Below are 115,343 nucleotides of genomic sequence, written 5' to 3'. Positions count from 1 at the left end.
GGATACCGTTTTTTTCTTGGCTTGCGCCGTTAACCTGGTATGGATATTTTTCTGCAATAATTTCCGCTGGACCTGACTCACAATTCGTTGCGATTACAGCCTTTCCTAGACACATTGCTTCAACAATCGCATTGGGAAACCCTTCTGCGTTTGAAGTGCTTACAAAGTACTTTGCGTGGGCAACATAGGGATAAGGGTTCTTTTTAAAGCCCAAAAAGCAGACTTTATCCTCTAAGCCTCGCTGTTTCACCAAAGCCTCGAGTGATTCTCTCTCATCACCGACACCCAAGATCACCAGCGATTCATCTATACCAGCATCGGCATAAGCATCTATTAACAGCGAAAAGTTTTTGTTCTTAACCAATCTACCAACGCCAATGATATATGGCTTTGTCGGTAAATCGCTGACATCTTCTTTTGCAGATGTTTTGAGTAACTCGATATCGTATGGGTTATACAAAACTGAAATGTTGCTATCAGGCACTGCATAGTTTTCTACTAGGTCTGCTTTAACACCTTCTGATACAGCGACTACACGTGCTGCACGTTTGTAAGACAATTTTACCAGCAATCGACTAACAGTGTCTTTCAGGCCACCCGAAAAATGGCTAGATGTATTCACCCGCTCACTAATTATCGCTTCAAAACCGAGTTTGCGAGCCAGCGCTATATTTAAAAAATTGCTTCGTGTTAGAAAACTAAAACAATAAGTAGGCTGAAGTGCTTTTAACAAAGGCTTTAACAGTTTGTAGCCCTCCAACAAGCTACCATTAGAATTCAGCACCGTTTTGTTCACATAATTTGGGCACACTTGTGACTCAGGTAAGTCGTCAAGCAGAACCAAATGGACTGGAATATTCAGCTGATAGTAATAGCTTTCCATAATGGCTAACAATTTTACCATTACACGTTCAGCTCCACCCCCTTCTAATGAATTGATGATAAACACCGCTGGGCGTGCTGAATTGTCCATGCAAGATCCTTTTTATGTAAAAACACCACAAATGAGTGTAAAAGTGCCTATTCGAATGAGTTTGCGACCACGGTTGGCTCACATCGCATAAAACTCGAAGAACGTGACTAATGTTAATGATGAACACTAGTGGCTAAGCGTACTTTATTATTAAACCATAAAACAAACACAAAGCGTGCCAACCTTGTTGTGGTTTATTTGTTTAGATGAATTACGTAAAAACCTTTCAAGTTTTCATCAAGTTTGCCATCATTAGCAAAACCGATGGTAAGTGATCCTACACCGCTGAAGTGAAAGAATTTTTACACTTGCCCTACTGATTGCACAAGTTAAACCCTATTGCACCAAAACAATCGCCTAAGCAGCAGAATAAAGCTCTATACCCTTACGCGCAGTATACTGAATATTCGTGCGGGCTTAGTGGTAGGCATTTGTCTTCTTTCGCTTTCTTCCTTGTTTGCGCAACAAAGTAACCTCTTCACTCCCGAAGTGTATGCGCGAGTGAAAACGCTTTACGGAGAAAATGCTTCAGAAGATGTTGCTGATTGGCGACATTTAATCGACAAACTGCAACGCGAAGATATTGATGAAAAGCTTTACGGTGTAAACCGTTTCTTCAACCGCTTCGATTTTGTTGATGATTTGGTGCATTGGAAACAGAAAGACTACTGGGCAACGCCGATAGAATTCATTGCCACCGGTGCTGGCGACTGTGAAGATTATACCATTGCCAAGTATTTCTCATTGCTTGAACTGGGTATACCAGAAGAAAAGTTGCGGTTAATGTATGTAACGGCCCTTGAATTGAGACAACCTCATATGGTGTTAGCTTACTACGAAACCCCTTCTTCTATTCCGTTGGTTTTGGATAATATTAATCGGCGCATACTGCCGGCCAATAAACGTAGAGATTTGTCTCCTATATACAGCTTCAACGGAAACGGACTATGGGCTGCAAAATCAATGGGAACAGGAAGAAAATTAAGAGGCGGCGGCCCAATGAAAATGTGGGACGACATGATATCAAGGCTAGATAGCGTGATACACGGAGATAGAGAAGAATAATGAAATTATCTACCCAACTGAGCACCAGTTTGTTTGTTTTACTGGCAGTCGTTTTTGTCAGCTCATTTGTGATTAATGTGAAGCTCACAAGAGAATACGTAAACGAACAATTGGCTACACACGCACAAGACACGGCTACATCGTTAGGATTATCAATTACGCCTTATTTGGCAGAAGAAAGCGATATTGTAGTTGCACAAACCATGGTTAATGCGATTTTTGACCGCGGCTTTTATCAGTATATTACTGTCACCGACATGGACGGTAACATGCTTATCGAGCGCAGAAACCCAACGAATGTCGAAACGGTCCCAGCTTGGTTTACAAAAATAATCGAAGTTACCCCGCCAGTTGAGCAAACTGAATTAAATAATGGCTGGAACTTAGCGGGTCAACTTACGGTACAAAGTCATCCTGGACTTGCCAATGAAACGTTATGGCAAAGTGTAAAACAAAGTGCACTGATGTTTTCAGTGGCATTTGTTTTCGCCTTTATTGCACTTATCTTTATCGTGCGAGCCATCACCAAACCTCTGGGTATCGTTGTTGCCAAAATCAATGACATTCAAAATCAGAAGTTTTCACAGATTAACTATGCGCCATTTACCAAAGAATTAACCTTTATTACTCGCGCGGTCAATAAACTATCGTTAGCGGTTGAAGGCATGTTCAAAGAACTGTCTGACAAAGCAGAACTGTTTAAAGCCCAAGCCTATGAAGACAGTTTAACTGGCGTGTCAAACAGAAGTGCCTTTACACGTCATATGAACGCGCTTTTAAGTAATAGCCCAGTTAGGTCAGAAGGCTATATCATTATTATTCGATTGGCTCAGCTGCAACTCATTAATGCTAAACTTGGCGGTCAGCAAGGCGATGACTACGTGAAGTCTATTGCCAATAAATTAAAACAGCAGCTTTCTACTACGTCCGAGAAAAACTATTTATTTAGACTCTCTGGCGGTGACTTTGCGTTAATAATCGAAGATATAGAAAAACGCGAATGTGTAGAAAAAGTAGAGTTTCTTTACACGTTATTAGCCACAGACAATCCATTAAAGAATGGGGATAAAACAGTATGTATGGGGGCGTCCAAATTCACAGATAGTATGACGCTAACTGAAGTACTAGAAAATGCTGACAGTGCATTGATGGCATCAACTAAACGATCTGAAGGTTGGCAATTTGCCTCAGAACTCACGCACATTCATAGCAACACTGCTTGGCGCGAAAGGTTAAATGACATTCTTTTAAAGCAAAGTGCAGATATTCTTATTCAGCCAATAATAGATACAAATAAAGGCTCGCCAGCTTACTTCGAAGCGTTTGCCCGTTTTAAAGATAAAGAGACAGGCACTGTTATTCCGATGTCACAGCTCATACCTGCTTCAGAGCGGCTCAACCTCATCCCTGAAGTCGACAAACTTGTTATCAGTCTTGTGATGAAGAAACTTAATGAAGCTAAAACTGATATTGCCATCAACATAGCAAGCGCATCTATTGCTAATGATGAATTTAGAGTTTGGCTTTTGCAGTTATTGAACCAAAACACTGCGCTTTGCACAAAGTTGGTGTTTGAAATAGAAGATGCGGCGCTCACTTATCATAAAGATATCGCAATAGCCTTTTGCCAATCGCTTCTAAACATGCGGTGCAGAGTAACAATTGAGCATTTTGGAGACAATCTTGCATCGCTTTCAGGGTTGAGAGCAATACAGCCTCAGTTTGTTAAAATTTCAGGTAAATTGACCAAAGACATTCAAAGCGAAGCAGACAACCAACTATTCATAAGCAGTTTATTGAGTATCGCCAGAAGCTTGAATATTCAGGTAATTGCAGAGTTGGTAGAAAGCGAAGCGGAGTCAACAGCCTTGGCAGAACTGAACGTTGGATATCAGCAAGGTTACCATTTTGCAAAACCTACACTGTGGCAAGTGTGATTTTCGCGAATAATTTCACATAACACGTAACAAATGCGAGACGCTTGTCGTTCGATTGTTATACAATTACGAAAGATGGCGTTAGCATGAAGCTAACCCGATGTTTTAGTTTAAGGAAAAGTTATGCGTAGCAATCTTATTGTTTCAATTCTTTTCAGTGTGCTTCTAATGCTCACTTCTTCCGCTATTGCACAAGACAGTTCTATTGCGCCCGGTACGCAAGTGCGAAACTTAGTGCTTGCTCAGATTGATGAGGGTGATTCACCTGATGTCGCCGCCTCTGAAGTAAGCCAAACCGTTTTGGACGAAGGCCTATTTTTTGATGCAACGGGTATGGCTTATCTGCAAGACAACCAACCTTCTTACAAAACTATGGTAGGTTTGCTAAATGAAAATGCTACTGGGTTTGAGTTAGCAATAGCAGGTTTTGGCGTGATGCCGGATGTTGCGCAACAGGTTGTAACTATTGCTATTATCTTTTTCCCAGAAGATGCCAATGAGATTTATAACATCGCATTACAAATGCAAATGTTGAACGAGCAGGATGCTTTGTTGGCGGCAATCAGTGCGGGGATCGATCCAAGTACGCTTACTGCTACTGCGGCGGGTGGCGTTGGCACACCTGTATCACCGCTAGGCGTTGGCACGGGCGCGGCAGGCGCAGGTGGTGGTGACACTACAGTATCAACCAACTAGTTACCCATTCCTCGAGCAAATATATAAAAACGTGGTTTCAGAGCAGTTTCAGAAAACCGAAAAGTTTCTTTTCGGTTTTCTCTTATTTATCCTAATATGGCTTCCTTTACCTCTAGGCGCTAACCGACCGTGGGCATGGGCGCTCATGCAAATGTCTATCTTTGCACTGGGTGGGTTACTGGTGCTAATCGACACTAAAGTGGTCAACCGCCTCTGGAGCAAATATAGAACATTTGCGATGCTTTGGTTGGCCTTTCTAGCATGGCAACTGCTCAATATTATTCCCCTACCCGCTGCTTTTATCGACTTTATTCGGCCACAACGACTTGACTATTTAGAGGCAGGCATAAGTGCGCATACATCAGCCTGGGCTTCATTGAGTTTTGATGTGGGGCAAAGTCACATAGTATTCGTAAAGTCCCTCGCCTATTGCTTTTTATTTTTTATCACTCTATCGCTGGTCAACTCTTCTAAGCGACTTAAATTCACTTTAGTCACCATAAGTGCAGTAGGCATTTTCCAAGCAATTTACGGTGCATTAGAGATTCTCTCTGGTCTTCAGTACAGTTTAGTTTTTCGATTACCTGTTTCTCATATCGCCACTGGGAGTTTTGTTTATAAGAATCACTATGCCAATTTCTTACTACTTTGCCTAAGTGCTGCAATCGGCTATTTGATTGCTAGCCTACATATTGGTAGTGGCGCAACAACACGGGAAAGACTAAGGCGTTTCCTCCAGTTTTGGTTAAGCAACAAAGTGCTATTTAGAATTGGCATCATTATTATGGTGATTGCTCTGGTTATGTCACGTTCCAGAATGGGTAACAGTGCGTTTTTCATCAGTATGACAGTTACCGCAACATTGGGTCTTGTATTCTTTAAACCGCGGCAAAAAAGCTTTATAGCGCTGTTCATCAGTATGCTAGTAATAGATGTGCTTATCGTCAGCAGCCTTTTTGGGCTAAAGCAAGTTCAAGAGCGTTTAGAACAAACTAACTTAGCCCAAGAAAGTCGTGATGAAGTGATTACTGATACTCTGCCTCTTTTGAAGCAATTCGGCTTCTTAGGCTCTGGTGGAGGAACATTTTATACGCTTTACCCTCAAGTACAAAATGAACGTATTCAGCATTTCTATGATCACGCCCACAATGAGTATCTACAATTTGCGCTAGAGTTTGGCGTTATTGGCAGTTTGCTCATTGGCGGTGTTGTTTTAATTTGCTTAAAACACAGTTTCTCAGCAATGCGAAACCGAAGACACCCACTCCCCAGAGGCACAGCATTCGCCTGTATAATGGCTGCAATGGGAATGGCACTGCATTGCTCGGTTGATTTCCCATTGCAGGCCCCTGCCAATAGTGTATTTTTTATTGTTATTCTAGCGTTAGGTTCAATCAGTAGAACCCTTAAAATTGCTAGACCCTCTCGCTCTCAGCAAGAGTAGATTTTTTCTCACTATACTTTCATTGAAGGAAACACAGTGGTCTTTAAAGTTAAGCACCCAGTTAGAGAAGAGCCGAATATACAGCATGTTCTAGAGCGTATGCCGAAAAAAGCAGCCGACTCTTTTTCTGATGAGCAACTCTCTTACCTGAATATGGCTTTAGCAGGACGACAATGGGGTTCCCACAAAGTCGATCTTAGAGGAACCGTAAGTGTACTGAGAAGTAGGTACTATTTTGTATTTCTTGCTGGGCGAGATAAACGAGACCTATCTCGTATTGAAAGCCGTATTGGCAAAATGGCTATAGCCACCGCTATTGCTGTGTTTGTCTGCGTATCGATGCTATTTGGTTTAACATTGCTTTATATATTGAAGAGTTGGTTGGGCATCAATTTGTTTGAAGGCTTTTCTCTTGGCTTGTGGGACTGGATCAAAGCGAACGCTAGTTAAACACTACACAACCCGGTATGTGCTTTCTTATCGAGTACTGTGCTTGATTTAGCCATCGGCATACCACTTTCTGTGACCGCTGCCTTGCAATAACGGCAAGCACAAAGTCACGACTCAACGGGTTGGCAAGACCTAACGCTAAATGTCTTTTCAGCAAGTCGCGCACGTTAACATAGTGGACAGATCTTGCGTTAAACATTGTTAGTCCAAATTCAACGATAAATTTATGTAAGATAGCGTCTTGAGGCCCACTCTCTATTGCCATGTTCAAATACTGGTAAAAGACTTCATCTAGCTCATTCTTTTTCCATTTTATGGATGCAAGCCCTACCCAACTGCCGCTCCAGTTTGGTCTTAACTGTATGCTTTTTTCATAGTTAACAAACGCTTCATTTAAATAATCTAACTGTTTATTTGTTGGAAGCTGGCCGCTGACATACTGTGTTTGGGCATACCACTCGAACACCTGCCCACGCATTTGATAATAGAATGCATTATTGGGAAAGGCAGACACCGCCTTGTTTATTTGAGAAAGCGCATTGTCGACACCTTCCTCACTGAGTTGGTCAGGTGTTCTTTGCCATTTTTCAATACTGTTTTTCACACTGTAATATGCATTTCCAGCCATGAACTGCTGAGCACTTAAAACGAGTGCCCATAGCGCAAGCAGCGCAATAAGCCCACTAATAAGTGAGGTAGCTCGACTATCTGAAAACACGCTCTTAAGCTTTATCATCACAGGTGTTCTTGGCCGATTATTTTTGCTGGGTTATTAATAAACACCAATTCTGCAAAGGTTTTGTCAAACAACGAAACCCTCTCAAATGCCGCTTTCATGTCATTAGGACGTCGTGCCAAATCATGGGTATCAGACGCCACAATATGAAAAGACTTTTCAGACATCAAAGCATGAGCAAACTGCTCGACATTATCACCAAATCGACCGGTTAACGCACCTGCTGTCACTTGAAATAAGCAACCGAGGCGCTGTAACCATGCAAACTTGTGCTGTTCGGCCAACAACTCTCTGTTGCGTTCGGGATGAGCGATAAGAGGTTGTACATTATTGCGAAGCAACCACTTTACCAAACTGTCTAAACCTTGTGGTACGTGACTGTGAGGCATTTCTAATAAGAGTACGTTCTTACCATTCCACGTTCCAATAAAAGGCAACTCACCTTTTCTTAACCACACGGGAATAAGTTCGTTTACTCTCACTTCAGCGGCATAAGAAAGTGTCAGCGGAATGTCGGCGTCGTTGACTGCTTTAACAAGCGAATGATACGACGCCTCAATAGACTGTGGCGTATTGTCAAAGTACCCTTTATGAATATGCGGAGTACAAACCATATGCGTCACACCACAACTTACGGCCTGTCTTGCCATTTCAATAGCAATATCCATGGACCTGGCACCATCGTCAATGCCAGGTAAAATGTGACTGTGTAAATCGATCAATAAACTCTATTAACTGTTCTTATGACTTGTGTATCCATATTGGTCATAAAATCCAGCATACCTTTGTGCAACATCTGATTTGCGTAAGTCTACTTGATTTAATACCACACCATCAAGACGATGGCCTACTTGTAGAAAACGTGATAATCCGTTGTTGATGAGTTTCTCACTCGTACTGTCGGCGCGCACCACATAAATGACAGAGTCGCACGAATTCGCAATGACCATTGAATCACTGACCGCTTGCGTAGGAGCAGTATCTACCACCACATATTTATACTGCGTTTTGAGGAATTTAATTAGTTCATCAAAACCTTTATCTGCGAGTAACTCTTGTGGGTTTGAAGGAATAGTACCAGCCGACAATATATCAATACGTGATTCTTCATCTTGCACCAAACATTCTTCAAAAGTGTGAGACTTCAATATGAGGTTAGCCACGCCAGGTTGATAATTAGGAATATTAAATTGCTTACCTACGCTTGGACGACGTAAATCAGCGTCAATTAGAATAGTTTTGTCTAACTGCCCTAGTGCAAACGCTAAGTTAATAGATACCGTGGTCTTCCCTTCTTTGGGAACACTGGACGTTATCATTATCGCCTGCTCTTCTTTGTCGATGTTAAGCAACGACAAACTTGTTCTTAACGTCCTTACAGATTCAGCAAATTGGTGCTTTTTACCATCAAAGAAAGAGCGTACAGGCAAATTGGTTTTCTTTTTATGCGGAAGCCAAGGAATAAGCCCCAACATACGCTGTCCCAGCTTGCGCTCGACATCTTCAACTGAACGAATACCGCTGTTGAGTGTTTCCATTGCGATGGCGAGAAACACACCAAATCCAATACTAAAAACAAATGCTGCGCCAATCAGGAGCTTCTTGTTTGGCTCTGACGGTATATATTTGGGCATAGCTTCGTCGAGTATGCGCGCATTTGCCGATTCAAAGCCACCAAGCTCATCGGTTTCTTTCAATCGAGTAAAAAATGAATTGTAAAGCTGCTGGTTAATATCGACTTCGCGCTGCAGCGCTTTGCGTTGATTATCAAGCGCAGACAATGAACGAAACTCTGCTTTAGCTTCTTCTACTTCTCTTTCAAGCTGTGCGACGCGGTCTTCTGAAACTTCATATTGCGTCGTGATACTGGTGATAAGGTCACGAATTTGACTACTCAAGGTATCTCTTATTGAACTTAATTCCGCATTGGCAGCAATCATTCTTGGATGCTTAGGTCCATATACTTTGCTCAACTCACTAACTCGGGTCATTGCTTTCGCTTCATCGCGGCGTACATCGCGAATAGTTGGATGATTAAGTACCTCAGGTAACCGAGCAATATCATTTAGCGAAACATCATTACGCGTTTGTCTATAAATTACAGCGTTTAACTTAAGCGCAGTTTGCGCATCAAGCAGTTGCTTGTTGAGCTGCTCTAGTTCATCCGATGCGAGCCCAACCACGCCGTCGATATTCACCACCTGATTTTGCTCATAGAACTTTGCAAGATTACGCTCTGCTACATCCAGTTTATCTTTAAGTCCTTCAATACTATCGGTCAAAAACGAGGTTGCTTTCGCTGTCATATCAAGCTTAGCTTGTAAGTAGTTCTCAATATAAACATCGGCAACTGCGTTAGCGAGCTCTGCAGATAGGTTGGGCGACTCAGTGGTTACCGTAATACGCATCACTTGAGTGTTGTCGACCATCTCAATATTGAGTGCTTTCATAAGCAAAGAGGTCGCTTTGCGTTTTTTGGCAGCAAGGATTTCTTCGGGTGTTAGCGTCTTAATCTCTTCTTGCGGTAAGAAAGGCAACCACTCTGTCAGTTGAGCCTTGATATCATCAACTATACTAGACTCGTCTTCAGCGGGCATGAAATCATCGTTATTATACAATGACATACTCTCTACTGTGCGCTGTGCTATTTGCCGTGAGCGCAAAATCTCAAACTGTGTTTGCATGTAATCTTTGCGCTTAGTATCAAGCCCATAAACTTCTTCAATAGAGACTACATTTACCTTTTCAGCCTCCACAAGGATCGTAGCAGTAGAGGTGTATAGCGGTGTCATTCGCATTACAAGAAGCGTAACGAGAATGGTGAACGCGATCGCCAACGACACTATGCGAAATGCGTAACGCTTAATAATTCCTAAATAGTGAGCAACATCAATGGTTTCATTCTCAAACATACCATTGTGAAACTCTTCCCTGCTATTTACTGCCATTTTTATTCCCAAACGTTACTGTATTAGAAGAAGCGTTGATTAATGGTAATGATATCACCAGGTTGGATCATATCACTGACGGTAACAGTGAATTCAAATGTTCTTCCGTCTTTTTCTCTTACAATAGTTATTTTATCGCGCGCCGCACGCTCAGTGTATCCACCAGCAAGCGCCGCAGCTTTATTCACTGATAATCCCGGTTGGTACGGGTAGCCTCCCGGCCGTTTCACTTCGCCGTCAATAAAGAAAGGTCGATATTCTATAATGGATACCGATACGGAAGGATTAACAAGGTAATCACCAAGTAACCCATCGTAAATCAGGCGCTCAACTTCATCTGCGGTAAGCCCTACAAGCTTTATCTCGCCCAAAAACGGATAGTTTATGGTGCCAACATCAGGTAGGCGCACTTCCATCGATAAGTCGTCTTGCCCAAACACACTGATACTAATTCTATCGCCCGAGCCAAGCTGATACTGGCTCATACTCAAATTGCCCTGCTGTGCTAATGCACCAAAACAACACAGCGACAGGATAAAACATGCAATAAAACTTACGACTTTACGTTTCACAGGGTGACCTCTGCAGAAATACCAACAACATTTCTATCATAACCGATTAATTCGCGGTTACTATCTCGGTCAGCAAGTTCATAGAAAAATGTAAAGGTTAAATAACGACGTGCTTCATAGTTAAGTGATGCTACATAGCGCATCAAGGTGTCATCACGATTATCAATCGCGTCATTATCAATGAAGTATTCGTTGGTTTCTCTAGACACTCTTAACGACGAACTCAGGCGCTGAAGCCATTCGTGCTTCCAAGATGCTGTATAGTCTCTGCCGCGAATGAAGTTACCTTCACCGTTTGTTTCGCGCGTGTCTGCATTGGTGGAAAATCGAAAAGTACTGTAGGTCAGAGGTTGCCACTCAACGCCCACCTCCCAATCAGTGCCGTAAAACGTACTGCGAGAGTCTGCTTTAAAATCCTTTTCTTTATAGCCTACTTTTGCAAATCCAGTAGTCGCAGCCGTAGTTTCCCACTTAAGACCAAGAAGAACGCGGGTTTCGTCACTATCGCGAGTTTCAATACCTTCTTGATTGTCATAGCGTACGTAGGTTTGGGTAACATCCAAAACTGCCGTTGTAGCTGAGCCAATGCGATACCCAAATTCGGCGCCTACTCTATTTTTAACACGGTCACGAATAAGATAGGCTTGTTCATCTCTATCGTAATCAAGGGTTTGTCGGTTAGCTTTGAACGTAAGCATTCCATCTGACGTTACCGCGCCATACATATACTCAGTGCCTATAAAGGAACTTTTGTATCTATCTGGTGTTGCGATATTAGTGCCTAAGCCCAATGAAAAACCAGTACCACGGTCTTCGTGCCCATCTTCGTATTGGGCTAGTGCATTTACTCTATGACGACTATTGAGTTCAAACTCACCTGACGCTTCTAAAAAGTGGTCAGTATAATCATCAGGTGTACTAGAGAAATAAACACCACGTTCAAGACGATAACCAAACTGAACTGGATTGCCGTCGACTTGAGTTGCAGCAATCAATTCAGGCGAAAAGATTGCTCGCCAACTGTAAATTTTAGGGTCGTTGTCCCGTGCGTAGGCTACGTTGCCAACATACGCCATTGATGACTCAAATGAGGGAATGATATCGAACTGCCCTGCTTGAATGCGTCCGGCTTCCTGCGCATAGAGCGTTGGTGTGGCGCAAATGACCGACAACGCTAATATACTGAGTGTCCTTCTAGACATATATGCTCCTTTAATTCTGGCCCTCAATGCGTAAAAACAGTGCAACTTTTAACCAAGTTGCATAACGACAACGCATATTGACTCACAACGCTACATTTCTCCTATGCTCGTTGTGTAATTATTTCATCATTTAAAAAGAGAGCAATACGCGTGCCCACTTTTCCCAATTGTTTCGAATTAATAGCGACAGTAACGCCTTCTTCAAAAGACGGAGCGCTAATCATTGTACATTTGAGTAGTTTTTCTTGAAGTAATTGGCACCGTATCTGGCGATACACCACACCCTGACAAGATTGCAAAAGCTTAACGAGGTATTATTTCAACTGTATGTCTTTGGTCGCTTTTTTTACATGGTATCCCATTTAATAGGTATAATAAAACGGCTTGAGCACATATTTTTTGAATAATAGATACCTTGTTGGAAAACCTTTTTGCATCACTTTGTAATAAAATTACAACATGGATATACTAACCTATGTTAAGTGATAGCGTTGGCAGTTTTCATACGAGGTGTACGCTGTTGTGACAGGCTTTCTGTTTTTCTTTTTCGTTGGGGCATGGTTTTTGCCTATTCTTTTTGAGCAACTCTTCTTTACTCACAAGCTTGGCGCTTCCTAGTGAACAATCGCTTTAGCTTCGGACTTCATATTTTTTAGAGATACTTCAATGGACAACAGAGTAGAATCTAACAAAGCGATCAAAGCACGCCCCGTCGAATCCAGCACCAACAGTGGCTTGGCGGTTAGAAATCAAAGTGGCTTTTCGACGATATATCGCCTTATCGACTTGTCTCTCGTTACAATGCTGTATTATGCATCTGCGGCGTATTACGGTACTCAGATTGATGCAACTAGCCTTATTCTTTTATTTATCAATGTCATATGTTTTCAAATTTCCGCTGAAGGGGTTGAATTATACCGTTCATGGCGCGGACACCGTACCCCTGAAGTCTTGCGCGCGGCAGCCATTACTTGGGGATTAAGTATTCTGGGCACAATGACCTTTGGGTACTTCTTTGTACAAGATATCAAAACACCTCCTCCTGCTATTTTGCTGTGGTTTGCCTCTTCGTTTGTCATACTTATTGTGTGGCGCTATGTGATGCGGAAGTTTCTTTTTAAGATTAGAAAAAGTGGTTTAAATTCACGACGTTCTATTATTATTGGTGCCACTCATCTTGGCGCAAATGTCGCACTTCAGATACAGCAGAACGAGCATTTAGGTATTCGCTTCAATGGTATTTATGATGACAGGGAAGCAGAGAGGCTTCCTCACGAATTACAAGGCGCAGTGCTTGGCAACATAGAGGCAGCAATAGAAATGGCCAAGCGCAATGAAGTTGATTATATTTATATTGCGTTGCCGATGAGTGCGGAGAATCGTATACGCGCAATCTTAGAGCAGTGCAGTGATACAACTGCTAGTGTGTATGTTATTCCTAACTTTTTTATGTACAACCTACTCAATGCACGTTGGCAAACCGTAGGTAATGTACAAGCATTGAGTGTATATGACACACCTTTCCAAGGTGCTAGCGATGTCTTAAAACGATTGGAAGATGTCGTACTGAGTATCCTGATACTCACGCTAATCTCTGTTCCAATGTTATGTATTGCAGCTGCAGTTAAATTTACTTCAAAAGGCCCAGTGATTTTTAAACAAAAGCGCTACGGATTAGACGGTAAACAAATAACCGTTTATAAGTTTCGCTCGATGACAACACAAGACAACGGCTCTGTGGTAAAGCAAGCAACGAAGAACGATGCACGTCTTACAAAAATAGGCGGCTTTTTAAGGCGTACTTCACTTGACGAACTACCTCAGTTTATTAATGTATTACAAGGTCGAATGTCTATCGTTGGGCCGCGCCCTCACGCTGTTGCGCATAACGAGGAGTATCGAAAGATCATCACTGGGTATATGCTTCGCCATAAAGTAAAGCCTGGTATTACAGGCTGGGCACAAGTGAATGGCCTTCGCGGAGAAACTGAAACGACCAATAAGATGGTACAACGCGTTGAATATGACTTAGATTACATTCATCGCTGGTCAATTTGGTTCGATATTAAGATTGTCTTTATGACTGTCTTTAACGGCTTTGTGAATAAAAACGCCTATTAAAACCAAAGAGCTAAATAGATAAAAATGAAACCCGTAGTATTGGCAGGCGGCACTGGTAGTCGCCTGTGGCCTAAATCTCGCGCCGCGTACCCCAAACAATTTCTATCGCTGACATCAGACAGTTCACTACTTCAAGATACAATCGCACGTTTAAGTAATAGCAACTTGCAATCCCCTATTGTTGTATGTAACGACGCTCATCGCTTTATAGTCGCTGAGCAATTGCGCCAAAAACATATCGAACACGACGGAATTCTGCTTGAGCCAGTGGGTCGTAATACAGCACCAGCAATTGCACTTGCCGCCCTCCATGCAACAAAAGAAGGCGATGATCCTATTCTTTTTGTATTACCAGCGGACCACGTAATCGAAGATGAAGAACTATTTCAACAAGCGATTGAAAACGCGCAAGTGCTCGCTAAGCAAGATTTGCTGGTAACCTTCGGCGTCGTTCCCCAACACCCTCACACGGGATACGGATATATTAAAGCTGGCGATAAACTAGACAACGGTTTTAATGTTGCTTCATTCATTGAAAAACCTACTCTTGAAACTGCTCAGCAATTTATAGAATCAGGGGGCTATTTCTGGAACAGCGGCATGTTTATGTTTAGAGCTAGCAGGTACTTAGAAGAACTCGGTAAACATGCACCTGCTATGCTAGCGGTATGTCAACGCGCTATCGAGACGGAAAAACCAGATTTAGATTTCATACGGGTCGATACGGATATTTTTGCTTCGTGCCCCAGCGATTCGATAGATTACGCGGTCATGGAGAAAACCGACTGTGCAGTGATGGTACCTTTAAATGCAAAGTGGAGCGACGTGGGTAGTTGGACTTCTCTATGGGAAAATGCGGATAAAGATAACGATGGTAATGTGCGTATTGGCGACACACTGTTAGAGAACACCAGCAATTGCTATATCAATGCCGAACAACGCCTAGTGACAGCAGTTGGTTTACATGACGTCATTATTGTAGAAACGAAAGATGCTGTTTTAGTTGCTCATAAAGACGATACACAAAGTATCAGGCGTGTAGTAGATAAGTTAGAGCGTGATAAACGGCCAGAATTCGAGTTTCACAGAGAAGTATATCGCCCATGGGGCAGTTACGACTCGATTGATAAAGGAGCTCGATTCCAAGTTAAACGCTTAACGGTCAAACCTGGTGAGATGCTTTCTGTGCAAATGCACCATCATCGTGCTGAACACTGGGTAGTCGTTTCGGGTTGCGCCAAAGTAAACATCAACAGCGAAACACGACTCCTTACTGAAAATGAGTCTGTATATATTCCTATTGGAACCATACATTCGCTTGAAAACCCGGGAAAGATCCCATTGGAGATTATTGAAATTCAGTCTGGTGGGTACTTAAGTGAAGATGATATCGTTCGATTCACTGACCGCTATGGGCGTTAAAATGGCATTGAACTAAGTCTTAAAACGAAAAAAGGCGAGCATCCTGCTCGCCTTTTCCCGAAAGAACTTAAACTTAATTAGTTAATAATTAAGCTAATGCGCCTTTAGCCGCTTCGACTAGTGCGCTGAAAGCTGCTTTGTCATGTACTGCGATGTCGGCAAGGATCTTACGATCGATTTCAACAGACGCTTTCTTCAGACCGTTGATGAAACGGCTGTATGACATACCATTTTGACGTGCAGCAGCATTGATACGTGCAATCCATAGTTGACGGAATTGACGCTTGCGCTGACGACGGTCACGGTAAGCATATTGACCAGCTTTAGTTACAGCTTGTACCGCTACGCGATAAACACGTGAACGTGCGCCGTAATAACCTTTTGCCTGCTTGAGGACTTTTTTGTGACGAGCACGTGCGATAGTGCCGCGTTTTACTCTAGCCATTAATCAGTCTCCTAAGTCTTATACGTAAGGCAACATGCGCTGAACCAATTTGGTATCAGAGTCATGAACCAGTTTCTTGCCACGAAGGTGACGTTTACGCTTAGAGCTCTTCTTAGTCAGAATGTGACGTAAGTGAGACTGTTTGCTTTTAAAGCGGCCAGAACCCGTTTTCTTAAAACGTTTGGCGGCACCGCTTACAGTTTTCATTTTAGGCATTGCTAAAACTCCGCATTGTTTAATATCGGTATTTTTCGTGTTGCAGTCACTTCATACCGGTTAATGTTTAGCAGCAAGGTGTTTAAGGGTGCAGATTCCTTAAAACTTTAGACCGTTACTACTTCTTATTTGGGGCTAGCACCATGATCATCTGACGGCCTTCCACACGACGTGGGAAAGACTCGCAGGTAGCGATATCTTCTAAATCGGTTTTAACGCGATTTAGTAGATCGATACCGATGTCTTGGTGCGCCATTTCACGACCGCGGAAGCGGATCGTAACTTTGGCTTTATCACCACCTTCAAGAAAGCGACGCAGGTTGCGCAGTTTGACCTGGTAATCGCCTTCATCAGTGCCAGGGCGAAATTTAATCTCCTTGACCTGAATTTGCTTCTGTTTTTTCTTCTGCTCTTTTTGAGCTTTACTTTTTTCGAAGAGGAATTTGCCATAGTCCATAACTTTACAGACTGGCGGCTCGGCATTCGGACTGATTTCTACTAGATCTAGGCCCGCTTCTTCTGCGTTACGAGTAGCTTCCGCAAGCGAAACTACACCAACCTGTTCACCGTCTTTGCCAATTAATCTTACTTCTCTGGCTTTAATCTCATCGTTAATGCGGGCTTTGTCGCCCTGAGCCTTGTTGTTAGCGCCTTTAATGTGCTATTCCTCCAAACATTTAATTCTTTTGTCTGCTTTTGGGAGGTTTAAAAACCTAAAAGTAAAACCAAAAGCAGACACCTTGTTGTGCATTATACACAATTTGCTCAACTACTTAATCGTCTTTTCACTAACTTCTTGTTGAGCCATGGCAATAAAGTCTTCCAGGCGCATTTTGCCTAGGTCGTCGCCGCGGCGAGAACGTACAGCTACTTCGCCGGCTTCCATTTCTTTATCGCCCACCACAAGCATATATGGAATACGCTTCAAAGTGTGCTCGCGGATTTTAAAGCCGATCTTCTCATTTCGCAAGTCAGACTTTGCTCTAAATCCTAATTCTTGCAGTTTTTTTACACAATTTGTGGCGTAATCAGCTTGTTTATCGGTAATGTTCATTACCACAACTTGCTGAGGCGCTAACCAAAGTGGATAAAATCCTGCGAATTCTTCGGTCAATATACCGATGAAACGCTCCAGTGAACCCAAGATTGCACGGTGAATCATTACCGGCACTTTACGCTCACCGTCTTCGGCAACATAGGTTGACCCTAAGCGACCTGGCATTGAGAAGTCCAACTGTACTGTACCGCACTGCCAAGCGCGATCTAGGCAATCGTGTAACGTGAACTCAATTTTAGGACCGTAGAATGCACCTTCACCCGGCTGATACTCAAACTCGATATCGTTGGCTTTTAGCGCGTCAGCCAAAGCGGCTTCTGACTTGTCCCAGATTTCATCTGCACCAACGCGTTTCTCAGGTCGAGTTGAAAGCTTAACTGCTATTTTATCGAAGCCGAAAGCAGCATACGTTTCGTACACCATCTTAATACAGCCGCTTACTTCTTCTAGGATCTGTTCTTCTGTACAGAAAATGTGCGCGTCATCTTGAGTAAAACCACGAACTCGCATTAGGCCGTGTAGTGCACCCGATGGTTCGTTACGGTGACAGCAGCCAAATTCAGCCATACGCAGAGGAAGGTCGCGGTACGACTTCAATCCTTGGTTAAAAATTTGTACGTGGCCTGGGCAGTTCATCGGCTTAACCGCATATTCACGCTTTTCAGACTCTGTCGTGAACATGTTTTCGGCATATTTGTCCCAGTGACCTGATTTTTCCCACAACGTACGGTCCATCATTAATGGGCCTTTTACTTCGTCGTAGCCATAGTCGCGAAGCTTCTTGCGTACGAAACTCTCTAGCTCGGTATAAATTGACCAACCATCGTTATGCCAAAACACCATGCCCGGCGCTTCTTCTTGCCAATGCCATAAATTAAGGGCTTTACCGATTTTACGGTGATCACGCTTTTCCGCTTCTTCTAAACGTTGTAGATAAGACTTTAATTGTTTCTTATCTGCCCACGCCGTGCCGTAAATACGTTGAAGCATTTTATTGTCGCTATCACCGCGCCAATATGCACCCGCCACTTTCATCAGTTTGAAATGGTGACAGAACTTCATGTTAGGTACGTGAGGACCGCGACACATGTCAGTGTATTCTTCGTGATGATACAACGCAGGGCGGTCGTCCTTGCTGATGTTTTCGTCAAGGATTTCCATTTTGTAGCTTTCGCCACGCGCTTCAAAAGCATCACGCGCTTCTTGCCAGCTAACTTTATTTTTAACTACTTCGTAATTCGTTTTAGCCAGCTCAAGCATACGTTTTTCAAGCTTTGCTAAATCTTCCTGAGTAAGACTCTCTTCCATATCGACATCATAGTAGAAGCCGTTGTCGATAACAGGGCCAATAGCCATTTTGGTATTCGGCCAAAGCTGTTTGATTGCGTGCCCTAACAAGTGCGCACAACTGTGGCGGAGAATTTCTAAACCCTCTTCGTCTTTTGCAGTAATAATTTGAAGTTGCGCGTCAGCTTCAATCATATCTACGGCATCAACTAATTCACCGTTGATTTTTCCTGCGATGGTTGCTTTGGCTAAACCAGGGCCAATGTCGTTTGCAACGTCAAGTACAGAAACTGGATTATCGAAAGCGCGCTGGCTTCCATCAGGAAGGGTAATTACAGGCATTTTAATTCCTTTACAGTGGTGACGCCTACTCTGCGCCACTTGCATCTTTAAATAAGTATAAGCGTGAGAACAATCACGCCATAATCGAGTTACATGTTAGAGCGCGAAAAAGCAAAGAAAATTGACTATCTCTAACAGCGAATGGGCGATTATAACGAGTGTATGTGCAACTTCAATAATCAAACGCGCATTATCTACAATTAGTCACTTTAAATAGCCAATTAAGGCATTAATTTTACCCTCCCAAATTGTGCAATTGCTTAAATTTACTCCATACTCTAACCAGAGCCTGTTGAGCATCACAGAGACGTGATTACAAGAAGTAATAGGTGTATCAACAATTGTGCAAATGTAAGGACGAGTTATTCATTTTAACCGCTGCACTGTTTCGTTAAGGCATAGTCAAAAAACGGAGCGATAAATATGTGGCATTTTATTAGCGAACACATATCAGAACAGACAGACACATTTTTCAGTTGTCAGCGTGCAGACCCAGTCAGCGGGGGTGACACGCATGCCAGTTATATTATTAAAGACTCAACGCGACGCTATTTTGTCAAAACGCGTATTTATGACGACACCCAGCAACTTTCTCATGAAGCAGAAGGTTTACAAGCTATTTCCGATACCCAAACAGTGATCACACCGAAAGTAATCTGCCATGGGATTACTAAAGACAGCTCGCCCAACATGGAATATCTTGTGCTCTCTCACGTACGCTTTGTCGAGCCAACGCAAGATGACTATTTTCTATTAGGTCAACAATTAGCTTCTTTACATCAGGTGAATGCATATACCAGTTATGGTTGGCCGCATGACAACTATATTGGCGCGAACGTTCAAACGAATGGACGAATAGCGTCTTGGGCCGACTTTTACGCAGAAAAGCGCATAGGAAGCATGTTAGAGCGGTTAGCTTCCACTGGCGCATGGCACAAAAATGATGGAGATATTGATAATATTGTTAGCTTAACGCGTAACTTGCTGAGTTTACATCAACCACATCCTGCATTGCTGCACGGCGACTTATGGGCAGGCAACGCCGGCTTTAGCAAAAAAGGCCCTGTACTCTTTGATCCAGCCGTTTATGTAGGTGATAGCGAGACTGACCTAGCGATGGCTGAACTGTTCGGAGGATTTCCTAGTGCATTCTTCGATGGTTATAAGACCACTTCATCTATCGAAAAAAATTATGAGCAAAGAAAACCGATTTACCAGCTTTACCATATTTTAAATCACGGGTTATTATTCGGCGCGCATTACATTGCTCAAGCTAAACAAACAATTAGCGAGATTCAAAGACAGATGTAGTGCTAGACATATAAATCAAAATTAGCACATTAAGAGAATTATTATGGGAACGACTGCTCCCGTTGCGCTTATTACAGGTGCAGCCAAGCGCATTGGTGCGGCAATAGCGACAAAACTTCACGCACAGGGATTCAATGTCATTATTCACTATGGTCAATCGCGATTAGAAGCCGAAGCACTAGTCGAAAGCTTAAATACCATACGACCTGATTCAGCTGAGAGCCTTAGCGCTGACCTTTGTCGCGTTAGTGAAGTACAACAGTTAGCCGATAAAGCACAGAATGTATGGGGTTACATCGATGTACTTGTTAATAACGCATCAAGTTTCTACCCTACTCCAGTAGGTGAAATAAACGAGGACGATTGGACTTCTTTAGTAGGAAGTAATCTTAAAGGGCCACTATTCTTGTCTCAAGCATTGGCGCAAACGCTAATTCAGCGAAAAGGCGCCATCATCAATATGATTGATATGCATATAGACCGCCCGCTGCCAAAACACAGTGTGTATCTCTTGGCTAAAAGTGGGCTGGCCTCGTTAACTCGCTCACTTGCAACAGAACTAGCACCACATGTACGCGTTAACGGGATAGGCCCGGGCGCCATACTATGGCCAGATCGAGCACTGAGTGATGAAGAGAAACAAGCCTTAATTGATACCATTCCACTCGGTGCCCTTGGTCGTGAGCAAGATATTTCAGATACGCTCTGGTTTTTAGTAAATGCGCCATACATTACGGGTCAAATCTTGTATGTAGACGGCGGTCGTAGCCTTTATAGCAGTGCTTGTGCGTGACATAACGATATGTATTGCCGCCCCCTAGCCGATTACGCCCGACGTGTGCCCCTACATCAGTTCTTTAGCATGCTACGGGCTACGCTTTTGCTGTTCTGTATTAGTGTATTCGTAACCGGCTGCTTTAGCGCTCGCTCGGTTCAAGACAGCCTAGAAGACTATAGCGATCGTTTGTCTTATGTGCTCGATGTACCTTTGCCCGAATTAGAAACGCCACCACTTTCTCGATTAACCGACTCATCAACCCTTAACTACAACATCGAAGGCCTTAACATTAACTTGAGGGAATTTTTTGCGCTTCAAGACTGCGAAGTTGGCCGGGTTGTGGCTGAGCGAAACACGAGTTTAGGGAAAAGCCAGTTACCTTCGCAGCGAATTGTCTATGAAAGTGAATTATTGTCTGCACTTAATAATTGCGAGACAGCCATTAGATCAAAAAATACAGCACTGGCTGACAGCTTAAACCAATGGCAAGAACGAAAACGTAGTGACTTTGCAAAGCATTGGGCGAATCTCATACAAACGAGTCAAGAGATGCGACTTGCACTGAACACGCCAGAGCGACTACTAGGTATTGATAACAATAAAGACGCTTTTGCTAGCGTTAATAGCCTTTTCTTTCTTGATAGCTTGAAAAATCGCATATTCGAAGACGAAATAGCGCCTATAGACAGTGCAGAAATTGAAACCCAGCTTCAAATTGTTCGCTCTGCAAGGCTGCCTGCGTCATTGTGGCGCACACAACAAGCACTGAGTCACAACCTAAATATTTTAACTCGAGCGTTAACGCCAGCGCTTGAGACAATTTCGTGCCCAAATGGCCGAGCAAGCGACAAAGCAAAAATACTGCGAAATGTCTTCTACCTTTTTTTTATAGAAGAAATTCAGCCCGTTGGGAGTATGATTAATCAATACCACTATAAATTGTTGCCATTGTGGCAGTCGTGGGAAGAGGACGAAATCTTACACCCTGCTTTTAAACATTACATTGCCACACAAGGTAACAACAACTTTTCGGCATACGAAAAAGCGATGCAAGCACATGTTGTGTTGTGGCAAGGGTTTCTGAAGCGCTGTAATCTTTCACCAGTGGCACCAGCCTCTCGCTAAAGAATATTTTCGCCAGCTTCAGGATCTCTCGAGCGCCGTGCTTGCTCTCGAATATCATGCGCTTCGGTGGCAACGTCGTCATCGCTAGCGTTTACTTCAACATTCTTTTGGGTAGATGCAGTCTGTTTCTCGACAGTGGGCGCGTTGCCTTGTTTTGGCCCATTTATTACCTGAAGCCCTTCTGGGAATATTCGCTCTCTTGCGTCGTCAGGCATACTAATTCCCGCGTCGGTATACGCTGCCACAATATTTCTCATCAATAACGACGCCATTTTAAGAACGCTTGTTTTCTCAACATCCACCCAAAAATATACTTTTATGTTGTATGTAGACGACCCTAAGTTATCGATAAGTACTTGGGGCTCAGGGTCAATTAGCACGTTACTTTGCGACGCAATGACAGACTGTGCGATTTGCTGTGCTTGCTGCACATTAGCATCGTATCCAACCCCAACAATAAAATTGCCACGCATCAGGGGGTTTGCCGTTAGATTCTTGATAACGCCTTTATATATTGTGGCGTTAGGTATTTGTATATGGTTACCGTCGAAATCCACCAAGGTTGTTGCCCTTGCAGTGACCTTTTGAATAATGCCAGTAAATTCATTTATCTGAACGATATCACCAATACGAAAGGGACGTTGAACAGTAAGTAGCAAGCTAGAGATGAAGTTTTCCGCAATGTCTCTAAATGCGAAACCCAAGATCAGGCCAACGACACCTGTGCCACTGACCACCGCAATGGCAAAGCCCGTTAAACCAGCGAGAAACAGAAACAAATAAATGCCTAATAAGACCACCACAGTACTGATACTGCGCTGAATAACAGAGCGGAGTAACGGAGAAGTCGTTGCTCGCGTCAACGGTTTCACTAACAGTCGCGACAATGGTGTGGCTAGAGTAATAAATATTACCATCACCAAAACTCCCACAGCCAATCCAGGTAGTCGATAAATGAAATTGCTCCATAACTCAGCAAGTAGCGACTGTGCGTTTGACAAACTGTTTTGATTTACGTCGATTTCGTTTGCTTGAATAACAATATCAAACGGAAGCGAAGTGATAGCGTTGACCATCTCTTCAGCATTGCCTAGCATCGAACGGGGAAATAATTGTTCTTGCATAACCTCATTCCTTGGTGATTGTGCTTGTTAACAATTGCACTGCCTGTGTTTAATAAGAAGTTTGTCTGTGTGTAATACATCATTACACGAGAACGCTCTAGTAACTACTGAGCAATAACCAAATAAGATCCCAGTCCGATAGTAAACAAGAAACTTCCCCAAATAGCATGTTCAATCACCACAACTGGCGTTGAATTTGTTTGCATATATCGATATCCGAATATCGCCCCCCCGAACCAAGAAATCACCACAGCAATCCAATTGCCATATACCAAATGAGCGAGACCAAACACAAAAGTACTCAATGCCCACCGCGCATATTTCGAGGGCAATATTTTTTTATAGCGATGAAAAAAATACGTTCTAAAGATTATTTCCTGAGGAATGACAGACACAATGGGATAAACAAGCAATGTGGCTACCCACATCCAAGGTTCATTCATCGGCCAATGCAAAAACAACTCAGGCTTGAGAAAATATACCACCAAGGCAAGTAAACACGCCCAAGGAATAAAAAGCTTTAATGTACTTGCGAAATGCGTTCTATAGTCTTCCCAATGCCATAGCTTGATACGTTTAAACTGTTTATCTGCTAGAAGCACTGCTAAACAAAACAAACCAATAAGCCCGAGGATAGGCATTAAGTAGTCTGCGAAGTGTTTTATCCAATACAAAACCGCAAAAGGAAGTACAACAAAAAGCATGATCAATTCCGACCACAACTTAACCACGACCCACCTCTTTTTTACTTAGTGATGACACTTTTATGAAAGTGTAGTGCCAATTTGAAAAAAGCGAGAGGCGTCATGCCTACTACTTTAGCCGAAACTGAGATACCACTGATTAAAAAGTGTTGATTTTCAAATGAATTAAAAGTGATTTATCGCTCAACATTTGGTTTATTTTGCACTTGTTTGCGGGCATAACTCAGCGTGTATTGTGGTCGCGATTCGGTTGTGTTTGTATATTTCACAAAAGTCATGAAATAATTGCGCTATATGAATAAATCCAATTCGCGATGCATTTAGTGAATGGGTACAAGGCGGTACACATGGCCAACAATAGCCCTAATGACGTTTTAGAACAAATTGAGAAGCACTATATGGCTCTCTCTCCATCAGGAAAAGCAATAGCGCATTATCTGCAACAAAACCCAATAGCTGTATTAAGCCAATCTACATCGCTAATTGCCGAAAAGACAGGAACGTCTAAAGCAACGGTCAGCCGCTTTTTTCGTCAACTTGGTTTCGACTCCCATCAACAGGCAAAAGACGCACTCGCTCAACTCAGAGAACAAGGTGTGCCCGTTGTCAATTCACTGAGCAACGTGCAACAGCATGAAAGTGAAGTTAAAAACCTATCGTTGACTTTTGAAGGTGTAACATTAGACGCGCTTAAAGCAGTAGCACAACTGCTCGCACAAGCACAGCAGGTAACCCTCATAGGCTTTCGAAATGCCTACCCAATTGCACTGCATTTCAGGCAACAATTAAAACAAATACGCGGTTCTGTTCGCGTATTGCCTCAGCCTGGACAAACACTCAGTGAAGACATCATCGACCTTAGTGAAAAAGACGTGGTTGTGTTGTTTGGCTTCAGGCGTCGCACACGTCAATTTAAATATGTGTTACAGAACATAAAACACTGTACTACGGTACTTATCACTGACCCTTCGGGACAACAATACCGACAAGATGTTGATCACCTTCTTGTGGCGCATATTGGCAGCGAATCCCCCTTTGATAGTTATGCGGCTCCTATGAGCTTAGTGGCATCGCTGTGTAACCTGACTTATGAAGAGTTAGGCAGCATTGCCGCAGATCGCGTCGAAGCTATTACCGATATCTATATTCAAATGGACGAATTAGAAAGTCCCAAGCGATAACCAGCGTCCATCGTCTAAAGTTTGTGCAATGCTGGCCGATAATTTAGTGAGACTGTATGTAGAATGATGGTATTAAAAACAACAATAAAACTATTCTGTTGTTTTCAGAGTAAAAGAGTAAGCGGTAAAGAAGCGTGTGAAATGTTCACACAACAATGGAGTAGGCATGGATAAGACGCAATTTGTCATGGAAGAGGCGAATGCTGTATTGGAATTTTGGTTTAGTGAGTTGTCATCTGAGCACTGGTTTGCTCAAGATGACCACGTAGACCAGACAATTACATCACGGTTTTCAAAACTGCGAAGTGCTGCAGTTAGGGGCGAACTTTGGCCTTGGCGAGCAACAGCGACCGGAAGACTGGCTGAAATCATTGTGCTAGACCAGTTTTCTCGCAATATATTTCGAGAAAGCGCCCATGCATTTAGTGCAGACGGCATCGCACTCGTGCTCGCTCAAGAAGCAGTGAGTGTTGAAGCTGATAAAATGTTAACTCCTCAACAACGCGCTTTTCTTTATATGCCCTTCATGCACAGCGAATCATTATCTATTCATGACATCGCGCTAGAATTATTCTCTCAAGAAGGCCTTGAACAACAGTTCACGTTTGCCAAACGCCATCAAGAGGTCATTGAAACCTTCGGGCGATATCCACATAGAAATATCGTGCTGGGGCGAGAGTCTACCTTCGAGGAACTCTCTTTTCTAAAAACCCACCCAAACGGCTTTTAACACTTTACGCAAAGACCTTTTGCCCAGCATTTTACGAAAAGAACCAAAAGGCTGTTGCTCATATATTGAATACTGCTAGGCAATCGATGAAATGCCACCAAGCAACAAACGTTTCTCTTGACATTACAATGAAACAGATGTTTCATTAAAGACAAGAACAACAACAATTACAAACGCTGTGAGCACACCTTTTGTTTTAACGCCATCGAAGGCTACCGAAAAATCAGTCTCTTCTTTATCGAGTGAACATCAGCAAAAACCTTTGCACAACTTGAAGTTAGCGGTAAAGGATTTATTTCATATGAAAGGATTACCCACAGCAGCAGGTAATCCAGATTGGCTTGCAACACACGCATTGCCCGATGAAACCAATAGCACCGTAAGGGTATTGCTCGATGCTGGGGCAGAATTTAAAGGCAAAACAATCACTGATGAGTTGGCCTTCAGTCTTCATGGTCAGAATAAACATTATGACGTTTTAATTAACCCAGCTGCACCCGCACATATTCCTGGTGGCTCTTCATCAGGTTCCGCAGTAGCTGTCAGTGCACACCTTGCTGATATCGGGCTTGGTACCGACACGGGTGGGTCTATCAGGGTACCAGCCAGCTATCAAGGGTTATGGGGATTAAGAACAACTCATGGCTTGGTACCTTGCGACAACATGGTGCCTCTTGCACCATCGTTTGACACAATTGGCTGGATGACCCGAGACTTAGATACACTGATTGCAGTTAGCAACGAGGTCATTGTTCACAAAAAGCAGACCTTTCAAAGTAAGTCGCTTGATGATACTCACTTTGGCATCGCAACGGCGCTATTTTCAAGCGTAGCGCACAGCAAAAGTTGCTTGGCGTGGTTGGAAGAACTAGAAAAAGTCAGTCCTTGTAAAGCGCTATCAAACCGTGAGCTAGACTTGGCTGAATTGCAAACTGCAGCAACGTTTAGAACCTTACAGGGCTGTGAAATTTGGCAGCAACATGGAGAATGGATCACGACACATCAGCCTGATATTGCTGATGACATCATGTTGCGTTTGAACTGGTGTAAAACTATTACACAACAAGACGTTCACCTAGCACAAACGCAACAGCAAGTGGTTATTGACCATCTCGAACGTTTGTTTTTAGACATCGACGTATTGGTGATACCCACAACACCCGGCATAGCACCTCGTTGTGATGCCGACGACGAAACATTGGCAAATGATAGAAACGCACTGCTAGCACTTACTGCAATAGCAGGACTTGCAGGCTTGCCTCAATTACATATGCCATTGTTTACCCTACACAATGCCCCATGCGGACTATCGCTGGTGGGCAAAAAAGGTAGTGATCTTGCTTTACTTTCGCTAGCGAAAGCGATTCAAGCAACGACAGCAAAGCACAAGAAATAGCGTTACAACAAGCGCAATTAAGAAAAACTAACGCTTTAGCTACCTATAAACCGAAGGAAAGATTGATGAGTGAAAAACACAATATCGCGTTTACTGCGCCCCACTTTGCCGCCTCTCAAGTTGGTTTAGATATTTTAGAGAAAGGCGGTACTGCCATAGAAGCTATGGTCGCGGCAGCAGCATCAATAGCGGTAGAGTATCCCCATATGAATGGCCTGGGTGGCGATGGCTTTTGGCTTATTAGCGAACCCGGTAAAGCACCAGTAGGTATTGATGCATCAGGGGTTGCTGCAAAAGGAGCAACACCTGATTTTTACGCGGGTGAAACGGCTATTCCGAGTCGTGGAGGTAAAGCCGCACTCACAATGGCTGGTGCAGTTGCAGGCTGGCAAGCAGCACTTGAAATCAGTAAAGAATGGCAAGCGCCACTGCCACTTCGCACATTACTTGATACGGCCATAAGCCAAGCTAATTGGGGCATTGAAGTTACGCAAAGTCTTACCGATGCCAGTAACAAAACCTTTAATGATCTAGCAAGTGATGAGCACTTTTCGCAGTTTCTGATAAAGGGTCAGGCGCTGAAAAAAGGGAAGATCGTTAAGTTAACTATGTTATCAAAAACACTTGCCCATCTTGCCGAAGTGGGGTTAAACGATTTTTACCACGGTGAACTAGCCCAAAAACTATCACACGATTTAGAAGCTGCCGGTTCTCCTATTCGCCTTGAAGATTTCCACAATTACGAGGCCAAAATAGTAACGCCTCTCTCGGTAGACACGAGCAAAGGAAAAATCTATAACCTGCCTGCGCCTACTCAAGGTGTAGCGTCGCTAATTATTCTTGCACTCTATGACCGCGTTGCGCACCTTGGTACTAGCGATGCCGATATGGTGCATTTGCTTATTGAGTGCACTAAACAAGCCTTTATTGCGCGTAACGCCTATGTGACCGACCCTTCTCGCACGCCAGTCGATTTGCAAAGTTTGCTAAGTGACGACGTGCTTGATGATATGACTAAACACATCAAACTTGACACTGCACAGCCATGGCCGCATGTTGCGAAGCCTGGCGATACCATTTGGATGGGATGCTGTGACAGTGAAGGGCGCATGGTGAGCTACATTCAATCGCTCTATTGGGAGTTTGGCTCTGGCGTGGTCAGCCCCCAAACCGGTATTGTTTGGAACAACAGGGGCACGTCATTTTCGCTTGACCCTAACAGCAATCAATATTTGTCACCAGGCATGAAGCCCTTTCATACCCTAAACCCAGCGTTTGTTGAACTTGCCGACGGACGCCGCATGAGTTACGGCACGATGGGAGGCGAAGGTCAACCGCAAACTCAAGCCGCTCTTTTTGCACGCCACGTTTATCACAACCAGCCTATTGATAAGGCTATCTCACTTGGAAGGTGGCTACTGGGTCGCACGTGGGGTGATGAAAGCCACAACTTAAAGGCTGAGCGCGACCTTGTGGAATATGTAGGCGAAAGCTTGGTAGCGCGAGGACACGACATGGTTACCGTAGACCCTTGCAATGAACTCATGGGCCATGCGGGTGCGATTATACGTGAAACCGATGGTGCAGTAAGTGGTGCGAGCGACCCTCGTAGCGACGGTAAAGCTTATACGGGCCGTAAGAAATAAGCCTATTTGAAAGCGGAATGTCAGCATTCACTACTCATACACATAAATAAAAGAGAAGAATCGTAGATGCAGTTTTTACTAGATAACCTAACGGTCATTTTATCGTTAATTGGCACGGGCGTTTTTGCCGGACTACTAGCAGGTATGTTAGGTGTAGGTGGCGGTATTGTTATCGTGCCAGTGTTATTTTTCTTGTTTCAAGCACTGGGCGTATCACCAGAAAGTGCCATGGTCATTGCCACTGCAACGTCGTTGGCGACAATCGTGCCCACGTCGGTAAGTTCAATTCGTGCCCACCACGCAAAAGGTAACGTTGATTTTGCTCTGCTAAAAGCCTGGGCAGTATTTATTCTTGCGGGTGTTCTAATAGGTAGTTATTTAGTCACAGTGGTTAACCCAACCTTTTTAACACTGTTATTCGGTACTATCGCGACCTTGTCAGCACTTAATATGCTAATCGGCAAAAAAGATGCGCTATTTAACAGCCTTCCAGGGCGAGTAGGCCAATCTGTTATGGCCAGCTGTATTGGCTTGTTTAGTTCTATGGTTGGCATTGGTGGCGGCACATTAACCGTACCTACCCTCACCTTTTGCAACTATCCCGCTCACAAAGCTGTGGGCACGGCGGCCGCGGTCGGACTCATTATTTCCCTACCCGCTGCTTTAACACTGTTATTCGTTGGTGCAACGCCAAGCGATGCACCATTTGCCACCTTCGGCTACGTAAATCTACTAGGGTTTGTGTGTATTGTGCCGCTAACGGTCCTATTCGCGCCCGTCGGTGCAGGTATTGCCAATAAACTAGACGCGGGACTTCTAAAGAAGATCTTCGCTGTTGTCCTCATCATCACAGGCGTGCGCATGCTTGCGCAGGTTCTTATCTAGGAGTTCATTCATGCAACATTTTTCACCGTTGTCTCCACCACCTCGTTTACTTATGGGCCCGGGCCCCATTAACTGCTATCCACGGGTGCTATCCGCCATGGCAACGCAGCTAGTCGGGCAATATGATCCGGTTATGACAGGGTATATGAATGAAACGATGGCGCTCTATCGCGATGTATTTAACACCAACAATCAGCAGACCTTTTTGGTCGATGGCACATCTCGCGCCGGTATTGAAGCCGTGTTGGTCTCTGCTATTGAGCCTGGTGACAAAGTACTTGTTCCTATTTTTGGTCGTTTCGGTCATTTATTGGCAGAAATTGCGGAACGCGCTGACGCTGAAGTGCATACTATCGAAGTGCCATGGGGAGAGGTCTTTACGCCTGAGCAAATTGAAGCGGCGATAAAAGACGTACAGCCTAAATTGCTTGCCATTGTACAAGGCGATACATCAACCACCATGCTTCAGCCACTGGCGGATATTGGTAGTATTTGTGAAAAGCACGACGTGCTCTTCTATTGTGATGCAACGGCATCAATTGGCGGTAACCCCCTAGAGGTCGATGCATGGAAACTCGATGCGGTTTCCGTTGGCTTGCAAAAGTGTTTGGGTGGTCCATCAGGCTCTGCCCCTGTTACGCTAAGCGAAAAATTTGTAAACCAAGTGCGTACCCGCCATCACGTAGAAGCAGGTATTCGCGATGCCCATCACGAGGCCGCTCGTGGCCCCAAAATACGTTCTAACTATTTCGATTTACCCATGATCATGGATTACTGGGGTGAAGAGCGTTTAAACCACCACACAGAAGCGGCCAGCATGTTGTTTTGTGCCAGAGAGTGTGCACGGGTCCACCTAGAAGAGGGACAAGATAAGGTTATTGCAAGACACAAAGTAGCTGGCGATGCCATGTTAGCAGGTGTTCAAGCAATGGGTTTGCAACCTTTTGGCGACCTTAAACATAAAATGTACAACGTGGTGGGTGTTTATATTCCAGAGGGCGTTGAAGGCGAACAAGTCAGGGAAACACTTCTACTTCGTTTCAATATCGAAATAGGCACTAGTTTTGGCCCGCTTAAGGGCAAAATTTGGCGCATTGGTACTATGGGTTATAACGCAAGAGAAGATGCTGTATTACATACGCTTCAGTCGTTAGAAACAGTACTAAGAATGCAAGGCTTTGCCTTGCCTGCCGGTAGTGGCGTTGATGCTGCGCTTAAAGTTTTTGAAGACGCTAATGCAGCAGGAGCCATGAATGGGTGAGTTCACTGAACTTGCAACGCAGGTTATGGCACGCTGTGAAACGCTAGGAGACCTGAGTCAAGACCCACAATGTCTCGATAGACGATACCTAACGGATGAGCACAAACTTGCCAACCAGTTAGCGTCTGGTTGGATGATAGAAGCTGGCATGACTACCTGGCAAGATGCCGTCGGCAACATTTGGGGACGCTATACATCAAGTGTGCCCAACGCACCACGCCTGATTATTGGAAGTCACCTTGATACTGTGCCAAACGGCGGCAAGTATGACGGTATGTTGGGCGTTGTTGCTGCTATCTCACTTGTCGCCATGTTTGATGGCACCCAATCGCGATTCCCTTTCCATATTGACATTGTAGGGTTTTGCGATGAAGAAGGTACCCGTTTTGGTACTACGTTGTTAGGCAGCCGAGCGCTCACTGGCCAATGGCAAGACAGCTGGCGTCACTTAAAAGATGTTGATGGTATAAGCCTTGAACAAGCTATGACAAACTTCGGTTTGAACTTCGACGCGATAGCAAGCGCCGCTATCTCGCGCACCGATATTCTCGGTTACTTAGAGCTACACATAGAACAAGGCCCGGTACTTGAGCAGGAGAACCTGCCGGTAGGCGTTGTGAGCGCTATTGCTGGTGCAAAGCGTTTCAACCTAAGTGTTGAAGGCATGGCCGGCCACGCAGGTACAGTGCCTATGTCGATGCGTGTTGATGCACTAAGTGCAGCTGCGGAAATGATTCTATCTGTTGAGCACATTAGTCAACATCGCCCAGGAGTGGTGGCGACAGTAGGCAAGATAGTTAACGGCCCCAACGGTGTTAACGTTATTTCAGGCAGAACAACCTTTTCACTCGATATTAGAAGTGAAGATGACAGCTTGCGTGACACTGTACTGGCTGAAATCTTGCAGAGTTTTGATCATATTGCGCATAAGAGAAAGGTAGGGTTAGCTGTCGAGCAAACACATAGCGCTCCCGCGGTACACTGCGATCAAAATCTCAAACAAGCGCTAGTTGACGGTGTTCAAGCCAGCGGTATTTCACCTCGTGTACTCGCTTCAGGCGCAGGACATGACGCGATGGCGATGGCAGAAATTTGTCCTGTAGCCATGTTATTCACACGCTGTAAAGGCGGCATTAGCCATCACCCTTTAGAGTCGATTACCTTGGAAGATGTTGCAGCAAGCCTTAGCGTATTACACAAAACCATCAGCGGTTTAAAACACAATTAGAGGATTAGATAACCGGATGAAAATAACAAGGATTTACAACGATGCCGAAGGAAAAAGTCACTTTGGCGAAGTTGAAATAGCGTTAAAAGATGGCGGCCCGATTGGTATGCTTTCAGAGAAATTTGGCGCTGATAAAATCATTTTTAGAGAAACTCCCGCTGATTACGATTTTAAGTGGCACCCTGCCCCTGCACGCCAGCTGCTTTTCATTATCAAAGGGCGCGCAGAGTTTACTGTGTCTAACGGTGAACGACATGTTTTCGGTGCAGGCGATGTGCTGCTACTTGAAGATACTGAAGGTGAAGGTCACTGTTCCAAGGCCATGTACAACGAAGTTAGGCACTCTATTTTCGTAACGCTCGATAGCGATACACAGCTATAATTGCGAATAGTCGCTACTTTTTCATGACCAAACGAGCGCACCACATCGATAGCATCACGGCTATTGCGCTCATTTTGTTTTCCCCCCTGTTAGTTAACGTTTTTAATGGTTTATCACGTCCTGACAACGCACTAAAGGAAGACACGACGCCCACTGAAGGTGCAAGTCATTTCAAACCCTATAACCAACCGAATTCAAAAAAAATTTTCGCCATATTTTTCAGATAGATAAAATCAAAAAATCAGCATGACCACCCGGTCAGCTTTTTGCATTAACGTCACTATCATTCTACTTGCGCCCGCCGCATTAAAATACTGGTAAACACCGTTATGCAAAGTAGTGACTTACTCTACGGACTCAACGACAGCCCTTCTGCATTGCCGACTATGACAGCTGCAATTCAGCACCTTCTCGCAAGCTTTGTTGGCATTATTACGCCCACTTTGGTTATCGCATCTACACTTGAACTTGAACAATACACACCATTTCTAATTAGCATGGCATTGTTTGCAAGTGGTGTTGGTACCGCGATTCAAACAAAACGTATTGGCCCTGTTGGCAGCGGGCTGGTAGCTATTCAAGGAACGAGCTTTGCGTTCATCAGTGCTCTCATTTTAGCAGGTAGCAAAGTGAAGGCAGAAGGAGGGTCGGCAGAGGATATTTTAGCGCTGCTTTTCGGGTTGACTATGGCTGGTGCCATGATTGAAGTAGTTTTTAGCCTATTCATCAACAGACTAAAGCGCATCATTACGCCATTGACAACAGGAATTGTAATTACTGCAATAGGCCTTTCACTTATCAACGTGGGGATGACTGATCTTGCCGGCGGCTTTCATGCCAAAGACTTTGCTAATACCGATAATTTACTTGTTGGACTTAGTGTTTTGTTGGTGATTGTATTTCTCAACGCCAGTACTAATCACTGGCTTCGGTTAAGTGCAATTTTTATCGGCATGGCCTGCGGTACGCTTTATGTCTTTTTGACCTCAGGCTTAGACTTCAGCCACCTGTCGGATTTACCCGTATTTGCGCTTCCCACCCCTTTTAGGTTTGGGCTCGACTTTGATATCAGTTTGTTCTTACCGATTGCACTTATCTATCTATTCAGTGCGATAGAAACCGCTGGCGATCTCACAGCAAATAGTCTTTTTTGCAAGGAGCCTGTATCTGGGCCTGTGTATTTTAGGCGCGTACAAGGCGGTATTTTAGGTGATGGAGTAAATTCGTTTATTGCAGGAGCGTTAAACACATTTCCCAACACCACTTTTGGCCAAAACAACGGCGTGATCCAATTAACAGGTATAGCAAGTCGAAAAGTGGGACTGGTTGTTGCGGCATTATTCTTCTTTATAGGCCTATTTCCTAGCGTTGGCGGTATGCTGCAAACCATTCCAAAGCCTGTGCTTGGCGGCGCTACCCTTGTGATGTTTGCCATGGTTGCTGTGGGCGGTTTAAAACTGTTAGCTCATTATGCGCTAGACAGACGAAGCAGCCTTGTTACTGCTTGCTCGCTAGGCATGGCAATTGGCGTAATGATGGTGCCTGAAGCACTTTCACAATTACCAAGTTGGTTAGAGAACATTCTTCTGTCGCCGGTAACATCAGCAGGTATCACTGCTGTTTTTCTTGACTTAACGCTGCCCAAACAATTGTCGGAAACCGAATTTGAGACCAAAACAAAGCAAAGAAGTAAAACGCCTTTAACTTCATCAAACGTTATTGGTGCAAAAAGCCCTTAAAAATCACTTAAATAGTGCAGCGTTTGAAACAAACTTAAGCATTAACACAAAAATAACAAAAATCGAACAGCAAAATATTTTTTAATGCCTATAATTCAGCAACTTAAGAGCAGGTTAAAAGTTGACCAACTGGACAAGACGTTGGCATCTATCCTGCTATAAGCAAGGCGCAAGGCAAAATTTGCGTACATAAAGCCCTAAAAAAGGGCAACTAAAAACACCGAGGAAACCATGAAAAACACTACATTCAAACTATCTCCTCTAGCGAAAGCACTCGCCATTAGCACAGCAGTGGCATTATCAACTCACGCTATCGCTCAAGAAGAGACCGACGTTAAAGACGCTGATGTTGAAAAAATTGAAGTTACGGGTTCACTGGGCAGCTTGCCTGGTCAAGACGTTGAGTCCGTGTTCGGTTTTGGCAAGTCCATTCTTGAAACTCCACGTTCAGCATCAACCATCTCACAAGAGCAGATGGAGCGTTTTAACGTATCAGACATTGATGAACTTGTTGCGTTTGCCCCAGGTACCTTTACGCAGTCTTTCTTCGGTGTTGCAGGCTCACTGGATGTACGCGGTACGCCTGGTGAAACATACTTCCGCGGTGTAAAACGCCTTGATAACCCAGGTAACTACCCAACCCCTATTGGCGCTTCAAGCCGAATTGATATTGTTCGCGGCCCAGCATCTCCAATTTACGGTCCATCGAAAATTGGTGGCTATCTAAACTTTAACCCTAAATCAGCTCGTGCCTCATCAGGACAGTATTTAGAAGCACCTACAGGTGCACTTTCCTATACAACAGGCTCTTGGGATAAGAGTATTCTTACTGCTGAAGTTGGTGGTCCATCTACCATTGGCGGAAAAGAAATGGGTTACTACTTATATGGCGAGTTAGAAAATTCTGATAGCTTCTACGACAATACCCAAACCGATCAAACTATCTTGCAAGCGTCGTTTAATATCGATGTTACAGACAGCCTGCGCTTTGAGTTTGGTGGTATGTACCACGATTACGATGGTAACCAAGTTGCGGGTTGGAACCGACTTACTCAAGACTTAGTTGACAACGGTACTTACATCACAGGTACTGCACTTCCACTTGATACAGATGGTGACGGTCAAATCAGTCATGAAGAATACGGTGCCGTTAATATTGCAGGTAATAGTTTCTTCTATGTACCTGCAAGCGCATTTACTGATGACGAAGCAACCGAATTGATGCAGTTGCAGAATGTAGGCACTACAACCCTTAATGCCAACCAAGTACTTGTTGCGCCTGACGATCAGTTAGGTAACGAAGCGATTACGCTTTACTTTGATACTATTTATTACTCAGACAACTGGGAAATTCGCAATCAGTTTTTCTATGATGCCTATGAGAACATCAATGAAAACGCGTATGGATTCTCTCAATTTCACGACAGCTGGGTAATTGAAGATAAAGTTATCTTTGCAACTGAAATTGAACAAGATAGTTTACTTGCACAATTCCAGTTTTCTCCTTCAATTCGCTACACTGACTTTGAACATGGTGACGATTTCACATTTGAATATTTCAACCGTCGTGACTTGACCATGCCTTCATCAGCACTCGACCGCCGCTTGCTGTCTACTCGTTCAGGCAAAAACTACGATAACTATGATGTAGGTAATTACCTAGATTTAGGTATTGCTGCCATGACCGACTTAACGTGGGATTGGGGTTTAAACTTAGTATTGGGCGTGCGCTACGATACTATCGATATTGAAAGTACTTCTCGCACTGATCTACTGCTAGGCGCGACTGGCGATGAAACCCCAATTTCTGCTGATGAAACCGTAGACGGTTGGTCGTGGAATGCCAGTATCTCGTATGAGTTTGAGTTTGGACTTATTCCTTATATCACCGCTGCTGAACAAGCCACTTTGGTTGCGGGTCAAGGTGCTGAAATTGGTGTTGGTCAGCTAAATCAACCAGGTTCAAGTGGTGCGTTTGATACCTCTGAGCTTATTGAATACGGTGTTAAAGGGTCATTACTAGACGATACTCTTTACTTTGCACTTTCTGCATTTGAGCAAGAACGTACTGACTTCAACACGCAAAACGTAGTGACTAACAACACGACCAACAACAAAGGCACAGAGTTTGAACTACGTTGGGTAGTGAATGAAAACCTAGTTGTATCGGCTGGCTACACTAACATTAAAGTAATCAACTTGACTGCCCTTGAGAATGGCAATCAGTTTGGTTTCTTAGGTGCTGAAGATCTTGTTAACCTTACCGACCCATCACTCGTATTTGGTGGTAACGTAATTGGTTTAAATCTTATTGGTGAAGGCTTCAACAACACAGACGGTCGTAAAGCAGGTATTCCTGAAAACATCTATACGCTAACTGCAACATACGACTTCCAGAACGGCTATGCGGCTAACGTTAGTGTTGTTGATGTTGATGAAGTGGCATCAGGTTTCTCTGCATCAGTAACCTTGCCTTCTTATACGCTGGTAAACGCGGGAATGTCATACGAAGCAGAAGACTGGTCGTTTAACCTTACCGTTAAAAACCTAACAGACGAGCGCTATTTCCGCTCTAACTTCCCTGACCTATTCGGTAGCCAAATCGTGTTACCTGAATTACCACGTCACTGGAATGCTAAGTTCACATACAAGTTCTAATAGTTAGTATGTAAAATTAAGAAAGGGTAAATTCGAATACGGGTTTACCCTTTTTTTATAAGGACAGATTATGCAAATACAACGGTTGTACCAAAGCGCCTTATTGCCGCTTTTAATGTGCCTAGGCCTGTCATTGCCATCTTACGCCGACGAAACTCCGCTTAAAGTAAAAGTTGTGATTGTCAGTATGTTTGAGATTGGCGAGGACGAGGGTGATACTCCCGGTGAATTTCAGCTTTGGAAAACAAGACAGCACTTAACCACTCGTTACGCCCAGCCTCACGCTTTTCACGATATCTATGCCAATACCGAAACTGGTGTAGTGGGCATAGTAACAGGAATGGGCATTGCTCGTGCGTCTGCAGCGATAATGGCGTTCGGGTTAGATGAACGTTTTGACTTAACTGATGCTTATTGGCTTGTTGCAGGTATTGCAGGAATTGACCCCAATGATAGCACCATAGGCAGTGCAGTTTGGACTGATTATGTAGTCGATGGCGATCTTGCCCATCACATTGATGCAAGAGAAATTCCCGAAGATTGGAATACGGGTTACTTTCCACTATTTACCGATAGCCCCAATAATCCCCCACCATTGACAGATATATCTCAAAGCCCGAATGGCGAGGTTTATGTGTTAAATCATTCGCTCACGCAGTGGGCTTATGAGCACACAAAGGATACTGAGCTTTTCAATACCCCGGCAATGGATAACTTAAGAGCAAAGTACAAACACTTTCCTAACGCACGTGCCAAACCGTCTGTAGTGAAAGGCGCGCACCTATCAGCCTCAACATTTTGGCATGGAAAGTTGTTAAATCAATGGGCTAATGAATGGGTTGATCACTGGACCAATAGCCAAGGCAATTTTGTCACCTCTGGAATGGAAGACTCGGCAACCCTACAGAGTTTGACTTATCTTGCGAACGCAGGCCGTGTAAATAAAGATAGGGTTTTGATTTTAAGGACTGCAAGCAACTTCACTATGCAACCGCACTCACTCAATGCCGCAGACAACCTACGACTAGAGCGTTCACAAGGCTACGCTGCAATGAATGCATCTATTGAAGCAGCTTATAAAGTAGGATCACAAGTAGTTTCTTACCTTATTGAGCATTGGGAAGTAGTAAAGAATAAACCGCCTTCAGCGCATTAATGCACAGTTTGGTGGTAATACTAAATTGCGAGGTAACGCGCTAAAGGTTATACCTTTGCGCGTTTCGCGGATAGCACTTTTTTTAGTTGCACAGCCACATCATTGTGAACAACAGGCTTTGACAAAAAGTCCGCCATACCCGCCTCGCTGCACGAGGCTTTATCTTCAGGAGTGGTATTCGCCGTTACCGCTACAACAATGCCATTTGGCGCTAACAGTTTTTCAGCCACAATGATGCGAGTCGCACTCGTTCCGTCAAGCACAGGCATCGCACAATCCATAAAAATAATATCGTACTTTTTTGCCCTCGCTTTGTTGACCGCAACTTCGCCGTTCTCTGCTTCATCTGGTGTGAAGTTAAACTTTTCAAGCATAGAGGCAAGAACAAAGCGGTTAATGTCATTGTCATCAACCACTAATACATTTAAAGGCTGGCTCAATAATTCAGAAGAAATCTCAACGTCTTCGCGCGCTATTTTTTCTTCAGATGCCATTTCAATAGGAAGTACAATATCGAAACTGCTCCCTTGGCCTACTTTTGAGCGCACTTCTAACTCGCCATTCATTTTTGCAACTAGTTGACTAACAATAGAAAGACCTAAACCATTGCCATTTAGCTCTTCATTAGCGTGTTGAGTGTCGTTCTGAAATGGCCTGAAAATGCGCGAAAGAATTTGTTCATTCATCCCCACGCCGGTGTCTTCTAATGATGCGAGTAATACTGGAATATTACCGTGATGCTTTAAGGTGACTTGAATGGAGACATAGCCCGAGTCAGTAAATTTTACCGCATTGGATAAAAGGTTGTGCAATATCTGGCTAACGCGGGCACTGTCGCCATGTACATTCGTGTTCTCATTAAAAGAAAGCACTGCGAACAGCCTTAGCCCTTTTGCCGCGCATTTGGTTTTAAATTCGTCGACAATGTCTTCAATTAACGAACGGATACAAAAATCATTTAATTGAAGCGTAAGTTCACCGTTCACTATCGCAGAATAATCCAATACATCATTGATAAGCGATCGCAGCCTATCCGCACTGTGTAAAGCAATATCCGCTTTGCGTACTCTTACATTGTCCTTCGTTTCAAATTTAATCGCTTGCAACATGCCAGTAATGCCGTTTAGCGGTGTCTTTAATTCATGGCTTATACGCGATAGCAACATGGAACTTTCTTTTGATGCCCGTTCGGCTTCTTTCCGCTTTTCTTCAATTTCGAGCCGTGTACGCACGGCGCGATCCACATTTTGAAACGTTCCAAACAAGCGTACACACTGTCCATTGTGCATCTCAACCATTCCGTGGGTTTCAATCCACACTTCTGTGCCTTTTGCGGTAACAATTTGAAGCGTTGCTGTCCAAGGCGCGCCAGTTTTTAAGGCGTGTTCCACTATACTCTTGATTTCCTCACGATCTCGCCCTGCTTTATAAAAATTGATCGCAGTTTCAAGATTAGGCACATAATCGTCGGCAACTTCGTGGATGCGTTTAGTCTGGGATGACCAAAGAAGCGTATTGTTGAGAAGATCAACTTCCCATGTGCCGATATTCGCAACACTTTGCAGTTTCTCAAACAATGTCTGCTGCTTACCACCCGTTTTCTCAAGTGAGTGCTTTTGAATTGTTACTGCTAACCATTCGTCAATAAGCGCTACATTATTTGCAACTGAAGGCTCATTAGGGCAAGCAGTGACATAAACTAAACACACCATTTTCCCATCTATTTGGTGAAAACGCCCCCGTATAAATTTTTCAGCTTGAAAGTAAGTAGAAAACCACTGCTTGAAGGTAAGCGAACATTCATCGCTAGATTGCGGAAAACCATGCTCTGCACCGTGACTATGGTCTAACGACGGAATAGATGTAAAACTCGGCGCATAAGCATTAGACGCTTTAGCCAGCACATTGATATTTTCAGCGTCGAGGTGTAGCAAGACACACTGAAATATATTGAGCGATTCAGCCCCACGTTTAACAATAGTATCAAGTGATTCGTGAAGTTGATTATCAAGTTTTACAGTTAAGCTAGACTGTTCGTCAAAAAAAGCCATAGTTTGCCCTAACAGCGCGTTATAAGTGAGAAAGGGTTTGAACACTTACGCGTTGTAATTATTTAAGTCACGCATAGTGTAGACGCAGATTGGTAGAGAGAAAATTAAACCATTGGCTAACTATTAGGCGTTTTAGCCCCTTACCTGATTTCTTCCCTGCTCTTTCGCTTCAAACAATTTGACATCGGCCTCTTCAATTAGCGCTTCTACGCCTTCTTCAGCGACTTTATTTGCTTGCCAAACTGTATATCCCACACTAATAGAAACCTTATTCCCAATACCATGAGAGTGAGGTATTTCCGCTTTTCGTACTATTTCGACAAGTTCCTGAGCTAACAAACTAACGCCCGCGCTGTCGATATATGGCAGTATGATTAAAAACTCTTCGCCGCCGAAGCGGATAACCGCGTCTTTAGGACGTTTCATGACACTTGAAATTAACTGAGCGACACGACTCAAACACTGATCACCTTCTAAATGCCCATAGGTGTCGTTGAACAATTTGAAGAAATCAATATCAATCATAATTGCGCCAACACTGCCATTGTCTCTAGCAACCTGTTTGATAAGTAGGGGGATTTCCTTGGTTAAGTACATCCGGTTGTACTGACCTGTTAGTTGGTCGTGATAGGTCATTGTTTCTAAGAATTCTGTTCTTAGCTTATTAAGCACGTGTGTCTTAATTCTATGGGTAAGCGTAGAGGCATTAACCGGTTTCATAACAAAGTCAGATGCCCCAACTTCCCAACACGCATTCTCACTTTCAATATCGAGGGTAGATGTAACAAAGATGACTGGAATATCTGCTGTTGCACTTTTCGCTTTTAAAGCTCGACAAACATCAAGCCCGTCAGTATCGGGCATATTCATGTCTAGTAACACAAGATCTGGTAATTTGTCTGCGCAATACAAGATAGCTTCTTTGCCTGATTGTGCTGTGTCACATTGAAAAACAGGCATTAGAATCGACTCAAGTAACATACGGCTCATCGGTTCATCATCGACAATTAGTACTCGACATTCAGAAAACGGTTTTAACTCTTTTCGATTCATTAATTACTAATTCTCAATAACTTTAGGCCGAGCGTAATCTCGATATATTTACTTTTTTACAGCGTTTGGTAGCGACTTGCATGCATAATGTCAAAATATGCAGCCAAGAGGCACCTCACGTGACTACGTTATACGAGTCTAGCAACCCTCAATAAAGAAATATACGTATAATTAGCAATAATATTTATACGCATTCTTGTAATTCAATATCTTACTGTGGGTTGACCTGCAAATTTTGCAATCTTTTGATTAATATAAGGCTTTTTCCATGGGCTGTGTATTAGCAAAATAAACAAGGAACTCATCCACCGCAACCGGCTTACACAATAAGTACCCTTGCCCAAGATGACAGCCCAGCTTTTCTAATGCTTCAAACTGAGCTTCGTTTTCTATACCTTCAGCAACTATCTTTAAATCCAGACTTAGCGCTAATTGAACAATAGCACTTACAATATCGAACGCCTGCTGTTCTTGGTCCATGTCGATGACAAAGGAACGGTCAATTTTGAGCACATCAAGAGGAAACTGTCGCAAATAGGATAAACTTGAGTAACCTGTCCCAAAATCGTCCAATGCAATGCTAACCCCAAGGTTCGCTAATGCGTTTAGCATATCTTTCGTTTGCTCAAAATCATGCATTAAAGCCGACTCTGTCACTTCCAGTTCAATCATGCTGGCATCTATCCCTGTCGCCGTTATGATTTGCTCAACCTCTTTAGCGAAACTTGGGTTTGCCAGCTGCTTCGCTGCCACGTTAACTGCAAGTTTAAGTGCCTGGCCACGTTTATGGCACTCGGCAACCAAAACACAGCTTTTTTGAAGCACCTGATACCCTAGCTGGTGAATAAGTCCCGTTTCTTCAGCAAGCGGTATAAATTCATCAGGGCCTATTACCTTGCCATTTTCATCGTAAAGCCGAACTAAACTCTCTGCACCAACCACGCTTCTATCAGCAAAACTGTATTTGGGTTGCAAAAATATTGCCAGTTGATTCTTTTCAATGGCGTTGCGCAAGAGTATTTCTAGCTCTACCCGTCTATGCATGGCGAGTTGTAAATCCTTTGAAAAGAAGCTAAACGCATCTTTCCCTTTGGTTTTCGACCGATACATGGCTGTATCGGCATGACGCATCATTTCTTCAGCATTTGATGCATCTTGTGGGAACAAACTAATGCCTATACTCAAGCTCAGTTGATGCAATTTGCCATTAAGGTCTATCGGTACTCTGCCGGCCTGCAGACAGGCCATTGCGATACTATCAGCGCTGAATCCGGAGCCAATATCAGATAGCAGACAGGCAAATTCATCACCGCCAACTCTCGCCAATGTGGCGTTATTGCCAACAATGGATGCTAAGCGCTCTGCTATAGACTGAATTACTGTATCCCCAACTTTATGACCAAGACTATCATTAAGGTATTTAAAGTTGTCGATATCGATAATAAGTAATGCAATACTGTGTTGTAACACCTTGCTTCGAGATATGGCTTGTACAATTCTATCGTGCAGTAATACGCGGTTTGGTAGGCCGGTTAGCTGGTCGTGATTGGTGATGTGCGTCATCCTTACTGCCATCTCTACCGCTTCAGATACATCTTGGAAAACAATAACAGCCCCAAGCAATTTGCCCTTGTCATCAATAATTGGAGATGCAGTATCTTCTACTCGAAATACATCACCATGTCGGCTCATTAACGTTGTATTGTACGCCATCGCCACGGGACGCTTTACCTCAAGTGCATATAGCGCAGGATTAAGCATTGCCTCAGAGGTTTGGACATCGCGTAAATTCATTACGTTGTTGATGGGTTTTCCTAACGCTTCTTTCTCCAGATAGCCTGTTAATCGCTCTGCCACTGGATTGATAAAGGTTATAAGACCATTTTCATCGGTTGAAATCACGCCATCGGCTATAGAACGAAGCGTAACCGCAAGTTGCTGTTTTTCGGTTTCGAGCGCTTGATTGACATGAGCTAGCATGCGCTTTTGGCGCGACATCAATAGGTGGTTATTTACTCTCAAACGACACAACTCTATATCAATTGGTTTTGAAATAAAGTCTATAGCGCCCAAAGTCAGCGCCCTTCGTTCATTACTGGCATCACTGTTTGAGGTTACAAATATTACCGGTATGTGTGCAGTAGCATGGCGCGCTTTAACTCTCTCGCACAGTTCGAAGCCCGACAACTCAGGCATGTTGATATCAAGTATAATTAAGTCAGGCTGTTGCGTTACTATTAAGTCAAAGGCCTGCGAACTGTTTAAGCAGGTAATCGTATTGGCGATGGCTGAGACTGCATGCTCAAGTAGCAAAAGCGTACTGGGCTCGTCGTCTATTATAACAACTGTCTGGTTCTCTTGTTCCATGAGAAAGCCATAAATAATCTTGGACACAAGCTCTAGTATCGTGCTTAGATAGAAAAAGAACATTAACCTTTAGTATAAATAAATCAGCTGTATTTACGTTATAGTTGTGGTAAAAAAGCTTTTTAATTTAAACACATAGTTAAACCAAAACTAACTATTCACATCCAAAAAGGTATTTTCGTGAACCCAGATACGCTAGCCAGTCAATACACCAACAGCGAGTTATGGAATCGCAGCGCTGCACTAGGGCGACTAGCAGGTAATGAAACCTTATTAAATCGAATAGCCGATATGTATGTTGCGCAAATTGAGCAAAAGCAAAGTCAGCTTCAATCGGCTATAGACGCCGAAGATGCAGAAGCAATAAGGTTTGAGAGCCACTCGATTAAGGGCGTCTCTGGCGATGTTGGTGCAGATGCTGTAAGACAGAAGTCAGCGGAAATGGAGCAATTAGCTAAGCTAGGCGTATTGGAAGATATGCCCGAGCACATGTTGCAACTTTCTGTGCTAATTCGCGCAACAACAATGTTGATGGAAAAAAAATAAGAAACTGAAGCGAGTAAATTGATTTTTTATCTCGCTTCGTTGGTTTCTACTCAATTAAACGTTTTTAACCTGCTGTATATACTTCGCTTTGTCCTCTTCGCTCAAAAAGCTCGCTTTAAAACTATTAATTGCCAGTGATTTAATGGTTTCCTCGTTCACGTCAAGTGAATTTGCTAGGGCCTCGAAGTTCGCATTTAAGAATCCCCCGAAGTAGGTAGGGTCATCCGAATTAACGGTAACCAATAAGCCTGCATCAAGTAATGCCAAAATATTATGCTGCTTCATGTCGTCAATAACACAGAGTTTTAAATTGCTCAAAGGGCAGACAGTAAGCGGGATCTGCTTTTCTTTAAGGTAGGCCATGAGCAACTCGTCTTCTTGACACCTTACACCGTGGTCAATTCTATCTACGTCAAGAAGCTTTATTGCCTCCCAAATATAGGCTGCTGGCCCCTCTTCCCCAGCATGAGCGACTATTTTGAACCCGAGGTCTTTCGCCTTTTTAAAAACTCGCTCAAATTTTGAGGGTGGATGCCCCAACTCTGAACTGTCTAGCCCAACGGCCTTAATGTTTCGATAATACGGTTTGGCTGCTTCTAGTGTTTCGAACGCCGAACTTTCTGGTAAATGCCTCAGGAAAGACATGATTAAAAAGCTGCTGATACCATACTCTTCTTGTGCCTTTTGCATGGCGCGCAGAAAGCCCGGCATAAAGACATCAAAACCGATATCTCGCTCAGTATGGGTTTGGGGATCAAACATAATTTCGGTATGCACAATGTTTTCTTCGTGACACCGAGTAAGGTACTCCCACATTAGGTCAAAGAAATCATCTTCATCGATAAGTACACCTGCACCAGCGTAATAAATATCTAAGAAGCTTTGTAAGTCTTTGAAATTATATGCCGCTTCTATCTCTTCCACGCTTGCATACGGAAGTGTTATACTGTGCTTTTCTGCTAGGCGCCACATAAGTTTTGGCGTTAAGCTACCTTCTATATGCAGATGTAGCTCGGCCTTTGGAGTATTTTTTATAATGGAAGATAACGACATGGCCCCTCACTTATTTCGCACCACGTTGATGCAACGCATTTAATTGGTGCGCTATAGTTTATCTCTAATGCTATCTGTTAACGAGTATTAAACGCTCATTGAGGTTTAACTGGCGGTTTTTTAGCATCTATTTTTGTTGTTAATTCACCGTTTTGCTGACTTTGTGTTGTCTAGCTTCTAAAAGGTAGCACAAAACGCACCAACAAGTTGACTATTTGGTCAGCTTATTGCTTTAACTGGTTCCTACTCAGCACATAAACTCAAAAACACCAAGAGATAAATTGATGTCCAACAACCTTATTGAACGGCTCTTCAAACTACAAAGCCATGGTACAACGATTAAGACCGAAGTGATTGCCGGCCTTACTACATTCGCGGCCATGTCTTATATTCTCGTCGTTAATCCAGGAATATTAGGGTTAAGCGGCATGCCCGTTGAAGGGCTAATTACCGTCACTGCACTTGCTGCGTGTTTAGGTACATTGCTAATGGCGCTTATGACAAATTACCCTATCGCACTTGCCCCTGGAATGGGTCTCAATGCCTTTTTTGCCTTTACCATTTGCCTTGGACGAGAAATTCCTTGGGAAGCGGCGTTAGGCATTGTGTTTTGGAATGGTATTCTTTTTCTCATTTTGTCATTAACTGGCGTGCGAACCAAGATAGCTGAATCTATTCCCCCCTCACTAAAAGTAGGTGTGCAATGTGGGATAGGGTTATTTATTGCATTTATAGGCCTTAAGAATGCAGGACTAATTGTTGATAACCCTGCCACCTTCGTTCAACTTGGCGATCTATCGGAACCTGCGGTGTTGCTCGCGCTATTAGGCATTATCTTTACCATTGTATTAATGGTAAAGCGTGTGACTGGTGCCATTTTGATTTCTATTGTTACGCTTACGATTATCGGGGCTTTTATCCCTACTGAAAATGGGACGCTTACTGCTACCCCCAATGCTATTGTAGGTATGCCCGAGTCAGTTTCATCAACCTTTATGGCAATGGATTTTTGGTATCCAATTGATCATTTGGCCGAAACGTGGGACCTCATCTTTGCTCTAATGTTTGTGAACATGTTCGATACTATCGGCACGCTTATTGGTGTTTCCCGCAAAGCTAACCTACTTAACGAAGAAGGGAAACTTCCTAAAATAGGCCCTGCAATGACAGCTGATGCCGCTGCCAGCGTGGTGGGTGCAGCTGTGGGAACATCGCCAGTAACAAGCTATGTAGAGTCTGCAACGGGTGTATCCGCTGGCGGTCGCACGGGCCTTACGGCAATTGTTGTTTCGGTTTGCTTTTTACTGTCGTTATTTCTTACGCCGCTGATGAAGGTTATTCCCCTAATGGCGACAACGCCCGCTCTACTAATGGTGGGTATTTTAATGATGGAATCCATTCGCCAAGTTGATTTTGACGACTTAGGCGCGCTTGCGACGGCATCTGTTGCACTAATTGCAATGCCATTAACGTTTAGTATTAGTGAAGGAATAGCACTGGGCTTTATCACTTATGTAGGCATAAAAGTTGGCACAGGAAAATTTAAAGAAGTTACACCTTTAACATACGCCTTGGCGCTAGTGTTCTTACTTCGCTACATACTCGATTTAAAATAAAAAACCGTTAGTTAGACGAAAAAAGGTGGCCATGGCCACCTTTTTTATTGATTATTGATTGCTACTCTAGGCCATCATAATTAAATGTTACGGCTTTATCGCCCATAAACACTATCTTGATGTGCTTGGCTTCTTCATCGCCCCATGTACACGCCAACGTTCCCATCGTTTTGCCACAGTTATCGGCAGTACCTAATACGGCTTCCACTTCTTCTTGAGTCATACCCATTTCAAGCTTGTCGTAGTTTTCTTTGGTCAACTTAGAGCAAGCAGTAAGTGCAAGTGCGCCAAACATAATGGCAATAATTTTAGTTTTCATAATGGTGTCCTTTGTTTTTTCTTAGACTACATCCTAAACCGACATATTGTCACTATCGTCTTTAGGGTGAGTACTCAGCCAGTGGCGGGCAATATCTTCTCGTGTTGCAAGCCATACTTTATCGTGAGACTTTACATACTCAATAAAACGCTTCAATGCCGCTATTCTAGCAGGTCGACCAATAATTCGATTATGTAGACCTATCGACAACATTTTAGGTGAAGTGTCCCCTTCCTCATACAGCACATCAAACGCATCTTTCAAATAAGTAAAGAATTGCTCACCACTGTTGAACCCTTGTGGCGTCGCAAAACGCATATCGTTAGTATCTAGAGTGTAAGGTACCATCAGTAGCGGCTTGCTGTAGTGGCAATCGTAGTAAGGCAAGTCATCTGCATAAGAATCAGCGCAATAAAGTATGTCGTCACGCTCAGCAATTAACTTTAACGTATTCGGGCTGGTTCTCCCCGTATACCACCCTACAGGCTTACTGCCAGTGAGTTGTTCGTGCAGTATAATCGCTTCATCAATTTGTTTGCGCTCTTGTGCTTCATCCATGTCTTGGTAGTGCACCCAACGCATGGCGTGACTGGCAATTTCCCAGCCTGAATCAATCATTGCTTTTACCGCTTCAGGGTGACGTTGCATTGCCATGGTCACGCCAAAAACGGTAACGGGAATGTCGAATTTGTTAAGCAGTTTATGTAAACGCCAAAATCCAGCTCTGCTGCCATATTCATAGATAGACTCCATGCTTAAGTGCCTATCTTTGTATGCTTGTGCATTGATGATTTCAGAAAGAAACACCTCAGAGGCTTCATCACCATGCAACACACAGTTCTCACCACCCTCTTCGTAGTTTAAAACAAATTGCACCGCAATTTTTGCATCGTTAGGCCATTTAGCATGCGGTATATGTTGACCATAACCTATTAGATCTCTTGGATAGCTAGCCTGTGACATATTAGTCCCTATACTCTTCAGGCACTGATAAACCGCACCCGCCAAGCACAAGCTTTACCACTTGCTTAGTCGCTTGCTCGTAATCAGCTTTAGTCATCTTCTTACCACGTAGTCGAGTAATTTGCGCTGAAAAGTCTGCATAGTGCTGCGTACTTGCCCAAATAGTATAAAGTAAATATTCACCTTCCACTGGAGGCAACTTGCCCGCTTCAACCCACGCCTCAATCAGTTCAAGACGCCCTTTCATCCAGAGCGCGTGCTCTTCATCAAAGTAACCACTTAAATTCTGAGCGCCGTTTATAATCTCCATTGCGAAGATTTTTGATGCTAATGGATGCGTTCTGGAGACTTCCATTTTCTCGGCAATGTAGGTCGCAAGCACCGTTGCGGGATCGTCTTTTACTGTTGCTTTATCGAAGTGAGAGTTCCACAGTGAAAGGGTTTCTTCGAGTACTGCCACATAAAGCTCTTGCTTAGTTTTGAAGTAATACAAAACATTGGTTTTTGGCAAGCCAGCTTCATCTGCTATTTTTTGTACCGCAGTACCCTTGAAGCCAAACTGCGCAAAACACTTTTCCGCGGCCTGAAGTATTTTTCTTCTATTCATAGCGCCCACACCAGCATCGGCGCTTTTTACCTTTATCATTATTATTCAAATTCCTTTGCAATTTTGTTTTGCAAGCGCATTGAAGCGTGATGCTTCTTTATATCAAGAACTCGCGCATTACAAAAGTATACAACGCTAGCGCCGCCACTCCTATTGCTACGTTAGCATGAATTTTGCCAAATTTTTGCCAATTGCCACCAAGCATAAGAGGACTCGCCTATTACTCATTTTAATTTTCGTGCCTCGTCAAAACGCGCACGTAATTTGCTTACTTTTATTCATGAAAATGATGGCCTTAATCGCTTAGGCCATTTTTTATAAGCAATAAATTGACCATGTGGTCTACTTTTTTGATATAAATACAGCTATATTAATGAATACAATAAAGACAATAACTGGAAGGTGTGAGTATGATTCGCTTTCTTATTAATCAAGATATCGTTGAAATAGATGAAGCGAGGGCCGATCTCACTCTTCTGCAATACATTCGCGAGTATAGAAAAAACACTGGTACTAAAGAAGGGTGCGCTGCTGGCGATTGCGGAGCGTGCACTGTAGTGTTGGTTGAGCCATCAAATGACGCGTCAACGTCTTTGCACTATCGTACGGTAAATAGCTGTATCACGCTAATGAGCGCGGTCCATGGTAAACAGCTATTATTAGTAGAACACTTAAGTTCAGGCGACACCTTGCATCCCGTTCAACAAGCATTGGTTGATCATCATGGTTCACAGTGTGGTTTCTGTACGCCGGGCTTTATAATGTCTATGTTTGCCCTTTATCACACCAACAGTAAACCTAACCGAGACGACGTCTTAAACGCGCTTTCTGGTAACCTTTGTCGCTGCACAGGCTACCGCCCCATTATTGACGCCACGCTTAAGGTGTGTGAACAACAGGCGAATGACCAATTTAGTCAGCGCGAGGCTGAGACACTAACTCGCCTGACCGCTTTAAAAGCGGACAATCTAGGCACGACTAATATCATCATGCCCACCACGCGCGAATCGCTAAAAAGCGCTATATCTCAAAACCCTAGTGCACAACTCGTCGCAGGCAGTACTGATTTAAGTTTGCAATTTACTCAACAGTTAAAAAACATTAGTACCTTAATTAGCTTGTCACACATTGAATCCCTAAAACAATGCACCACAACAGAGCGCTCTCTTCTAATTGGTGCAGCCTTGCCTATCAATGATGTGGCACCTTTGCTATTGCGACATTTTCCACAAGCTGCTGAGTTGATCACACGCTTTGCTTCTTTGCCCATTCGGAATCAAGCCACTATAGGTGGGAATGTGGCAAACGCATCGCCAATAGGTGACATGCCGCCTCTGCTACTCGCATTACAGGCATTATTACATATTGATAATGGCGAGAACATTCGCACAGTGCCAATTAACACCTTCTTTGAAGGCTACAGAAAAACAAAACTTGCTTATGGCGAATGGATTTCAGCTATTGAAATACCACTGTTGGAAGATAGGCAACAAGTCGCAGCATATAAAATATCTAAGCGCTTTGAAGATGATATTTCTGCAGTTTGCGCAGTATTCAAGCTCACACTTGAAGAAGGCAAGATTGTCACAGTAACGAGTGGATTCGGTGGTGTTGCCGCAACGCCTGTTCAATGTAATGAATTACAAAATGCGTTAGCGGGCAAACAGTTTTCAAGTCATGAAACCATGAGCATAGGTAAGCAAATTCTTTTTGATGCTTTCACTCCTATCGACGACGTACGGGCCAGCGCACAGTATCGTAAAACGGTTTTGGCGAACCTTTGGCATCGCTTCTGGCTAGAAAATCAAACGCAAAACAACATTGAGACTCGGGTGGTGCAGCATGCGTAAGTTAATCGACACTGCAAATACAACAACTGAAGATAACGCGGTTGTACATGTATCATCAAAACATGAAAGTGCTGTTCGACAAGTACAAGGCAGCGCAAACTATGTTGACGATATCGTTGAACCCCAAGGTACGCTTTACGCGGCAGTGGGATTAAGTAGCTGTGCGAAAGGGCTGATATCATCACTAAATTTGGACGATGTTCGCGCCAGTGAAGGTGTAGTAGATGTTGTAACTATCGATGACGTGCCGGGTCACAAGGATATTGGCCCTGTGTTTGAGGGCGATCCTTTACTTGCCAATAAAGAAATCAAATTTTTTGGCCAGCCCGTTTTTGCTGTACTTGCCACATCGGTTCAGTTAGCGCGACAAGCCGCTAAGAAGGGTCAAATAAATGTGGTGGAAAGCTCGCCTATTCTTAATGCCAATGCCGCTCACAAGCAGCAAACGTTTGTGCGCCCTACTCACCGTTTTGGTCAAAACAGTACGCAGGTACAACCAACACTAGACAATTCGACTAATTCTGAAGAAGGCTCCCTTCGTATTGGTGGCCAAGAACATATGTACCTGGAAGGTCAGGTCAGCCTTGCCATTCCTGATGAAGAAGATCGTATGAAAATATACACTTCTAGCCAGCACCCCAGTGAGGTTCAAAAACTGGTGGCTGAAGTACTCAACGTGAAACTGCATCGCGTTATGGTTGATATGCGACGAATGGGCGGGGGTTTTGGCGGCAAAGAAACCCAAGCAGCACAATGGGCTTGTATTGCGGCACTCCTTGCATCACGAAACAAATGTGCCGTGAAACTGCGTCTTCCTCGCTTTACCGACATGCATGTTACGGGTAAACGGCACCCTTTTGAAAACCACTTTGAAGTTGCGTTCGATAGTACAGGCAAAATTGAAGCGACACGCATGGAGATTAACGGTATTTGTGGTCACTCGCCTGATCTTTCTGATGCCATTGTCGATAGAGCGATGTTTCATGCCGATAACGGTTATTTTTTAGGTGTTAGCGACATTGTTGGTCACCGGCTACAGACCAATATGGTATCGCACACCGCCTATCGAGGCTTTGGCGGCCCACAGGGCATGATAATGGCAGAAGCCATGATGGATAAAGTAGCACGTGCGTTAGGTGTTGACCCCCTATCAGTGAGAAAGCGCAACCTGTACGGACCAAGCACAGGTACCACGACACCTTATGGCATGGAAGTAGAGCACAACTTACTGCCTGAAATGATCGACGAACTCGAAACTAACGCGCAGTACTGGCAGCGCCGTGAGGCAATTACTCAGTTCAATCGTACGAGCCCCATCATTAAGAAAGGATTGGCGTTAACGCCTGTTAAATTTGGAATTTCGTTCACGGCAAAACACCTAAACCAAGCAGGTGCACTTGTTCATATTTATACTGATGGCAGTATTCAGGTAAACCACGGTGGTACTGAAATGGGTCAGGGACTACATACCAAAATTGGCCAAATTGCGGCGAACGAGTTTGGTGTGGGCCTTGATATGATTGAAGTGACATCCACCCGTACTGATAAAGTACCCAATACGTCACCCACAGCGGCATCAAGTGGTACGGATCTTAATGGTAAAGCGGTACAAAATGCGTGTTTGATACTAAAAGAGCGTCTTGCATCATGCTTCGCTCAATCAGTTGGCCAGCCTGAAAATGCCCATAGCGTAGTATTTGTCGATGGACAATTAGTACTAGGAGAGCACTGTATCGCATTTTCAGATTTAGTACAGACTGCCTATTTTGAACGCGTATCGCTTTCTGCAAGTGGTTTCTATAAAACGCCAAAACTTCAATATAACCGCGATACTGGCGAAGGGCGTCCTTTCTTTTATTTCGCTTACGGTGTTTCAATGAGCGAAGTCTCAATTGATACCCTAACAGGAGAATACACCGTCGATAAAGTCGACATTATTCATGACGTTGGAAAAAGTCTAAACCCTGCCATTGATATTGGCCAAATTGAAGGCGCGTTTATTCAAGGCATGGGATGGTTAACCACCGAGGACCTGAAGTGGAACAAAGACGGCAAATTAATTAGTGAAAACATGGCGACCTATAAGATCCCTGCCATTGGCGATACACCACCGCATTTTAATGTGTCTCTTTTTGGGCGAAAAAATGAGGAAGATAGTATTTATCACTCGAAGGCCGTGGGTGAGCCGCCATTTATGTTAGCAATTTCTGTATGGTGCGCGTTAAAAGATGCCATATCAAGTTTGTCGGGATACACAAAAGACCCGCAGCTTGATACGCCAGCCACACCAGAGCGGATACTCGACGCTCTTGGCAAGGTGCAAAGTTTGCAACGTAACGAAGGGGTGAGAAAAGCGCGATGAGTAGTAACTCCTATCGACCTCAAACATGGTACGAGGGCGTTGCTCGTTGCCAACAGCAAAACGAATCGTATGTACTGGTGACCGTTGTCACCGCGGCGGGGTCAACCCCACGCGAGCATGGCAGTAAAATGGTGGTAACCGCAAGTACGTCAATTGATACGATTGGCGGTGGGCATTTAGAGTTCGACGCAATTAAGCGCGCAAGAAACTTCCTTGCGGAAGGAAAGCCTTGCACACAGCTTCACAGTTACCCTTTAAGTAGTTCGCTAGGGCAATGCTGTGGTGGCGCGGTGAAAGTATTGTTTGATGTTTGTAATGTTCACCAGCAACACATTGCTGTATTTGGTGCTGGTCACGTAGCAAAAGCATTAATCCCTATCTTAGCGCAGCTTCCTGTGAGAATTTCGTGGATAGATAGTAGAAATGCACAGTTCCCAGATAACTTGCCAGCTAACGTGACACAAGTCGTTGAAGATGAGCCTGAATCAGAAGTTACTAGCCTGCCAGATAACAGCTGGTTAATTGTATTAACACATGACCACCAGCTCGATTATCGGATTGCCGAGAAAGCACTTGCGTCCCCTTCCCTGCCATTTGTTGGGTTAATTGGCTCTCAAACAAAAGCAAAACGCTTTATTACAAAGCTAACAAACCGCGGATTCGATAAAGCAGCGCTATCGAGACTTCATACGCCTATCGGCAATACCGACATACCTGGTAAGTTACCCATTGAAGTGGCCGTTTCCATATCTGCTCAAATAATCGCGCGACTACACCAAAAAAACCACTCGGATTTGGCGCCATTGCCGCACCACGAATGTGAAGAGAAGGAACATTTCTATGACGTTGAATGAACTCAACAATTTAGATAACCAGCAGGCTAGCAAATGGTTTGAACAATGCTGTGCGTCGAGAACTTGGATTTACAGTATGACCAATGCGCGCCCTTTTTCCGATTTAATGGATATTGAGGGAGCAGCAAGAACAGCATGGGCGAAATGTGCAGAACAAGATTATTTAGAAGCATTTAAAGCCCATCCTATGATTGGTGACATGAATACGCTGCGCGAAAAATTTGCCAACACAAAAGCAATAGCAGCCAACGAGCAGTCAGGTACTGCTGTCGCATCTGAGGCTACGCTCAATGAGCTTAAAGAAGCCAACCAAGCGTATTTGGATAAACACGGCTTTATTTTCATTATTTGCGCTACGGGTCTTTCAGCCGATGTAATGTTAAGCGAGCTACAAAAGCGACTTCCCAACTCTACTGCGCAAGAAATAACAAATGCGGCAGCTGAACAAATAAAAATAACGCTTTTACGAATTAACAAAGCGCTCGCGTGAATAAGTAAGGACGAGATGATGAACACACTCTCTAGCCATGTATTAGATACAACCTTAGGCAAACCTGCACAGGGAATTGTGCTTACGTTAACCACACCAAACGGCAAATCATTTGAGGGCATAACCGACAGCGATGGTCGATTTAATCAATGGGCCATGAACAGTAAAGAAGGTTTTGTAGCAGGTATTTACACGTTACGTTTTCATTGTAAGGACTATTTGGAAACACATCACGGTAAGAGTTTTTATCCGTATATTGATATTACATTTGAACTTGAGAATAACGGTGGGCACTACCATGTACCCTTGTTGATTTCTCCCTTTGGTTACAGCAGCTACAGAGGCAGCTAACACACATGCAGCTATTTCGTGCAAGCATTGCGCACTTTCCTAAGCACACTTCAGAATTTACAAATGACATCGCTGTTTATCACGACGGTGGCTTATTGATAGACGGAAAACACATTGTTGACGTGGGCTATTTTGATGCCATCAATAAGCGTTACCCCGGCGCAAGTGTTGTTGATTGCTCTGGAAAGTGGATATTACCAGGGCTTATCGACAGCCATTTACACTATCCACAAACCCAAAGCATTGCCCATTACGGTGAACAGCTATTGAGTTGGCTAGAAAACTATACTTTTCCAACAGAAATGCAGTTTGCTGATAATGCTCATTCTAGCGCTATTGCAAAAGTATTTATTAACCAGCTGCTTAAAAATGGTACCACGACAGGCCTTGTATTTAGCACTGTACACAAGGATAGCTGTGATGCCTTATTCAATGAGGCCAGTCGTATCGACATGGCAATGATCGCAGGTAAAGTGTGTATGGACAGAAACTGTCCTGCTCCACTACAGGATACGGCCGTTTTAGCGCAAAAAGAATGTGCCGCGCTGATTGAAAAATGGCACAACAACGGCCGTAATCGATATGCACTCACACCGCGATTTGCGCCCACGAGCACTGAAGCACAACTTGCAGCATTAGGTGAGCTAGCTCAACAGTTTGACGATGTTTTTATTCAAACGCACTTGTCTGAGAACCTTGATGAAATTGCGTGGGTTAAAAGTTTGTTTCCTAAGGCCGAAGGTTATCTTGACGTATATGATAAGTTTAATCTTGTACGCGAAAGAGCTGTTTTTGGTCATGGTATACACCTGACGCCTAATGAATGGGCGCGTTTAGGTGAAGCCAATGCAAGTATCGCGTTTTGTCCTACTTCCAATTTGTTTTTAGGTAGCGGGCTTTTTGATATGAGTGCAGCGCGAGCTAATAATGTGCATGTTGCTCTAGCCACAGACGTAGGCGCGGGCACCACGTTTAATATGTTTAAGACCTATGGTGACGCCTATAAAGTAAGCCAATTACGGAACGCGCCAATCAGTCCACTAGAAGGGTTTTATTTAATGACTCAAGGGGCAGCAATCGCTCACAACCTTGATCATGAGATTGGAAACCTTAATGCGGGTTCAGCGGCTGATTTCATTATTGTCGAGCCGAGGTTTGACGAATTAACAATGCTTCGAATTCAAGATAATGCTGAGTTCGACGATGTATTTTTTGCCTTAAGTATTCTAGGCGACGACCGCGCAATTGCCCAAACATGGGTAAGTGGTCGCTGTTGCTATGACAACAAAATGCTGCAGTAAAAAAGGAGAATAATAATGCCGTGGCTCGATTGGTTAAGTCTTTTTGTTCGTTGGTTTCATGTGGTTGCAGGCGTTGCATGGATTGGCGCTTCTTTCTATTTTATCTGGCTGGATAACAACCTGCGCACACCGCCCAAATGGAAGCAGGACAAAGGCATCAAGGGTGACCTGTGGGCCATACATGGTGGCGGTTTTTACGAAGTAGCTAAATATGCATACGGCCCTGAACAGATGCCTCAAACGCTGCATTGGTTCAAGTGGGAAGCGTATACAACATGGCTGTCAGGTTTCGCTCTGTTAATCATAGTTTACTACTTCGGTGCCTCGGCATACCTCATTGACCCTTCAGTAAACCCAATATCACCATCAATGGCTATTTCACTGGGACTAGGCGTAATTTTTGGCGGCCTTACGCTGTACGAGATTGCTTGTCGTAGTAAATTGGCGAACTACCCTATTGCGTTTGGGGTGTGCCTGATAGCACTAGTTTGCATAGCGAGCTACCTTTCGACGCAATGGTTTAGTGGAAGAGGCGCATACATTCACGTGGGTGCTCTTATCGGGACCATCATGGCAGGTAACGTATTTTTCAATATCATGCCCAATCAACGCAAAATGGTAGCCGCTGTCGCCAATAAGCAAGATATCGACCCTAAATGGGGGGCGAGTGCTAAGTTGCGCTCTGTGCACAATAACTACTTTACGCTGCCGTTATTGTTTATCATGATTTCAAACCACTACCCTATGACTTATCAGCATCCTCATAGCTGGCTAGTGTTAATTGCCATTATGGCAGCTGCTGCGTGGATACGACATTTCTTTAATTTAAAGCATGTTGGTAAAACAAAGCCGAGCATTTTAGTCACTGGGGCTATTGCTATGCTAGCGATTACCTTTTGGGTTTCGATGCCACAAAACACAGTGAATGATATACAACCAAACGAAGAAACGGCAGGCGTGAGCGTTAAAGATTCACACTCCGTTGGTAGTAAAGAATCGATGCCCATCACTGATGCTCAAGTAGCAAACGTAATTGAAACCCATTGTGTAAGCTGCCACTCACGCACCCCAACTGACGATATTTTTAGCGTTGCTCCTGTAGGGGTAGTGCTAGATTCTTGGGAAGATATTGAGCGTTTTGCGCCACAGATAGTGCGTCGGGCCTCAGTGACAAAAGACATGCCTTTTTTAAATAAGACAGGCATGACAGAGGATGAAAGACAGTTGCTAGCAGATTGGTTTGCGGCAAGACAAAATTAGTGCAAAAGTATCGCGTCGCGTTCACATGTGCGTGCGACGCGATACTAATCTTTAATATTTATCCAGCACTCTCCATTTCTCCTGAGCAGCCGTGCTCCCTTTTTTGTTGATACATTGCCTCGTCAGCAAGGTCCAGCCATTCCTGCACGGAGGATATTGAAGAGTTCCATTCAACCCAGCCCAAACTAAAAGCAATAGGTAAAGATATTCCATCGCCTAGGCTGAGTGTGAACTCGCTGTGCTCCAGTCTTTCAAAGAATGCTTGCGTTTCAGCTTCATCGGTACCGTAGAGTAAAATGACAAACTCATCTCCACCAATTCGCCCAAACCTATCACTATCACGTAACAGTGACTCCATCGTTTTTGAAAAGTGCGACAATGCCATGTCACCCACTTTGTGACCATAGTCGTCGTTGATGGTTTTAAAGTTATTGAGGTCAACAAAGACCAATGTTGAAATCTTTTGCCCGCGCTCCATGCGGCTTATCTCTTTCGATAACTGGCTGAAAATTTCACGGCGATTTGCCAACCCTGTCAAAGAGTCTGTTTTAGACAGCATTTCAAGCTTCGCCACTGCACTCATCAGTGCATGCTGCTGTGCTTTTTCTTTGGTTATATCGTCAGCCGTGCCTAAAATCAAAGTTTGCTGTTCGCTGGCGTCATAGATGAGACTGCCTCTATCGTGCAAATGCTTAACATTTCCAGAAGCATCGATAATGCGATATTGAAGATCCCAGTTTTGCAATGGTCGTTTACTAAATACCTTCGCTACGCGTGCTCGATCATCCTCGTGAATGTGATCAATAAATGAAACTGGGCTGCAGTACAATTCGTACTCATTTCTTCCATAAATATTGTTATAGCCATCGTTGACGTAGTGCAATTTATCTAAATCAGGCGTAGCAACCCAAATAAAAGTACGCTCAGAAAACGCACTGACAATTTTGCTGAAAAGCGCATCTACCTTGAATAATTCAGTTTCAATTCGCTTTTTATCATCAATATCTTCCACTACAGAAATAAAATATTCTGGGTTGTCTTGTAAATCGCGTACAAGTGAGACAGTAAGTTTACCCCACACCAGTTGACCGTCACTGCGGACATATTGTTTCTCTATGGCGTAGTTTTCAATTTCTCCCTTTAGCAAGCGTTCAAGATAAACCAAATCTTCCTGCAAGTATTGGGGAGCGGTTAACTCTTGAAACGTTAATTGAGTAAGCTTTTCTTTTGGATACCCAAGAAACTCGCATAGCTTTTTGTTTACACGAATAAACGCGCCATCTAAGCCGACATGCGCTAAGCCGACAGCACAATAATGAAAAGTCTTTTCAAACATGGGACACCGCCCAGCGTAACAACTGCATTCCGTCGCCTCATATGTTGTTTATTGAATCACACGCTCAGCGTGCGAATTAGGGAAAGATAAGAATCCCGCAGAGGTAGCATTTACACTCTAGTCTATATATTAGTACAGCGTAAGCATAAACCTGCAATAAGGCGTAAAAATAGGAAAAAGGATTAGAGCGTCGATCATTTACCTTTTAATGCGCGTTTAAATAAAAACACAGTAGTTACTAAAAATACACTAATTGATTATATTAACTAAGTCACTAAAATAAACCACAATAAATACCAATGTGGAGTTTTTATGAAAAACGTTTTAATTATTAATGCGCATCAATATTACCCTTTTTCTGAAGGTCGTCTTAACAGTAGCTTAGTTGATCAAGCAACCTCACTTTTGACTCAAAAGGGCTACGATACTCGCCATGTGAATATGCTTGATGAGGTAGATGTTCAGCAGCAGCTAGAACTGCACCAATGGGCAGACATCATTCTTTTGCAATCACCCATAAATTGGATGGGAGTACCTTGGTCTTTTAAGAAATATATGGATGAAGTCTACACAGCGGGAATGGGAGGAGCACTCTGTAACGGTGACGGTCGCTCTGCTGATGAGCCTAAAAAAGGCTATGGCACAGGTGGCACGCTAAAAGGTAAAAAGTACATGATGTCAGTCACCTTTAACGCACCTGAAGAATCATTTAATGATGACAGTGAATATTTGTTTCAAGGTAAGAGCGTAGACGACCTCTTGTTCCCCATGCATGCGAACTTTAGGTTCTTCGGCATGGAGGCCCTTCCTACATTCGCCGCTTTTGACGTAATGAAAAATGCTGACGTGGAAAACGACTTTAAACGCTTTGAAGCACATATCAAAAACACCTTCTAGCGCATGCCTTTTAACGCAAAGATTTGCGTAGCCAGCGGTTTTTGGTTACGCAGTCTTCGCGAATAACCTAGCATTGCTTTCTAACGAAACATATTAAACCTTACAATTGGAAACGAGTTATATGGTCGAATTTTCAGTGCTATTGTCGGCAAAAGAAGGTCAAACAGAGGCACTTGCAAATATTTTGCAACCACTGGTCGAAGCTAGCCAGCGAGAAGAAGGGGCGGTAATGTATGACTTACATGCCTCTGGGGCAGGACTTTTTGTGATCACAGAAAAGTGGCAAAACCAAGAAGTGCTTGATGCTCATGAAGCAACGCCACATTTTACTTCTTTTCAACGTGCCTCAGAAGGCTTAATTGACAGCGTCGTACGACTACCAAAAACTGCATAACGACTTCGTCATTTAAGATAAAAGGGGCATTTTTATGCTTCTTTTATTTAGAGCCCCTACTGTGCCTTTTCTTGTAAGCGCTATGCTGCATTATCCTCGCTGTGGCTTTCTGACCATATGCGTAACTGTTCAAGGATATCAAGGGCCGAACGCCCAAAATCAGTGAGGCTATAGGCCACCGCAATTGGCCGCGTTTCAATGACATTACGCAAAACCATACCATTGTTTTCTAGCTCTTTAAGCCGCTGATCGACCATCTTTCTACTGGCACCACCTAACATCCGACAAAGGTCGTTAAAGCGTACCGGCTCATCTTTCAAATGATAAATAATGGACCCTGTCCATTTCCCACCAATTAAACGCATTCCACGCTCAATGGCGCATGGTTCATCACAAGTATTTAAAACTGTTTTTCTACCCTTAGCGTCTGTTTTTATTTCACTTTTCATTATTTTCCTCTAGAAAAAGCGGTAGTAACTAAAAGTATACTAATTGCTTTGCTGAACAAGGTAACTAAACTATACCACAAGTCTTTCTCGAGCTGTAACTTTGAGCACTTACTAATTAGTCTACACTTAGTGGTCAAGGTTCCACCGAACACCTCGGAGTCAATCAATGTGTAAATTAGCGTTCAACAACACACATTACTTGATCAGTTTTGGACCAATACCGCGCACCAGAAAGACACTTCAAAGAAATCACAACAATGGTGATTTTCTGTTTCTTAAACACTGCCTTATGGCCTGTCTAGGGTTTCCTTACACTACGCAATTGGCGAAACCCACATCTTGGTGTTCATCACTTTCGATCTACACAATGAAAACAGCAGTATCAAGACTATTTTTGACCTTAATAATAACAATATTCACGCAGGCAAAACAGACCGTTCACTCCAAGTATTTCCTTGGCGAGAGCATCACTAACCACTTAATCACACGGTGAATAAAACCATGATTGAATTTACGTTAAACGGAAAAACAGTGCGCACCGATGCCGCACAAGATACCCCTCTCGTATGGGTGATAAGAGACGAATTTGGTTTAAAAGGTACGAAATTTGGCTGTGGTGTTGCTATGTGTGGTGCCTGTACGGTTCATGTTGAAGGCAATGCCGTGCGCTCATGCTCCTATCCTGTTTCTTTGGTTAAAGGAAAAGTCGTAAATACCATTGAAAGCTTTAACAATGAGCACCCTCTTCAAAAAGCATGGGTAGAAGAACAAGTGCCGCAATGTGGCTACTGTCAGTCAGGGCAAATCATGCAGGCAGCGACGCTTCTTGATAGAAACCCTAGTCCAAGTGACCAAGATATCGTGAATCACATGAGCACTAACTACTGTCGCTGCATGGCATATGTACGCATTAAAAAGGCGATAAAGCGCGCTTCTACCAATACGGTAGAAATCTTTGACCCACGCACTACGTCTGAGGGAGAAAACGTATGAGCATAAAATCTTTAAGCCAAGCGAAAAAAGACAATATAAACCTTTCTCGTCGTTCGTTTATGGTGGGTACGGTAAACACAACACTGCTGATGGCTTTTGGCGCGTCAGCTATTCCTTCAGTTTTGTCAGCCAAAGAGGCGTTATCAAGCAAGACGTTCTCGCCCAATGTGTGGTTTGAAATGGACACTGCAGGAAATGTAGTGGTGAACATTGCCAAAGCCGAAATGGGGCAACATGTGGGTACGGCTATTGCTCGTATTCTGGCAGACGAACTGGAATGTGACTGGGACAAAGTGTCTATAGTGCATGTAGATACCGACCCCAAATGGGGCTACATGGTAACAGGGGGATCATGGTCCATTTTCCAAACCTATAAGCCCATGTCTCAGGCAGGCGCCGCTGGTCGACAAGTGCTTATTAACGCTGGCGCAACACTGCTTGGCGTCGACCCATCAAGCTGTAAAGCACAACAAGGCTTCATTGTTTCTGGTAACCAGAAAATTAGTTACGGAGATATTGTTGCAAAAGGAAATGTGGATAAAACCTATTCCGCCGATGAATTAGGTGCACTCGCTATTAAACCTGGGAACAAACGTCACCTCATCGGTATAGGCAACGATTATAAAGCGTTAGACATACCGCCTAAAACTAACGGTAGCGCCGTATACGGCATTGATGTTGAAGTAGAAAACATGCTGTACGCACGCCCTATCTTGCCCCCAACACGTTATGGAAGCACAGTCACTAATGTTGACGACAGCCAAGCCAAATCACTTCCTGGTTATAAAGGTTTTAAAATATTGACCGACCCTTCAGGTACTGTCGAAGGATGGGTTGCCGTTCTTGCCAACGACTATCCAACTGCCATAAAAGCGGTTGATAAAGTTAAAGTAAGTTACAACGCAGGTAAGACAGTTAATATTAGCGAAGCCGATATTCAAAAAGAAGGCGAGCGCATTTGTCGCGACCGTAGTGAAGGGACGCTTTTTGTTGATGAAGGCAATATTACACAAGCACAGAAAAATGCTGCTAGCAGTATTGAAGCTATGTATACCACGGCTACAGCGAGCCACTTTCAATTAGAACCACTAAATGCCATTGCTGAATTTAAAGAAGGCAAGTGGCACATTCATACGGGCAATCAGTGGCAAGGTCTTACCCTTCCAACTGTAGCAAAAGCCGCTGAAGTGCAAGATGCCGATGTAGTGATCCATCAGTACTACTTGGGTGGTGGTTTTGGACGTCGTTTATTTGGTGACTGGATAATTCCGGCACTATTGACCGCTAAGGCTGCGGGCCAGCCGGTGAAAATGTTGTTTATGCGTCCTGACGATACCATGTTTGATCAGCCTCGCTCAGCATCTACATCACTATTTAATGCCTCATTTGATGAGTCGGGCAAATTTACTGGTATGGAACATGCGCTAGCGGCTGGTTGGCCGACCTTGGCAATGGCGCCAGGCTTTATGCCTGACGGTGTTGATGGCAAAGGCAAGGTTGACCCGTTTTCAGCATCCGGTGCCGATCACTGGTACACCATGGAGCATCACCGAGCTCGCGTTATCAACAACAAAGTCGCGCAAGACACCTTCACTCCTGGCTGGTTGCGCTCTGTCGGTCAAGGTTGGATAGTTTGGGGCTTAGAGAGCTTTATCGACGAAATTGCTCATAAAGCAAAACAGAACCCTGTGGACTTCCGTCTTGCCATGTTGGACGGCAAGGGTAAACAAGCAGGTAAAGCACCAGAAAGTGTGGGCGGCGCTACGCGACTTGCCAATACTCTTGAAATACTCAAGAAAAAAACCGCGGGTGTGACGCTTGGCGACAATGAAGGTATTGGCTACAGCGTGACGGCAGGACAGGAACGAACCATGCCGGCATGGCTAGCGACAGCAGCTCACGTTCACGTTGATAAACGCTCTGGCAAAATTACATTGAAAAAACTGTGGGTAGTGGCCGATGCAGGTATTGTCGTTCACCCCGATGGTGCAATGGCACAAATGGAAGGTTCGCTGCTTTGGGGCACCAGCCTTGCACTGTTTGAGCACAACGAAATAAAGGACGGCTATGTTGCCAAGAAAAACCTGCATACCTACTTACCACTTCGTATGAACGACGTTCCAGAAATGGATATTGAGTTTGTTGAGAGTGACGAGTTTCCGGTTGGGCTTGGTGAACCTGGCGTTATTGGTGTTGCGCCCGCTGTAGGCAACGCTGTATTTGATGCCGTTGGCGTACGACTTCGTCACCTGCCAATGCTGGCCTCGCATGTTACCGATGCGCTAAAAGCATAAGGAGTGTTCACTATGAAAATAGCATTTAAGTCTGGGCTAATGATAAACCTAACGAGCGTTGTGGCACTATTAGCACTGTCAGTAACAGGATGCACAAATAACACTAGCGTGACAAACGCTAGTAGCGAACCGCTGCCAAAGGATGTAGCAACAGTAACCACGGCCTATACGGCTTACAAATCACAACCGAATGCCGAGACAGCATTTGCATACCTGTTTGATGTGGCCACCAGCCCACGGTGTGTAAACTGTCATGGTGTGGTTGAAAACGGCGCACATCGCCCAACGGTTGGTGACAACCGTACGCATCACCCAATGAACATCACTTCCATTAATAACCTTAAGATGGCTGTCCAAGATGGAAAATTTGTTCAGGTAGGTGAAACTAACCCTGTTAATTGTCGTGGTTGTCACCAAGATGAGAATGCGGATGAACCAGGTCGTCCACCCGGCGCGGCAAACGACCTGATGCCTGGTTTCGTGTGGCATATGCCGCCACCCACCATGATTATTGCGCGAGACGTAACGCCTGTGCAGCTTTGTAATAACTGGTTAAATCCGCAGCTTAATTCATTTTTGGCACAGCGGGGTGGACGTAATGATATGAAAACCTTCAAAAAAGAGTTTGAACATCACGTTAAAGACGACCCTCTCGTTAGATGGGCTTGGGCGCCAGGTCCAGGGCGCACGCCAGCACCGGGCACCCACGAAGACTTTGGCAATGCTATGACAGTTTGGATTGACGCAGGAGCCCCCTGCCCCAGTCAATCGTAATTAAACTATGGACCAATAAAAAACCGCGCATTCGCGCGGTTTTTTAAACAATGCCGAAGCGTAATGATGATTAAAAATGATAGTGTGCACTTAAGACAAATGATTCAGAACCCGGATTAATGTCGCCAAGGCCACCGTTTGAAATATGGCCAATTTCAGCTTCAAGTGAAATGCGTTCGTTCAATCGATAGAGGCCAGACAGTGAAGAGTAAAATTCAATAGTGTCACCTAAGTCTTCTGATTCATCTACTATGCCGGCGTGAAATGCAACACGCACTGTGAAGTCGCCCTGCTGGTAAACATCTTTAGCAACACCAGCAGCGAAGTAGTGCTGACCTTCGTCTGCGGTAACAAGTAAGACGGTAGGACGCAAACCGTAGTAATTTTGTAATGGTTTATGGATATAAGCAGTATGCACGGCGTAACGATCTGCTTCGTCAAATACGTTCCATACTGCACCGCCAACTTTAAGTTCGCTGCCTTGTGGAAGTGCAGACGCGGAGAATGTCATTAAAGAAGAAACTGCTGATAGTGCAACTGCAAGTGTTTTAAGGTGTGTTTTCATGGTTATACTGTTCTTAGCAAAGTGTTGAAGTAACGTTCCGTCAAATCCATTATTTTCGTCCGTGGGTGAATAATGGTAATCAAGTAACTTTTTTCAACCTAATAAACTTTGGTAACTTTATAACTTTGAAGAAATAGAAATTCGAAATTGATTTAACATCAACTAAACTTCTGAAATAAAAACAAAAGCAGCACTAAGCTCGCTTGGAAAACGTGTATGAATAGCGATAAAAATAGCGACATTGATGAAAATAAGAACAGTAAAAAGGTTTTAGTGCTTTTTGCTCACCCTGCGCAGACACGCTCTGAAGTTAACGTACCACTTTTTTCAGATGCACAAGCTAACAAGCATGTCACCGCGGTAGACTTGTATGCCGAATATCCCGATTTCAATATTGATATAGAACGCGAACAACAGCGGCTTGTCGATCACGACATCATTATTTTTCTGTATCCACTATATTGGTACTCAACGCCGTCAATTTTAAAAGAATGGCAAGATCTCGTGCTTGAATATGGCTTTGCCTATGGACACGAAGGTACGGCACTTAAAGGTAAACAGTTTTTATGTGCAATAAGCGCTGGCGGCAAAGAAGAAGCGTACCAAACTGACGGTTTTAATCACTTCACTATCCGTCAACTTCTCCAACCACTTGAACAAATGGCAAGTATTACCCATATGACCTACCTTGCGCCTTTTGCATTATTTGGTTCTCGCACCGCACAGGAAGAACATCGTATTAGCGATCACCGTCGAAAATGGACGACACTGCTCAATAAACTCGTCAAAGGCGAACTGAATATGGAAAAAGCAATGAACATCGAAAACCTAGCCGATTTGTGCACGCAGTCAGGAGAGTAAGATGACAGGCTATTTTCTTTATGCATTTATTTATCTAGTGGCTGCTGTTATTGCCGTTCCTATCGCTAAGCGACTAGGGCTTGGCTCTGTTCTAGGCTATTTAATTGCAGGTCTAATAATTGGCCCTGTATTCGGACTTGTAGGTGACGAAACTACAACCATTCAACACTTCGCCGAATTTGGTGTGGTGATGATGCTATTTTTAGTAGGTTTAGAACTTGAACCCCGCTCTTTGTGGGCCATGAAGTCAAAGCTTCTAGGCCTAGGTGGGTTGCAGCTTGGACTGACTGCGGCGCTAATAACCGCCGCCGCAATTGCACTGGGTCAGCCCTTTGGGATATCTCTGACAATAGGGCTCATTTTTGCTCTATCCTCTACCGCTATTGTACTGCAAACCTTTCAAGAAAAAGGGTTACAGCAAACAGAGGGAGGCAAAAGCGCGTTTTCGGTACTCTTGTTTCAAGATATTGCCGTCATCCCTATGTTAGCGTTAATCCCGTTGCTTGCTATTCCAGAGCTGGCATCCAGTGCAGCAGAGCACGGAGCAAGCGGCGAAAGCCACGATAGCTTGAGCCTAGTTGAGGGGCTTCCGCCGTGGGGCTACGGCTTAGTCATCATTGGCTCTGTCGCCTTTGTCACCGTGGGCGGTCACTACCTAAGCCGCCCCTTATTCAAATTTGTCGCTTCATCAAATTTACGTGAAATTTTCACGGCAACGGCACTGATGTTGATTATCGGTATTGCCGCACTGATGGGTTTAGTAGGCCTCTCCCCTGCACTGGGCGCGTTCTTAGCGGGCGTTGTGCTTGCCAATAGCGAGTTTAGGCACGAGTTGGAGGCAAACATTGAGCCTTTCAAAGGGCTGCTGCTTGGGCTCTTTTTTATCACAGTCGGTGCAGGCATTAATTTTGGGGTACTGTCGGACAACGCAGCATTGATAGCTGGCCTTACTATTGCGGTAATGCTGGTAAAAGCCATAGTACTTTATGTGATTGCCGTCGTATTTAAGTTGCGCGATAGCAATAAATGGCTGTTTACGCTTAGTTTGGCACAGGCGGGTGAATTTGGCTTTGTATTATTAAGTTTTGCATCGCAAAACTATGTACTACCCAGTGATATTATTTCTGTTCTGTCTTTGGTTGTCGCCATTTCTATGTTCTTGACCCCTGGGCTTTTCATCTTGTTCGACAAGGCCATTATGCCTCGCTATAAAGGCAGTAAAACAGAACGTGAACAAGACACCATAGAAGAACAAGGCTCGGTTGTAATTGCGGGTATAGGGCGCTTTGGTCAAATTATTAACCGCTTACTGGTGGCCAATGATGTAAAAACCGTGGTCCTTGATATTCGCTCAGAACAAATTGATCTGATTAGGCGTGTTGGTACAAAAGCCTATTTTGGTGATGCATCTAAGCCGGATATTTTGCACACAGCAGGTGCTCACGACGCCTCTTTGTTAGTTATCGCCATCGATGATAAGGACACAGCTGCCGAAATGGTAAAGTACGCCAAGCATGCCTACCCCAATGTTAAGGTACTTGCTCGCGCATTCGACCGCGGTCACGGATATCGATTGCGCCAGCTGGGTGCTGATTATGTTGTGTCAGAAACATATCATTCCGCACTGGAAATGGGCGCAGAAGCACTGCGTTCACTGAATATTCACCCCTTCCATGTTGAACGCCAAAAAATGGCCTATAAGAATATTGAAGACCAACAAAACGATGTGCTGTATCACGCGTGGATTGACGATGCCAGTGGTGAACGCGTTGACAATAACTACCTAAAACTATTTATTGAACTCGAGTCGTTAATTGAAAGTGCATTGAAAGCAGATTTGCATGACAAACACTCAAAAATGCGGGGCTGGACGCCACCGCCGAAAGGCTACGCTGAAAAACTTGAGCACGATGAAATGCCTGACAATAAATAAGGTACCGCACATATTTTGAAGTTTGCATATAAAAAGCTGATCGAAACCACCGCTAAACGCTATAACTGTAATTACACTATGCTTTTGCGTGTTGCTTTGCAGCAATTACACACATCACCAATACGGAGAGTTATCATGCCGCTTTTTAAGGGTAGTTTCCAAAATACCGCATCATCCATAGGTCTTGCCATTGTTGTTCTTTGTGGCTTAAGTGCTTGTGAAGATGCACCTGCTCCACCTAAGGCCGTATCTTCAACACCGGTTACTTTGTACAAGGTGCAGCATTCAGATGAAACTATTGCTAAGTTTCCCGGTCAGGTTGAAGCGGCAGAATACTCAAACTTATCTTTTCGAGTTGGTGGAAAGCTGCAAGAGCTACTGGTCAAAGCGGGTGAAGAAGTCACCGAAAACCAACTTATTGCGCGCTTAGACGACCGCGATGCAAAAGCACAACTGGCAACTGCTCAATCTCAATTCGATGTGACATCTGCCATGTTTAAACGCATGGAAGCTTCGGTGGAAAAAGGTGCTGTAAGTCGCTCTACCTTCGATGAAGCAAAAGCCAATTTCTTGTCCGCCAAAGCCAGTCTAACCAACGCAGAAGATCAGCTTAGTTATACCGAACTTCGTGCTCCGTTCGCAGGGCTTATTGCATCTGTCCCCGTTGAAAACTACCAAGTGGTTGTGCCGCAGCAAACCATTGCTGAACTTCATATGCCAGGGGCAATTGACGTGACATTTCAACTACCTGAACAAAAAATGCGTATGATTGACCGCTCAAGAGCAAAAGCAAACCGTAGTTCTGAAATTGCCTGGGTGACGTTCTCTGGTATGCCAGAAAAGCGCTATGGTGCAATGTATAAAGACCATGAAAGTACCACTCGCCAAGGCGAACTGAGCTATGAAGTTACCCTTACGCTACCGGAACCTGAAGATATCAATGTTCTGGCGGGTATGAGTGCTACCGTCCTACTTGATATGTCAAAGCTCATCGAGTCAGACGCGAAATTGTGGTTAGTGCCTTTTGGCGCGGTGGTTACCGACAATGCTGAACCTGACAAAGCCATTGTATGGCGCTTCAAATCAGAGGGTGATAACGGCCAAAAAGGCACTGTGGAGCCAGTTGAAGTCATGATCACGCGAGGTATCTCTAACGGCTTATTAGTTGAGGGGCCGTTAAACGATGATGACAGAATTGTCGCAGCCGGTGCCCATCTTGTGAAAGACGGACAGCAAGTTACGGAGTGGACGAAAGAAGGAGGCCTGTAGCCATGGTCGAGTATTTCTTTCGCCAAAAAGTTATTAGCTGGATGGTGGCTATCATCCTTGGACTAGGTGGCATTGTCACTTTCCTTGGATTGGGGCAGTTAGAGTTCCCTGAATTCACCATTAGAAACGCGTTGGTTATCACGCAATACCCCGGGGCAACACCGGAGCAAGTTGAAGAAGAAGTTACCCTTCAATTAGAGAAAGCCATTCAGCGCATACCCAACGTTAAACGGGTAAGTTCGGTCAACATGGTCGGCTCGTCTCAAATTACCGTTGAACTGAAGAGCAGTGTTCAAGAAAAAGATTTAGAACAATATTGGGATAACCTACGACGAAAAATAAGTGATGCCCAGGCATCCCTTCCCCCAGGCACCAGCACGTCTATCGTAAACGACGATTTTGGTGATGTATTTGGTCTACTGATGACCCTTAGAAGCGAAGACTATACGCTGAAGCAAATGGAAGACTTTGCTGATTTAATGCAGCGAGAAATTCAGCTTGTAGAAGGGGTGAAAAAGATTTCTATTGCCGGCACGGTGAACGAGCAAATTATTGTTTCACTCGACCACGACAAGATGAAAGCCTTAAATGTATCAACTGAAGCTATCGCAGGGCTTTTGACAGCACAAAATATCGTGGGAAATGCGGGCTCTATTAAAGTTCAAGGCAAACGACTTTCTATTCAGCCCACCGGCGAGTTCGATAACTTAGAAGCCCTTGGCCAAGTGGTTATTGGCTCGCCAGCAAGCGGATTGATTAGGCTCACTGATATTGCCACCATTGAGCGCACGCTGAATGATACCCCCTCTATTTTGTATCACAGTAGCGGCGCACCTGCCCTTTCCATTGGTGTATCTTTTGCGTCAGCGGTCAACGTAGTAGATGTTGGTAAACGCCTTGAGGCAAAAATTGCTGAACTAGAAGCGCGCATGCCTCTTGGCATGGAATTAACGACGGTTTACAACCAACCCACTGTAGTCGATGACTCTGTAACAGGGTTTCTCATCAATCTAGTAGAAGCTGTCGCCATTGTTATCTTCGTATTGCTCTTGTTTATGGGCTGGCGAAGCGGCGTATTGATGGGGCTCATTTTGGTACTCACCATCCTAGGTACCTTTATCCTGATGTCCATAAAAGGCATTGAGCTTCAAAAAATCTCCCTTGGTGCCCTTATTATTGCGTTGGGCATGCTAGTTGATAATGCAATTGTGGTTACAGAAGGCATGCTTATTGGCGTTCGCAAGGGGCAAACCAAGCTGCAAGCAGCGAAAGATGTTGTATCGCAAAACGGACTACCGCTCTTAGGAGCAACCGTTATAGCTATTACCGCTTTTGCGCCTATAGGACTTTCACCTGACGCCACTGGTGAATTTGTCGGATCGCTATTCTGGGTGCTTTGCTTCTCACTATTTTTAAGCTGGATAACAGCACTCACTATTACGCCTTTCTTTTTCGATTTGCTATTCAAAACTGAGAAAGAACAAGGAAGCAGTGAAGATGACGACCCTTACAAGGGGATTATATTTACCGTTTACAAGCGCTTTTTGACGGCGGCCATTAATTTTAGGTACGTCACTATTGTCATTGTACTTCTAGCATTGGTGGGAGGTGTTGCCTCTAGCAAATTCGTTAAAAATGCCTTCTTCCCCGACTCCTCAACCCCGCTTTTCTTTGTTGATTTGTGGCTACCTGAGGGTAGCGATGTTCTCACCACTGAGCAGTCTATACGCCGTTTAGAAAACCGCGTTATGCAGATGGAAGAGATTGCTAATGTTACCAGCGTAATTGGAGGTGGAGCACAGCGACTAACCCTTACCTATGCCCCGGAAGACAGATACGCCAGTTACGGCCAGCTAATTGTTGAAACCAATACAGTTGAATCACGTGATGCGCGCATGCGTGAAATTATTGAACTCGTTAGAGAAGATTTCCCTAACGTGCAATACAAAGTAAAAGCATTACAAGTTGGACCTTCTGCCAAAGCGGCAATAGAAGCGCGTATTTACGGCCCAGAACCAGAAGTGCTGCGAGAAATAAGCAGCGATATCGAAGCCATTTTTAATGCTGAGCAAACTATGGACAGCGTAAGGCTATCTTGGAGCAACAAGGTGCCTTTTGTGGAGCCTGTTTTTCTTGAAGAGCAAGCTCGCCGAATTGGCGTTACCAGAGATGCGGTACACACGGCATTCTTACTCAACAACGAGGGACAGAGCGTCGGCCTATATCGCGAAGGTAGCGACTTAATACCCATTGTCATGCGTAACGACCCTAACCAGCGCTACGACATAGACAACCTTGCGTCGCTTAATGTGTGGAGCCAAGAACAAGGTAAATATATCAGCATGGCCGATGTAATCAGTAATGTTGACGTAAGCCTGGACAACCCGATTATTAAACGCAGAAATAGAGTAAGGATGTTAGCGGTCTATGCCGAACCTCTGCCTTTATCCGGTGAAACGGCCGCTAGCGTGCAAGCCAAAGTACGCCCATTGGTAGATGAACTAACGCTACCAGACGGTTATAGCATTGAATGGGGCGGCGAATATGAAACGTCTCGCGATGCACAAAAGGCGCTTTTTGCTAGTATGCCAATTGGCATTATCGGTATGTTTATCATTACCGTATTACTGTTTGGTAAGTTGCGACAAGCATTGGCCATTTGGGGGGTAATCCCTCTTACCACCATCGGTATTATTGGCGGCTTAGTGCTTGTGGGTGCGCCATTTACCTTCATGGCTCTGTTAGGCAGTTTAAGCCTAATTGGCATGGTGCTTAAAAATGGTATTGTACTGATGGAAGAAATAAACGTGCAATCAAGGGGTGATGGTGATGCATTTACTGCTGTTATCAACGCTTCAGTATCACGTGTACGACCGGTATCTATGGCAGCAATTACCACCATCTTGGGGATGATCCCGCTGTTTTCCGATGCGTTCTTTGCATCTATGGCGGTAGTAATAGTGTTTGGCTTAACGGTTGCAACGGTACTCACACTGCTTATTTTGCCAGTGTTGCACTGCACCTTTCATGGTATTAAGGCAGAAAAATAAGCGCCGACTTCAAGTATATGTGTGCAAGAAGGAGCACTAGCCTCGAAAAGCAAAGTGCCATACTATAAGCCAATAAAGCCAGCGTAAGCTGGCTTTTTACTATTTGATTTTGTTTGATAACTACCCAGTGGTAACGGAAAAAGTTATGAGAGAACTCGCCAAACTAAAAGGCTATTATTTTACAGCGGTCGTTAGCCTACTGTTTGCTGTTATTGGCTTTACTTACAACGCATGGCGCATGGAAGTGTCTGAGAGTAATAACAATGTGCGTACTGCGTCATTTGAAGTACTTAAAGCGCTAGCGGAACTAGAACGCAATGTATTTGCCGCACACTACGACCAAGACTCTATAAAAGGAAACCCAAGAGAGGGCTGGGTGCAAGTGGGGTTAATTTCCGACCTGAGCGTTCTTATCGACCCCAAGGTTGAAAGCAAGGCAAATGTATTGAAAACCCAATGGGGACAAAACTGGGAAATGCTTCCAACTACAGAATCGTCAGCGACAACCGTCGTCGCAGCCATTGACGAAGTACGTGTAGAGATAAAGGATGTGTTATCGTCACTGCAATAAATAGCAGACCAAAGCGAACTTCAGGCTATGCCTATCGCTCGCTTTGGCTCAACGCCGACTATGCGTTCTAAACGTTCTAAACGTTGACGTTTACGGCACAGTTTTTAATAAGCAAATGTACCTCTAATTGGATAGTTATTATTTGGGTCGCGTATCCAATTTAAACCGTTTGCTAACGCACCTAACTCTGGGCGCACAAATGGGTTGTTTGAAAGGTCCACCACATGCAAGTTGCCCTCTTCGTTTACAACAAACAAGCCTGGCTCGGCAAAATTATGATCGGTTTCTTGCTCAGAGCGCGGTATTGAGATGTAGACACCAAGCGCCTTCATTTGCGCTTCTGTTAAGCCGTAGGCGACAGGGAAATTTACCGATACTTGGGTTAACTGCCGACGCATTTGCGCTTCAGAATCAGCCGACACGGCAATAATATCAACACCAGCTTGCGCAAAATGCTCTTTGTATTCTGCAAGCTGGTTTAGATAACGAGTACACAACGGGCAGTGACGACCGCGGTATACAAAAACCGCTTGCCACGTAAAGCCATCACGTGGTTGACCTAAGGTAACTTGATTACCTTCGCTGTCTGTTACTTCAATAGACGGAAATGCATCACCTGCATTTAATTTAACTGACATTTGTTTTCTCCAAATCGATTAATAGCTGAGGCATTTTATGGCTGATGTTGCCAAACATCGCGCCTGTGTATGATATTAGGGAGTCTTAGCACTAATACAATGAGTAGCATTTTTGTAACTACCCTGAGCCTCCCTTAAAGTTCGAATAGCATATCGGTACGTATAATGTATTTTACGCCTTTGGTTATTGGCGTTGAGCTGTGTAAACAGTGTAAAGGATGTCGCCCGTGAGGAAATAAAAGTACTCCTCCAGTAGGTGTTCTAACATTTACATGAGCTTGCTTGTCGCCGCGTCGAGCAGGCTCACCCGGCTTATCTGCATTAACAAGAAATTGTGTTTCACCTCCCTCGAAATCATCGTTGAGCAAAATAAGAAATGTCATTTTGCTGTATCTGTCTGAGTAAGCATTGGTGACCAAATTATTGCCAACAACTTTTGATCCTGGCCAATCTCCATCAATATGAAATTTAAAATAATCACCTTCTTGATAGCGATAAAAACGAAACCGAGTATTAATACCTAGCGGTTTTTTACCATCAAATATCGACAAGTGTTGCTCTGCCAGCGCAGATACGCGTTGCCATATACGTCGCTCTGTCGCATCGTCAACCACAATAGTTACATTGTCGTTATGACGAATCTCGCGAGGAAGCGAGACCGCGGCATCTTTCAGATAGCCCAACGCTTCAGATGTTTCGATAAAGCGGCGGCACTCGGCCTCACTGAAAACATTGATCAATTGGTATGCACCTGGCACTTCAGCGATATCATTGCGTGTTGCCAAGAGGCCTTGGTCTGCTTTTGCATTAGCCTCGCTTGAATCCGCGTCAAAATTTACGCTTTTTCCAGCGTCTACTGAATCAAGTAAAAAGGCGTTGTCGCGTTTCGCGGCCCATGTAGGAATAGCAGGGTTTTGAGCTCCGGGCTCACGTGCAATAACGAAAAAGTTCTCTTTCATCTCTAGTCTCCTATGCGCTTATTACTTGCACTTGGGTAAACTGTCTATGCCCATCTAGAGAGCCGTGATACCCATAGCCACTTTCTTTCGCTCCTACCCAGGGTGCATCTCCCGCTCCTACACCAGCGTTAATACCCACCATACCGGCTTCCATGTTTTCAGCCACGTAACTGGCGTTTTGACGACCAAATACAACCGCGCCTAAACCTAGGTTAGAATTGTTAGCATGTGTAATTGCCTCATCAACGTCCTTAAATGAGGCAATGGCGATCACTGGGCCAAAGGTTTCTTCGTTCGACATCAACATACTTTGTGTTAACCCAGCAACAACGGTTGGCTGAATGAACGGTGGATGATAATCATCACTTCCCAACAAAAACTCAGCGCCCTGTTGCTTAGCATCAACCAGGTGTCTTATCACGTGTTGATGCTGTTTTTCATTAACCAAGGGCCCAATATTGACACCCGCTAAGTCCCAAGGTCCGACTGAGTACTGAGCGGCAATATTGACCACCCGCTCACAGAATTCATCATAAATAGCTTCGTCTACGTAGATACGCTCGGTAGACGTACACATTTGCCCGGAGTTTTCAAACGAGCTGGCTACGGCGAAACGCGCCGCGGCATTGATGTCCGCATCGTTAAGCACAATCATGGCGTCATTACCTCCTAACTCCATAACCAAGCGATGAAGTTTGGGTGCGGCTGTTTTCATGATGTGTTTTCCCGCTTCAACGGAACCTGTGAAAGCGACCATATTTATGTTGCTTTGCACCAAAGCCTTACCGACTTCACCGTCACCATGAACAATATTCAGTACCCCTTCGGGTAAAACGCGATTCAGCGTGCTCACAAACAGATCCGCAACCAAAGGCGTATTTTCAGAGGGTTTCAGCACTACCGTGTTACCAGCAACCAATGCTGGTACAAGCAAGTTATTCGCCATGGCTAAGGGATAGTTCCACGGCGAAATAATGCCAACAACGCCAAGCGGACGATAATGGATTTGTGTTCCACTTGGCTTTCTAATCGGGCTTCCCGCTTGAACCACTTCTTGGCTGAAGTAAGCTGCGCTTTGCATTACCCCCATTACTTCATAAGTTGCTCTGCGTTTATCTTTTCCCATTTCCTGTGAAATCAAAAAGATTAGCTTTTCAGCTACACTTTCAAGGGCGCTGAAGGCTTCTTTGACTATGCTTGCCCTTTGCTGAGCGGTGTACTTACGCCAAGCCTGTTGTGCTATGCGCGCTTTGCCTACCGTGTCCTCGACCGCACTTCTACTCGCAATTTCTACGCGCCCAATTTCCTTACCATCAAGCGGATTAGTCGATACCAGTGGATTACTCATTCTTATCTCCTGAAAATACAATTGCTCTAATCTCTATGCTTGTGCGCGGTGGTAATAACTCTCCTTGCTGATTGTTTATAACTTCGACGGCAGAATGAGGAACACCAAACATGCCTTCTGGAAGCGTCGAGTCGAACACCTTAAATAACAAGCCTTCACCAGGAGCCATATCAGATTGGTAATACCAGCGGTGTTTTGGGCTGTAACTAATCGCCGCTAATTCACCAACTCTGTCGGGGTAAATAAGTTTTAAACGGTGAAAATCACTTTGCTGCACTGTTGCCAAATCAACTATTGCAAGAGGCAATGATTTAACCACGCGGTGTACAGGTAACCACAAATTGACCAGCTTATAGTTGCGTGTTCGAAGCTGTGGCTTATCTTTTGTTTCTGCAAGCATACGATGCTCAGCTGACGTATTTGTATAGTCGTTGTGTACCGTTTTTACTGGGGCTCTGTTATGGGTGGTTTTCTCAGTGCGCGTGGTAGAGCGGTAAGTATGATCGAAAATTTGAACATGTTTGGTATCAAACTTGCGCTGCAAAAATGTAATTACAGAGGGGTATAGCTGCGCTATCACTGCTTCGTCATTCTCAAAGTGATTGAAAACCGGTGCAAATCTCACGACTTCAAAACCGTTTGTATCAATTGAAAACTCGCGCTTGCTTTCACGCATATCAGTGATATCGATATTTCGCTTATCAATTGATGTGGTCAATTCCGAAGCGCCAGGCCCTTGATAGGTTTGGTCGTATTCCAATGTACCTTGGGGTAATACATAATTTACAGAAAACATGATTCATTCCTCAATATCGCTTTGATGAGTGAATGATAAAGCCCGAGATGATACAATAAAATCAAGTAACCCATGTAACTGATACAAGTGAAACCAAGCAAACCTATAGAAATCAAACAGCTGAAGATATTGCTTGCCCTAATTAAGGAAAAGAATTTATCGAAAGTGGCCGAGCAATTAGGGATGTCTCAGCAAGCAGTGAGTGAACACTTAAGAAAATTGCGTTCAGCATTCAACGATAGGTTATTTATTAGAAGTGGCAGTGGTGTAGAACCCACTGCGTTTACTGTTGCGCTTCAGCCAAAATTGATTGCGGCCATTGAAGCGGTAGACGGTCTGCTTACACCCGACACATTTATACCCGCATCGACCAAAGCGACTTTCACACTAAGCTGTACCGACTTCGAGCAAGTTTCGCTGCTTCCCAAAGTACTCAGTGTTATTAGAAAAGAAGCGCCCTTTTTAAAGATTGCAGTGAAAAAACTAGAGCTAGACACACTAGCTGCAGATTTAAAAAACGGTGATGTAGATGTTGCTCTCACCAACCCCGCATTTGCGCCGAGCCACTATCCATGCGAAACACTTTATAATGAACACTATACCTGTGTAGCTTCATCAAAAAATAATCAGGTTTCATCGTCAATGAGCATTGAAAGTATTGCCAACATTCCACAGGTGGTCGTGTCCCCCTCAAGAGGTGATTTTAGTGGGGCAATACAGCACTGGTTTGAATCACAAGGCCACCCTCGCAATGTTATGATGACCTTTCCTACTTTTTCTGCTGCAATAGCAGCTATCCACAGTACAGACCTGTGCGGATTTATTCCAAGCGCCCTGCTTCCCGACTCTCGCCTTCAAATGATAGAGATCGCTTCCCTCCCTCCTCAATTTGATGTAATTAGTATCTGGCACCAGCGCTTGTCCAGCGACCCCTTAACTCAGTGGATACGCGGTATCATTCGCGATGCAGCCAATAGTTAATAATCAACGCCTAATGCTGAATGGCTATGTATCAAAGATGATCCCTCTTAACATCGCCATGTGTTGCTGTTCGTGTAGCTTCCGTTCTTCGCGCGTATAAAGCTTATCGAGCGTAGGGCGGGAAACGACGTAGTATTGCGTTGCGCCCAACAAGTGGTACACAAAAGCAAGCGGTGAGTGCTCTACAAAATCCCCCTTTTGCTGCCCGCTATCTACAATGGCAACAATCTCATCAAGAAAAGGGCGCAAAAACCACTTATTTGCTTGTTCAGCGCGTTCGCGATTATCGAGTAACTCTCGCATGAGCAAAATGATCACTCTTAGTCGTTCTTCATCAGCGCGTATCATCTTTTCAAATAGTGCAAATAGCTGTGTTTGCGCATCGTCAGATTCAGTTTTGATTTCCGTTATCAGGTCGATAAGATGATTAGCCGCCTGTGCTAACACAGCAGCGTAAAGCTTTTCTTTTGATGGAAAATGATGAAGCAAACCCTGCTTACTTACACTCACCTCCGCGGCAACGTCATTAATACTAGTGCCATAGAAACCATTTTTCGAAAAAAGAATAGTGGCGGTATTCAATAACTTGTCTTTCGTTTTTAACTTCACTTCGTCGTTCCAACGCTAAAAGTGTTAATACAATGTTGACAGCTTACCACTTGGTAGGTATTTTGTAAAAACCTACCAAGTGGTAAGTTAACTTGAGGAATGTATAAAGCGTTTGAATAACCAAAACGTACGCTTCCCGTTTTAGGAGTGACATCATGAATACCGATATCGAAAAGTTGTTGATAAAGAGCGCGAAACAAAATGTAGCGAATAAAACTACCTCACTAGGTGATATTGAGGTGCGTTCAGACACCAACAGATATACCAGTCAATCTCGATTTAACGATGAAGTAAAAAAGGTATTCAATACGTTGCCAACCATTGTGGCTCACGTCTCTGAAGTGAGAGAGCTTGATAGCTATAAAGAAATTAAGACGACCATGGGGTCCTTAATTGTTAGCCGAGACTCCAACAATCACGTGCATGTGTTTAGAAACGCTTGCCGGCATAGAGGTGCGAAATTGGTAGAAGGTTCAGGGTGCACCAAGCAGTTTGTGTGCCCCTACCACGCATGGTCATATACTACAGATGGTACCCTAAACAACATTCCTGGCCACCAGCACTGCTTTCCTAATACTCATAAGTCAGACAATGGCTTGATAGTAGTCCCCAGCATCGAAATGTATGGTTTCATTTGGGCATGCCCAAGCGTTGCTGAAAATGAAGATATCAAAGCCCATTTAACGAGTCACTTGGCTGGCATGAATGCACACCTTGAGTGGCTAAAAGCAGATGAGTTGACGCACTTCAAACGCTTTACCAAGGTATGGAAGGGTAATTGGAAACTCTTTTCTGAGGGCGGGCTTGAGACTTATCACTTTGCATTTGCACACAAAGAAACCATAGCGCCGTTTTTCTACAACAATGTGGCAGTAATAGATAAGGTTGATATGCATTACAGGGTAGTCATGCCCACAAAAAACCTGTCGTCTGAAGCGGCACAAGCAACAGATGATTTATCGCTGCACGACTACAGCCATACACTATTTATGCTGCTTCCGAATACAGCGCTGCTTATACAAAAAGAACATGTGGAATTTATAAGCTTTCGTCCGCTAAGTGCGGGTGAAACCGAGATAACGATTACGACTTTAATTCCCAAAAACGTCGATCTCAGCGATATTAATCAGCTTCGCCATTGGCAGAAAAATCACGACATCACAAATACCACACTTAACGAAGACTGGGCATTGGGCGAGTCTATTCAATCGTCGTTAGAAAGCGGCGCCCTGCCCTACATTCAATACGGTAAGAACGAGTGGGCTTTACACTCCTTCAATGAAGAGCTTGATGCACTTCTTTCAGTGTAACGACTGTTTTGCATAAAAAATTGTCTTTAGTGGCTATGAAACAAAAGGCTCGGTGAGGTAGAAGCTATGTCGCAGTATAGAATTTGGGAATGTCAGGCGTGTGGTTGGCTTTATGATGAAGAAAAAGGCTGCCCGGAAGAAGGTTTGCGCCCCGGTACTAAATGGGAAGATATTCCTGACGATTGGTGCTGCCCTGAATGCGGCATTAGTAAGCGTGATTTTCAAATGAAACAGGTGGCTGAAACGAGCGAAGTTGAGCAAATGAACACTCAATACGGATCGCTCCCACTCTTTCACAGTGAAAGCCCTGCAGGAATAAAACCGTTAGCCAGCAAACGAACTCAGAACAACGACGCAAGCGGCGCTCCCATCGTGGTTATAGGTTCGGGCATGGCGGGCGTTAACTTTGTAAAGTCGTATCGTCGACACGATAAACATACGCCTATTGTTGTAATTTGTGCAGATGATGGCGCGATTTACAGCAAACCTCAGCTGTCTAATGCCTATGCGCAGCAAAAAAGTATTGCCGCGCTTACCCAAAGTTCAGCCATAGAGTTTTCGCGCCAATATAACGTTAGGCTTTTTACTCATACGTTGGCAGAACGTGTAGATACACAGGCAAAGTGTGTGTTACTTCAAGGAGGCGGAGCGCAACCTTACGATAAGTTGGTTCTAGCCACAGGTTCATCGGCTATCACGCCCTCTATTGAAGGTAACGCAAACCACAAGATTCGCGCTGTAAACAACTTAAGTGATTACGGGCAGTTTGTCACTGAAGCCGCGCACGTGCGCCACGTTACTATTATGGGTGCAGGCCTAATTGGCTGTGAGTTTGCAGATAACCTGCTTCGCGCAGGACTCGGCGTTAGCATTGTTGACCCGAACCCCAGTGCGCTCTATTCGCTTCTGCCCCATGAAGCGTCACTTTCACTAACTCAGTCTCTAACAGAAGCAGGTGCCGATTTCCATTTTGGTACGACGGTGTCGCGTATTGAAAATCGCGAGCTGGGCACTAAGGTGATACTGGCTAACGGACGGCGCTTTAATAGCGATCTTGTACTATCGGCAATTGGCGTACAACCCAACATAGAATTAGCGTTGCGTTCTGGTATTTCGTGCCAGCGTGGTATTTTAGCTAACAGTCATCTAGCAACATCGGTTCAAGATGTATTTGCCATAGGAGACTGTGCCCAAGTTTCAACGCAACGCGTTGCTGCTAGTGATGATGCAAGCCCCATTAAAGATAATACCGACCAGATTGGTGCAGTTCTGCCCTATGTCGCGCCACTGTTAAACCAAGTTAAGTTACTAGCCTTAAACATGGCCAACGAGATAATACATGGGAAAAAACCCGCGCATTTGTCTTACCCCATAATGCCAATCGTTGTGAAAACCAGCTGCCACCCTATCAACATGGTACTCCCCATTCATACGACTGCTGGCCACAATCGATGGGTAGTAGAAGAACAAGATAGTGACGGCGTTAGTGCAAGGCTACTCGATAATAAGTTCAACACCATCGGCTATGTGTTGACAGGCAAATACGTAACCAACGAGCGCTGTAACACATACACCACCCTTATTCCCAATAGAGATTAGCTTATCTCCACGGCTGCCTTGAAAACGTTGATAAATGGCTATGCCGATTCAAAAACAACCAAAATTACACTAAGTAGTTTACTTTTGAGCAAAAACAAGTATTATAAATAAACTACACCGTGCAGTATACTTTTATTAAGGTGAGATAATGCTTGCTTATCGTCGCACTTGCTTTGTTATTGGAGTTTTATTTATGACGTCGTTTTGCGGTTGCTCAAAAGCTATTGCAGAGAATGCCCCACTACCTGAAAAATTCAGCAATACCCACATCACTTACCAAACATCACTAGGTGATATGTGGAAGATGTTGAAAGCCTATTGGCGCGACGACAGAAAGGCAGCAACGCCTACATTTGAAATTCCGGTTGTTCCGCTTGATATCGACATGCTTGATGCGGTTGAAGAAGACAGCATTGTGAAACTTGGACACTCAACCACACTGCTCAAAGTTAACGGCGAGTACATTCTTATTGATCCTGTTTTCAGTGAACGCGCCTCGCCTGTGCAGTGGATGGGACCAAAGCGATTTCATGCATCGCCCATTAATATAGAGGCCCTGCCCGAGTTGGCGGCGGTTATTATTAGTCATGATCACTACGACCACTTAGATAAGGGCAGCATAGAAATCCTTAAACACAAAACGAGACAGTTTGTCATGCCACTTAAAGTTGGAAATCACTTGCGTGACTGGGGTGTAAAGAACAGTAAAATAACCGAGTTGGACTGGTGGCAAAAAACAATATTGAGTGGCGTCGAGATAGTTGCAACGCCTTCTCAGCACTTCTCTGGACGCGGATTGTTTGATAGGGATGAAACACTCTGGGCTAGTTGGGTAATCCGTAGTACCACCACGAACGTGTTTTATAGCGGAGATTCTGGTTATTTCGATGGCTTTAAAGACATTGGTGATAAGTATGGGCCATTTGATTTATCGCTCATTGAAACCGGAGCATACAACGAGCTGTGGTCAGATATTCATATGCTTCCGCATCAGAGCCTTAAAGCCCATATCGATGTGCAAGCCAACGTAATGATGCCGGTACATAACAGTACGTTTGACTTGGCCTTGCACAATTGGAATGAACCTCTGGTTAAAATAACTGCCCTTGCTGAAAAGCAACGAGTGCCTGTGAGTACGCCAATTTTTGGTGAGATTATTCCAATCGCAAATGCGGCAGAAGCACCTAACAAAGTATGGTGGGAAGAATAAAAGTAGGTCTCTTCCCCTACTTCTTTGTAAGAAGTTTTTCGATTTCATTTGGAGCCAAGGGTTTTGAAAACAGAAACCCTTGTGCATATTCAACGTTTAAGTGCTTACAATAATTAGATTGCTCCTGAGTCTCAATGCCTTCTGCAACAATATTGAGTTCAAGTTTGTGGCCCATATTTATGATTGCTTCTAACAAAGCACCATCATAAGGGTCTTCAGGGGCATGCTTCAAAAAAGAGCGATCAATTTTTAGATGGCTAATCGGGAATTGCCTAAGATAACTGAGTGAAGAATAACCCACTCCAAAATCATCAATGGCAATTTCTACTCCCTTGGCTCTCAGCGCTCTTAACCCCTCAAGCACACTATCATCTGATTGAATGAGTAAATTTTCGGTCAACTCTATTCCCAAATCGCTGGGTAAAAGCCCGAACCTGCGTATCGTAGACTCAAAATTTGAAAAGAAATTCGGTTGAATTAACTCCTTTCCCGAAATATTGATATCTACCCGCAGCATAATCCCCTTTTCTTTCCAAGCCTTGACCTGCTTGCACGCTTGCTCTAAAACCCACTGTCCAATTTTAACGATAAGATCAGTACGTTCGGCGATGCCTATGAAAATATTTGGAGGAGCACTTCGACTCGCGTCGGCAGGACACCAACGCAGTAGTGCTTCACATGCTGCAACGTGCTGATCACGCAAATCAAACTGCGGTTGATATACCAACATAAATTCGTCTTTCTTTAACGACTCGTGAAGCTGTGCCGTAATAGTCCGTTGCCGATTAACTTTTTCAAAAAGCTCAGCACTAAAGAATTGAAATTGATTGCGCCCTTCAGCCTTTGCTTGGTACATGGCGACATCAGCTTTTTTTAATAGATCGTCAGGCTTGCTCCCGTCTTGGGGAAAGTTACTCACGCCCGTACTCACCGTCATGTGCGCATTTTCCGTACCCAGTTCGAATGTACAGCCAAAACAGTCAGTAAGTTTTGAAGCAATGCGCGATACCTCATCTTGTGAAAGATCGCTATTAAGCACTATCACAAATTCATCGCCGCCAAACCGCGTTAACTTTCCATCATTGCTTAAACATTTTTCAAGGCGCTTAGCAACGCTTCGCAATAACTCATCGCCCCATGTATGGCCCAAGGTATCATTGACCTCTTTAAACATATCAAGGTCTATGAAAAGGACTGCAAATTGGCTGTTATTACTTTTGGCCTCGGCAATTCTTGACTGTAATTCACTGTAAAGGAAACGTCTATTTGGCAGCCCAGTGAGTAAATCGGTAGACGCCATTCTCTCTAGTTCTTGTAGTGCGGTATTTTCTTTAGACAAGTCCACATCAATGCAGAACATTTCTGGGTTGTCGGTTCCTTCCTTCAGCATCACATGAGAAGAAAAGACATGAACTAACGAACCATCTTTTCGTTTTAATTGAAGTCGTTCTGAGGGGATAGCTACACCTTCTTGCAGCCATTGTTGATGTAACGCTATGACGGCTTCCTTCATTTCAGTAGGAATAATGAGGTCTTCTAGTTTTCTACCTATAGCGTCTTGTTTTGAATAACCGTAAATTTCCTCACTCGAATGATTCCAATAAATTACCCGCCTTTCCTTGTCATAGCCCTGTACTGATATTTTGGGCAGCGCATCGATGAGATCTAGGAAACGCTGCTCCCCTTCATCGTACAAAGTAATGAATTGATTATCACTTCCTGGTTCAAAATTCATAGCACTCCTTCGCACTTGTAATCACATCACAAGCGTTTCTGGCAACCACTCTATACCAAGTATAGATTCAGTTTTCTAAACTGCTCAAGTAATCGACTGCACAAACTGTCAGCGGTACGAAAAAGCAGTGTTAGTTTGCAAACAAATTCCCTTGTAATCAGGGACATTTTTTAAAAAATAAACTACTTTTAAGTAAACAGTAATCCGTAAGGCAAGTGGTTGTGATTGCGCCTGGTTGTAATTTTAATCAACTCATACAAACATTTATAGAATCGAGTAAGGACGGCTACGCCATTTTTTGTCCTGACGATAAACTCCTATATGCCAACTATGTATTCTTAGACATATTCTGTGCAACAAACTGCAAAGTTGAATACTGGAGCTTTGAGCAACTTGTCCGCCATGCATATGACCAAAAACGCGGTATAAACATTGAAACCGACCACATAGAGAGCTGGCTTGAATATGTAAGAAGTGTGAGACGAAAACGCCCACACCGGATGTTTGAGGTCGACTTAGTCAATGGACGCTGGATGCTTTTTTCAGAACAACTTCTCGACTCAGGCGAGTTGCTGTTACAAGCGAAAGACATTTCAAAACAGAAAGTGACTGAAAGTACACTGCAACGCTCCTTAGTTCAGCTTAAGAAACTTGCGCTTACCGATGAACTCACCCAATTAGCCAACCGCCGCTCTTTCGTAGATGCCGTTGAAACTGAGCTAGCACGCGTTCAGCGAAACCAAGCGTCGGCCACAATGTTAGTCATAGACTTAGACCACTTTAAACGCATTAACGATACTTATGGCCACTTAGCAGGCGATCATGTGCTAAAGCACACTGCTGCCATTTTGCGTCAATCTACCCGTCAGTACGATATTGTGGGTAGATTGGGCGGGGAAGAATTTGCGGTGTTTATGTCTGAGGCGGATCTTAACGTGGCCTATGAAGTTGCTGAGCGCATTCGCAGTTCACTGGCACAAAGTGTGACCGAGGTAGACGGCAATAGCATTAGCGTTACAGCATCTATTGGTATCTGCACTAAACTTAAGCCCGACAGTTTTGAGACGCTGTTTACCTACGCAGATGAAGCGCTGTACAAAGCAAAATCAGATGGAAGAAATCGCATTGCTGTTTTTAATACTCTTAATCGCACTACATGAGTAAGGAAAGCCCACAACGGCACTGTTCAGAAAACTGAACTCATCCCTTCAAACGGCTTATACGTTCTTATTTAAAAATAAAATACCCTATGCATTGCGCAATTTCATTTAAACATGCAACCTGTTAAAAAAGAACAATTTGGAGCCGTTATGGCAAACGAAAAAAACGTTTATGATCTTGTGTTGTATGGCGCAACCTCTTTTGTTGGGCAAATTATTTGTGAGTACCTTGCCGCTTATAAGGATGAACAAGTAACGTGGGCGATGGCAGGTCGCAGTGAACAAAAACTTATTGAAGTGAAGCAAAGAGTTGGTATAGACGTGCCCCATGTTGTCGTTAACGCTGACGATGAAGATGGTTTACACGCGATGTGCGAACAAACCAAGGTAGTGCTCACGACAGTGGGTCCTTATGCGCTCTATGGCGAGAGCGTTGTAAAAGCGTGCGTAAACACAGGCACTGCTTATTGCGACTTAACTGGCGAACCTCAGTGGATAAAACGCATGGTGGACAAGTACCACAGTGCGGCGCAAAAAAGTGGCGCCCGGCTGGTTAACTGTACAGGCTTTGATTCTATTCCCTCTGATTTAGGCGTCTATCACCTACAAAGGTTGGCCATCGAGAAAACAGGCAAACCAGCCACACAAATTAAAATGCGTGTGCACCGAATACGTGGTGGAGCATCAGGCGGAACAGTTGCAAGCTTGCTCAACGTTTTAAAAGAAGCAAAAAAAGATCCGGGCTTACGTAAAGCTTTAGTAAACCCTTATGTACTGTGTCCTGAGGGGCATCCGTATTCAGTGCGGCAGAAAAATCACAAAAGTGCCGAGTATGACGATGAGTTAAATATGTGGACCATGCCATTTGTGATGGCATCTATCAACGAACGTGTTGTTCACCGCAGCAATGCTCTATTAGGGAATATGTACGGTGAAAACTTCAGATACGACGAGGCCATGTCTGCCAAAAACAAGAGTATCGCCAAAAAGACGACACTTGGCCTAGGTGCATTTATGGTGGCGGCGAATATATCGCCATTAAGAATACTTCTCGAAAAATTTGTGCTACCCAAACCGGGAGAAGGACCAAGTAAAGAAGAGCAGCTTAATGGAATGTATGATATGCGCTTTTATGGCACCCTTGCCAACGGTGAAAAGATTGAAGTTAAAGTCTTGGGCGATAGAGATCCGGGGTATGGCTCTACGGCCAAAATGATTACACAAGCAGGACTTTGCCTTGCAAATGATAGTGTAGACACACAGGGCGGATTTTGGACGCCTGCATCACTGCTAAACGACAACTTAATCAAGCGGCTTGCCGAGCACGCTGGCGTGATAGTTGAAGAAGTGAGTAGTCAGTAAATTACTAACGCAAATAGTCTTTGACCTTTTATAGATAACAAGCTATTACGTTTTTTTATTCTTTTATTGGTACCCTAATGAATAGTCTATTGCCATCATCGTTTGTCGAATTACTCTCTTTGCTGATGCGCGAACCCAGTGTAGTTGGTGCAGAGCACACCTTCTTTCGAGTATTGCAACGAGAGTTGGAAGAACGCGGAGCAAAGGTAACATGGTATGAAGGCCTGCTGGTTGCTCAAGGAAGCGACCCTCACAGTATCATGCTTTCAGCCCATATCGACCGCCACGGACTTATTTGTACAGGTCCTAACGAATTTCAATATGCGGCATTTGTTGCCGGAGCGCGCTCGGACTTACTCGGAAATTCTGTTAGTGAACAGCTAATGAAAAAAATTGAAGGGCGATTTGTCAATGCTCCCGTGTTTGCCTATGAGCCTTGGACAGGCGCATACCGCGGCCGAGGGCATATCAAGGGCTCTGAGATCTGCGAATTTCGCAACAATCTTATTTTTGAACTTGAAGGCCTTGAACATGTGGTAGCAGGCACCCCCATAGCCATGGTAGACAAGCTCAAAGTGACCGAAGACGCGCTTGTGGGCCAGCTCGATAATGTCCTATCGGCGGCAGTAATGATCTATTTATTTGAACTCGGCTTTACGGGCACCGCGTTTTTTACAGCTCAAGAAGAGGCCGGAAAAAGCTGGCGCTACCTGCTTGAATGGTTTCGACGATTTGGTGGCTCAACCAATCAGTTATTTGTACTAGACACCAGCCCTATGCCAGATTTTGCAGCAGCTTCTGCACATCATTTGGTGCTACGCCACGAAGACGCAAACGCAAAATTCAATGAAGCGCTAACAGCCAAGCTTGCTACAACGTGTGAAACGTTGGGTTATCGCTATTTATACAAGGACGACTACGTTCGAGAATTAAATAAAGAGCGCATTGCCAACGGTGAAAGTGAACATTCACTAGGCTCAACCGAATTAGGTCGAATCGTCGCCGCATCACAGGGGCTGGTAGATGGCACCACGTTGCAAGTACCAAGTTCTGGATATCACACCATGCAAGAGACTGCTCCGCATGCGTCTGTTAAAGCGTTTATCGACGTTCTATGCGAATTATCAAACATTAATGCACCACAAACACAGGTGTAAGTGCGATAAAACACGACGTTTGCGGCGTTATTCACTGTAACAATTTAGCATGCGACAATTTTTGTCGCATGCGGTCTCTATGCTATGGTGAGTTCACAATCGCTAAAGCAAATTTTCCACAATGAGTGCATTTCAACGCAAGCTCGACATCCTTCAATTTGTGCCTTCTGCGCCCAGAAAAGTTTCAAGCCGCCAAATTTTTGAAAATCTACAAAACTGCGGTCATCACAATATTGATATGCGCACGGTGCAGCGGGACTTAGTCAGCCTAGAAAACATTGGGCTATTTGGTTTAGAAGTTGATAAGCGTTCGAAACCCTACGGCTGGTTTATAAACGCGAATTTTAAGAAACTCAATTTAAGCTTAATGGACGGCAATACTGCGCTTGCGTTTAAGGTACTTGAACAATCAGGTGCCACACTACCAAATTCTACGCTTAAAGAAATGCAGCCTTACTTTGCAAAAGCGAGCCAGGTCTTAGAGCAAGATAGTGACTCGTTACTTACAAACTGGCTTAGATCGGTGGCAGATTCGCAAGTTTCCCAACCACTCATCCCTCCAGAGATAGATGCGGCTTCGTTTGAACGGTTAAAAAGTGCAATCTTTTTTAGAAAACAAATCTCTGCCGATATTAAGCGTATTTTTAGCGGCGGAAACGAAATGGTTTGGAAGCACTACGACAGAGTTAACCCTATGGGACTGGTGAAACAAGATGGTCGACAACTTTTTGTGTGTACTTTTGGTTCGCTGCACAAAAGACGCTACGCGTTGCCGTTACAATTTGTTAGAAACGTTACCGTTACCGATGAAGACTGCCAACAAGAATTTGGTGAGCTAGAAAGTGTTCAAACTTTGTCGGCTAACAAAAAAGAAGACATTGAGCTTAAGTTATTGGTTAAAAATAACGCGTTATTTTTGCTTCACGGCTATAAACTCAGTGATGATCAAGTAATAACCCCATCTCTTCAATCAGATAAATCCGTATTGACCGCGACGGTGAAAGACACCAACAAACTGCGCGCCTTTTTGAGAGGCTTGGGCGATAACATCGAGATCCTAGGCCCTCAAAAACTGCGGCAGTATTTTGTTAAACTGTCTGAAAGGTTGTACTTCGCTTATCAGGAAGAAGCAGCGCAAAATAAATCGTTGTTTTCTGATTAATTTAAATCCCTACCCTGCAACCTCACAAAAGCAGGTATTTCCAAGTATGCCGCGTCCTTTCTCAATGATGTGGATGCTTGCTTCATAGGTATCACATTTTTCTCTTCTTCAAAGCTTTGTTCACTTGAAGGCACACCCGTGGCGATAACTAAGACTTCACCAAAATGTGGTAGTTCTGGCGATAACGTTACGCCAGTAATGATCAGAGTTTGAGGGCCATCGACTAAAGATTGGAGGGTAGCTAGCATTTCTTCATACATGGCTAAACTGGGCTCTTCTTTGCACGTTAGCTGCGCAATAACGCCTTGCGCCCCTATTATATTCTGTTTGTCGACTAATGGGTTTTCTAAGGCGTGCTTTAATGCTGCGCTTAATGAACTGTCATCTTCAGCAATACCCACGCCTAGCGCAGTATCTCCCTCAAGAGAGAGAATATGACTGAAGTCATTGATATCGACGTTGATATAACCCGTGTTTGTAAGCATTACGATAATGGCTTCGACAATTTTATGCATTTGAATGTCACAATGACGAAATGCAGAAAGAAGCCCAACGGTTTCATCTAGTGCAGAAAGTAATGAATCATTAGACATAACTAGCGTAGCATTTGCTTTGCTTCGTATTGTCTCAAGCGCGTTTCTAGCAATGTCGCTTCGCTTGCCTCCCTCGGCTTTGAAAGGAAGCGTAACAAAACACATCACATCGATGTCGCTCTCTTTGGCTAATTCAATAAGAATTGGCGTTGCACCGCTTCCCGTGCCGCCTCCCAGGCCTGCGATAATGATAATAAGGTCAGCATCTTTAATTAACGTCACCAAGGCATCTTTGCTCTGAATGGCGGCGTCGCTTGCGACATCTGGGTTAGCCCCAGCTCCATACCCTTTAGTTGTGTCCTCCCCAATCAATAACACTTCATGATTTGAGCATCGATGCAACGCAGCGATATCGGTGTTAACAGCGCTAAACCTAATATTGTCATGCGCACAAAGGCTGGCCATGTTGTTAACTGCATTACCGCCACAACCGCCTACACCAATAACGTGAATTTTAATTTGTTCAGTTTGAATGTTTTGCATGCGCTTACTTTTGAAAGTTTATATTTGGTAAGCATGAAACAACTATACGGCAAAAAATGACGCATAGGATTGTCAACCGTATGCAAGGTTAAGATGTAGTTATTTCAAAAACTAAACTATTTCTTGTCATGAGCGTCTTTGCTGTTCAACACAATGCAGAGCGAATTGCTGTTTACGAAGCTATTTTCTTGGTCAACTCGTTATGAAACTGGACTAGTGCTAAGGCGACGATTTATGAAGATTTTGAAAAGGAATATATGGTGCGTCTACCCTGATTCGAACAGGGGACCTCTACCATGTCAAGGTAGCGCTCTAACCAACTGAGCTATAGACGCATAATCGACGTTGCTAAGTGTAGAAGAATGTCTTAACAACGGCGCGTATAATACTTAGGCTTCGGCTTGCCTGCAAGAAAAAGTTAACCTTCGACAGGTTAAGTGACTAATAAGTCGGCAATGTTTGAAATATAGACTCAAAATTTAGTCGAGTTAACAAAAGGCCTGCCCACCTTTACACCTGTTTAAAAGGCAATGGCTTAATATTATTGACTAACGAACCGTCAGCCACTGAGTTCATAAAATACTCCCCTAGCCTATCCGTTTCTTTCAACACAGTCTGCCAGTACTTAATGCGTGTATTGGCATCGAGTACTTCAAAATCCTTTCTGTCGGGAATTTTACTATACGGCAAATTCGCGACAAACGTACTTGAGGGCACAAGCATCACTACATTGTCATAGCTAGAACGATGAGGCACACGACCTTTCAGCCCTTTGTCGAACCATCCGGGAATGGGCTTATTGTAAAAATGTGGATATAACACTAGCCCTTTGTCAGGCCCAAACGACAGATCAAAATGGTAATCAATAATACCGCCATCGCGATACATACCTTGCGGTGCCCCTTCTATATTTGTTACGCCTTCAATAACTACAGGAATAGAGCCAGATGCCAGTAATGCATCGTGAATATTACCTTGAGTCAGCTCGTGATATTGCGTAGGTAAGTGGTAGGGGTCGTGAATAGTAAAGTCACTACCTGGCGTAGAAAAAACATAGCGCGTATACAGACGGGACAAGTTCTTGCGGCTAACTGTATTTGCTGCCGCACTCATTGCCAAACCAGAAAGTTGCCTAAACTTGCTTTCAAAGCGGGTTGCGCCTAAGCATTTTGCTACGATAAGGTGTGCTTTAAAACGCTCATTCGACAGTACTTGTTGCTTCCCCTCTTCGTCTACCATTACTTTTAGTAAATCGAGCGCTTTTTCGGTTATTTCCTTGGGTGTAGGCTTATCGCTGCTATAGGTTGTCGTAGAATAAGATTCTGCCAATCGATTGATTGCTGCAAGCGGGTCATCTTGCACGGCGCAAATAGTTCTAAATGCCCCTGCGGACGACCCGATAACGTGGATTTGGTGCGATACATTGGCAAACCATTCTGGAAATAGAACGCGGTCAAGGCCTGCTAAAGAGAACCATTTTGGGCCACCCGATGCCCCTAGAAAATAACTAAAAAGTTCGGGAGTAAAACCATTTTTGATAATAGTTTCACGTGCAGTTTGCCCTGCATACACTTCAAGAGGAGCCACTCAATATCCTTGATTAACGATTTCGTGGCAATTTAACAGTTAAACACGCAAAAGTAACCCTTACGCAATCTATCACCAAGCTTGTCAGACCACGTAATTAAAGGCACAGGCCCATATTTTATGACGTCAGCTTATCTATCACTTTTAGGAATATTTGATACTCAGAATCAGTGATGCTAGCTAGCTTTTCTTCTTGCCACCTAATTACATTGGGCAATATCTTTAAATACACGTTCTGCCCTGTTGTCGACAAACTCACGTTAACCGCACGACCATCAGATGTATCTTGACGCTTATCAATCAAACGGTGACGCTCCATTTGCTGCAGGGCACGAGTTACTGTCACTTTGTCAAGGCGAGTGGCTTTTACAAGTTGCTTAGCTGTCATACTAACGATGCTGCCTTTATTGCGTTCTTTATTTTGCAAAGTTCCCAGCGTTGCCATAATGCGCCATTGCGGCATAGTAAGGTCATAAGGTGCATACACCGAATATAAGGACTCACTTAGATTTCCAGAGAGCATCGCCACCCTGTAAGCCAGCATTTCATCGAGTGTCACCACATTCTCCTACTAAAACCAGTTAACTTGATTAGCTAGAGCGTGTTGACCACACCCCTGCCGTCGCAAATGCTCTAACCTGTAAATTATGAGTGTAAACTTAATAAAACATTTCTTGCACTCGCCTATGAAGCACTCATGCTGTTCACAATTGATTTACACGTTGATTAGCACTAGCCTACTCAAACTAGTTTCATTTGCAACTAGTTCGATATTCACTGTTTTACCTTTTTATTATTGGAATGGGTTTATGGAAAACGTCACATATTTGTCTGGGTTTAATAACGAGCACGAAACAGAAGCGTTGCCGGGCGCTTTACCCAAAGGGCAATTTAGTCCACAAAAGGTTAACTATAAACTCTATGCAGAACAATTCAGCAGTACTGCATTTACAGCACCACGCGCGCACAACCGCCGAAGCTGGACATACCGCTTGCGACCTTCCATTGCCATGGGTGACTTTACTCCAGTGAGTAACGGCCTTATTCGCACTGCACCGCAAACCGGTATTCCCTGCCCTCCTAACGTTTTGCGTTGGGATCCTGTACCACTTCCAGATAAAAAAACTGATTTCGTAGAAGGCCTTGTAACGGTCGCAACCAATGGCGATGCGCAAGCGCAAACTGGCATGGGGATACATTGTTACGTTGCTAATGCGCCAATGGAAAATAAAGTTTTTTACTCATCAGACGGTGAAATGCTATTTGTTCCCCAACACGGGGACATGCTCGTGACCACAGAGTTTGGTAAGTTGTCAGTATCGCCTGGGGAAATTCTTGTTATTCCTAGAGGTGTACGCTTTGCTATTACCCCTACAAGTAGCGCTATTCGCGGATATATTTGTGAAAACTATGGCCATCCTTTTGTGCTGCCAGAGCGCGGCCCGGTTGGCGCAAACGGCTATGCAAACCAGCGCGATTTTCAATACCCAACAGCGTGGTTTGAGGATAATGAAACACCACACGTCATGGTTAATAAGTTTTGCGGCAACCTGTTTGAAGCAACACTTGAGCACTCTCCTTTTGATGTTGTCGCGTGGGTAGGTAATTCTGCACCGTACAAGTACGATTTATCTTTGTTCAATGTGATGAACACGGTCAGTTTTGACCATCCCGACCCTTCCATATTTACCGTTTTAACATCGCCATCTGATCTAGAAGGCACTGCAAACGTCGATTTTGTCATATTCCCACCACGTTGGATGGTCGCAGACAATACCTTTCGTCCTCCCTATTACCATCGCAATATTATGAGTGAGTTCATGGGGCTTATTGAAGGTACATATGACGCAAAAGAGCATGGATTTGTGCCTGGTGGAATGAGTTTACACAATTGCATGACGCCTCACGGACCGGAAGCAGAAGTGTTTGAAAAGGCGTCTAACGCTGAACTCAAGCCGCAGCGCTACGAAAATACACTGGCCTTTATGTTTGAGTCACGTTACGCCATCGCTCCTACTGAGTTTGCCTTAAACTCAGAGATACGCCAGCGTAACTATTTATCATGCTGGGATGGATTGAAAAAGTACTACGACGGTAAAAAGTAATTAGAGCGTGTTGACCTTTGCCGTACGTTTTTGCAGCAAAGTGTTTAGCATTTAGACAAGGAAGTGCACACGTCGTGTAGCCATCTACATAAGTGTGCAACAAGCATGTACGCAATGCTCGGTCATCCGGTGTGTACATGCTTGTGCACTGCCTAATTGCGCTGTACGTTTTTATGAACACATAGAAACAGTAGACAAAAACAATATAAACATTCAAAAACAATAACTTATTAGAAATAGGCGTACTTTAAATAAACTCACATAGGTAAAGCGAAAACAAATCGTTACACCTAGGCTTTCCAAGCCACTGTACTTGTATATCGGTATGCTATTGCCTGCATTTTTACCTCGCGCTTACAATCCACTCACAATTACAAAATCAGTATTACGTTGAGGAAGTATCTCCATGGCAGATTTATTTGAAAATCCAATTGGCTTAGATGGTTTTGAATTCTTAGAATTCACAGCGCCTGAAAAAGGCATGTTAGAGCCGATATTTGAAGCTATGGGTTTTACCCGAGTAGCACGTCACAAGTCGAAAGATGTAGAACTCTGGCGCCAAGGTGACATTAACTTATTAAGTAACTACGAGAAAAATTGTCATGCCTCGTACTATGCCGAAGAGCATGGTCCATCGGCTTGCGGAATGGCTTTTCGTGTAAAAGACTCGCAGAAGGCCTACAAAGAAGTGCTTGCACGTGGTGCACAACCAATGGACACGCACACAGGTCCAATGGAGCTAAAACTGCCTGCCATTAAAGGTATCGGTGGAGCAATGCTTTACTTGATCGACCGCTATCAAGGCGACAACACTATTTACGACATCGACTTTAATTGGATTGAAGGTGTTGACCGCAATCCGAAAGGCTGTGGCTTCCATACACTCGACCACCTAACTCACAACGTATATCGCGGTCGAATGGATTTTTGGGCAAATTTCTACGAGAAGCTATTTAATTTCCGCGAAATTCGTTACTTCGACATTAAAGGTGAATACACAGGTCTACTGTCTAAAGCAATGACAGCGCCTGATGGTAAAATTCGAATTCCGTTAAATGAAGAAGCGGTGGGCGGCGGCGGCCAAATCGAAGAATTCTTGATGAAGTATAACGGTGAAGGTATTCAACACATTGCATTTGCGTGTGACGATTTAGTTGCCTGTCTTGATCAATTAAAGGCGCGCGGCATGAAGTTCATGACCCCACCTCCAAATACTTACTATGAAATGCTAGAAGAGCGTTTACCTGGCCATGGCGAAAACGTAGACGAATTACAAAAGCGCGGCATTCTGCTTGATGGTACTACAGAAAATGGTGAGCCACGCCTATTACTGCAAATCTTCTCAGAAACGGTATTTGGCCCAGTGTTTTTTGAGTTTATTCAACGAAAACAAGATGAAGGGTTCGGTGAAGGTAACTTTAAGGCGCTGTTTGAGTCGATTGAACGCGACCAAGTGAATCGCGGCGTAATCAACAAATAACAACGCTTCGTATCTGGTGAAAGGCAGCTTAATCGCTGCCTTTTTCATATAAAGCAAAAGGTGAACCTGACGGATCGATAATGATACAAAAACTGTCACTTCCGTGATGTCTAATATCACCCACTTTCTCCCCGCCCATTTTGATCGCATTTGCTAACGCCTCGCTTAAACTCTCAACGGTGAAGTAGTTTATCCAGCCGCCTGGCAACGATACATTTACGCCTTTTTTGTGACATATGCCACCTACGGGTGTGCCATCGTTTCTCATCATTACGTAATCGTTATAGCCGCCCATATCAACAGGCTCCTTTTTCCATCCCATGACCAATTCATAAAACGCAACGAGCGATTCGGCATCTTCAGTTGTTATGTCACACCAAGAAGCTTCTGACATGGCTAGGTTCCTTATTTAATCTTTAGGCAAAAATAGGCATTCGCGTTAACAAATGTAGATCAATTGATGACACAAGGATACTTTTAACGCTTTTTTATGTAGCGCTTTGGCGACACACTTTTGTGACCAACCGCTAAAAACCTACATTAAAGTCAAGCCAAGAAATTGCAAAAAATCTAAACATTTTTTATTTTCACTGTAGACATCGCCTGTGGAAAATGCTTGCAAAATCGAGAATGTTATCCACTGCACATTGTTTGTACAGTTTATTTATTTCTTTATTATCATGAACTTACAACAAGACCCCAAACTACTCAACAAACTTATCCACAGATTAAGTGGATAACACGTAGCACTTAACCACAGTTAGTGGTTTAATGTGAGTATCTTCGAAGTTTTCATTTTTTCGGTTTCTCATGCCAAAACAAACACTCTTAGTTCGTGAGTCTTTATTTACAATTCACAGTTTGGATCCAGATAGCGACATACCGGCCGCTGTTCTACAGAGCCCCCTCTTTTTTCTTGGAAAAACAGAAGAAGAGCTGTCGATTGTTGTACCTAACACGGTAAAAATCTCATCGTTAGATTGTGATGAAGGCTGGCGAGCGCTCGAGTTACTTGGGCCACTTCACCTTTCACTAATCGGCATAATGGCTCAAATTGGACAGGTTCTCGCAGCGGCAAAAGTATCAATCTTCGTTGTTTCAACATTTGATACTGATTTCTTTTTAGTAAAAGACAATAAACTAAATGACGCTGTTACCGCATTGAAAAAGGCAGGTTATACCGTTCATGAGGAAGGTTAACCGTGGAAGGGAAATTACTCAGTTATCCTCCTGAAGTTTTTGCAAAGCGTGTCGATATTCCAAGCCCTTTTTCTGGGCAGCTTTTACCGCTAACCGATTTAGAAGACACACTGTTTAAAAAAGGTTTTTATGGACCCGGTGCGGCGATAAGCTCAACAGCGAATACTGTATACGCCCCCTTTAGCGGCACGGTACTCAAAGTTGAACCTATCGACTATGCCATTGAGGTAAAGTCGTCAGTGGGTTTAAAATGCCGAATTAAGTACGGCTTTGACGCACATCACTTACACGGTGCTCAGTTCAATTGCGGCTTAAAAAAAGGCGACCGTTTTTCTATAAAAACACCGCTTTTTACGGTGAATTCAGTGTGGCTAAAACAACAAGGTGTTGCAAATATTTGTATAATGACAGTATTAAATGCTCACGCCTTATTGGGTGTTCTGGCCACTAACCACAGATACGTAGAGGCCAACGAAGATACGCTTTTATCGCTCTATATTTAAATCGGCCAGCTGTCGAATGCCTTTATGTGTAATGACTAAAAGTGCGCAAGTATATTTAACGAAACAACAACAAGTAGTATGGAATTTTTTATGAGTACAGTGCTTTACGGTATTCCCAACTGTGACACCATTAAAAAAGCTAAAAAATGGCTTACTGACAACAATGTCGAATTTACTTTTCACGACTATCGCAAAGACGGAATAGATGCAGACTTTCTGCAACGAGCAGAAGCCGCGCTAGGCTGGGAAGCCATGCTAAATAAACGCGGTACAACCTATCGACAGTTAGACGAGACTGAAAAAGCGTCGATTGATAAAGACAAAGCATTGGCGCTACTTGAGCTTCATCCAGCTATGGTTAAGCGCCCTATCCTGTTGCATAACAACAGCTTTTATATTGGCTTTAAACCTGCACAATACGAGGGCATATTTTGTTAAACGATTCCGTTATTGAAATTGCTAAAAATCTAATAAATCGGCGTTCAGTAACGCCTGAGGATGCGGGTTGCCAGGAAGCAATGAAAGACTTTTTAGGGGCGCTGGGGTTTACAAATGAAACTATGGTATTTGACGACACCACGAACCTTTGGTCGCGGAGAGGCAAAGAAGGCCCTGTATTTTGTTTTGCCGGCCACACAGATGTCGTGCCTAGTGGTCCCGAAGACGCATGGAAGACACCCCCATTCGTAGCCACAGAAGTAGATGGATATCTACATGGCAGAGGTGCAGCTGACATGAAAGGCAGCTTAGCTGCTATGCTGGTTGCAACAAGAGAATTCGTTAACAAGTATCCCGACCATAAAGGCAGTATTGCTTATCTTATTACCAGTGATGAAGAAGGCCCTTTTATTAACGGCACAACCCGTGTCATAGACACACTAGAAGCTCGCAATGAAAAAATAACATGGTGTGTAGTGGGTGAACCCTCGTCAACTGATGAAGTGGGAGATATCGTTAAAAATGGGCGAAGAGGCTCGCTTACAGGCGATTTAGTAGTAAAAGGTGTTCAAGGACATGTTGCTTATCCTCACCTAGCCAAAAACCCAGTGCATCTTGCTGCCGCTGCGCTAGATGAACTCGCAAAATCGCACTGGGATGATGGCAATGAGTTTTTCCCACCGACTAGTTTTCAAATATCTAATATTCACGCTGGTACGGGCGCAGGCAACGTTATTCCTGGTGAACTTCACGTTTGTTTTAACTTTCGCTTTTCAACGCAAGTGACTGACCAGCTTCTTATTGAACGTGTGACCACTATTTTGGACAAACATGAGCTTGATTACGACATTAAGTGGACGTTCAATGGCCAACCTTTCTTGACCGATACAGGCGCGTTACTAGACGCCACGCAAGGCGCTATTGAAGCAGTTAAGGGAAAGCCTACAGTCCTGTCTACAGCGGGCGGTACATCTGATGGACGTTTTATTGCGCCAACGGGGGCGCAAGTTATCGAACTTGGGCCGGTCAATGCAACGATTCACAAGATTGACGAGTGCGTTAAGATGGCAGATCTCGAACAACTCGCAGATATGTACTTTGGCATTTTAGAACGGCTACTTGCTCACTAATGTTTCCTGTTTCTGATAATCAATGGTTAGGCCTACACAACAACTATTTGGTTGATGTTGGCACTAACCATAGACTTCACCGTGACATTGTTGATGACTTTACGGCAATGCAACAGGCAGCAGCGCAAGATGGGCTCGACTTACAACTTGTTAGCAGTTACCGAGACTTTGCTCGCCAAACTGCTATTTTTAATCGAAAATGGCGGGGCGAGACCGCCATCCTCGACAAAAATAGTCACCCCTTACGACCAGAAACACTAAGCGATGAAGAGAAACTTCACGCCATTTTAATGTGGTCAGCGCTACCCGGTGGCAGCCGTCACCATTGGGGAACAGATTTCGATGTTTACGACAAAACGTCTGTCGAGAAACTCAATGGACGTTTTGATCTTGTTGAAAGTGAGTATGAACGCGGCGGACCATGCTATTTGCTTGCGTGTTGGCTAGAGCAGCACATGGCCAGATTTGGTTTTTTCCGTCCATTCAGTGAAAGTACCGGTGGCGTCGCAAGGGAACCTTGGCACTTAAGTCATAGCTCTGTTTCTAAACGTTTTGAAAAAGCGAGAAATATTCAGGCACTAGAAAACGCATTAAGTGAAAGTGAAATAGAAGGCAAAGCAACAATTCTTGCCATGCTTCCTTCGCTGTATAATCGTTATGTGTTAAACAAGGGCAATAGAAGTGCCGTGTAAACTGCACTATTGCAGTTTAAAACAAAAAGGGTAAACACAATGGATTTAACCTGGCTATTAGTGATTATTGTGTTGGTACTAGGTGTAGTGGTGGGTAACATCACACTGCTTAAATACAGCGCCAAATTTAAGTTCCCAACACCTTCAAAACCATTTGACTCTGATAATGAAGAGGCTGACAGTTCAGCACACCGCAGCCAAGATAAGAAGAAAAATGGTTTTGACGATGAAGATGAATGGTAAGTGAGCCCCCTTACCTTTTTAGTCTGCTCGAACCTGAATTTTTTCTACATTGCTAAATTGTGATGTTTTTGGATTGTCGGTAAGTGCGAACTCAATGGCGACATAGTTATTGCGAATTTTATGAGCAGGTTTTGTGTAGAGCCATTTTTGAACGCCCAAAATTGCGGTCGCATCAAACAGCCCATCATGATCTGAAGCAACAACTTCGATGTCAGAAACGTTGCCGTCGCTTTCAATACTGAAGTTAACTAACACTGAACCCTCGATGCCATTTTTAACCGCATATTTAGGGTACTTAGGTAGCGCACGCTTTATTACTGATGCCGTATTAGCTTCAGCTGCATTCACACTATCAGCCGCGCTAGCAGGGTTACTTGTCAGCACCAAAGCACTGGACGCCGTCACTACAGCAGCTGTTGCTACGGTAGCCAGTAATACACCTCTGAACTTAGTTGCTTGTGCTTTCCTTTTGAACATTGTCTTTAGCATGCTTATTCCTTTTAATCCCTTAGTTTTTATATTCAATTAGTTATACGGAAATTACATACACTTTACAATGAATAACGTTTACTTTGGGGCAAGGCTAAATTCATTAATTTACTCTCATCGAATGATCGAGTCTCTTTGTTTGCAAACAGCTAAGAATTTTTTCAGACAACCAGTCAGTGGCTTCTTTTGTAGTAGGAAAAAACGCAAAGGGCAATGACGATGTCTCATAAACGCGAGACCAAAATTTTCTTTGTAACTCAGCCCCTTCTGCTTCGTGAAAAACTATGGCTGTCGCAACGAGGCCCTGAGCAACCGCCTTATCAACAATAAGCTGACCGCTATTCGTTGCTGCCATGGGAGCTAATGCTAAACCATTTACGTTAACCACACTCCCCCAACAAGGCACATCAATCTTTGCTCTTTGCGCACCAACAACCACTTCGTATTTGTGCATAAACTCTAAATTAAAAGGCCCTATCAAGTCGATATAGAGAATATGTTGGCTACTGTTAAACCTAGCCTTAACCTCTCCATGAGCATCGAATTTATTTTTATCCATAGTGTCGCCTCCCTTCGCTTGAGTATAAACCACTGTCTACATTTCCGTCGAAAAAGTAGACCATAAGCCCAAAAATAGAGGTGAATATTTCAACACCTTTTTTATTGGGCCTATTAGTACAAAAGCGCATAGGCGTTTACCTACTCTAAAAGGTACACAAAATAAAAAAGGCATAGTCTTGCTATGCCCTAGGAAAGGAACTTTGCTTAAAGCGGCGTCGTTTTAACAGCCGTTCCACTTATGCTTACCATCAGCATGCTGCCTTTGTCGCCGATAACTTGATAGTCTAAATCGATACCTACTACAGCATTTGCGCCCATGCTCCGCGCTTCGTGCTCCAGTTCAGTAAATGCTAATTTACGCGCTGTGGTTAGTTCCTCTTCATAAGATCCAGAACGCCCACCTACGATATCTCTTATTGAGGCAAAAAGGTCCTTAAAAACATTGGCTCCCATCACCGCTTCGCCAACCACGATGCCATAGTATGCCTCAATCTTATGTCCCTCTAATGTCGGGGTTGTAGAAACAATCATGTGTCACTCCTTTTTTAATTAATGTTGTCGCAATCAGCCACAACCTTACTTTGCATTTTCTCTTTCAAGATGCTGTTTTATTTGCGCAATTAGCAATTTCGCACTTTCTTCTTTATAAGGCACCGCAGCTTGGTTACCCCACACTGGCTTTGGCCATGCCACATCACCTTCAAATCGCGCAACATGGTGAACATGTAGTTGCCTAACCACATTCCCTAATGCTGCTATATTTAACTTAAAGGGCGTGAAAACCGCTTGTAAAACCTTTGAAACCGTCGCCGACTCTTGAAGTAGCAATATTTGCTCGTGCTCAGTTAAATCGATAATTTCCGCTATGTCATTTTTTCTAGGCACAAGAATAAGCCAGGGAAACTGACTATCGTTCATCAACAGTACACGACACAACGTAAGATCACAGACAAAAAATGTATCATTGTGTAAACGGCTATCTAACTCAAACATCGAGGTCTTCCAGAGTTGTTGGTACTACCGTTAGCAGCGCGCGCTGTCCAATTGCTACGTTGGCATTAGGAAACACGATCGCTTCGCCTTCATGCTCTGCAATATAGTCTTTCCCCTTCTCGCTAGCCAACACTGTCCCTTTGGCATAATCCATAAAGTTAGGCGTATCATCATCAAAATGAAGGGTAAAGTCGTCGTAATGTTTGTTGATGACTTGATTCACTCGATAGATATCTAATTCGGCCACGTCCACATCAGGTGCAAAATCATCTTGGGTAATGAGCGACGTAATGGCCTGTTTCGCATCCTCAAAACGGGTCATATCATTCTCACCAAATGGTCGCACTTTGCCTAATTCAACCGTAAATGCATGGGCGTTGAATTGGTATGATGAAAAATAACTAAACGTCGTCGTTGCGCTTTCAGAAAGCAAGATAGTCTTAACACCGCACGCTGCCAAAAATGCAAGTTGCCCTTTACTGTGTTTTCGCTCGTGCAAATAAGGGTAAACTGCAAATTTTTCATTCTTAGATGCACGTATGGCCGTGTGTAAATCGTAGTGATAACGCGGCCCTTCGTTCTTTTCAAAAAATGTTGCAATAGCGTCTTCGAGGGCTTTAGCTCTAACGCGTTCCTGATTAACCAATCCTTCGCCTTCTGAATGAGCACCACTAAATAAACGGTTCATGTTCTCTTCAACAAATCGCTGTGCAATATCCATTGCTGGTAAATTACCAAACAGGAACAGCACGTTGTGCGAAAGTGTTAGTTCACTTTTGAGAATTCGCATTACTAATTCATCGCAGATCTCAATAGGAGCGGTTTCGTTACCGTGCACGCCGCAAGATAAAACAATTTGTTTTTTTGGTGTGGCAATAGACTGAGGGAAAAAGCTAATGATACCGGGCGCGCTTACGCTTACTTGTGTACCGTTATTAAGTGTGAAATGTATAGGATCGTCAAAGCGTTCTGGGGAGCGACGCGATAATGATAAAAAGTCGCCGCTATCAATAAGTTGTTGCATGTCTTAACCAGTCTAATCATGAATGGCTATAGTGTAACGATAGCGCCGCACAAAATCATCTGATGGACATTAATATTGTGGGTGAAGTGTAAATGACCTTACTAAGCCAAAGCCCGACGGGGAGAAACCCCAACAATGATTTCTCGTTGAGTCAGCGCAATGAAGTGCTTAAGAGGTACAGCGCGAGAGAACAAGTACCCCTGCCCTTCTGTAACGCCTACTTCGCGTAAGATATGTAACTGCTCTAAGGTTTCTACACCTTCAGCGACCACAGCGCACTCTTTTGCTTTCCCAATAACCTTTGCAGCCTCAATAATCGCGCGGTTTACCGGATGCGCTTCTAACTCCATCACAAACGATTTATCTATTTTAATAGCGTCTAAATCCAAATCACGAATATAAGCTAAATTCGAATAGCCTTTTCCGAAATCGTCGACAGAAATAGCGATACCCAAACTTCGCAGTTGATCAAGTTGCTTTTTAACCATTAATGAATTTGATAGAGCAACGTCTTCTGTCAATTCCAGTTCAATACGGTTAAGGGGCATCGAATAGGTTTCACTTAACGTTACAAGGGTCGGAATTAATTGACTATCATAGAGCTGTGTTGGCGAAATATTCACTGACAATGACAAAGGAAGCTTTAGTGCGTCAAATTCATTGAGCGCTCTAAAAGCTTGTTCGAGCGTCCAGTAGCCAAGCTCATTCATCATATTATACGACTCAGCTGCCTCAATAAGCGGTCCGGGGAACAACACGCCATCAAGCGGATGATTCCACCGTAAAAGACATTCTCCACCTACTATAGTTAAGGTGTTTAAATCCACTTTTGGTTGAAAGTAGAGTTCTAGTTCATTATTCGCAATGGCCCGCTTAAGATCGGCTTTTAAAGCTAGGCTTCTTCCTGTGTCTGTTTTATCAAATGTAGACAGTGCAAAGTAGTTTTCGTATTTGTTTTCTTTGGCTTGCTTCAGCGCGGTTTCAGCTCTAGACACAAAGGTAGTGATATCAAACTGTTTAGGACTGTGCTTACTTGTGCAGACCACACCCACATTGAAGTCGGCAATAAAGGCTGTGTCTTCATAATGCATGGGTGACTTGAAATGTTCGACTAAGCGTTCGAACATTTCGCGCATTACTATTTCATTATTTTCGTTAGGGAATACGATGCCAAAAATGTCACCGCTTATGCGGCCTAGTGCAACTTGGGAACCAAACAAGCCCTGAATTCTGTTTGCGATTTCAAGCAGAAAACGATCGCCAATGTGAATGCCAAGACTTGTTGTCACATCTGAAAAACGAACCACATCCACGAGCATTAATGATAACGAGTGACTTTGAGAAGCCTCTCGTGAAATGCTATCGATAAATGCATATCGGTTGGGAATAGTTGCCAGCGATGTATGTACTTGGCTCATTATGTTTTCCTTCAGCGTTATCGCTGCTAGGTACGAATAAACAACTTCTTATATAAAACCATGGTGCATAGAGAGGTGCAACGACGGCAAAGTATGATTTTGCATACCCTATTATTCTTATCAACACCTTTTTGAGCAGCGCACACTGACATAAAAAGATGATTGGGTAACTATACTCTCATTAATGAGGAAAAATACATTCAACTTTAAGCTAGATTGAACGATTAAGCCTTTTTTGCACAGGGCAAACAAAAAAAGCCCAGAGATACTTACATCGCTGGGCTTTTAGTTTTTATCGTATTTCTCTAGCTTTCAATCTTACAAGGTGAAAGCTTCCATACGCGTTCTACGTAGTCTCGAATTGAACGGTCAGAGGTGAACTTGCCCATTTTCGCCGTGTTGATGATGGCCATTTCAGCCCAACGCTCTTTATCACGATATGCGGCATCTACTGCAATTTGTGCGTCAGAGTATGCGCGGAAATCCGCAAGCACCATGTACGGGTCACCATTATCCAGAAGACTTTGCTTAATAGACACTAATGCGCCTGGCTTACCTGGTGTAAAGTAGTCAGTTTCTAGCCAGTCGAGAACCGCTTTAATTTCTGCATCTTTGTAGTAGTAGTCATAAGGGTTGTAGCCGTTTGCCTTAAGTTCGTTGACTTCTTCTACTGTTAGACCAAAAATAAAGATGTTGTCGTCGCCTACTTCTTCAGCAATTTCAACGTTAGCACCATCTAGTGTACCGATTGTCACCGCACCGTTAAGCGCTAGCTTCATGTTACCGGTGCCCGATGCTTCTTTACCCGCAGTACTGATTTGCTCAGACACATCCGCCGCAGGAATCATCTTCTCAGCAAGAGAAACGCGGTAGTTCGGCAGGAACGCAACTTTAATCTTGTTGTTCACACGCGGGTCGTTATTGATCTTATCTGCTACTTTATTAATCGCGTAGATAATATCTTTGGCTAGTTTATAGCCCGGTGCCGCTTTCGCGCCAAATACGAATACACGAGGGTGCATGTCATAGTCTGGGTTTTCAAGAATACGACGATACAGCGCCATAATGTGTAAAAGAGCAAGATGCTGACGCTTGTACTCGTGAAGACGCTTAATTTGAACATCAAATATGGCGTTAACGTCCACCTCTAAACCAAGCGACTTGCGAATTTCTTCCGCTAACAATTCTTTGTTCTCTAGCTTCACTTTCATGAATTGCTTCTGGAACGTTTTGTTATTAGCAAACTTTGCAAGACCTTGCAGCTTATCAAGATCTTTAGGCCAGTCATCACCAATTTTCTTATCGATGAGCTTAGACAGCGCAGGGTTACATGCCTTCAACCAGCGACGTGGCGTAATACCGTTTGTCACGTTTGTTAGTTTGCCTGGGTATAGCTCGTCAAACTCAGGGAATAGTGACGACTTCACCAAGCGAGAATGCATTTCTGCAACACCGTTTACGGCAAAAGAACCAATTACCGATAAGTGGCCCATGCGAACCATCTTCTCGTTGCCTTCTTCAATGATAGAAAGCTTCGCTTTCATCGCATTGTCACCAGGCCATTTCTTATCAACTTCAGCCATAAAGCGATGATTGATTTCGTAGATGATCTCCAAATGACGAGGTAAGATTTTCTCAATCATTCGTGCAGGCCATTTTTCTAGTGCTTCTGGCAATAATGTATGGTTGGTATAAGCAAACACTTTAGTGCTGATAGCCCATGCTTCATCCCAACCTAGCTCTGCACGGTCAACAAGAATACGCATTAGCTCTGGAACCGCAATGGCAGGGTGAGTATCGTTTAACTGAATGACTACCTGATCAGCAAAACGGCTCCAATCATCTCCGTGTGCACGCTTATAACGACGAATGATGTCTTTAAGTGAACAAGAGCAGAAGAAGTATTGCTGAATAAGACGCAATTCTTTACCCGCTTCGGTTTCATCGTTCGGATAAAGGACTTTAGAAATTGTTTCTGCCGATACGTTTTCACGTTGAGCGTCAACATAACCACCCGCATTAAATACATCCCAGTTAAAGTAGTCAGACGCTTCTGACTGCCACAAACGCAATACGTTTACGGTTTTACCTTCGTAACCTACTACTGGAATATCCCACGGTACGCCTTTTACAATAGAACCTGGGTGCCACTCTTTAAGCACTCGGCCATTCTCGCCGTACTTAGTTTCAACGTAGCCGTAAAGCGATACTTCTTGGATTGATTCAGGGCGGCAAATTTCCCATGGGTTACCATAATCACGCCAGCTGTCTGGACGCTCGATTTGAGCACCACTCTTTATTTCCTGACGGAACAAGCCATGTTCGTAATGAATACCATACCCAATGGCGGGCAATTCCATAGTAGCAAGTGAGTCGATAAAGCAAGCAGCAAGGCGCCCAAGGCCACCATTACCTAGCGCCATATCAGGCTCTTCTTCTAGAATATCTGAAATTTCCACACCTAGTTCTTTCAATGCGCCACTTGCGACATCAAATAAACCGAAATTTTGAAGGTTGTTTGAAAGTAAACGCCCCATCAAGAACTCAGCAGAAAAATAATGCACGGCACGAGTGTCGTTTAAATAATGACTCTTCTGTGTCTTACGAAGGCCTTCTAGTACTTGTTCTTGAATGGCGGCACAGGTAGCTTTCCACCAAGCGTGATTGTTTGCTTTATTTTCGTCGGTGCCTAGTGTGCAGTGCAGATGCTTGATAACAGCAGCTTTAAATGCTGCTTTGTCGATAGCTGGAGAGGGTTGCGTCTTGGTCGCTTTTGCGTTCATTTTGCGTCTCACTCTTAATTAATGGGTGTCTTTCCACCGGAAAAACGTAATTTAATTACAGAACATCTTAAGAATATGACAGCAATATAGCAGTACTTAAACGATTATGTTGTAAACATTTTGTTAAAATAACAAAAATCCGCATGAATTCGTATGCATTCATGCGGATTTTAACATTATATTTACAAATGAATTTTAAAGCAGATTGTTTTTTGTGCTTATTTGATAATTTTTCCTACAAGCAATTCAGCTTCACTAATAAGCTCTTGTAAGTGACTTTCACCTTTAAAGCTCTCAGCGTAGATTTTATAAATTTGTTCAGTACCTGAAGGACGTGCCGCAAACCACCCATTGTCAGTAGATACTTTTACTCCACCGATAGCCGCATTATTGCCCGGCGCATGAGTTTGAACTGCTGTAATAGATTCACCCGCTAACGTATCACTGGTCACTACCGACGCGTCCATTGCTGAAAGTTTTTGCTTTTGCTCAAGCGTAGCTGCAACATCCACACGGTTGTATACTGGCGCGTCAAACTGTTCTGTTAGCGCTTGATAATGCTCACCGGGATCTTTCCCCGTTACTGCAAGAATCTCAGCAGCCAATAAACACAAGATAAAACCATCTTTATCGGTAGCCCATGTACTGCCGTCGCGTTCAAGGAATATACCACCTGCACTTTCTTCACCAGCAAAACCAATTGTGCTGGTTGACAAACCTTCTACAAACCACTTAAAACCTACAGGCATTTCCGCAAGTGGTTTATCTAAGCTTTTGGCTACTCGGTCTATCATACTGCTCGATACAAGCGTTTTACCTATCTTTAAGTTCGTAGGCCACTGTGGACGATGCGTATATAAGTAGTTAATTGCTACCGCAAGATAATGGTTAGGGTTCATCAAACCCGCGCTTTTGCACACAATACCGTGACGGTCAAAGTCTGGGTCGTTACCCCACGCTAAGTCAAAATTGTCCTTTAGCTCAATTAGGCCTGCCATCGCATAGGCCGATGAACAATCCATGCGCAATTTACCGTCTTTGTCGCGACGCATAAAACCAAACTGAGGGTCTACTGCATCATTAACTACAGTAATATTTAAGCCGTATTTTTTGGCAATGACTGACCAGTAGCCTACCCCAGCACCACCAAGAGGATCTGTGCCTAACGTCAAGTTCGCCTTTGCAATGGCATCCATATCGATAACGTTCGCTAAGTCGTCGATGTAGGGCACCATGAAGTCTTCTTCACGCACTAAACCTCGTTCTGTTGCTTGACGAATGTCTACGCGTTTGACCGCTACATTACCTTCTGCAATTAGCGCATTCGCACGGTCTTGGATTTGCTTGGTAACATCGCTATCAGCTGGACCACCATGCGGAGGATTGTATTTGAAGCCGCCGTCTGATGGTGGGTTATGTGATGGTGTGATGACAACACCATCTGCTTTAATATCGTTGTTGCGATTATGACGAATAATAGTACGCGAAATAACAGGCGTTGGCGTATAACCCATACTTTCATTGTCACTGCGCTGAATGACAACATCTACACCATTTGCACAAAGTACTTCTATGGCAGTTATCATGGCAGGTTCAGACAAGGCATGCGTATCCTTTCCAACAAACAGCGGGCCTGTAATCCCTTCCTGTTGGCGATACTCTACGAGCGCTTGGCAAATCGCACTAATGTGCATATCAGTAAACGTATAATTTGACGCAGTACCTCTGTGACCCGATGTACCAAAAGATACGGCTTGTCCCGGATCACTGATGTCAGGTTTAAAACTGTAATACTGACTGACTAATTGCGCTACGTTAATCAGTTGCTCTTTCGCCGCGCTCTTACCCGCTTGCGGATGTAATGCCATGAAAAAATCCTTATTTTAGAAGTCTGATTTATTTACCTTCAGAAGAAAAACGCGCTACTACTGTTTCTACTACATCAGGTCGATAACCTAAGTTACGCAAAACCTGTTCCAGCATATTCGTTTTCTTTGCCGTATTGTTGTTAGTCACAACCCAGTATGGGCTATCTGGAATAGCCTTCGGGTTAGTGCTGCTACCATTTTCCAATAGCGCGGCTTTAGTTGTCGCAAAATACGTACGGTTTTTGCCTTTTATACTCTCCACTTTCGAGAAAGAGTCTGCATTAAGCTTGTGCGCTGCACTTAAAACGAACAGAAATTGATCAACACGCTTGGTGAATGTTCCCAACGCATCTTTTGAGACGGTATCGAGGATGTCGCGCTTGTCATGCTGCTCGGTTGTCTGAACATCATTTGTTGTCGTAGCTACCTTCTTGTTAGTAGCCGTTGCACGGGCCGTTGATGGTTTCTTTGCAATCGGTTTCTTAGCCGTTGTTTTTGCTGTCGACTTGAGCGCAGGTTTAGTCGCCTTTACCTCAGTGGCGGCGCTACTGTTCGTCCCGATTGGCTGTTTAGCAGCAGTCTCATTTAAAGAAGCACTCTCTACGGCTTTGTTACTTTCTTGCGCTAGGCCACTTTCTGGCGCCGCGCTTACTGTTTCAGCAGCTGTGCTTTTCGTTTGAATTGTTGTTGCTGACTCGGCCGTATTTACATTAGACGCTGCACCATCTTCAGGTAACAGAAGGCGTCTTAAAATTTGTGATGCACTTTCACCAATATGCTTAGTCTGGCTGGCGATGAAGGCATATAAATCGTCATCTATCTCAATGCTTTTCATAACTACTTCCTTTTTAAGAGCCACCATTATAGACAACACCGATAGACTACGCAGCACTTAATCTCTGTTGTTTTGGTGTTTTTTAATGCTAAATGATGGCATTACGCACGCCTGATCTCCCTTTCAACCAAAAGCGCATAAAATCGAAGGTAGTGTCAGACATACCTTTGTATAGATGCAAAAAAGAAAGCCATTTACACGACTTGCTAGTATCAAGTGATATGAACCTTTTGAGATAGCTCGCATTCGACACGTTATGCGCTATATGTATGTGTAGTAATCGAACCGAGAAACAAAAACATAGTGAACAGTTATGCGGCCTGACATTTTAAAGATACAAAGTGCACTTGGCGAAAAAATCATTGGCAAACCGCACCAATTGCAACTTGCCGTTGCATGCCTGCTTGCTAATGGTCATTTATTAATTGAAGATTTACCTGGCATGGGTAAAACGACTTTGTCTCACGCACTCTCACAAGTGTTTGGCCTTCACTATTCTCGTATACAATTTACCTCTGACCTACTCCCTTCGGACATGCTAGGCGTCAACATTTTCCATAGCCACGAAAGCGACAACGATAAACAATTCAGCTTTCGTCATGGCCCTATATTTAGTCAAGTAGTGTTAGCTGACGAATTAAACAGAGCGAGCCCTAAAACTCAAAGTGCACTACTTGAGGCCATGGAAGAGCGACAAGTCAGTATCGATGGGGTAACCCATGCTTTACCCTCCCCCTTTTTTGTCATTGCCACACAAAACCCCAGCTACCAGTCTGGTACCTATCCACTTCCTGAATCACAGCTTGACCGCTTTTTTATGCGTATTTCGCTTGGCTATCCTGCGTGGGAAGCTGAAAAGGCCATGCTGCTGCAAAAGGACATGAATGCACAGCTTCCTCAAATCATATCTGAGCATGCTTTGCTGGATATGCAAAACGCTGTTAGTAAAGTACACGCAAGTGAAGCTGTAATTCACTATATTTTGAGTTTGGTCAGCGAGAGTAGAAACAGTGGAACTTACCCCAACCCTCTCTCGCCACGAGCCAGTCGCGCTCTTTTACAGGGTGCGCGCGCTTGGGCATTTATTAACGCAAGAGATTTTGTTACACCTGAAGACGTCCAAGCGGTATTCATCGCCATCACTGCACATCGATTGACTGCTTCAGATCCTCATCAAAGCGCCAGTACAATGCAAAACCAACATGCCTCGGGTGAAGCGTTGAGCCAACAATTACTAGACAGCGTTGACCCCCTTGCAGCTTAAGGACCGACAAACAATACCATTTCATTGATAGAGAACGTCTTGTGTTAAAAAGCACTATTTTACATTGGTTAACACAGCGTTATAGAGAACGTTGGCTGCGGTGGTTGGACACTCGGATACCAGCCAATGACACTGTGCATATGACATTGGACACCATATTCGTCCTACCTACTGGTTTTGGTTGGTCATTTATCATAATGGCATGTTGCCTATTTTTACTTGGCACCAATTATCAAAATAACCTCATGTTAATCCTGTGTTATTTAATGTTGGCCATCATGCTGTTAACACTCTTCTACAGTCACCAAAACTTCGCAAGGCTTGCGTTCAAAGCGAAGCGTATTGACGGATTTCATTGTAATGAAACAGGCGAAGTTGTGCTGCACGTAGTCACTCATCCAACGCATAAAAACAAACGTGCCAGTGGGGTTGTAAAGCTATCGTGGTTGAGCCCAGTAAGAAAGGGGCAACAAAAACAATTCGCCTCTGACACGAAGTTAATCGAATATGCGCTAGATAATGAATATGAAAACCCTTCTCAGGTCATTGATACCTTGCGCGTCCCTATTTCAATTCGCAGCAGAGGAAGACATAAGCTACCACGCTTGACTATTGCCTGTGACTTTCCTTTGGGGCTCTATAAATGTTGGACGCACATAGACCTCAACAAGTGGTGCATGGTTTACCCAAAACCAATAGAGGGGCGCGTCAACTTATTAGGCTTAAACGACAGTAATGAATACAACGCTACAACTCGCTCAAACACAAGTGCTGATGACTTCTACGCGTTGACAGATTACGAGCTAGGACAACCTCTTAATCGGGTAGCGTGGAAACAAGTTGCCAAGAACGGCAATTGGGTCGTGAAGCAATTTAGTACATCGGACAGTCAGATTCAGGTAATAACGATACCGCCAAGTTTTAATACGGAAGAAGCGGTTTCCATTTTAACGTGGCACGTTCTGGCATTGCATAAACAACAAGCCGTTTATGGACTATCTTATCGCGGCATAGAGATCGCACCCGATGCAGGTCAATCTCATCTTATAAAATGTTTAGAAGCACTTGCTGTTGTAGATAACAAACTGACATTTAAAAGTGATACAACGGTAAATAAGATAACCGACACCGCGCCTACAGTACCCCAAAAAGTAAAACACGCTAAAAAGGCCGCATCATGAAAAAAGTGCTAAACGCCTTTTCGTTCTCACCTACTCATAACCCCATGATACTGTTGTGTGTAGCGTCTGGCGTACTACTTTTCACCCTAAAAAGTGCGTTGATGCTGTGGGTTTTAGTGCTGGGTGTATGCGCCTGTATAGTACGTATTGTTGCACTTAAGCAGCCACATAGCTTACCCAAAGTACGAACCGTAAATTTGCTGGCGGTTCTTGCTGTTTTTGCGCTAGCCTGGTTTGGTCTATCAATAGGACTACTTGATAGCATGATCAATTTATTGGTCATTGCTTGTGCACTCAAGCTTATGTTGGTCGAGAAAAAAAGAGACTTTCATCTACTTATTTGTACATGTTTATTTCTTATTGGCTGCGGTTTTATTTCTGCGCTAAGTATATTAGCGTGGTTAGGGTATTTGGGCATTCTAATACTATTGCTTTTAGCAACCGCCCTATACCACGGCCCAAATGTTTCGGTAAAACACAGCACTAAATTTATCATAACGTTAGTTTTGCAGGGCTTGCCAATTGCATTTTTACTGTTCTTGGTTTTACCTCAGTTGCCTCCTTTGTGGCAAATGCCTACGTCAAAGTCATCACAAACAGGCCTGTCTGAATCAGTAACGCCTGGTGATATCGCCTCTTTAGCAAAATCATCCGATCTTGCATTTACAGCAACCTTCGAATCGGCGTCAGATGTCCCTTTAATGGCTACTCGTTACTGGCGCGCCATGGTAATGGAAGACTTTGATGGGAAAACCTGGTCTATCAGCAATAAACGGCGCTTGGCGGAAAGACAACTCTATTTAATGAATAAACCTTCGCCGTTAACCCTTATGCAGACGCAAAACGGCGAAAATAATATTTCGTATGAAATGATTGTTGAGCCTACTCACCAAACGTGGCTTTTTGGTTTAGAAGTATCAGTGCCCAACAATGCACTTAACGCAGTTGAAGTACGCGAACTGTTTGACCATACCTTAAGAGCAACTGTCCCCGTGGCGAGCAAAAAAGTATTTCATTTACGTTATTTGCCAGATCAACCAGTGATAAATAGCATCGCTGGCTTTGAGCGAAACCTTAACCTCGTACTTGAAACGACGAATAACCCACGTACTCAAGCATGGGCAAAAAACCTTGTAGCGAAGTTTGAAACGCCGCAAGAAGTTGCGCAAGCCATTATGCAGCACTTCGCCAACCAATCGTTTCGTTACACCCTTGAACCTAGTGCTATGCCAGATGACCCCATTGACACTTTTTTGTTTGACGAAAAATCGGGTTTTTGCGCTCACTATGCAGGTGCAATGACCTACGCCCTCCGCGCAGCCCACATTCCAGCACGCATGGTTACAGGTTACCACGGCGGCGAGGCACTTAATGACAACGTACTCCAAGTTCGCCAATATGACGCCCATGCGTGGGTTGAAGCTTTGTTAGGCGAACAATGGGTTCGCTTCGATCCTACCAGTATGGTGGCACCTTCTCGTTTAGCTTATGGGTTAGAACAAGCTTTACTCGATTTTGGTGAGCAGCGTGAGAAAGGGCTGCTAGGTAATTTGGGGCAGGCTGAATTGTTTACCCAGATTCAAGGGTGGTTGCGGCAGTTAGACTACACGTGGAGCAAATGGATTTTGGGCTTTGATGCCAATTCACAAAGCGATATGTTAGAAAGGCTGCTCGGGGAGCTTAGTACAAAGAAAATGACCATAGTATTTTTAAGCCTGATTGGCATAATTGGCGTCATTTTACTGGTGTATTTTTTCCCTGTTACCCTTGTGCCCTCACTTGCGCCATACCAGCGCTATTACGTTAAGTCATTAGCATTAATTGAAAAGCACACCAACACCAAACGAGGCAACGATAGTCCAAGCCACTACACACAAAAAGTAGCCGCTCAGCTTAATACAACCGCAAACAGTATTATTAATGACTTACATAGGTTGTATACCCAACTGTGCTATCAAGAGCAGGCCGATGAAAAAGCGACCAGTATTAAAATGAAGCAAGGATACAAACGACTAAAGCGCTCACTCAACTAAGGTTTTCACATAGACAAAGTTCTCACATAAATAGTGCGGTACTATCCAATTTTGGTGCATTTGAACCAAACTATTTCTCATCTCTGCGCATTCAGAAGTAACATGAAAACAGAAATACTTTCGAATATTCAAAGCGATACGGAAAGTCATTTCAGACTGGCACTCTTCTCGCTTTACACTTCTTGCGATAACGTTATCGAGCGGATTAGATTTACAGTTAGACAGTGATAGCGCGGTACTTTTTAAGCTCTAAGATGCTATCGAACGTGCCATAACAATTTAAATGATTTGGACAAAGGCGTCCCCAATTCTTTTGCGAAAGAGAATTGCGGACGCCTTTTTTTGATCATTTAAACCCTTTGGCCTCTTAATTTAATTACTTAAACAAAAGGTGAACCCATGGCTTATCTATTACCTGCTGAATTTGCTACCAAGATGGTAGATGCCGGCGAAGCAAAAATATATATGTCCACTCGTGACACATTAATTCGTGCCTATATGGCAGGTGCTATATTGGCGTTGGCGGCGGTCTTTGCAGTCACTATCGCAGTGCAAACTGGAGTTTTCCTGCTAGGCGCCGTACTCTTCCCTGTTGGCTTTTGCATGCTATACCTAATGGGTTTTGACCTGTTAACCGGTGTTTTTGTGCTGACACCTTTAGCATGGCTGGCTAACAGACCAGGCGTTACGCCAAAGCAGATCTTGCGTAACTGGGGATTAGTATTTTTAGGTAATTTTGGTGGTGCGCTTACCGTTGCCTTTATGATGTCGTTTATCTTTACTATGGGATACAACGTTGATGGCGGTGCTATTGCAACAAAGGTAGCGAGCATTGGTGAAGCGAGAACTCTCGGTTACGCAGAACACGGCGCCGCAGGTTGGATCACCATTTTCATCCGCGGCATGCTGTGTAATTGGATGGTGTCTCTTGGCGTGGTCGGCGCGATGATTTCAACCCACGTAAGTGGCAAAGTGTTGGCAATGTGGATGCCAATCATGCTGTTCTTTTTCATGGGGTTCGAACACTCTGTGGTTAATATGTTCTTATTCCCCTTTGGCCTCATTATGGGTGGTGATTTCTCTATTATGGATTATTTCATCTGGAACGAAATCCCAACGGCGCTAGGTAACCTAGTAGGTGGTTTAGCCTTCACGGGTCTAACACTGTATACCACTCACGTAAAAACTTTGCCCAAACGCAAAATTCCTGTAAATAGCGCAGCTGCATCTGAAACACTGCCCATTTAACAATGCGCATGCGCGGCTTTTATGAATGATTTAATTCAACAGAAGTCGCGCAGCTTAAATCAATTGGGGTTATTGTTTTACTATGAGAGCTTAGCGATATGAATGCACCATTGAATCAACCTAGTCATTCAAGAGCATCGACGCACATTGAGCTAAGCGCATAATCTACCAAAGGAATAAAGCGCGTTAATCAAGATGCATTCAGTTACTGCATAGCAAAACCGCATAGCCATTCATCTAATTTTCGTCATGAGCGAGCCAGTTTTTTTCTCATTGCCGATGGCATAAGCAGTAGTACAGTGAGTCAAGTTGCCAGTGACTTCGCCACTTCACATTTCACCAAAATGTTCAATCTTGCCCCTGAAGTTTGGGACATTGAACAAACAGCAAAAGCACTCATTATCGAAATAAACGCATTGCTCTGGGCGAGAAACCAACAAAGTGCGTTTTGTTACACCCCTGAAAAAGGTTATGTGTGCACTTTTTCTGCTGTAGTCATTGTTGACAATACGCTTCACAT

Annotated in this window: 102 protein-coding genes and 1 tRNA gene (2 of these 103 cut by a window edge); 61 read left to right on the top strand and 42 right to left on the bottom strand. The window is 43.9% G+C overall.

Annotated features, from left to right (window positions below; all coding sequences use genetic code 11):
* Nucleotides 1-973: the 5' portion of a glycosyltransferase gene (locus OZ660_RS08140; protein WP_274743149.1), read on the bottom strand. The gene continues 167 nt to the left of window position 1, outside the view; 973 of the gene's 1,140 nt are visible here — the first part of the coding sequence; it begins with the start codon at nucleotides 971-973; its stop codon lies beyond the left edge, outside the window.
* Nucleotides 974-1,372: 399 nt separating this feature from the next.
* Here OZ660_RS08140 and OZ660_RS08135 point away from each other — a divergent pair, with 399 nt between their 5' ends.
* From OZ660_RS08135 to OZ660_RS08115, 5 genes are all read left to right on the top strand, one after another.
* Entirely contained in the window at nucleotides 1,373-2,038 is a 666-nt protein-coding gene (locus tag OZ660_RS08135) for a transglutaminase-like cysteine peptidase (RefSeq protein WP_202265984.1), read from the top strand.
* The gene (locus OZ660_RS08130; protein WP_274743148.1) at nucleotides 2,038-3,975 is read left to right on the top strand and encodes a bifunctional diguanylate cyclase/phosphodiesterase; all 1,938 of its coding nucleotides are present in this window, start codon (nucleotides 2,038-2,040) and stop codon (nucleotides 3,973-3,975) included. The genes OZ660_RS08135 and OZ660_RS08130 overlap by 1 nt, the downstream gene beginning before the upstream one ends.
* Nucleotides 3,976-4,098: 123 nt before the next feature.
* Entirely contained in the window at nucleotides 4,099-4,671 is a 573-nt protein-coding gene (locus OZ660_RS08125; protein WP_274743147.1) for a hypothetical protein, read from the top strand.
* A gap of 31 nt (nucleotides 4,672-4,702) precedes the next feature.
* Nucleotides 4,703-6,115 (top strand): O-antigen ligase family protein, encoded by a 1,413-nt coding sequence (locus OZ660_RS08120; RefSeq protein ID WP_446698977.1) that lies wholly within the window; start codon nucleotides 4,703-4,705, stop codon nucleotides 6,113-6,115.
* A 36-nt stretch (nucleotides 6,116-6,151) separates the two neighbouring features.
* The gene (locus tag OZ660_RS08115) at nucleotides 6,152-6,565 is read left to right on the top strand and encodes a 3-phosphoshikimate 1-carboxyvinyltransferase (RefSeq protein WP_202265116.1); all 414 of its coding nucleotides are present in this window, start codon (nucleotides 6,152-6,154) and stop codon (nucleotides 6,563-6,565) included.
* Here the strand turns inward: OZ660_RS08115 and OZ660_RS08110 are convergent.
* From OZ660_RS08110 to OZ660_RS08090, 5 genes are all read right to left on the bottom strand, one after another.
* Nucleotides 6,558-7,301, bottom strand: coding sequence for a VpsP family polysaccharide biosynthesis protein (locus OZ660_RS08110; protein ID WP_274743145.1), 744 nt, complete (start codon nucleotides 7,299-7,301; stop codon nucleotides 6,558-6,560). The two genes, OZ660_RS08115 and OZ660_RS08110, sit on opposite strands and share 8 nt — an antisense overlap.
* Complete coding sequence (locus tag OZ660_RS08105; protein WP_274743144.1) at nucleotides 7,301-8,023, bottom strand: tyrosine-protein phosphatase; 723 nt, start codon at nucleotides 8,021-8,023, stop codon at nucleotides 7,301-7,303. The genes OZ660_RS08110 and OZ660_RS08105 overlap by 1 nt, the downstream gene beginning before the upstream one ends.
* Nucleotides 8,024-8,032: 9 nt before the next feature.
* Entirely contained in the window at nucleotides 8,033-10,249 is a 2,217-nt protein-coding gene (locus OZ660_RS08100) for a GumC family protein (protein ID WP_274743143.1), read from the bottom strand.
* Between the two features lie 23 nt (nucleotides 10,250-10,272).
* The gene (locus OZ660_RS08095) at nucleotides 10,273-10,734 is read right to left on the bottom strand and encodes a polysaccharide biosynthesis/export family protein (protein WP_202265980.1); all 462 of its coding nucleotides are present in this window, start codon (nucleotides 10,732-10,734) and stop codon (nucleotides 10,273-10,275) included.
* Between the two features lie 83 nt (nucleotides 10,735-10,817).
* Nucleotides 10,818-12,023, bottom strand: a complete 1,206-nt coding sequence (locus OZ660_RS08090; RefSeq protein WP_274743142.1) for an outer membrane beta-barrel protein — start codon at nucleotides 12,021-12,023, stop codon at nucleotides 10,818-10,820.
* Nucleotides 12,024-12,689: 666 nt separating this feature from the next.
* On the opposite strand from OZ660_RS08090, the gene OZ660_RS08085 reads away from it, so the two are divergent.
* Together OZ660_RS08085 and OZ660_RS08080 are read left to right on the top strand one after the other, a co-directional pair.
* Nucleotides 12,690-14,144, top strand: coding sequence for an undecaprenyl-phosphate glucose phosphotransferase (locus OZ660_RS08085; RefSeq protein WP_274743141.1), 1,455 nt, complete (start codon nucleotides 12,690-12,692; stop codon nucleotides 14,142-14,144).
* Between the two features lie 24 nt (nucleotides 14,145-14,168).
* Nucleotides 14,169-15,566 (top strand): mannose-1-phosphate guanylyltransferase/mannose-6-phosphate isomerase, encoded by a 1,398-nt coding sequence (locus tag OZ660_RS08080; protein ID WP_274743140.1) that lies wholly within the window; start codon nucleotides 14,169-14,171, stop codon nucleotides 15,564-15,566.
* Between the two features lie 88 nt (nucleotides 15,567-15,654).
* Here the strand turns inward: OZ660_RS08080 and rplT are convergent, their stop codons facing one another.
* From rplT to thrS, 4 genes are all read right to left on the bottom strand, one after another.
* Nucleotides 15,655-16,011 carry a 50S ribosomal protein L20 gene (gene rplT, locus OZ660_RS08075; protein ID WP_012518092.1) on the bottom strand — a complete coding sequence of 119 codons (357 nt, stop codon included), beginning with the start codon at nucleotides 16,009-16,011 and terminating at the stop codon, nucleotides 15,655-15,657.
* 18 nt (nucleotides 16,012-16,029) lie between these two features.
* Nucleotides 16,030-16,227: a 50S ribosomal protein L35 gene (gene rpmI, locus OZ660_RS08070; protein WP_012518091.1), complete on the bottom strand. Its 198-nt coding sequence runs from the start codon at nucleotides 16,225-16,227 to the stop codon at nucleotides 16,030-16,032.
* 118 nt (nucleotides 16,228-16,345) lie between these two features.
* Nucleotides 16,346-16,885: a translation initiation factor IF-3 gene (gene infC, locus OZ660_RS08065; RefSeq protein WP_071814473.1), complete on the bottom strand. Its 540-nt coding sequence runs from the start codon at nucleotides 16,883-16,885 to the stop codon at nucleotides 16,346-16,348.
* A 111-nt stretch (nucleotides 16,886-16,996) separates the two neighbouring features.
* The gene (thrS, locus tag OZ660_RS08060) at nucleotides 16,997-18,913 is read right to left on the bottom strand and encodes a threonine--tRNA ligase (RefSeq protein WP_274743139.1); all 1,917 of its coding nucleotides are present in this window, start codon (nucleotides 18,911-18,913) and stop codon (nucleotides 16,997-16,999) included.
* Between the two features lie 423 nt (nucleotides 18,914-19,336).
* Here thrS and OZ660_RS08055 point away from each other — a divergent pair, with 423 nt between their 5' ends.
* The 3 genes from OZ660_RS08055 to OZ660_RS08045 all read left to right on the top strand — a co-directional run bounded on the left by OZ660_RS08055 (nucleotide 19,337) and on the right by OZ660_RS08045 (nucleotide 22,127).
* The gene (locus OZ660_RS08055) at nucleotides 19,337-20,224 is read left to right on the top strand and encodes a fructosamine kinase family protein (protein ID WP_274743138.1); all 888 of its coding nucleotides are present in this window, start codon (nucleotides 19,337-19,339) and stop codon (nucleotides 20,222-20,224) included.
* 43 nt (nucleotides 20,225-20,267) lie between these two features.
* Nucleotides 20,268-21,017 carry a pteridine reductase gene (locus OZ660_RS08050; RefSeq protein ID WP_274743137.1) on the top strand — a complete coding sequence of 250 codons (750 nt, stop codon included), beginning with the start codon at nucleotides 20,268-20,270 and terminating at the stop codon, nucleotides 21,015-21,017.
* 69 nt (nucleotides 21,018-21,086) lie between these two features.
* Complete coding sequence (locus tag OZ660_RS08045; protein WP_202265096.1) at nucleotides 21,087-22,127, top strand: DUF3080 family protein; 1,041 nt, start codon at nucleotides 21,087-21,089, stop codon at nucleotides 22,125-22,127.
* Here OZ660_RS08045 and OZ660_RS08040 read toward each other — a convergent pair.
* Complete coding sequence (locus OZ660_RS08040; RefSeq protein WP_274743136.1) at nucleotides 22,124-23,251, bottom strand: mechanosensitive ion channel family protein; 1,128 nt, start codon at nucleotides 23,249-23,251, stop codon at nucleotides 22,124-22,126. The two genes, OZ660_RS08045 and OZ660_RS08040, sit on opposite strands and share 4 nt — an antisense overlap.
* 104 nt (nucleotides 23,252-23,355) lie before the next feature.
* Nucleotides 23,356-23,982 (bottom strand): CPBP family intramembrane glutamic endopeptidase, encoded by a 627-nt coding sequence (locus tag OZ660_RS08035; RefSeq protein WP_202265094.1) that lies wholly within the window; start codon nucleotides 23,980-23,982, stop codon nucleotides 23,356-23,358.
* Between the two features lie 320 nt (nucleotides 23,983-24,302).
* On the opposite strand from OZ660_RS08035, the gene OZ660_RS08030 reads away from it, so the two are divergent.
* From OZ660_RS08030 to OZ660_RS07980, 11 genes are all read left to right on the top strand, one after another.
* Nucleotides 24,303-25,136, top strand: coding sequence for a MurR/RpiR family transcriptional regulator (locus OZ660_RS08030; protein ID WP_226433106.1), 834 nt, complete (start codon nucleotides 24,303-24,305; stop codon nucleotides 25,134-25,136).
* A 166-nt stretch (nucleotides 25,137-25,302) separates the two neighbouring features.
* Nucleotides 25,303-25,866 carry a DUF924 family protein gene (locus OZ660_RS08025; protein WP_202265090.1) on the top strand — a complete coding sequence of 188 codons (564 nt, stop codon included), beginning with the start codon at nucleotides 25,303-25,305 and terminating at the stop codon, nucleotides 25,864-25,866.
* Nucleotides 25,867-26,044: 178 nt separating this feature from the next.
* Nucleotides 26,045-27,262: an amidase gene (locus OZ660_RS08020; protein WP_274743135.1), complete on the top strand. Its 1,218-nt coding sequence runs from the start codon at nucleotides 26,045-26,047 to the stop codon at nucleotides 27,260-27,262.
* Nucleotides 27,263-27,327: 65 nt separating this feature from the next.
* On the top strand, nucleotides 27,328-28,908 hold the full coding sequence (locus OZ660_RS08015) for a gamma-glutamyltransferase family protein (RefSeq protein ID WP_274743134.1): 1,581 nt from the start codon (nucleotides 27,328-27,330) through the stop codon (nucleotides 28,906-28,908).
* A gap of 66 nt (nucleotides 28,909-28,974) precedes the next feature.
* A complete protein-coding gene (locus OZ660_RS08010; RefSeq protein WP_274743133.1) occupies nucleotides 28,975-29,793 on the top strand; it encodes a sulfite exporter TauE/SafE family protein in 819 nt (272 codons plus the stop codon).
* Nucleotides 29,794-29,803: 10 nt separating this feature from the next.
* Nucleotides 29,804-31,054, top strand: a complete 1,251-nt coding sequence (locus tag OZ660_RS08005) for a pyridoxal-phosphate-dependent aminotransferase family protein (protein WP_274743132.1) — start codon at nucleotides 29,804-29,806, stop codon at nucleotides 31,052-31,054.
* Nucleotides 31,047-32,282 (top strand): allantoate amidohydrolase, encoded by a 1,236-nt coding sequence (locus OZ660_RS08000; RefSeq protein ID WP_274743131.1) that lies wholly within the window; start codon nucleotides 31,047-31,049, stop codon nucleotides 32,280-32,282. The genes OZ660_RS08005 and OZ660_RS08000 overlap by 8 nt, the downstream gene beginning before the upstream one ends.
* Before the next feature lie 16 nt (nucleotides 32,283-32,298).
* Nucleotides 32,299-32,664 (top strand): AraC family ligand binding domain-containing protein, encoded by a 366-nt coding sequence (locus OZ660_RS07995; protein WP_274743130.1) that lies wholly within the window; start codon nucleotides 32,299-32,301, stop codon nucleotides 32,662-32,664.
* Nucleotides 32,665-32,993: 329 nt separating this feature from the next.
* Entirely contained in the window at nucleotides 32,994-34,403 is a 1,410-nt protein-coding gene (locus tag OZ660_RS07990) for a uracil-xanthine permease family protein (protein WP_274743129.1), read from the top strand.
* A gap of 231 nt (nucleotides 34,404-34,634) precedes the next feature.
* Nucleotides 34,635-37,061, top strand: coding sequence for a TonB-dependent siderophore receptor (locus tag OZ660_RS07985; RefSeq protein WP_159625178.1), 2,427 nt, complete (start codon nucleotides 34,635-34,637; stop codon nucleotides 37,059-37,061).
* Nucleotides 37,062-37,131: 70 nt separating this feature from the next.
* Nucleotides 37,132-38,217: a purine nucleoside permease gene (locus OZ660_RS07980; RefSeq protein WP_274743128.1), complete on the top strand. Its 1,086-nt coding sequence runs from the start codon at nucleotides 37,132-37,134 to the stop codon at nucleotides 38,215-38,217.
* Nucleotides 38,218-38,264: 47 nt separating this feature from the next.
* On the opposite strand, the gene OZ660_RS07975 is transcribed toward OZ660_RS07980, so the two are convergent.
* From OZ660_RS07975 to OZ660_RS07965, 3 genes are all read right to left on the bottom strand, one after another.
* Nucleotides 38,265-40,268: a PAS domain-containing hybrid sensor histidine kinase/response regulator gene (locus tag OZ660_RS07975; protein ID WP_274743127.1), complete on the bottom strand. Its 2,004-nt coding sequence runs from the start codon at nucleotides 40,266-40,268 to the stop codon at nucleotides 38,265-38,267.
* Nucleotides 40,269-40,400: 132 nt separating this feature from the next.
* Nucleotides 40,401-41,321, bottom strand: coding sequence for a diguanylate cyclase (locus OZ660_RS07970; RefSeq protein WP_274743126.1), 921 nt, complete (start codon nucleotides 41,319-41,321; stop codon nucleotides 40,401-40,403).
* A gap of 249 nt (nucleotides 41,322-41,570) precedes the next feature.
* The gene (locus OZ660_RS07965; protein WP_274743125.1) at nucleotides 41,571-43,688 is read right to left on the bottom strand and encodes a two-component system response regulator; all 2,118 of its coding nucleotides are present in this window, start codon (nucleotides 43,686-43,688) and stop codon (nucleotides 41,571-41,573) included.
* A gap of 180 nt (nucleotides 43,689-43,868) precedes the next feature.
* Between OZ660_RS07965 and OZ660_RS07960 the strand changes: the two genes are divergently transcribed.
* Complete coding sequence (locus tag OZ660_RS07960) at nucleotides 43,869-44,234, top strand: Hpt domain-containing protein (protein ID WP_274743124.1); 366 nt, start codon at nucleotides 43,869-43,871, stop codon at nucleotides 44,232-44,234.
* Nucleotides 44,235-44,288: 54 nt separating this feature from the next.
* Here the strand turns inward: OZ660_RS07960 and OZ660_RS07955 are convergent, their stop codons facing one another.
* Complete coding sequence (locus tag OZ660_RS07955; protein WP_274743123.1) at nucleotides 44,289-45,287, bottom strand: adenosine deaminase; 999 nt, start codon at nucleotides 45,285-45,287, stop codon at nucleotides 44,289-44,291.
* Nucleotides 45,288-45,571: 284 nt separating this feature from the next.
* Here OZ660_RS07955 and OZ660_RS07950 point away from each other — a divergent pair, with 284 nt between their 5' ends.
* Complete coding sequence (locus tag OZ660_RS07950; RefSeq protein WP_274743122.1) at nucleotides 45,572-46,903, top strand: NCS2 family permease; 1,332 nt, start codon at nucleotides 45,572-45,574, stop codon at nucleotides 46,901-46,903.
* Between the two features lie 61 nt (nucleotides 46,904-46,964).
* On the opposite strand, the gene OZ660_RS07945 is transcribed toward OZ660_RS07950, so the two are convergent.
* Genes OZ660_RS07945 through OZ660_RS07935 form a run of 3 tightly spaced genes read right to left on the bottom strand, consistent with a single transcriptional unit; the run spans nucleotide 46,965 to nucleotide 48,831 of the window.
* Nucleotides 46,965-47,222, bottom strand: a complete 258-nt coding sequence (locus OZ660_RS07945) for a DUF3862 domain-containing protein (protein ID WP_159625187.1) — start codon at nucleotides 47,220-47,222, stop codon at nucleotides 46,965-46,967.
* A gap of 33 nt (nucleotides 47,223-47,255) precedes the next feature.
* Nucleotides 47,256-48,185: an allantoinase PuuE gene (gene puuE / locus OZ660_RS07940; protein WP_274743121.1), complete on the bottom strand. Its 930-nt coding sequence runs from the start codon at nucleotides 48,183-48,185 to the stop codon at nucleotides 47,256-47,258.
* Between the two features lies 1 nt (nucleotide 48,186).
* Complete coding sequence (locus OZ660_RS07935) at nucleotides 48,187-48,831, bottom strand: TetR/AcrR family transcriptional regulator (protein ID WP_274743120.1); 645 nt, start codon at nucleotides 48,829-48,831, stop codon at nucleotides 48,187-48,189.
* 371 nt (nucleotides 48,832-49,202) lie between these two features.
* On the opposite strand from OZ660_RS07935, the gene xdhA reads away from it, so the two are divergent.
* Genes xdhA through OZ660_RS07900 form a run of 7 tightly spaced genes read left to right on the top strand, consistent with a single transcriptional unit; the run spans nucleotide 49,203 to nucleotide 57,260 of the window.
* Entirely contained in the window at nucleotides 49,203-50,642 is a 1,440-nt protein-coding gene (gene xdhA, locus OZ660_RS07930; RefSeq protein ID WP_274743119.1) for a xanthine dehydrogenase small subunit, read from the top strand.
* Nucleotides 50,635-53,004 (top strand): xanthine dehydrogenase molybdopterin binding subunit, encoded by a 2,370-nt coding sequence (gene xdhB, locus OZ660_RS07925; RefSeq protein ID WP_274743118.1) that lies wholly within the window; start codon nucleotides 50,635-50,637, stop codon nucleotides 53,002-53,004. Before xdhA ends, xdhB begins: the two co-directional genes overlap by 8 nt.
* Nucleotides 53,001-53,858 (top strand): xanthine dehydrogenase accessory protein XdhC, encoded by an 858-nt coding sequence (gene xdhC, locus OZ660_RS07920; RefSeq protein WP_274743117.1) that lies wholly within the window; start codon nucleotides 53,001-53,003, stop codon nucleotides 53,856-53,858. The genes xdhB and xdhC overlap by 4 nt, the downstream gene beginning before the upstream one ends.
* A complete protein-coding gene (gene uraD / locus OZ660_RS07915; RefSeq protein ID WP_274743116.1) occupies nucleotides 53,845-54,348 on the top strand; it encodes a 2-oxo-4-hydroxy-4-carboxy-5-ureidoimidazoline decarboxylase in 504 nt (167 codons plus the stop codon). The genes xdhC and uraD overlap by 14 nt, the downstream gene beginning before the upstream one ends.
* A gap of 18 nt (nucleotides 54,349-54,366) precedes the next feature.
* On the top strand, nucleotides 54,367-54,699 hold the full coding sequence (gene uraH, locus OZ660_RS07910) for a hydroxyisourate hydrolase (RefSeq protein ID WP_274743443.1): 333 nt from the start codon (nucleotides 54,367-54,369) through the stop codon (nucleotides 54,697-54,699).
* Between the two features lie 5 nt (nucleotides 54,700-54,704).
* Nucleotides 54,705-56,000 carry a guanine deaminase gene (gene guaD, locus OZ660_RS07905; RefSeq protein WP_274743115.1) on the top strand — a complete coding sequence of 432 codons (1,296 nt, stop codon included), beginning with the start codon at nucleotides 54,705-54,707 and terminating at the stop codon, nucleotides 55,998-56,000.
* Nucleotides 56,001-56,015: 15 nt separating this feature from the next.
* Entirely contained in the window at nucleotides 56,016-57,260 is a 1,245-nt protein-coding gene (locus OZ660_RS07900; RefSeq protein WP_274743114.1) for a urate hydroxylase PuuD, read from the top strand.
* Between the two features lie 58 nt (nucleotides 57,261-57,318).
* Here OZ660_RS07900 and OZ660_RS07895 read toward each other — a convergent pair whose 3' ends face one another.
* Nucleotides 57,319-58,596, bottom strand: coding sequence for a diguanylate cyclase (locus OZ660_RS07895; protein ID WP_274743113.1), 1,278 nt, complete (start codon nucleotides 58,594-58,596; stop codon nucleotides 57,319-57,321).
* A gap of 312 nt (nucleotides 58,597-58,908) precedes the next feature.
* On the opposite strand from OZ660_RS07895, the gene OZ660_RS07890 reads away from it, so the two are divergent.
* The gene (locus OZ660_RS07890; RefSeq protein WP_202265035.1) at nucleotides 58,909-59,493 is read left to right on the top strand and encodes an NAD(P)H-dependent oxidoreductase; all 585 of its coding nucleotides are present in this window, start codon (nucleotides 58,909-58,911) and stop codon (nucleotides 59,491-59,493) included.
* A 121-nt stretch (nucleotides 59,494-59,614) separates the two neighbouring features.
* Nucleotides 59,615-59,887: a putative quinol monooxygenase gene (locus OZ660_RS07885; protein WP_202265034.1), complete on the top strand. Its 273-nt coding sequence runs from the start codon at nucleotides 59,615-59,617 to the stop codon at nucleotides 59,885-59,887.
* An 80-nt stretch (nucleotides 59,888-59,967) separates the two neighbouring features.
* Here the strand turns inward: OZ660_RS07885 and OZ660_RS07880 are convergent, their stop codons facing one another.
* Nucleotides 59,968-60,336, bottom strand: a complete 369-nt coding sequence (locus OZ660_RS07880) for a winged helix-turn-helix transcriptional regulator (RefSeq protein WP_274743112.1) — start codon at nucleotides 60,334-60,336, stop codon at nucleotides 59,968-59,970.
* Nucleotides 60,337-60,837: 501 nt separating this feature from the next.
* On the opposite strand from OZ660_RS07880, the gene OZ660_RS07875 reads away from it, so the two are divergent.
* Genes OZ660_RS07875 through OZ660_RS07865 form a run of 3 tightly spaced genes read left to right on the top strand, consistent with a single transcriptional unit; the run spans nucleotide 60,838 to nucleotide 64,397 of the window.
* Entirely contained in the window at nucleotides 60,838-61,329 is a 492-nt protein-coding gene (locus OZ660_RS07875) for a (2Fe-2S)-binding protein (RefSeq protein ID WP_274743111.1), read from the top strand.
* Complete coding sequence (locus tag OZ660_RS07870) at nucleotides 61,326-63,623, top strand: xanthine dehydrogenase family protein molybdopterin-binding subunit (protein ID WP_274743110.1); 2,298 nt, start codon at nucleotides 61,326-61,328, stop codon at nucleotides 63,621-63,623. Before OZ660_RS07875 ends, OZ660_RS07870 begins: the two co-directional genes overlap by 4 nt.
* Nucleotides 63,624-63,635: 12 nt before the next feature.
* Nucleotides 63,636-64,397 (top strand): hypothetical protein, encoded by a 762-nt coding sequence (locus OZ660_RS07865; RefSeq protein WP_274743109.1) that lies wholly within the window; start codon nucleotides 63,636-63,638, stop codon nucleotides 64,395-64,397.
* Between the two features lie 70 nt (nucleotides 64,398-64,467).
* Here the strand turns inward: OZ660_RS07865 and OZ660_RS07860 are convergent, their stop codons facing one another.
* A complete protein-coding gene (locus OZ660_RS07860) occupies nucleotides 64,468-64,962 on the bottom strand; it encodes an acyloxyacyl hydrolase (RefSeq protein WP_274743108.1) in 495 nt (164 codons plus the stop codon).
* Nucleotides 64,963-65,178: 216 nt separating this feature from the next.
* Between OZ660_RS07860 and OZ660_RS07855 the strand changes: the two genes are divergently transcribed.
* The 5 genes from OZ660_RS07855 (at nucleotide 65,179) to OZ660_RS07835 (ending at nucleotide 72,646) form a co-directional block, all read left to right on the top strand.
* Nucleotides 65,179-65,823, top strand: coding sequence for an NAD(P)H-dependent oxidoreductase (locus OZ660_RS07855; protein WP_274743107.1), 645 nt, complete (start codon nucleotides 65,179-65,181; stop codon nucleotides 65,821-65,823).
* Nucleotide 65,824: 1 nt separating this feature from the next.
* Nucleotides 65,825-67,756 (top strand): monovalent cation:proton antiporter-2 (CPA2) family protein, encoded by a 1,932-nt coding sequence (locus OZ660_RS07850; RefSeq protein ID WP_274743106.1) that lies wholly within the window; start codon nucleotides 65,825-65,827, stop codon nucleotides 67,754-67,756.
* A 135-nt stretch (nucleotides 67,757-67,891) separates the two neighbouring features.
* Nucleotides 67,892-69,025: an efflux RND transporter periplasmic adaptor subunit gene (locus tag OZ660_RS07845; protein ID WP_274743105.1), complete on the top strand. Its 1,134-nt coding sequence runs from the start codon at nucleotides 67,892-67,894 to the stop codon at nucleotides 69,023-69,025.
* A 2-nt stretch (nucleotides 69,026-69,027) separates the two neighbouring features.
* Nucleotides 69,028-72,075, top strand: a complete 3,048-nt coding sequence (locus OZ660_RS07840; RefSeq protein ID WP_274743104.1) for an efflux RND transporter permease subunit — start codon at nucleotides 69,028-69,030, stop codon at nucleotides 72,073-72,075.
* Nucleotides 72,076-72,220: 145 nt separating this feature from the next.
* Nucleotides 72,221-72,646, top strand: a complete 426-nt coding sequence (locus tag OZ660_RS07835) for a hypothetical protein (protein WP_274743103.1) — start codon at nucleotides 72,221-72,223, stop codon at nucleotides 72,644-72,646.
* Between the two features lie 104 nt (nucleotides 72,647-72,750).
* On the opposite strand, the gene OZ660_RS07830 is transcribed toward OZ660_RS07835, so the two are convergent.
* From OZ660_RS07830 to OZ660_RS07815, 4 genes are all read right to left on the bottom strand, one after another.
* Nucleotides 72,751-73,284 carry a peroxiredoxin family protein gene (locus OZ660_RS07830; RefSeq protein ID WP_274743102.1) on the bottom strand — a complete coding sequence of 178 codons (534 nt, stop codon included), beginning with the start codon at nucleotides 73,282-73,284 and terminating at the stop codon, nucleotides 72,751-72,753.
* Nucleotides 73,285-73,418: 134 nt separating this feature from the next.
* Nucleotides 73,419-74,243, bottom strand: coding sequence for a 2OG-Fe(II) oxygenase (locus OZ660_RS07825; RefSeq protein WP_274743101.1), 825 nt, complete (start codon nucleotides 74,241-74,243; stop codon nucleotides 73,419-73,421).
* A gap of 10 nt (nucleotides 74,244-74,253) precedes the next feature.
* Complete coding sequence (locus tag OZ660_RS07820; protein ID WP_274743100.1) at nucleotides 74,254-75,591, bottom strand: aldehyde dehydrogenase family protein; 1,338 nt, start codon at nucleotides 75,589-75,591, stop codon at nucleotides 74,254-74,256.
* A complete protein-coding gene (locus OZ660_RS07815; protein ID WP_274743099.1) occupies nucleotides 75,584-76,387 on the bottom strand; it encodes a CmcJ/NvfI family oxidoreductase in 804 nt (267 codons plus the stop codon). Before OZ660_RS07815 ends, OZ660_RS07820 begins: the two co-directional genes overlap by 8 nt.
* 87 nt (nucleotides 76,388-76,474) lie before the next feature.
* Here OZ660_RS07815 and OZ660_RS07810 point away from each other — a divergent pair, with 87 nt between their 5' ends.
* On the top strand, nucleotides 76,475-77,368 hold the full coding sequence (locus tag OZ660_RS07810; protein WP_274743098.1) for a LysR family transcriptional regulator: 894 nt from the start codon (nucleotides 76,475-76,477) through the stop codon (nucleotides 77,366-77,368).
* Nucleotides 77,369-77,392: 24 nt separating this feature from the next.
* Here the strand turns inward: OZ660_RS07810 and OZ660_RS07805 are convergent, their stop codons facing one another.
* Nucleotides 77,393-77,977, bottom strand: coding sequence for a TetR/AcrR family transcriptional regulator (locus OZ660_RS07805; RefSeq protein ID WP_274743097.1), 585 nt, complete (start codon nucleotides 77,975-77,977; stop codon nucleotides 77,393-77,395).
* Between the two features lie 155 nt (nucleotides 77,978-78,132).
* Here OZ660_RS07805 and OZ660_RS07800 point away from each other — a divergent pair, with 155 nt between their 5' ends.
* The 3 genes from OZ660_RS07800 (at nucleotide 78,133) to OZ660_RS07785 (ending at nucleotide 82,096) form a co-directional block, all read left to right on the top strand.
* Nucleotides 78,133-79,287, top strand: coding sequence for an aromatic ring-hydroxylating oxygenase subunit alpha (locus tag OZ660_RS07800; protein ID WP_274743096.1), 1,155 nt, complete (start codon nucleotides 78,133-78,135; stop codon nucleotides 79,285-79,287).
* Nucleotides 79,288-79,353: 66 nt separating this feature from the next.
* Nucleotides 79,354-80,886: an FAD-dependent oxidoreductase gene (locus OZ660_RS07790; protein WP_446698957.1), complete on the top strand. Its 1,533-nt coding sequence runs from the start codon at nucleotides 79,354-79,356 to the stop codon at nucleotides 80,884-80,886.
* Nucleotides 80,887-81,079: 193 nt separating this feature from the next.
* Complete coding sequence (locus OZ660_RS07785; protein ID WP_274743095.1) at nucleotides 81,080-82,096, top strand: MBL fold metallo-hydrolase; 1,017 nt, start codon at nucleotides 81,080-81,082, stop codon at nucleotides 82,094-82,096.
* Between the two features lie 16 nt (nucleotides 82,097-82,112).
* On the opposite strand, the gene OZ660_RS07780 is transcribed toward OZ660_RS07785, so the two are convergent.
* Entirely contained in the window at nucleotides 82,113-83,831 is a 1,719-nt protein-coding gene (locus tag OZ660_RS07780) for a sensor domain-containing protein (protein ID WP_274743094.1), read from the bottom strand.
* A gap of 221 nt (nucleotides 83,832-84,052) precedes the next feature.
* Between OZ660_RS07780 and OZ660_RS07775 the strand changes: the two genes are divergently transcribed.
* The 4 genes from OZ660_RS07775 (at nucleotide 84,053) to OZ660_RS07760 (ending at nucleotide 88,672) form a co-directional block, all read left to right on the top strand.
* Nucleotides 84,053-84,991, top strand: a complete 939-nt coding sequence (locus OZ660_RS07775; RefSeq protein ID WP_274743093.1) for a GGDEF domain-containing protein — start codon at nucleotides 84,053-84,055, stop codon at nucleotides 84,989-84,991.
* Between the two features lie 150 nt (nucleotides 84,992-85,141).
* A complete protein-coding gene (locus tag OZ660_RS07770) occupies nucleotides 85,142-86,353 on the top strand; it encodes a saccharopine dehydrogenase family protein (protein WP_274743092.1) in 1,212 nt (403 codons plus the stop codon).
* 77 nt (nucleotides 86,354-86,430) lie between these two features.
* Nucleotides 86,431-87,510 carry a peptidase M42 gene (locus tag OZ660_RS07765; RefSeq protein ID WP_202264988.1) on the top strand — a complete coding sequence of 360 codons (1,080 nt, stop codon included), beginning with the start codon at nucleotides 86,431-86,433 and terminating at the stop codon, nucleotides 87,508-87,510.
* Nucleotides 87,511-87,631: 121 nt separating this feature from the next.
* Complete coding sequence (locus OZ660_RS07760) at nucleotides 87,632-88,672, top strand: helix-turn-helix transcriptional regulator (RefSeq protein ID WP_274743091.1); 1,041 nt, start codon at nucleotides 87,632-87,634, stop codon at nucleotides 88,670-88,672.
* Here OZ660_RS07760 and OZ660_RS07755 read toward each other — a convergent pair.
* The 4 genes from OZ660_RS07755 to OZ660_RS07740 all read right to left on the bottom strand — a co-directional run bounded on the left by OZ660_RS07755 (nucleotide 88,669) and on the right by OZ660_RS07740 (nucleotide 91,894).
* Entirely contained in the window at nucleotides 88,669-89,748 is a 1,080-nt protein-coding gene (locus OZ660_RS07755) for a cell division protein FtsZ (RefSeq protein WP_274743090.1), read from the bottom strand. The two genes, OZ660_RS07760 and OZ660_RS07755, sit on opposite strands and share 4 nt — an antisense overlap.
* 258 nt (nucleotides 89,749-90,006) lie before the next feature.
* Nucleotides 90,007-90,083, bottom strand: a tRNA-Val gene (locus OZ660_RS07750).
* 175 nt (nucleotides 90,084-90,258) lie between these two features.
* Nucleotides 90,259-91,335 (bottom strand): patatin-like phospholipase family protein, encoded by a 1,077-nt coding sequence (locus tag OZ660_RS07745; protein ID WP_274743089.1) that lies wholly within the window; start codon nucleotides 91,333-91,335, stop codon nucleotides 90,259-90,261.
* A gap of 118 nt (nucleotides 91,336-91,453) precedes the next feature.
* The gene (locus OZ660_RS07740) at nucleotides 91,454-91,894 is read right to left on the bottom strand and encodes a MarR family winged helix-turn-helix transcriptional regulator (RefSeq protein WP_274743088.1); all 441 of its coding nucleotides are present in this window, start codon (nucleotides 91,892-91,894) and stop codon (nucleotides 91,454-91,456) included.
* A gap of 250 nt (nucleotides 91,895-92,144) precedes the next feature.
* Here OZ660_RS07740 and hmgA point away from each other — a divergent pair, with 250 nt between their 5' ends.
* Both hmgA and hppD read left to right on the top strand, forming a co-directional pair.
* A complete protein-coding gene (hmgA, locus tag OZ660_RS07735) occupies nucleotides 92,145-93,440 on the top strand; it encodes a homogentisate 1,2-dioxygenase (protein ID WP_274743087.1) in 1,296 nt (431 codons plus the stop codon).
* 406 nt (nucleotides 93,441-93,846) lie between these two features.
* Nucleotides 93,847-94,920, top strand: coding sequence for a 4-hydroxyphenylpyruvate dioxygenase (gene hppD, locus OZ660_RS07730; RefSeq protein ID WP_202264976.1), 1,074 nt, complete (start codon nucleotides 93,847-93,849; stop codon nucleotides 94,918-94,920).
* Nucleotides 94,921-94,948: 28 nt separating this feature from the next.
* Here hppD and OZ660_RS07725 read toward each other — a convergent pair whose 3' ends face one another.
* Complete coding sequence (locus OZ660_RS07725) at nucleotides 94,949-95,314, bottom strand: VOC family protein (RefSeq protein ID WP_274743086.1); 366 nt, start codon at nucleotides 95,312-95,314, stop codon at nucleotides 94,949-94,951.
* A 416-nt stretch (nucleotides 95,315-95,730) separates the two neighbouring features.
* On the opposite strand from OZ660_RS07725, the gene OZ660_RS07720 reads away from it, so the two are divergent.
* The 6 genes from OZ660_RS07720 (at nucleotide 95,731) to OZ660_RS07695 (ending at nucleotide 99,126) form a co-directional block, all read left to right on the top strand.
* Nucleotides 95,731-96,120 carry an ACT domain-containing protein gene (locus OZ660_RS07720; RefSeq protein ID WP_274743085.1) on the top strand — a complete coding sequence of 130 codons (390 nt, stop codon included), beginning with the start codon at nucleotides 95,731-95,733 and terminating at the stop codon, nucleotides 96,118-96,120.
* A gap of 2 nt (nucleotides 96,121-96,122) precedes the next feature.
* Nucleotides 96,123-96,623, top strand: a complete 501-nt coding sequence (locus OZ660_RS07715) for a PTS sugar transporter subunit IIA (RefSeq protein ID WP_274743084.1) — start codon at nucleotides 96,123-96,125, stop codon at nucleotides 96,621-96,623.
* 90 nt (nucleotides 96,624-96,713) lie between these two features.
* Nucleotides 96,714-97,061, top strand: a complete 348-nt coding sequence (locus tag OZ660_RS07710) for an ArsC family reductase (protein ID WP_202264970.1) — start codon at nucleotides 96,714-96,716, stop codon at nucleotides 97,059-97,061.
* A complete protein-coding gene (gene dapE, locus OZ660_RS07705) occupies nucleotides 97,055-98,191 on the top strand; it encodes a succinyl-diaminopimelate desuccinylase (protein ID WP_274743083.1) in 1,137 nt (378 codons plus the stop codon). Before OZ660_RS07710 ends, dapE begins: the two co-directional genes overlap by 7 nt.
* Entirely contained in the window at nucleotides 98,191-98,883 is a 693-nt protein-coding gene (locus OZ660_RS07700; protein ID WP_274743082.1) for a M15 family metallopeptidase, read from the top strand. Before dapE ends, OZ660_RS07700 begins: the two co-directional genes overlap by 1 nt.
* 39 nt (nucleotides 98,884-98,922) lie before the next feature.
* A complete protein-coding gene (locus OZ660_RS07695) occupies nucleotides 98,923-99,126 on the top strand; it encodes a DUF2897 family protein (RefSeq protein WP_274743081.1) in 204 nt (67 codons plus the stop codon).
* A gap of 18 nt (nucleotides 99,127-99,144) precedes the next feature.
* Here the strand turns inward: OZ660_RS07695 and OZ660_RS07690 are convergent, their stop codons facing one another.
* From OZ660_RS07690 to OZ660_RS07650, 9 genes are all read right to left on the bottom strand, one after another.
* Entirely contained in the window at nucleotides 99,145-99,615 is a 471-nt protein-coding gene (locus tag OZ660_RS07690) for an energy transducer TonB (protein ID WP_274743080.1), read from the bottom strand.
* A gap of 103 nt (nucleotides 99,616-99,718) precedes the next feature.
* The gene (locus OZ660_RS07685; protein ID WP_159625290.1) at nucleotides 99,719-100,174 is read right to left on the bottom strand and encodes a hypothetical protein; all 456 of its coding nucleotides are present in this window, start codon (nucleotides 100,172-100,174) and stop codon (nucleotides 99,719-99,721) included.
* A gap of 206 nt (nucleotides 100,175-100,380) precedes the next feature.
* Complete coding sequence (locus OZ660_RS07680) at nucleotides 100,381-100,707, bottom strand: heavy metal-binding domain-containing protein (protein WP_014949040.1); 327 nt, start codon at nucleotides 100,705-100,707, stop codon at nucleotides 100,381-100,383.
* Nucleotides 100,708-100,752: 45 nt separating this feature from the next.
* On the bottom strand, nucleotides 100,753-101,169 hold the full coding sequence (locus tag OZ660_RS07675) for an HIT domain-containing protein (RefSeq protein ID WP_274743079.1): 417 nt from the start codon (nucleotides 101,167-101,169) through the stop codon (nucleotides 100,753-100,755).
* Nucleotides 101,162-102,193, bottom strand: a complete 1,032-nt coding sequence (gene astE / locus OZ660_RS07670; protein ID WP_274743078.1) for a succinylglutamate desuccinylase — start codon at nucleotides 102,191-102,193, stop codon at nucleotides 101,162-101,164. The genes OZ660_RS07675 and astE overlap by 8 nt, the downstream gene beginning before the upstream one ends.
* Nucleotides 102,194-102,294: 101 nt before the next feature.
* The gene (locus tag OZ660_RS07665; protein WP_202264949.1) at nucleotides 102,295-103,611 is read right to left on the bottom strand and encodes a putative bifunctional diguanylate cyclase/phosphodiesterase; all 1,317 of its coding nucleotides are present in this window, start codon (nucleotides 103,609-103,611) and stop codon (nucleotides 102,295-102,297) included.
* A gap of 305 nt (nucleotides 103,612-103,916) precedes the next feature.
* Entirely contained in the window at nucleotides 103,917-106,394 is a 2,478-nt protein-coding gene (locus tag OZ660_RS07660) for a glycogen/starch/alpha-glucan phosphorylase (RefSeq protein ID WP_274743077.1), read from the bottom strand.
* A 218-nt stretch (nucleotides 106,395-106,612) separates the two neighbouring features.
* On the bottom strand, nucleotides 106,613-108,262 hold the full coding sequence (pgm, locus tag OZ660_RS07655) for a phosphoglucomutase (alpha-D-glucose-1,6-bisphosphate-dependent) (protein ID WP_274743076.1): 1,650 nt from the start codon (nucleotides 108,260-108,262) through the stop codon (nucleotides 106,613-106,615).
* A gap of 28 nt (nucleotides 108,263-108,290) precedes the next feature.
* Entirely contained in the window at nucleotides 108,291-109,097 is an 807-nt protein-coding gene (locus OZ660_RS07650; protein WP_274743075.1) for a SeqA protein, read from the bottom strand.
* Nucleotides 109,098-109,410: 313 nt separating this feature from the next.
* Here OZ660_RS07650 and OZ660_RS07645 point away from each other — a divergent pair, with 313 nt between their 5' ends.
* The 5 genes from OZ660_RS07645 to OZ660_RS07625 form a co-directional block, all read left to right on the top strand.
* Nucleotides 109,411-110,361 (top strand): AAA family ATPase, encoded by a 951-nt coding sequence (locus tag OZ660_RS07645; RefSeq protein WP_274743074.1) that lies wholly within the window; start codon nucleotides 109,411-109,413, stop codon nucleotides 110,359-110,361.
* 278 nt (nucleotides 110,362-110,639) lie between these two features.
* The gene (locus OZ660_RS07640; protein WP_274743073.1) at nucleotides 110,640-111,542 is read left to right on the top strand and encodes a DUF58 domain-containing protein; all 903 of its coding nucleotides are present in this window, start codon (nucleotides 110,640-110,642) and stop codon (nucleotides 111,540-111,542) included.
* The gene (locus OZ660_RS07635; protein WP_274743072.1) at nucleotides 111,539-113,575 is read left to right on the top strand and encodes a transglutaminase family protein; all 2,037 of its coding nucleotides are present in this window, start codon (nucleotides 111,539-111,541) and stop codon (nucleotides 113,573-113,575) included. Before OZ660_RS07640 ends, OZ660_RS07635 begins: the two co-directional genes overlap by 4 nt.
* A gap of 399 nt (nucleotides 113,576-113,974) precedes the next feature.
* The gene (locus tag OZ660_RS07630) at nucleotides 113,975-114,823 is read left to right on the top strand and encodes a formate/nitrite transporter family protein (RefSeq protein ID WP_202264937.1); all 849 of its coding nucleotides are present in this window, start codon (nucleotides 113,975-113,977) and stop codon (nucleotides 114,821-114,823) included.
* A 176-nt stretch (nucleotides 114,824-114,999) separates the two neighbouring features.
* Nucleotides 115,000-115,343: the beginning of a protein kinase domain-containing protein gene (locus OZ660_RS07625; RefSeq protein WP_342455366.1), read on the top strand. The gene runs 1,399 nt beyond the window's last position; only the first 344 of its 1,743 coding nucleotides appear in the window; the start codon lies at nucleotides 115,000-115,002; its stop codon lies off the right edge, out of view.

It is taken from the genome of Alteromonas sp. 009811495, assembly GCF_028865455.1.
Classification (GTDB): Bacteria; Pseudomonadota; Gammaproteobacteria; order Enterobacterales; family Alteromonadaceae; genus Alteromonas.
Note: the sequence above shows the minus strand (reverse complement) of the source record. Positions and strands in the feature narration are given on the sequence as shown.

Coding starts and splice junctions, on each gene's coding strand:
- OZ660_RS07830 (WP_274743102.1), bottom strand. CDS start 73,284: ATGTCAGTTAAATTAAATGCAGGTGATGCATTTCCGTCTATTGAAGTA.
- OZ660_RS07760 (WP_274743091.1), top strand. CDS start 87,632: ATGAGTGCATTTCAACGCAAGCTCGACATCCTTCAATTTGTGCCTTCT.
- OZ660_RS07900 (WP_274743114.1), top strand. CDS start 56,016: ATGCCGTGGCTCGATTGGTTAAGTCTTTTTGTTCGTTGGTTTCATGTG.
- OZ660_RS07995 (WP_274743130.1), top strand. CDS start 32,299: ATGAAAATAACAAGGATTTACAACGATGCCGAAGGAAAAAGTCACTTT.
- OZ660_RS07870 (WP_274743110.1), top strand. CDS start 61,326: ATGAGCATAAAATCTTTAAGCCAAGCGAAAAAAGACAATATAAACCTT.
- OZ660_RS07840 (WP_274743104.1), top strand. CDS start 69,028: ATGGTCGAGTATTTCTTTCGCCAAAAAGTTATTAGCTGGATGGTGGCT.
- OZ660_RS08080 (WP_274743140.1), top strand. CDS start 14,169: ATGAAACCCGTAGTATTGGCAGGCGGCACTGGTAGTCGCCTGTGGCCT.
- xdhB (WP_274743118.1), top strand. CDS start 50,635: ATGCGTAAGTTAATCGACACTGCAAATACAACAACTGAAGATAACGCG.
- OZ660_RS08045 (WP_202265096.1), top strand. CDS start 21,087: ATGCTACGGGCTACGCTTTTGCTGTTCTGTATTAGTGTATTCGTAACC.
- rplT (WP_012518092.1), bottom strand. CDS start 16,011: ATGGCTAGAGTAAAACGCGGCACTATCGCACGTGCTCGTCACAAAAAA.
- OZ660_RS07980 (WP_274743128.1), top strand. CDS start 37,132: ATGCAAATACAACGGTTGTACCAAAGCGCCTTATTGCCGCTTTTAATG.
- OZ660_RS07985 (WP_159625178.1), top strand. CDS start 34,635: ATGAAAAACACTACATTCAAACTATCTCCTCTAGCGAAAGCACTCGCC.
- OZ660_RS08100 (WP_274743143.1), bottom strand. CDS start 10,249: ATGGCAGTAAATAGCAGGGAAGAGTTTCACAATGGTATGTTTGAGAAT.
- OZ660_RS07630 (WP_202264937.1), top strand. CDS start 113,975: ATGGCTTATCTATTACCTGCTGAATTTGCTACCAAGATGGTAGATGCC.
- OZ660_RS07885 (WP_202265034.1), top strand. CDS start 59,615: ATGGTCGAATTTTCAGTGCTATTGTCGGCAAAAGAAGGTCAAACAGAG.
- uraH (WP_274743443.1), top strand. CDS start 54,367: ATGAACACACTCTCTAGCCATGTATTAGATACAACCTTAGGCAAACCT.
- OZ660_RS07660 (WP_274743077.1), bottom strand. CDS start 106,394: ATGAACGCAAAAGCGACCAAGACGCAACCCTCTCCAGCTATCGACAAA.
- OZ660_RS07855 (WP_274743107.1), top strand. CDS start 65,179: ATGAATAGCGATAAAAATAGCGACATTGATGAAAATAAGAACAGTAAA.
- OZ660_RS08125 (WP_274743147.1), top strand. CDS start 4,099: ATGCGTAGCAATCTTATTGTTTCAATTCTTTTCAGTGTGCTTCTAATG.
- OZ660_RS07790 (WP_446698957.1), top strand. CDS start 79,354: ATGTCGCAGTATAGAATTTGGGAATGTCAGGCGTGTGGTTGGCTTTAT.
- OZ660_RS07875 (WP_274743111.1), top strand. CDS start 60,838: ATGATTGAATTTACGTTAAACGGAAAAACAGTGCGCACCGATGCCGCA.
- hmgA (WP_274743087.1), top strand. CDS start 92,145: ATGGAAAACGTCACATATTTGTCTGGGTTTAATAACGAGCACGAAACA.
- OZ660_RS07685 (WP_159625290.1), bottom strand. CDS start 100,174: ATGGATAAAAATAAATTCGATGCTCATGGAGAGGTTAAGGCTAGGTTT.
- OZ660_RS07725 (WP_274743086.1), bottom strand. CDS start 95,314: ATGTCAGAAGCTTCTTGGTGTGACATAACAACTGAAGATGCCGAATCG.
- xdhC (WP_274743117.1), top strand. CDS start 53,001: ATGAGTAGTAACTCCTATCGACCTCAAACATGGTACGAGGGCGTTGCT.
- OZ660_RS07825 (WP_274743101.1), bottom strand. CDS start 74,243: ATGAAAGAGAACTTTTTCGTTATTGCACGTGAGCCCGGAGCTCAAAAC.
- OZ660_RS07720 (WP_274743085.1), top strand. CDS start 95,731: ATGCCAAAACAAACACTCTTAGTTCGTGAGTCTTTATTTACAATTCAC.
- OZ660_RS07970 (WP_274743126.1), bottom strand. CDS start 41,321: ATGAATCGAAAAGAGTTAAAACCGTTTTCTGAATGTCGAGTACTAATT.
- OZ660_RS07650 (WP_274743075.1), bottom strand. CDS start 109,097: ATGAAAAGCATTGAGATAGATGACGATTTATATGCCTTCATCGCCAGC.
- OZ660_RS07770 (WP_274743092.1), top strand. CDS start 85,142: ATGGCAAACGAAAAAAACGTTTATGATCTTGTGTTGTATGGCGCAACC.
- OZ660_RS07850 (WP_274743106.1), top strand. CDS start 65,825: ATGACAGGCTATTTTCTTTATGCATTTATTTATCTAGTGGCTGCTGTT.
- OZ660_RS07975 (WP_274743127.1), bottom strand. CDS start 40,268: ATGGCTTTTTTTGACGAACAGTCTAGCTTAACTGTAAAACTTGATAAT.
- OZ660_RS07665 (WP_202264949.1), bottom strand. CDS start 103,611: ATGAGCCAAGTACATACATCGCTGGCAACTATTCCCAACCGATATGCA.
- OZ660_RS07860 (WP_274743108.1), bottom strand. CDS start 64,962: ATGAAAACACACCTTAAAACACTTGCAGTTGCACTATCAGCAGTTTCT.
- OZ660_RS07880 (WP_274743112.1), bottom strand. CDS start 60,336: ATGAAAAGTGAAATAAAAACAGACGCTAAGGGTAGAAAAACAGTTTTA.
- OZ660_RS08015 (WP_274743134.1), top strand. CDS start 27,328: ATGAGTGAAAAACACAATATCGCGTTTACTGCGCCCCACTTTGCCGCC.
- OZ660_RS08040 (WP_274743136.1), bottom strand. CDS start 23,251: ATGCAAGAACAATTATTTCCCCGTTCGATGCTAGGCAATGCTGAAGAG.
- OZ660_RS08050 (WP_274743137.1), top strand. CDS start 20,268: ATGGGAACGACTGCTCCCGTTGCGCTTATTACAGGTGCAGCCAAGCGC.
- OZ660_RS07965 (WP_274743125.1), bottom strand. CDS start 43,688: ATGGAACAAGAGAACCAGACAGTTGTTATAATAGACGACGAGCCCAGT.
- OZ660_RS07945 (WP_159625187.1), bottom strand. CDS start 47,222: ATGAAAACTAAAATTATTGCCATTATGTTTGGCGCACTTGCACTTACT.
- rpmI (WP_012518091.1), bottom strand. CDS start 16,227: ATGCCTAAAATGAAAACTGTAAGCGGTGCCGCCAAACGTTTTAAGAAA.
- OZ660_RS07765 (WP_202264988.1), top strand. CDS start 86,431: ATGAATAGTCTATTGCCATCATCGTTTGTCGAATTACTCTCTTTGCTG.
- OZ660_RS07800 (WP_274743096.1), top strand. CDS start 78,133: ATGAATACCGATATCGAAAAGTTGTTGATAAAGAGCGCGAAACAAAAT.
- OZ660_RS08010 (WP_274743133.1), top strand. CDS start 28,975: ATGCAGTTTTTACTAGATAACCTAACGGTCATTTTATCGTTAATTGGC.
- OZ660_RS07890 (WP_202265035.1), top strand. CDS start 58,909: ATGAAAAACGTTTTAATTATTAATGCGCATCAATATTACCCTTTTTCT.
- OZ660_RS07835 (WP_274743103.1), top strand. CDS start 72,221: ATGAGAGAACTCGCCAAACTAAAAGGCTATTATTTTACAGCGGTCGTT.
- OZ660_RS07895 (WP_274743113.1), bottom strand. CDS start 58,596: ATGTTTGAAAAGACTTTTCATTATTGTGCTGTCGGCTTAGCGCATGTC.
- OZ660_RS07990 (WP_274743129.1), top strand. CDS start 32,994: ATGCAAAGTAGTGACTTACTCTACGGACTCAACGACAGCCCTTCTGCA.
- OZ660_RS08030 (WP_226433106.1), top strand. CDS start 24,303: ATGGCCAACAATAGCCCTAATGACGTTTTAGAACAAATTGAGAAGCAC.
- uraD (WP_274743116.1), top strand. CDS start 53,845: ATGACGTTGAATGAACTCAACAATTTAGATAACCAGCAGGCTAGCAAA.
- OZ660_RS08090 (WP_274743142.1), bottom strand. CDS start 12,023: ATGTCTAGAAGGACACTCAGTATATTAGCGTTGTCGGTCATTTGCGCC.
- OZ660_RS07955 (WP_274743123.1), bottom strand. CDS start 45,287: ATGTCGTTATCTTCCATTATAAAAAATACTCCAAAGGCCGAGCTACAT.
- OZ660_RS07865 (WP_274743109.1), top strand. CDS start 63,636: ATGAAAATAGCATTTAAGTCTGGGCTAATGATAAACCTAACGAGCGTT.
- OZ660_RS07675 (WP_274743079.1), bottom strand. CDS start 101,169: ATGTTTGAGTTAGATAGCCGTTTACACAATGATACATTTTTTGTCTGT.
- OZ660_RS07950 (WP_274743122.1), top strand. CDS start 45,572: ATGTCCAACAACCTTATTGAACGGCTCTTCAAACTACAAAGCCATGGT.
- guaD (WP_274743115.1), top strand. CDS start 54,705: ATGCAGCTATTTCGTGCAAGCATTGCGCACTTTCCTAAGCACACTTCA.
- pgm (WP_274743076.1), bottom strand. CDS start 108,262: ATGGCATTACATCCGCAAGCGGGTAAGAGCGCGGCGAAAGAGCAACTG.
- OZ660_RS07815 (WP_274743099.1), bottom strand. CDS start 76,387: ATGTTTTCTGTAAATTATGTATTACCCCAAGGTACATTGGAATACGAC.
- OZ660_RS08110 (WP_274743145.1), bottom strand. CDS start 7,301: ATGATAAAGCTTAAGAGCGTGTTTTCAGATAGTCGAGCTACCTCACTT.
- OZ660_RS07820 (WP_274743100.1), bottom strand. CDS start 75,591: ATGAGTAATCCACTGGTATCGACTAATCCGCTTGATGGTAAGGAAATT.
- OZ660_RS07700 (WP_274743082.1), top strand. CDS start 98,191: ATGTTTCCTGTTTCTGATAATCAATGGTTAGGCCTACACAACAACTAT.
- OZ660_RS07755 (WP_274743090.1), bottom strand. CDS start 89,748: ATGCAAAACATTCAAACTGAACAAATTAAAATTCACGTTATTGGTGTA.
- OZ660_RS07845 (WP_274743105.1), top strand. CDS start 67,892: ATGCCGCTTTTTAAGGGTAGTTTCCAAAATACCGCATCATCCATAGGT.
- OZ660_RS08025 (WP_202265090.1), top strand. CDS start 25,303: ATGGATAAGACGCAATTTGTCATGGAAGAGGCGAATGCTGTATTGGAA.
- hppD (WP_202264976.1), top strand. CDS start 93,847: ATGGCAGATTTATTTGAAAATCCAATTGGCTTAGATGGTTTTGAATTC.
- OZ660_RS07645 (WP_274743074.1), top strand. CDS start 109,411: ATGCGGCCTGACATTTTAAAGATACAAAGTGCACTTGGCGAAAAAATC.
- OZ660_RS07680 (WP_014949040.1), bottom strand. CDS start 100,707: ATGATTGTTTCTACAACCCCGACATTAGAGGGACATAAGATTGAGGCA.
- astE (WP_274743078.1), bottom strand. CDS start 102,193: ATGCAACAACTTATTGATAGCGGCGACTTTTTATCATTATCGCGTCGC.
- OZ660_RS08055 (WP_274743138.1), top strand. CDS start 19,337: ATGTGGCATTTTATTAGCGAACACATATCAGAACAGACAGACACATTT.
- OZ660_RS07695 (WP_274743081.1), top strand. CDS start 98,923: ATGGATTTAACCTGGCTATTAGTGATTATTGTGTTGGTACTAGGTGTA.
- OZ660_RS08095 (WP_202265980.1), bottom strand. CDS start 10,734: ATGAGCCAGTATCAGCTTGGCTCGGGCGATAGAATTAGTATCAGTGTG.
- OZ660_RS07635 (WP_274743072.1), top strand. CDS start 111,539: ATGAAAAAAGTGCTAAACGCCTTTTCGTTCTCACCTACTCATAACCCC.
- thrS (WP_274743139.1), bottom strand. CDS start 18,913: ATGCCTGTAATTACCCTTCCTGATGGAAGCCAGCGCGCTTTCGATAAT.
- OZ660_RS07690 (WP_274743080.1), bottom strand. CDS start 99,615: ATGCTAAAGACAATGTTCAAAAGGAAAGCACAAGCAACTAAGTTCAGA.
- OZ660_RS07780 (WP_274743094.1), bottom strand. CDS start 83,831: ATGAATTTTGAACCAGGAAGTGATAATCAATTCATTACTTTGTACGAT.
- OZ660_RS07640 (WP_274743073.1), top strand. CDS start 110,640: ATGCTGTTAACACTCTTCTACAGTCACCAAAACTTCGCAAGGCTTGCG.
- OZ660_RS07935 (WP_274743120.1), bottom strand. CDS start 48,831: ATGATAAAGGTAAAAAGCGCCGATGCTGGTGTGGGCGCTATGAATAGA.
- OZ660_RS07785 (WP_274743095.1), top strand. CDS start 81,080: ATGACGTCGTTTTGCGGTTGCTCAAAAGCTATTGCAGAGAATGCCCCA.
- OZ660_RS07710 (WP_202264970.1), top strand. CDS start 96,714: ATGAGTACAGTGCTTTACGGTATTCCCAACTGTGACACCATTAAAAAA.
- OZ660_RS08000 (WP_274743131.1), top strand. CDS start 31,047: ATGGGTGAGTTCACTGAACTTGCAACGCAGGTTATGGCACGCTGTGAA.
- OZ660_RS08005 (WP_274743132.1), top strand. CDS start 29,804: ATGCAACATTTTTCACCGTTGTCTCCACCACCTCGTTTACTTATGGGC.
- xdhA (WP_274743119.1), top strand. CDS start 49,203: ATGATTCGCTTTCTTATTAATCAAGATATCGTTGAAATAGATGAAGCG.
- OZ660_RS08085 (WP_274743141.1), top strand. CDS start 12,690: ATGGACAACAGAGTAGAATCTAACAAAGCGATCAAAGCACGCCCCGTC.
- puuE (WP_274743121.1), bottom strand. CDS start 48,185: ATGTCACAGGCTAGCTATCCAAGAGATCTAATAGGTTATGGTCAACAT.
- OZ660_RS08130 (WP_274743148.1), top strand. CDS start 2,038: ATGAAATTATCTACCCAACTGAGCACCAGTTTGTTTGTTTTACTGGCA.